The following is a 115343-nucleotide window of genomic DNA, read 5'->3' on the forward strand; positions in this document are numbered from 1 at the left end:
TACCCATAACATCCAAATGATCAAGCACGACGAAATGACGAGGCACGGCGCTGCCTCGCGCGAATGGGCGCAAACGCATGCTGGATGGGGATCTGCGGGATTGTTCTAGGCTGTCGGCTACTGAATTCAGGCGCGACGCACAGCGGGTTTCACGAGAAAAGGCAGGAATACGAAAGGAAAATGGAAGCTTTGCCAGGTAAAGACGGGCGAAACATCTTAGGAAATTAATTTTCGTCGCGTACAGTGATGGCCCGGCTTACCCGTGCCGCCGCTCCACTCCACGCCGATCACCGATGTCCCGTCTTCCGCCTCATATCGCTTCGCTTCGACTCGTCATCATCTGCGGAATCCTGACGATCTTCCCCGCTCTGTCGATCGACCTCGGCCTGCCCGGCTTCGCCAGCATCGCAACCATGTTCTCGATGCCGATCGAGCGCGTGTCGCAAACCCTGAGCTTCTTCTTTTTCAGCTTCTCGGTGTCGCCGCTGATCTACGGGCCGCTGTCCGACCGGATGGGGCGCCGCCCGGTGCTGCTGTTCGCCTGCGTGGTGTACACGTTCGCGAGCGTGCTGGCCACGCTGTCGACCTCGTTCGACATGCTGCTGGTGTGCCGGCTGTTGCAGGGCACCGGCGCCGGCGCGGCCTCGGTGCTGGCGATCACGGTGATCCGCGATCAGCGCAGCGGCGACGAAGCGCGCCAGTTGCTGTCCTACGCCGCCGTGGTGCGGATCATCGGGCCGACCACCGCACCCACGCTCGGCAACCTGCTGCTGATGTTCGGCAACTGGCGGTGGATCTACGGCTTCATGGCGCTCGGCGGCTTCCTGATGCTGCTGATCGTGGCGCGCGAGCTGCCGGAATCGTCGCATGCGAAGCTCGCGCGCGCCGACGGCCACAGCGCGAAGCTCGGCGGCCTGCACGGCCTGACGCCGTCCGACGCCGCGCCCGCGCGCCGCTCGGTGCTGGCCGACTACCGGCAGTTCCTGACCGACAAGACCAGCCTGTCATACGCGCTGATCATCGCGCTGACGTTCTCCAGCCACTTCTCGTACATCACCGGCTCGCTGTACGTGTTCATCGACGTGCTGCATGTGTCGACCACGCTGTATGGCCTGCTGTTCGCCGTGATGGCGCTGTGCCTGATGCTCGGCTCGTTCATCAGCGCGCGGCTCGGCAAGCACGGCGTGCCCGGCGAGTGGGTGCTGGCCGCCACGCTGGCGGTATCGGTGGCATCGCCGCTGACGATGCTGTCGCTGTCCGCCGGCCATCGGCTCGACGTGACCGTGCTGACGCTGCTGCTGTCGCTGAACACCACCTGCCTCGGCATCCTCACGCCGATCGCGCAGCAAGGCGCGATGGAACGTGCCGCGCAGTTCGCCGGCACGGCTTCCGCGCTGATGAACGCCTTGATGACGGGGATGGGTGCCTGCGCCAGCTATATCGAGGGCGTGCTGCTGACGCGTTTTCCCGAATCGCCCGCGCTTGTCATGAGCACGCAGATGGCGCTGTGCTGCATCGGCGGCGCGGCGATTTTCCTGCTGGGAATCCTGCCGGCGGCGCAGCGGCGGCGCACCGCCTGAGCGCGCCCGGCGCGGGCCACGCGCTCAGGCCGGCCCGCGCGCGGGGCCGGCGGTACCTCAGCGGTACTTCGCGCCGCCGTCGGCGTCGATCACCACGCCGCTCAGGTAGGACGCACGATCCGACGCGAGGAAGCTGACCAGATCGGCCATCTCCTCGGGCTCCGACGGCCGGCCGAACGGCAGCCCGTCGAGCAGCTCGCGCCAGCGCGAGGCGTCGCCGAGCTGCGTTTCGGCGCGGCTGCGATAGAGCTTTTCGAGCCGCTGCGTCGCGCACGGCCCCGGGTTGATGCCGACCATGCGCACGCCGCGCCGCGTCGCATGCGCGCCCACCGCTTGCGTAAACGCCACCAGCGCGGCGTTTGCCGTCGAGCCGAGAATGTAGTCGTAGCGCGGCGTCACGCCGGCCGCGCCGATCACGTTGACGATCACGCCGCTGCCGCGCTCCATCATCGCCGGCAGCACCAGCCGTGCGAAATCCATATAGCCGAACAGCTTCAGCTCCCAACTGGCCCGCCACGCGGCTTCGTCGATCGCCTCCAGCCCGCCGCCCGGAATCGCGCCGGCGTTGTTGACCAGGATGTCGATCGTGCCCGCGTCCGCCAGCAGCTCGCGACGCGCAACCGGGTCGGACAGATCGACCGCGCTCGCGCGCACCGTCACTTCGCCGGCCGCCTCGACTTCGCGCCGGGCCGGTTCGAGCACCTCGGGGTTCGACGACACCAGATGCACCGCACACCCTTCCCGGGCGAGCGCGATCGCGCTGGCCAGGCCGATGCCTTTCGATGCGCCGGTGATCAGCGCGGTGCGTCCTTTGATACCGAGATCCATGGGGATGTCTCCAATGTGTGCCGTCGGGATGGGGGAGAAGCGAGGGCCGACCGGGGCGCCGGGCGCCTCGTGTGCCGTCTCGACGGGGATCGTAGCAGGGGGCCGGGAAGTCGGTCGGCGGCGCAACAATGGCCGCGATTCGAGCAGGGGTATCAGGTGGCGATGCGCCGCTACGTTGCGCGCGCTCAGGTCAGCAACGGCGTCAGGTCCGGATCGCCCTTTTCCATCGCCCGACGATAAGCGGGCCGCGCGCCGATACGTTGGAGGTAAGCCAGTATCCCGGGGTACGGCGCGAGATCGACCGGATGAAACAGGCGCATCGTCGTCAGCGAAAACACGTTCATGATGTCCGCCGCCGTGAACGTGTCGCCGGCGAGATAGGCGCTGTGCGCCAACCGGTCGTCGATCAGGCGCAGCACCTTGTCGAGCCGCCCCCGGGTCGACGTCAACACCGGATGATCGGCCGGCAATCCGCAGCGCTCCACGGTCATCGATCGAAGCATGACCGGCTGCAGGTTGCCGTTGGCAAAATGAAACCAGTAGAGATAGGACGCGAACGCCGGATGGGACGAATCGAACTGCAGCCGCCCATGCCTGTATCGCGCGAGGATGAAATCGACGATCGCGGCCGATTCGGCCAGCCACGCGCCGTCGACCTCGACCAGCGGCGCGGCGCCGAGAGGATGCAGCGCCTTCAATTCAGGTGGCGACAGGCGTGTGACGGCGTCCCGTTGATACTTTTCGAGTTCGAAGGGAAGGTCCAGCTCTTCGCAGAGCCAGATGATCCGTTCGGATTGCGAATGACCCAGATGATGAATTTTCAGCATGGCATGTGTTCCTCGGTATGAAATGTAGCGAGCGAGACGGCGACGAGCGATGCGGTGGCTAGACGCCGTCCGGCGCGCCGAGATGGCGGCCGAACGACGCCGAGCGCCCACGGCGTTGTCCGCGAACGTCGGTGGGCAGATAGCCGAACCGCTCACGGAAGCGGGCGGAGAAGCGCGATGCGGAGGCATAACCGGTGGCCAGGGCGATCTCGAGCACAGGCACATCGGTGTTCTGAAGCAACGCCAGCGCATGCGACATGCGGACATCCTGCTGAAGCTGGCGAAACGATGTGTCTTCCGCCGCCAGCTTTCTTCGCAGTGTCGGCACGCTGGTTGCGATTTCGTCGGCGACGCGTTCCATCGACCACGCCATCGACAGATCCGCGGCAAGCAGCGTGCGAACCTGCTCGCCGAACGACGCCGACGCCGACGCCAGGGACGAAAAATGAAAACCGCGTTCGGCAAGCCACAGCAGCACTTCCCGCAAACGGCTCGCCGCGATCGCCGGCGGCAGGCCTTCGGCCGGTTGCAAGCCATTGAAGGCGCGATAGAACGATGCGCGAAACGCGTCGCCCAAGCCCGCATGCACGGCCACGCGCGGGCTCGGCCGGCGCCTGACCGGCTCGGGCATCGCGAGCAGCGCCGCACTCCAGCTGATCCAGAGCGCACGGTAGAGGCCGCTTCGGCCGGGCGTGTTGGAGATGTCGACGCGTTCACCGGCCTGCAGCGTGAACGCCGCTCCGGGGTTCGCGACGCACTCGCCGCCGCGCCAGCGAATCCGCTTGGTGCCTTCCTCGACGAGAATCAGCGTTGCCTGACCGACCACGATCCGACGCGAGGTCAGATCGGAGCGTTGCACGATATGCCCTGCCGCGCCCACCTCGGGCCTGGACAGTACGCTGCGTGAACCCGCTCCGAACCGGATTGCCTCGGCGAGGCGGTCGGCTGCCTCGCTCTCTGCCGACAGGTCGGCATTCATGGGACATCCGACAGCGAGCGCGTCGGCCACGGCATGGGCGATTCGAGCGTGGCAACGATCGGCTGCGGGCAGCGTGATGCGCGAGCGCAACGCAGCGCGGTGTCGAACGGTGAAGCGATCATGGCGGGTATCGTCGATGTCCAGGGAACGTGAGCCATTCTGTCATCAAATATCGGCATGATCGCCACGGTTTCGCTCAATCTCTGTGCGAATTCGCTCATCTCGTCGCGGCGAGGTTCGGACCGCATCCGGGCAGTCGGTCAATGCCGCGAATTCAACCCTCGCCGATCACCGACGTCACGGCCTCCGCCGTTGCCGCCGACAAGGTCCAGCCGAGATGCCCATGTCCGGTGTTGTAGAAGACGCCCGGGCGCTTGCCACGCCCCACTCGCGGCAGCATGCTCGGCAACATCGGCCGCAAGCCCGCCCACGGCACCACGCGAGACGTCGAGACGGCGGGAAAGTAGCGGCGCACCCAATCGACCAAAGGCTCGATCCGATCCGCGCGAATGTCCCGGTTCGCGCCATTGAATTCCGCCGTGCCGGCAACCCGGAAACGATCCGCGCCCAGACGGCTGGTCACGATCTTCGCGCGATCGTCGAGCAGGCTGACCCAGGGCGCGCCGTCGCGGCTCGGTGCATCGTCCAGTTGCACGGTGATCGAATACCCTTTGACCGGATAGACGTTCACGTGGTCGCCCACCATCGCGGCGAACTGCTTACTGCCGACCCCGGCGCAGATGACGACACGATCGAAAACCTCCTGTTGCTGTCCGGAGGCGATCGAGATCCGGCCGCCCGCGATCGACTCGATGCCGCCGACCGCCGTGTCGTAATGAAATTGCACGCCGCGACGCTCGCAGGCCGACGACAGCCCCCGGGTAAATTTGTGAATGTCGCCGGTTGAATCGGACTCCGTAAAGAATCCGCCGTGGAAACTGCCCTGAAGCGCCGGCTCGATCGCGCGCATTTCCTCCGGCGTCACCGCTCGTCGGTCCAGCCCGCCTGCACGCAGCAAGGTGTTCACGCGCGTGGCCGCGTCGTGCTCCTTGCGCGTTGCATAGAAGTGCAAAATACCGCGCCGCTCGTGATCGAACTCGATGCCCTCGCGCTCCGCAATCTCGAACAGATGGGCACGGGCGGCGATCGCCAGCCGCACGGTCTCGATCGTGTTCGCTTCGTAGCGCGGGATCTTCCCGAGGAATTCGGCAATCCAGCCGTACTTGTGCGCACTCGGGCGCGGGTTCAGGAGCAGCGGCGCGTCGCGCGTGAACATCCAGCGCAACCCCTTCAGTACCGTGGCGCGGCTGTTCCAGACTTCCGCATTGCTGGCCGAGAGCTGGCCGCCGTTGGCGAAGGAGGTTTCCATTGCGGCATAGCGGTGCCGTTCGAAGACGGTGACGCTGTGGCCGCGTTGCGAAAGCGCATAGGCGGTCGTGACGCCGGTAATGCCGGCGCCAATGATGGCGATTCGTGACATGTGATGGTCCAGACAGTGTTGAGCAATGCCGGCAACCCGTGCCGCCGGCGCGATTGCCCCATCTGTCCGTTTACCTGAGAGTTTCGCCACCTCCCGCATGACATCGCGGCGCGGCTCCCCTTCGGTGGGCGCGCAAGGCGCCGCTCTCCAGAGTGTTCCCGCATCACGGTCCTTTTGCCTGAGAGTTTCCGGGGCGGTTGCTCCGTCGGCGCCGCTTGAGCAAGCGGTCTCTCCCGTGATGCACGTGTAGAACGACCGCAAACTTACCATACGCAATGCGGAACGGCCAACGAAAACGCGATATCCCTTGCCGCGCGCTTGTCCTCGATACCGACATACCGATACATGGCGTCGAAGCCTCCACAGCGGCCCCGCGACGCGTGCCCCGGTATGGATTTTCGCGCCCCGGCAAGTGCATCGACCACCTCTTTCGCCCGCCATTCAACCGGTACGGGATTGACTCGACCACCGGTGTCCGCATCGCCGTCGCGCCGGCGTTTTCCGGTTTTAGTACTCGTCCTATGCGGTTCGAAACCGGTCAGATATCGCCGATGGTCAGCACTTTGTAAAGTGAACTCATCGGTTAAAACCTACTGGAGCGAACCATGAAAACCTCACTGATCCAACGCGCAGTCACCACCACCTTCCTCGTCGGCGCCATGTTTGGCGGCGTGAACGCAGCCCATGCCGCTTCGACCAGCGACTACTTCGTGGCGAAGGGCTCGGCCACCGTCGACGATTCCGCCACGGCCAAGGGCGCGAACGCGGTGGCAGCCGGCGCGTCGGCCGCCGCGAATGGCGCCGACTCGACCGCCCTCGGCCACGGCGCCATCGCCGCATCGGCAGGCGCCAGCGCGATCGGCGCGGGTGCCAGCGCCTCGGGTGCCGGGGCTGTCGCACTGGGCAACAACGCGGTGGCGGCATCGGGCAGCGCGGGCAACATCGCCATCGGCCAGGGCTCGCTGTCGAACGGTGGCGGCGGAGCGATCGCGCTGGGCCTCAATGCCAACAGCGGCAGCTACGATTCGGTGGCGGTCGGCACCAATGCGAAGACGCTCGGACATAGCTCGGTATCGATTGGGGAAGACGCCGTGAGCGCCTCGTCCGATTCGGTGACGCTCGGTCACGCGGCCAGCACAGCCAGCAGCGGCTCGGTCGCAATCGGCGTCAAGGCATCGACCGCACACTCCGATTCAGTGGCAATCGGCAATAGCGCGCTGGCAGGCAGCACCGGCTCCGTATCGCTCGGTGTGAACGCGGTCACCAGTAATTACGATTCGGTCGCGATGGGCAACAGCGCCCAGACCAACGGCTCCAGCTCGATCGCCATCGGCGTCAAGTCGGCCGCCAACAGCTACAACGCGATCGCCATCGGCGCGGGCGCAACGACCAATTCGTCCCTGACCACCGCCATCGGCAACGGCGCATCGGCCAACGGGCAGTCCGCGATTGCGATGGGATACAAAGCGGCTGCCAACTGGACGGGCGACACGGCGCTCGGCTCGCAATCGACGGCCACCTCGAGTACCCCCACGAGACCGGCGACCGCGGTCGGCTTCCAGGCGCAAGCAGGCGAATCGGGATCGGCGCTGGGAGCCGGTTCCCACGCGCTGATGCTTCAATCCACGGCTATCGGCAGCAACAGCTCGGTATCGGAACTCAACGGCACCGCCGTCGGCTTCCGCGCGCAAGTGCAAGCCGGCGCCACGAACGCCGTCGCACTCGGCCAGGGCAGCGTCGCCAATCGCGCCAACACCGTCTCGGTGGGCGCGGCGGGCGCCGAACGCCAGATCACCAACGTCGCGGCCGGCACCGCCGACACCGACGCGGTGAACGTCGCGCAACTGAAGCAGGCCGGCCTGGTGGACGGCAACGGCTCGACGCTCGACGCACTCGTGTACGACGCCGGCTCGAACCGCGGCATGGTCACGCTCGGCGGGATCGGCGCGGCCCAGACGGTGGCGCTCACGAACGTCGCGGCAGGCCGTATCGCCGCGAACAGCACCGACGCCGTGAACGGCGGCCAACTGTTCGAGCTGACCTCGCGGGTCGATGCGCTTGCGAGCACGGGCTATTCGGGCAATACCGGCCGGGATGCGGGTAACGGCGGCCCCGTCGACGGTGCGGGCCAGCGCATCACCAACGTCGCGGCCGGTGTGGCGGACACGGACGCGGCGAACGTCGGCCAGTTGAACTCGGCTGTCGACAACGGCGTGCAGCGCGCCAACGCCTACACGAACCAGCAGGTCGGCCAGCTGCGTTCGGACGTGGACGGCTACCGCAAGGACGCGGCCGCCGGCTCCGCCTCGGCGATGGCGATGGCGATGGCGAATTTGCCGCAGGCGGTGCTGCCGGGCGAACGCGTGGTGTCGATCGCGGGCGGCACGTACGGCGGCCAGTCGGCGATGGCGCTCGGCCTGTCGACCGCCACGCAAAAGTGGATGGTCAAGGGTTCGCTGACCACCAACACGCGTGGCTCGGTGGGCGCGGGCGCCGGTGTGGGCTACCGCTGGTAAGGCTTCCTGACCTGTTCTGACGACAACAACGACGAACAGAGAGAGCAGGACCGACCCCGTGGTTCGTTCCGGAAGTTGTAGCGGGGTCGTTTGGCCGGGCTGAATGCCCGGCTTTTTTTCGTCCCTGTCCCATAGCCTGGCGAGCCACCGACCGCCAGACTGCTGTTTTGCGGTCCGGCAGCAGCGCAGCCGGGCACATCTTGCCGGGAGAGGAATTGCGATGACATTCAGCAAGAACGAGCAGAAGCAACTGATCGCCGCATCAAATGCGGGCCGGGCGCGGATCGACGACACCGTCAAGCAGTTGCGTCTCGATCATCCCGACCACTTCCACACCGAAGCGTCGTTGCCACTGCGACGCTTCTTCGACCAGCCGCTGCGCGGCGAGCCGTGTCAATCATTCGTGCAGCGGGTCGGCGCCCGCGACAGCGATCGCAACCCGGCCGCCTGATCCCGGCCGCCTGATCCCGGCGGCCCGATCGCCCCGCTCGCCACCCGACGCCACGTCGAATTCACCCGGCGAATTCGCTTATGATTGGCGATCTCGATTCACCCCGCAGGGGCGGTTCATGGCAATGCAAGACCATGAAGGCAGGCATCGCCGACTCACGGACGCCCTGTCCGCCGCCGAGGCGTCGGCCGGCAAGCCGGGCGTGCTGAATCGCTATCAGCGCGTGCTGCTGTACGGTGGCGGCGTGATCGTTTCGCTGGTGCTGGCGGCGATCGCGGCGGCCGTGATGACGGCGCTCGTGAAAGGCTACATCGCCGATCGCTACGCCGATTTCGTGATACGGCAGACGAGCCTGCAACTCAAGGTCAACGAAACGAACACGGCGTTTCGAGCCGGAATCCAGCACGAGGAAGCGGTCTGGCTCGACCGTCAGGCGCCGCCCGCCTCGCTGGTCGCCAGCTTCGCGGCCCAGGGCGGCCGCGCGACGGTGCGCGGCAATCCGCATTTCCCGCCGATGCTGCTGCTCGGCGATATCGCTTCGCCGCAACCGGCCGCTTCGTTTTCCCCCTACCTCGCGATGGCGCAGGAATTCAGCTACCGGCTCGGCGCCTACGCGCAGGAGCGTGGCTACGCGCGGATCGGCTATTTCTACTGCTACAGCCCGGACCGCAGCTTCATGGCAATCCTGCCCGCACCACCCGGCGGCGATCCGGTCGCCGCCAGCGGCGCGGGCAGCGTGCACGCCCTGCTGGCGCGCCTTGCGCCCGATCTCGGCGATCTGGCCAGCGCCACCGTGCGCGATGCGCTCGGCGGCCCCGCCGCGCCGGTGTGGCTCCCGCCCACGCCAGGCCCGTTCATCGGCGAGCCGGTGATCCGCATCGCGAAGCCCGCCTATGTCGACGGCAAGCCGGTGATCGTGTTCGCGAGCAATCTGCCCGTGCGCGTGCTGCAATCGATCCTGCCGACCGATCGCCACGATGCGAACTCGCTCGTGCTGGATGCGCGGGGCACGGTGTTCGCCGCCTCGGGCAAGGCTGCCGACCACGAGGCGCAACGCCTGGCGCTGATGCGTCGGCTCGCGGCCGGCTCGCATGCCGAGGCCCCGATCGCCACGCACTTCCGGGACGGCCTGTTCGTGATCCGCGCCGGCGTGCAGCCGCTGGGCTGGACGTTCATCTACGCGTTTTCGTGGCGCACCGTGCTGGCGGAGCTGTGGCCGAAGCTGGCCGGCTGCCTCGCCGCCCTGCTGCTGACGATCGGCCTGGTGTGGACGGTGCTGCTGCTGCTCGACCGGCGGATCTTCAGGCCGGGCCACCTGAGCGCGCAACGCATCTTCGAAAGCGAGCAGCTCAATCGCACCATCATTTCCACCACGCCGTTCGGTCTCGCCCTGCTGTCGATGGACAACGGCGCGGTGCTGCTGGAAAACGCGGTGATGCGCGACTACGCGGCGCGCACGGCGGCGGGAGAAGCGCCGCTGCGCGAACAGTTGTACGACCGTTTTCACGCGGCGGGGGCCGAGCCGGCAGCGCACATGGGGCTTGAACTGCCGTTGCGGCTCGCCGACGACAGCGTCCGCCAGCTGGAAGTGGGCCTCGTCGCCACCAAGTACCGGGGCGCCGACGCCCTGCTCTGCAACTTCTCCGACATCACCGCCCACAAGTCGCTCGAACACACGCTCGAAGCGGCACGGCGCGCGGCCGACGCGGCGAACCAGGCCAAGTCGTCGTTCCTGTCGATGATGAGCCACGAGATCCGCACCCCGCTCCACGCGATCCTCGGCAACCTGGAGCTGATGGGCCGCTCGACGATGACGGCCGCGCAGAGCGGGCAGTTGCACGCGGTGGTGTCCTCGTCGCGCACGCTGCTCGATATCATCAACGACTTGCTCGACTTCTCGAAGATCGAATCGGGGCAACTGGGCATCGAGGCGATCCGCTTCGATCCGGCCGATGTCGTCCGGCAAAGTGCCGCCATCTTCTCGGCGGTCGCGCGGCAAAAAGGGCTGCAATTCGAATGCGTGATCGAGCCGGATCTGCCGCGCCATTACCTCGGCGACCCCACGCGATTGCGCCAGATCGTCTCCAACCTGCTCAGCAATGCGATCAAGTTCACCGATGCCGGCGACGTCATGATCGAACTATTCAGGGAGGACGATACGCGCGTCGATTCGCCGATCGTCGTCAGCGTGACCGATTCGGGCATCGGCATGACGCCGGAACAACAGGCGGCGCTGTTCCGGCCGTTTACGCAGGCCGATGCGAGCATCGCGCGCCGCTACGGCGGCACCGGGCTCGGCCTCGCGCTGTGCAAGCGGCTGACGGAGATGATGGGCGGCACGATCGAGGTGCGCAGCCGGCCGGACGATGGCAGCACGTTCGCGGTGAGCTTGCCGTTGGCGCCCGATCAAGCGGGAGATCGGGCTGAAGCGGCAGCGGCCGGCGCGAATCCCGCTCCACACGCAGCGGTGCCGGACACGGCCACCGCCGCCCGCATCCTGGTGGTGGAGGACACCCCCGCCAATCAGTTGCTGTTCGAGGCGCAGCTCGCCACGCTCGGCCATCGCTGCGAGCTGGCCGGCAACGGCAGCGCGGCGCTGGCGCGCTTCCTCGCCAAGCCGCGCGATTTCGACCTGATCATGACCGACCTGAACATGCCGGGCATGGACGGCTACACGCTCGCGCAGGCGTTGCGCCAGTGCGGCGCGACCGTGCCGATCGTCGCCATCACGGCGCATGCAGGGGACGCGGAGCATCGGCGCTGCCGGGCGGCCGGCATCGATGCGATCCTGGTCAAGCCCGCGCTGCTCGACGAGATTGGCGGCACGATTCGCCGGCTGCTCGGCCGCGAGCCCTTGGCGGCCACGCACGCCCCCGAAGACGACATCGCGCAGGGGCCGCTACGCGGTGCACAAGACGCTGACGCGCTCGCTCGACAGCGGCCTGCAGGCGTTGCACACCGCCGCGGCCGACGGCGACCACCCCGCGCTGCTCGCGCATCTGCACGCGCTGCGCGGCGCGTTCGCGATGATTCACGAAGCCGAGCCGGCCGGGCTGTGTGCGGACATGGAAGATGCCGTGCGCGCCGTGGCGGGGAGCCCCGTCGACATCCTGGCCCGGATCAGGCGCTTCGAGTCGGCCGCGCGCACCGTGCTGGCGCGGCGCGGCCCGGCTCAACGCGCGCTGCCGTCCGGCTCTTGAGGGGTCGTGTCGGCCGGCGTGTCGGCCGCAGAATCGGCCGGCCTGGCGGCCAGCGCCGCGCCGATCGAATATTTGATCAAGTCGGTATCGGTTTCCACGCCGAGCTTGCGCATCGCGCTATTTTTCTGCGCGCTGATGGTTTGCTTGCTGCGCTTGAGTTGCGCGGCGATCTGGTTGACCGTCATGCCCGACACGAACAGCCGGATCACGTCGGACTCACGCGTGGTGAGCGCGCGGTCGCTGTGGCCGTGCGAATCCGCCTCGAGTTGCCAGACCACCTTGGCGATGGTCGGCGAAAAATATCGGCCATCCGCATACGCCCCGTGAATGGCGGCCAGCAGGTGATCCGTGGTGTCGGATTTGCTCAGGATGCAGTTGATGCCGAGCTTGAGCAGCGACCGGATCACGCCCGGGTTGTCGATCATGGTCAGCACCACGATGCGCGTGGCCGGATAGCGCCGCTTCAGGAACGAGAACAACGTGATGCCGTCGCTGTAATCGCTGCCGGGCATCGCGTAATCGGACACCAGCACGTCGCACGGCTGCTTGCCCAGCGCATCGATCAGTTCGGTGGAATTGCCAGCGGTGGCGACGACGTCGATGGTGCGATGCTTCTTCAGCGTGTGAAGCAAGCCGACGATGATCGGGGGATGATCGTCGGCGAGCACGACCCGGATGGCGAAATCGTCCATGTGAAAGCGTCCTGTGCGGTGGGCAACCGATGCATGGCGGCACTGGGTGCCCGCCGGGAATACGCAGGGAACCCCTGCACGTTCCACTGTAAGGCCGCCACCGGTACCGACCCATAGTACTTGGGTGAATTCGGGCCGGTGAATCTCGGACTCGGCCTAAATAGTAGCAGGACGAATCCTAAATGCACACGGCTCGGCCTGCCCCTCCCAGCGGCGATCGAGGCCTGCCTCGCCGTCGGCAGAATTTCGTACGGGTCCCATGCCATCTCGTACCCGGTCAGATTTCGCCGCGTCGCATCCCATCCCACAATGATGCTCAGGGTGCCGACACTGCTTCACCGGGCACCGCAATCTGACCGCATTCGCGCGACGCCATGCCGGGTCTCGCCGCAAGCCACGCGCCGGAACTTCATCGATGAACAAACCCGCGACGACCCCTGCCCTCAGCGTGCTGCTCGCCTACGCGGCGCTGAACGAGAGCGATCAGACGTTTTTCCACTGCAAGCTCAACGAGTTCGTGTTCGCTTCGCCCTCAAGCAGGCGGGAACTGATCTGCCGCTGGCAACACCTGCTGGCCGGCCAGGCCCCGGAAGCGAGCCCGGACGACTGACCCACGGCGCGCCATCCGGTTTTCGGCCACGCGCCATGCGCGCGGTTTGCATGACGCAAACGGCCGAGGACGATCCACATGGCATATCCACACGGGCGGCCGAACGCGCCCACCACGCGTTCGGACCCGCCGGCTCCGGACCTCCTGCTGCTCAAGCGCTACCAGCGCGTGATGCTGTATGGCGGCGGCATCGTGCTGTCGATGCTGATGGTTGCCGCCTACGCGCTCGGTATCGAGGCCAGCGTGCACGACTATCTCGCGGGCCAACACAACGCGTTCCTGGTCAACCGCTCGCTGCTTCGCATGGAAATGGAAACCGAGCAGGCGCTGTTTTCGCGCACCGTGGCGGCCGCCGAGCTGCTTTGGAGCGAGCATCGCCGTGCCGGCAAACATGAGCTTGCCGAGTTCGCCCAGTCGAAAGGCCGCCGGGTCGTGCAAAAGCATCGCGACGCCACCGCGCAACTCGCGCTCGCCCAGCTCGACAGGCGCGACCCAGCGCCCGATCAGGATTCCTATGCTTACTATCTGGGCCTGACCGCCGAGATGGGCAACGTATTCGGCGCGGCCGAGCGGCAGGTGGGGCGGCCCGGAATCGGCATCTTCTACAACCCCGACCGCACCTTCGTGTCGATGGCGCCCGCGCGGCTCTCCGATGACGTGCTCGGTGAGCCCGGCCAGCACAGCGTGGCCGACGTGATCGAGCGCCTGGTGCCGCGCGCATCGACCTTCGAAGCGAACTCGATCGACGATGCCGTGTCCGGCGTACTGCCCACTTATTGGTCCTCGCCGCTGCCGAACCCGTTCGGCGCAGGCCATGTGCTCCATCTGAGCCAGCCCGCGCACTACGAGGGCGAGGTGTTCGCGATCTTCGTTCGCCAGGTGTCGATCGAGCGCCTTCGCGCGATGCTGCGCCAGTCGCCCGCACCGGGCGAATTCCTGGTGCTCGACCGACAGGGCGATGTCGTGTTGCATTCCGAGGGCGATCCGTCGCGCGCCGACACCGCGCTTGCCATCCGGGCGCTGAAGGTGGGCGCTGCGCGACCGCGCAAGCGCAATCGTGTCGCCGACGCTTATCGCAGTGGCGTGTTCTCGATCAGCGATCGAATCCCCGGCACGGACTGGACGCTCAATTACATCTGGTCGTGGCGCACCATGGCCGCGGCGCTCGCGCCCAAGCTCGTCGTCTGGACAGGCGGCGTCGCGAGCCTGCTGGCGCTGCTGTGGACCCTGCTGCTGGTGTTCAACCACAAGGTGTTCCGCCCCGTGTACCGCCGCTCGCAGCGCGTGTACGAAAGCGAGCACCTGAACCGGTCGATCCTCTCCACGGCGCCGGTCGGGATCGGCCTGATCTCGATCGCGCGCCGCGAGGTGATCTTCGAGAACGAGCCGATGCATGCGTACCGCCACGCCGCCCACGGCGGCGGCCGGCGCATCACGCAGCCCTTGCTCGATGCCTATCGCACGCATTGCGCCACCTTCGGCAGCGACAAAATCGTCGTGCCGCTGAATCTCGACCTCAACGTGGTGACCGAGAACGGCACGACCCGCAACCTGCTCGCCAGCATCGTGACCGCGCGCGTGCACGGCGAAGATGCGATTCTCTGCATCCTGTCCGACATCACGGTGCGCAAGCTCGCTGAGTACGCCGCCACCGAAGCACGGCGGCTGGCCGAGGAAGCGAACACCGCCAAGACCATGTTCGTGGCCGCCGTGAGCCACGAGTTGCGCACGCCGCTCAATGCGATGCTCGGGCATCTCGAACTGCTGCGCCGCCATTGGCCATCGCTCGACGACGCCGGGCGCCTCGCCGTGGTGGAAACCTCTGCCCAGCATCTGCTCGACGTCGTCAGCGACATTCTCGACGTCTCGAAGATCGAATCGGGCCGGATGCAGCTCGAATCGATTGCGTTCAGCCCGGCGCGCCTGGTCCATCAGGTATCCCGACTGTTTGCGCCGCTCGCGGCGAGCAAGGGTATCGCGCTCGAGGTCGAGATCGGCGCCGCCGTCGATTCGGCATGCATGGGCGATGCCCTGAGGGTAAGGCAGATTCTCGTGAATCTCGTATCGAACGCGATCAAGTTCACCGAGCGCGGCCATGTGCGAATTCGCGTGGACATGTCACACGGTGTGTCCGACGCCGGCACCGTCCATATCGTCGTGGAGGACACCGGTATCGGCATGACGCCGGAGCAGCAGGCCCGCATCTTCGATTCGTTCGCCCAGGCCGACGAGTCCATCTCGCGGCGGTTTGGCGGCACGGGGCTCGGCCTCACGCTGTGTCGCAAGCTGGCGGAGTTGATGGACGGCACGATCGATGTGTCGAGCCAGCCCTCGGTGGGAAGCCGCTTCATCGTGCAGTTGCCGCTTCCGGCCACGCTCGCCGCGCCGGTTGTCGACATCTGCGCCGGCCCGCCGGACATACCGTTCGACGCGCACCAGCGACAAGTCGAGATCCGCGTGCTCGCGGTCGATGATCAGGAACTGAACCGCGCGCTCATCGCCGACCAGCTCGCCGAACTGGGATACGACGCGGACGTGGTCAGCAATGCGCGCGACGCGATACGCGCATTCATCGAACACGATTACGACGTGGTGCTGACCGATCTGAGCATGGCCGGCATGGACGGCTTCGCGCTGGCGCAGTGCCTCACCGACATCGATCCCGGGGTGCCGGTGATCGCCTATACCGCGAACACGTCGGATACCGATGCACATAACTGCCGCGAATGCGGGATGTCGGACGTGCTGCACAAGCCCGCGACGCTGGCCATGATCGACGCGGCGGTGCGACGCAACCTGCGTCTTCCGCGGACGGTGCATGAAATGCCAGCCTTGAGCGACGGGGCACTCGGCGAATACCATTTCGAAGTGCTTTGGCGAACGACCCTCGATAATTTCGATGACGCGCGTCGTGCGATCACCGCCGGCAACCCGGCACGGCTGCTCGACATCCTGCACGCCCTGCGAGGCGCCTGGGCGATGGCACGCGAGCCGGCCATCGCCGATGCGTGCGGCGACATGGAAATGCAGTGCCGGCAGCACGGGGTGGAGGGTGCCTTGGCGGCGCTCGACACACTGTGGTCGAGCATTGACGCAGCCATCAGGTGCAGAGAAAGCGCGATGGCGCAACCTGTGCCAATCGCGGTCGATTCAAACTGACGGTAAAGCGGACTGTCGGCATTTCCGCGTTCGCGGCGGCTTGGGTATCACGCGGATGGACGGACCTTTCCGCAAGTGACCGCGCGAAGATCGGTGGCCGCGCCCTGCACGGCCGCCACGGTGCCGGTGGTGCGCGTGTAACGCACCGCCAGCGGGATCGCATACGCGCCGCCGCTGGTCGGCTGCGGCGCGATCCACAGCGGCCGAAAAAAAATTGGCGCGGCTGCCGCACGAAACGTGCCTATACTCAACAACGACGATTCCAGACGCGACCACGTCGCCGCACCGTTTCGATCGCAAGCGCCTTGCGATGCATCCACGGCGCACTTTATGAATGTTTTACGGAAGGAGGCAGTAATGAGCAAAGCCCAAGACGCCCGAAAATCGGAAAAGAAAGTCGCAGTCAAGACACCGAAGGAAAAGAAGGATGCGAAGAAGCTGAAGAAGGAGGCCGCGAAGCGTCAGTGATATCGCAATCGCGAAGGCGCCGCCCGATCGAAGTCCCGGTCGAGCGGCGCTGTTTCAACGTCAGGCATGACAACGCGAGGCTTCGATATCGCCATGAATCGTTATTTCAGAAAGCCGACCACGGTGCTTCAATTCCCCAATCCGAGCCGCAGCTACGATGCCTCCCGGCATTGCGTGTGTTTCTGGGGCTACGACAATTCGCGTGAAATCAGCTTCATGGTGGACGACGCCGTACTCAGAAGCCTGCAACCCGATATGGGCTCCGACGAGCACGCGATGCTGGTTGCGTTCGACGCGTTTCGCGATACGGTGCTCGAGATCGCACAGCGGCAATATGTCGGCGGTCCGCAGAATCGATATTTGATTTCATGAGCGGCAAGCCCGCTCCGGATCGGCCAACGCACGAGCGCCGGCCGCACATCTCCCCGACATAAAAACGAACGGCGCCCGGTTTCCGGGCCACGCAACCGCGCAAATCAGGTCGGTCCGATCGGAACGGCCGTGATCTTGCCGTCGACGATGTCCTTGCCGAACTGGATTGCGCCGTCGAGCGCCAGCGCCTCGGTAGGCGGCTCACCGTTCGCGAAGATCGTCCTGTACCGCATGGCCGGTGCCGACGTGGACGGAATCGTATCGATCCGCACGACCGAACCGAATCGCCTGGCCCCGGGCAAATACGGGTCGCCCAGCGGCGGAAACAGGGATTGGGCATAGGCGCGAAGCTCGTGGCCTCGGTAATCGATGGTGGGAATCGTCATGATCCGCTCCTGATTGAGCAACGATTTGCGCGAATGGATTCGGGCGGCGCGGGCCCCTGATACGTCGAACAGACCGGGCCAGCCTGCGCGCTTCGCCACCGATAAGCAAGAACAAAACCGGATCGCTCAGCCAAGTCGATTCAAGGCCTCGATCCGCCCATCGAACCGTGCTGCGCATCGATGGCGGTATCGACGTTCGCACGATGCACATGCGGCATGATTCGGCATGTTTCGGTATGACAGCGTACGGATTTTCCGTGCCATCGGAAGCAGAATTCGAACGAGTGCCGCGGTTCGCCGCGGCACTCAGGACCTCTGCGAAACGATCTGCACCATCGTGCCCGGCAATCGCAGCCGTTACCGGAATGGAGGGTGATCGTGAGTCCCGTCAGATTGGTTCTTGCATTCCTGCCCCTCCTCGCCGCGCTGCTCGCCGGCATGCTGGGCGCCATCGCGCTCGGCATCGGGCTGTTGGTCGTCGCGACCCTCGTGATGGCATCGGTGCGAGTGGCCAATACCTGGGAAAAATTCGTCATCCTGCGCCTCGGCAAGCTGCAAGGCGTCAAGGGCGCCGGCTTCTTCATGATCGTGCCGATCCTCGACACCGTGGTCGCCGTCATCGACGAGCGGATCCAGACCACCGCGTTCAACGCCGAGCAGGCCCTGACCCGCGACACCGTGCCGGTCAATGTCGACGCGATCATCTTCTGGCATGTTCACGACGCGCAAAAGGCCGCGCTCGCGATCACCGACTACCGGCAGGCCATCGATCGCGTCGCGCAAACCTCGTTGCGGGAGATGATCGGCTCGTCGATGCTGGCGACCCTGCTGTCGGATCGCAAGACCGCCGACGCGCATCTGTGCCAGGAAATCGGCCGCAAGACGGCCGATTGGGGCGTCACCGTGCGTTCGGTCGAGACGCGTGACGTGGCGATTCCCGTTGCCCTCCAGGATTCGATGTCGCGCCAGGCGCAGGCGGAGCGCGAAAAACAGGCGCGGGTCATTCTCGGCTCGGCGGAGGCGGAAATCGCCGGCAAGTTCGTCGAGGCGGCGCAGGTGTACGCAGACCATCCGGGTGCGTTGCAGTTGCGGGCGATGAACATCATCTACGAGACCACCAAGGAACGCGGCGCCACGATCCTGATTCCCAGCTCGATGATCGACGCCCTGAATCCCGTCGCGCAACTCGCGCAGGCGAACCGTTCGCACCCGAGCACCGACGGCGCACCCTCGCTCAAGACCGCGGCATGAGCGTGTGACGGCATACGCGCGACGTCGCACGTCGTGCATGGCCGTGCCGACGCACCCACGGGCGGATCGCGCGGCCCTGAAAGCGCTTCCATCAACCCGCCGAATTCGTACGATGCCGTACCGATTCGACGATCGGGCGCGCGCACAGTCGTACCGAGCCTGCATGCGACTCACCCGTCGAAACAGCCAACGTGCCGGCAGGCCACGCCGCCCCGAGCCCACGCCGGCGTGTCCCTGACCCGTCCCCTCGTCAGTTCGCGCTGCGCCCGTCATGCGGCCCGCATGACTACCGAAATGCCGTCCGGAAAATCGTTTCGGCATCCTTTTCAATAAATTCAGGAGAGCATCATGACGACCATCGATCCGAACCGGCCCGCATCGGCCACACCGGACGGCGCCGGCATCGTCGGCCGTGGTGAAGGCGACGGGCCGGGCCCCGACATCATGGCGGCCGACACGCTGCGCGGCGACAAGGTGATCTCGTCCGACAACGAGGAGGTCGGCAAGATCGCCGAAATCATGCTGGACGTGCGCAGTGGGCGCGTTGCCTACGCGGTGCTGTCCAGCGGGGGCTTTCTCGGTATCGGCGACAGCCTTCGCGCGATTCCGTGGAGTGCGCTCACGCTCGATACCGATGACGCATGCTTCCGGCTCGGCGTCACGGCCGACAGCGTGAAGGACGCACCCGTATTCGAAAAATCCGCTTGGCCGTCGATGACCGATCTGGAATGGGGCCTGAAAATTCATGCGCATTACCACCGTCGCCCGTATTGGACGGCAACCGAGCAGGCGATATCGAACGATCCGCCCGGCCTGCTGCTGTAACGGGCACCGAAGTCGAGGCCGCGAGATCAACGCGGCGATCGACCGTTTCACGCGAAGGCGTCCGGCCCCATCCGGCCGGCCCGCACCGCGTTTCGTCCACCGATCCAACCTGCACTGGAGCATCACCATGGTCAAGGTACACACCACCGATCACAACGAGAGCAAGAAGAGCAAATCGAAGGACGCGCACCACGACGACGCCGCGCCCGCGAAGCAAGGCACCGAGGACGCGAAGGACGCCGTCCGCCAACCGCAAAAGACGCACGATACGCACAAGGACGCGCCGAAACACGCGCGTTGAACCTCACCGACGGCATGAATCGAATGATGCAGAAAGACGTCAAATTTATTTGACACATCGTCTCGATTCATGAAGCTTCAGGGCGGTTCCTCACGGGAACCGCCTGCATGGATCATCCCTGCCCCCTGTTGCCGACGCCCCTGTCGCAACCGGTGCCTGCCGATCGCACGCACCGCCCCGTCATCCCATCCCGGTTCATCCGCGGCAATCGCCATTGCCGCTTACGCTGAGTCGCTTGCCGGCATCCGACCGAACGTGACGAGCACATCGTGTCGCCGCCCGTCGTCGGCCAGGCGCAGCGTCGTTTGCCCGGCCGGCAACGGCTCGCCGTCGACGACGATCCCGCAGCCCTCCACCGCTTCGTCCTCCGCTCGCTTGACGGCGATCTCGTACCACGCCGTGCCATGGCGCAGCGTCAGGTCGAAACCCGGCCAGGCGCGGGGCAGGCACGGCCGAATCGACAGCACGCTGCCTTGCCGGCGCACCCCGAGCAAGCCCTCGATACCCGCGCGATAGAGCCACCCCGCCGATCCGGTGTACCAGCTCCACCCGCCGCGCCCCACGTGCGGCGCGACGGAATAGACATCCGCCGCCACCACATACGGTTCGAGCCGATAACGGTTCGCACCGCTGCGCGTGTGGCTGCGGCTGACCGGATTGAGCATCGCGAACAGCTGCGCCGCGCGCTCGCCGTCACCCAGCTTCGCATACGCGAGCACCGACCATGCCGCTGCGTGCGTGTACTGGCCGCCGTTCTCGCGAATGCCGGGCGGATAGCCGTCGATATAGCCGGGATCGGTGCCCGCCGCCCGTCCGCTCGCCGGTCGGTCGAACGGCGGCGCGAACAGCAAGGCGAGGCCCTCGTCGCGTCGGGTCAGGCGGGCGTCGAGCGATGCCATCGCGGTGCGCGCGCGCTCGGGGGCCGCGCCGTCCGACAGCACGCTCCACGACTGCGCAATCGCGTCGATCTCGCATTCGGCGCGGCCGCTCGAACCGAGCGGCGTGCCGTCGTCGAAGTATCCGCGGCGATACCAGGCGCCGTCCCAACCGGCCTGGTCGAGCGCCTCGCGCAACGCCGCGGCGCGCGTGCGCCAGCGCTCGGCCCGCGCGGTGTCGCCCCGCGCCCGAGCGAGCGGCGCGTACGCGATCAGGGTTGCGTACAGGAACCAGCCGAGCCAGACACTCTCGCCCCGCCCCGCTTCTCCCACCCGGTTCATGCCGTCGTTCCAGTCGCCGGTGCCGATCAGCGGCAGCCCGTGCGCGCCGAACTGTTCGAGCCCCTGCTCCAGCGCCCGCGCTCCGTGCTCGAACAGCGGCGCGCCGGTGTCGGACACGCCCGGCACGAAGAACGCGTCCGCCTCGTCCGGCGCGAGCGGCCGGCCGTCGAGGAACGGCACCGGCACATCGAGCACGGCGCACTCGCCGCTGACCTCCACGTAATGCGCGATGGCGCTGGCGAGCCACACGCGATCGTCGCTGATCCGCGTGCGCACGCCGCTGCCGGTTTCGCGCAGCCACCAATGCTGCACATCGCCCTCCGGAAACTGCCGCGCCGCGGCCCGCAACAGGTGCTCGCGCGTGAGCGTCGGCCGCGCGAGCACCAGCGCCATGCCGTCCTGCAACTGATCGCGAAAGCCGTATGCGCCGCTCGCCTGATAGAAACCCGCGCGCGCCCAGATGCGGCTCGACAGCGTCTGATACAGCAGCCAGCGATTCAGCATCAGATCCATCGCGCGGTCGGGCGTGCGCACCTGGAGCGCGCCGAGCGTCTCGTCCCAGGATGCCGTGACGGCGGCGAACACGGCATCGAGATCCGCGCACCGGTACTGCATGACCGATTGCCGTGCCGCCTCCCGGTCGGCGCCTTCGCCGAGCAGCCAGACGACTTCCGCGACGCCTCCCGGCGCCAGTTCGATATGCGTCTGCAACGCCGCGCATGGATCGAGGCCGGCGCCCACGCGCCCCGACAGCAGCGGCGCGTCGATCTCGCCGGGAAAGCCGGCCGGGTCCGCCGGCGTGCCGTTGCGGCCGATGAACTCGCGCCGGTCGCCCGTCCACGAGGTCTGCAACCCGCACAGATCGGAGAACGCCACCCGGCCGGGATACGCGTGCTGCCAATCGTTGCGCGCGAACAGCGCGCCGGTGACGGCATCGATCTCGGTCACGGTATGCGGCGCCGCGACGCCGCGCGACGGCCCCAAGGCCCACTCGGCGCAGGTCGCGACCGACAGCCGGCGCGCTCGCCCCGAGAGGTTGCGCAACGTAAGCCGGGAAATCTTCACCGGATCGGCGAGCGGCACGAACTGCAGCAGGTCGGCGGCGATGCCGGCCTCGGTATGCGCAAACCGGCTGTAGCCCTGCCCGTGACGCGCGACGTAGCGATCGGCGCCGGCCGCCACGCTGCGCATCGGGTTCGCCTGCGGCCCCCAGCGCGCGCCCGTCTCGTCGTCGCGCAGGTAGAACGCCTCGCCCGACGGATCGGCGACGGGATCGTTCGACCACGGCGTCAACGGATGCTCGCGGCTGTTGGTCACCCAGGTATGGCTGCCGCCTTCGGCCGAACTGATGAACCCGCACACCGGGTTCGCGATCACGTTGACCCACGGCATCGGCGTGCAGAGGCCGCCCTGCAGGATCACCACGTATTCGCGTCCGTCGCGCGCGAAGCCGCCGATGCCGTTGAAGTATTCGAGATCGGCGGTGGATACCGGCGCGTCGTCGGGCTTCGGCATCGCGCGCGGCAGCCACGAGAGGCGCGGCGGGTCCGGCGGCGGCACGGCCGGCGCGCTCGCGAGACGCCGCAACTGGTCGACCAGCCGGCCGTTGCGCGCGGCGAGCACCACGCGCGCCACCGCCGGAAAGCGCGCGCGCGCCGCATCGGTCATCCGGTCGGCACGCAGCACGAACACGCCGCCGCGCCCGGCCGCGTCGCCCGACGGACGCACCCGCACGAAGCCTTCGAGCGCGGCCTGCAGATCCTGCACGTAGGACGCGGCGCGCTCGTTGAGGATCACCAGATCGACGGCGAGCCGCTTCGCCTGCCAGTACTCGTGCGCGCGAATCAGTTGGCGCACCACCGCGAGATGCTCGAGGTCGTCGATCCGCACCAGCAGGATCGGCAGATCGCCCGACACGCCGTGCGCCCACAGCGGCGAGGCGCCCACCGCGCCCGCCGCCGACGCGATGAGCGCATGGCGCAGCAGCACGGCGGAGTTCGGCCGCATCGACGGATCGCTGTACACCAGCGCGCCGGCCAGTTGCTGGAACAACGCCGCCTCGTCGAGGCTCACGCCGCTATGGCGCAATTGCACCTGCGCCTGCGTCCACGCCAGCATCGCCGCGCGCGCGAACGCGTCGCCGTCGCGGTGCTTGTCGACCAGATCGAGCACCTGTTCGCGCGAATCCGCGACGATCGTCCAGTACGCGATGCTCGCCTTCGCGCCGGGTGGAATGCGCAGCCGCCGACGCAGCGTGAAGACCGCGTCCAGCACCGCCCCTTGCGAGCCGGCAAGCTCGCGCGACTCGGCGAGGGCAAGCGGCAGACGCACGCCGCGGCCGCGGCCGATCACGCGCATGCGGTCGGTGTCGAACTCCTGCGCGCCCACCGTCTCGCCCGTCGCCACCGCGAGATGGGCCGCCCAGACCTGGCTGTCGGTCGGCGCCCGCCGCCGACGCGTCGCGAGAATCGCACCGGACACCGGCACGTACTCGGTCTCGACGAACAGCTTCGAGAACGCCGGATGCGCCTGATCGGCGGCGGCGGGCGCGAGCACCACTTCCGCATACGACGTGAATTCGATCACGCGGGCGCGCGCACCGTGGTTGACGACCGACACGCGGCGCACCTCCGCGTCGTCCTCGGCGGATACCAGCACCTCGACCGTGGTGGTCAGCGTGCCGTCGCGGCGCACATATTCCGCCCGATCCTCGGTGAAGGTCGCCTCGTACGTGTCCGGCGCCACGCCGCTCGGCTGCCAGGTGGCCGACCACACCGCGCCGCTGTCGGCATCGCGCAGATACAGGTAGCTGCCCCAGTGATCGCGTGTCGCGTCCTCGTGCCAGCGCGTGACGGCCAGATCGTCGCGACGGCTGTAGCCGGACCCGGCGGCCGTCAGCATCACCGTATAGCGGCCGTTGGACAGCAAATGGGTCACGGGCGACGGTTCCTCCACCAGCACCCCGCGCCGCGCAAACGACGATTCGCTGCCGCGCATCTTGCCGGCCGGGGCGGTGTCGATCCGCGGCCGCCCCGCCGCGACCCGGCTCGGCACCCGTTCCTGCAGCAGCAGCTCGGTCGCGCGGACCGCCGGCTCCATGTGAAAGAACGCGCGAATCCGGCCGCCGAGCAGCGCATTGGCGATCGCGACGATCGACATGCCTTGGTGGTGCGCCATGAACGCCCGCACCAGCGCCACCGGCATGCCTTCCGGCATCCGCGCCGGCGTGTAGTCGAGCGCCTCGTAAAAGCCGAAGCGCCCGCCCGCGCCGGCCGCGCGCAGCCGCTCGAAATTGCGCGCGGCGGCGGCCGGCGCGATCATCGCGCCGAGCGCGGTCGCATACGGCGCGATCACGCGGTGCTGATCGAGATCGCGCTTCAGGCCGAGCGCCGGCACGCCGAAACTCGAATACTGGTAGGTCAGCTCGATATCGCGCGCGTTGTAGGCCGATTCGGACATCCCCCACGGCAGCCCGAGTTCCACGCCGTAGCGGATCTGGCGCCCCACCACGCGCTGGTTGGTGCGCGCGAGCAGGCTGTCGGCCGGCGCGCGCATCACCAGCGACGGCATCAGGTATTCGAACATCGAGCCGGACCACGACACCAACGCCGCGCCCTGGCCGATCGGCGTCGCGAGCCGGCCGAGCCGGAACCAGTGCGCGAGCGGCAGATCGCCCTTCGCGATGGCCACGAAGCTCGCCAGCCGCGCCTCGGAGGCGAGCAGATCGTAGTTGCCCGGATCGACGCGGCCGTCGGCCACCGCATAGCCGATCGACAGCAGATTGCGCACCGGGTCGAGGAGAAAGCCGAACGCCATCGCGTTGGCGGTGGCGAGCGCCGTGTCGGCCAGCCCATGCAGGCGCGCGTTCAGCGCGTCGGCGGCCTGCGGCGTGATGCGAAGATCGTCGAGCTGGGCTTGCGCGACACGCTCCAGCGCGCCGGCCCAGAACCGTACGTCCGCGCCGTCGCGGCCGCCCACCCGCACCCCGTCGTCCACCAGCGCGCGGGCCAGATCGGCCAACGTCGCGGCCAGCGTCGCAGCGAGCGCCGGCCACGCGTCGGCGGCGAGCGCCGGGTCCGACGCGGTGGGAGCGAGATCGGCAGCATCCTCGCCCTGCGCCTCGTCGAGCACGGCGGCCAACCGGATCGCGGCCCGCTCGAATTCGTCGTGCAGAGGCGTGCGCTCGCCACCGTCGATCCGCACCGCATCGCGCAGCAGCGCGAGCGTGTCGCCGATACCGCGGGCCGCCGCCGCCCGGCCCACCCCACCCGGCCGGGCGGCCCACGCGCGGCAGGCATTGCCGAGCGCGATCAGGTGGCCGGCCAGGTTGCCGCTGTCGACCGTCGACACGTATTTCGGCTCGAGCGGCGCCAGGCTGCGCGTGTCGTACCAGTTGTAGAAATGGCCGCGATGGCGCGCGAGCCGCGCCATCGACGCGAACGTCGCCTCCAGCCGCGCCACCGCGTCGAACGTGCCCAGCCAGCCGAACTCGCGCGCGCTCGCGATCGACAACAGGTACAGGCCGAGATTGGTGGGCGAGGTGCGATGCGCGACGACCGGCTTCGGATCTTCCTGGAAATTGTCGGGCGGCAACATCTGCTCGTCGGCGGTCACGAACGTCTCGAAATAGCGCCAGGTACGGCGAGCGTCGTGCCGCAACGCACGCGCATCGGCCGGCGCGACCGCGAGGTCGGCGGCCGCGCGCGGCGCGCGACTGAGCCAATACGTGATCGCCGGCGCGGCAAGCCACACCAGCACCAGCGGCACCGCCGCCCAGGCCGTCCGGGCATCGGCGCGCGGGGCCTGGGCGGCGGCGGCCGCATCGAGCAGCGTGAGCGCGAGCCCGCCACGCATCTGCGCGAAGGTACCGGCGAGCGTGTGCCGGCCATGCGCGCCGGACGCGGCGGCGGTGGTCCATTCCAGCAGATGCAGCCGGCTGAACCCGAGCCGGAACAGGGTCCGCCCGATCGCGTCGCCCATCGACCACACCTGCTCCGGCAACAGCGCGACCGTCAGGCCGAAGCGGACCAGCGCGAAGCGCAGTTCGGCGGCCCATGCGTGCAGGACGCTGCGCGTGGTCAGCTTCATGTGCGTGCGGCGCCAGCGCGGCACGAGGCTGCTCAGTACCGGCAGCAGCAACGGCAGCGCGATCGTCGCGAGGATGAATGCGCTCCAGGCGAGCGCGACCGGCAGCGGCGCCGTCCACCCGACCAGCAGCGCGACGAACACGGCCGGCGCGGTCAGCGTGCGGCGCAGGTTGTCGAGCATCTTCCAGCGGCCGATCGCGGGCAGCGGCCCGCGGCCGAACGCGAGCCACGGCAGCAGTTGCCAGTCGCCGCGCGCCCAGCGGTGCTGGCGCGCGGCCGCGACGTCGTAGCGCGACGGCGACGCCTCCACCACCTCGATATCCGACGCCAGCCCGGCCCGCGCGAACACGCCTTCGAACAGATCGTGGCTCAACATCGTGTTGTCGGGCACGCGCTCGCCGAGCACCGCCTCGAACGCGTCGATGTCGTAGATGCCCTTGCCCGCGTACGAGCCTTCGTCGAACAGGTCCTGGTAGACATCCGACACCGCCGACACGTAGGGATCGATGCCATGCGCGCTCGACGAGATGCGCTGGAACAGCGAGCCCTCGTCGCCGCTTGCGAGCGAAGAGCTCACGCGGGGTTGCAGAATGCCGTGGCCTTCCACGATGCGCCGGCTCGCCGGGTCGAATACCGGCCGGTTCAGCGGATGCGCCATCTTGCCGATCAGGCGGCGCACGGTATCGCGCAGCAGGCGCGTGTCGGCGTCCAGCGTGATGACGTAGCGCACCTGGGCGGGCACCGGCGGCGGCGTGTCGGTGTCGGCACTCGTCTCCATCTCGGCGGACGATGCGCGCGAGGCGCCTGCCGGCAGGCCGACAAACGAGGTATCCGTCGCGCCGCGCAGCAGCCGGTTCAGCTCGTGCAGCTTGCCGCGCTTGCGCTCCCAGCCCATCCAGCACCGCTCGCCGTCGCTCCACACGCGCCGCCGATGCAGCAGCAGGAACCGCGCGCAATCGCCCGATGTCGCCGGGTAGCGCAGGTTCAGCCGCTCGATGCCGGCGCGCGCGCTCGCGAGCAGCGCGTCGTCCGCTGCCACGCGCGCCGTCGGCGCGTCGGTCCAGTCGGACAGCAGCGCGAAATGCAGCGCGCCGCCCGGGCTGGCGAGATGGTGGATCTCCAGTTGTTCGATCTGCTCGATCAGCGCGGCCTCGGTGGTCAGCAGCACCGGCACCGCGACGACCGTGCGCAGATCGGCCGGAATCCCGTCCGCCAGCGCCAGCCCCGGCAGGATGCTCGCGCCGATGTCGCGCATCACGCCGCGATTGACCAGCGCCACCGCAACATCGAGCACCGGCAGCAAGCCGGCCGCGGCCAACACGATCAGGCTGTCCGCCCGCAACGCAAAGCGGGTGAGCCATGCCAGCATCACGCCGAGCAGCAGCGCGGCGAACCCCGCGATGCGGGCCAGGTAGCCGCCGAGGCCGGCCCGCCGGATCGTGCGCCGCAACCACAACGCCACGGGCGGCCGGTAGCCGATCGCCGCTTCGAGCCCGCTGCGCCCGCCCGCCAGCAGGAAGTACCCCGGGTCGGTATCGCGCCGCAGCGCGGTCGGCATCACCGCCGCGGGGTCGGCGTCCGGCGCCGCGTCGGCGGCCACGCGCCGGGCAATCTCGATCTCGCTGACGGGGGCGCCGCGCGCGAGCGCCTCGATCGCATCGCGATACCGGTTGCGGGTCGCGAAATCCATCTGCACGAAGCCCGGATACCGCCCGAGCACCTGATCGACCAGGCTGACGCGCTCGAACAGATCCGCCCAGTCCACCTCCGAGATCAGCCGCATGCTGGTGATCACGTTGCGCACGGTCAGGCTCGCGGCGCCCTGCTGCTGGTTGACGGAGGCGACGATCTGATCCGGTGTGGTGCCACGCTCGGCCAGATGCTGGTAGAGCCAGGCTTGCACAGGCGCGGCGCCGGGGTCGGGATCGTGGAGCCGCTGGATCAGTTGGACCGCGAAGGCGTCATGCAGCGGCGCGCGCCCGTGGCGGGCAATCAACAGCGCCGGCGCCGTGCGCGGCGCGCCGCCCTCGCCGAGCAGCCGATCGGCGAACGCATCGGCATCCCTGCGGGCGCGCCGGTCGTCGATGATCTGATCGGCGAGGCGCCGCAGGTTTTCGATCAGCACGATCCGCAACGTGATCGCGACGGCCCACAGCTCGCCGATCGTCAGCGGCGCGACCGCCTGATAGGCGTTCAGGAAACGGCAGAGATTGTCGACATCGAAGCGGCTGTCGGTGTGCGCGACGAACGCCCAGCCGATCCCGAATACGCGCGGATAGCCGGCGAACGGGCCGCCGCTCAATTTGGGCAGCTGCCGGTAATAGCGAGGGGAAAGATCGTCGCGGACCTGCCGGACCTGTTCCGCCACCAGGTAGTAGTTGTCGAGCAACCACTCCGCCGCGGGCGTGAGCGCCTCGTCGCGCGTGTCGGCGGCCATCGTGTTGCGGTAGGCGTGGAGAAGATGCGCCGCGTTGTCCTTGAGCCGCCGCCCGAGCGAGGGGCCGGACCGCGGGCCGGGCAGCACGTGTTGCTCGCTCGCGAGCCTGGCCGCATGGTGCGCCAGCCGCTCCTCGCCGAAAAATTCCTCCCGCACCGGGCGGGTATGACGCCATGGCGGCGCGCGATGCGACGCGACGAATCGTGCCGGCCACGCCAAATAGTCTTTCACCCTGCGGTCTCCCGGAACTTCGCGACCGATGGCGCAACCGCGGCATCGCCCCGTGGTTCGCCGCGCGTCGGAAAGCGGCCGGGAAAGGACATGTGCGCTCGGGCGCACGCCCGAGACTACTGCGTCATCGATTCGGCGCCGTCGGACACGACGAGACGCACGGATTGGGTGGTCACATGCAGGCACGCCGACGCCACGATCTCGTCGCGGCTCACGTGCAGGGCACGGGCGGCGCGATCGATGTCCTGCACGACGCGCTCGGGCAGACACACGCCGATATGCACGGAACTCGACAGAATGCGCCCGGGCTCGATCTCGACGAAACGCCAGATGCCGTCGCCGGTATCGAGCGGCGACGCCTGGAGGACGGCCATGTCGGTGGTCGGCGGGGGAACGAGGCGCGGCCCCCGGTGATACAGGGCGATCGCGCGCAGCACGACCTGAGCCGGTAAAGCAGCGTAGGCGTCGCCCTCGGCAACCGCCTCGGGGAAATCCGCCAACGTGCCGCGATAACGAAGCGGGCCGCACCGCGTGATGTAGATCGGATAGTCCATGTCACCGCTCCTCGCCTCGCGAACCTGCGTGGCACGTGTCATGGTGCCGCATCGGGCGCACGCAATCGGTACGCTGCATGACGCTTTCGAGGCAAACCCGTATCGCCGGCGGCGCAGCAAACACCGTCTCGTGGCGAACCGACACGCGCCGCGTTCAGAGGCAGAATAATCAGACCACACGGGCAATCCGCGCTTCGATGCGCGCGATTCGGGCAGTGGCCATGTCTTTATCACCAACGAGGTAGCAAGATGACAACGGCAATGTGGGGCATCGTGGTCGGAATGGCGTTGATGTTCGGATTTTCGTTACGCATCGTTCGATTCAATGCTCAGGAACGTGCAGTCGCGAACGGGCCGGTCAAGGCGCCGCCGCGCCGATAAAAATCAAAAGCCGGCGCTTCGCCGGCTTCGACATCCGCCTTGCTGGGGCGGCTCCGCGCGCTGTTTGAGCGCGAAGAGGTTGGACAGTGGCGCGAACGGTACGCGGTATCGCGTGGGCAACCCAGGCCGCACCTGGATATCGGTTCATCGTCGTCATGCCTTCGCGAGCCCGCGTCGGCGATATGTCAGGTTGCGCGGGCGCGTGCCGAAAGTCGGTACGCTATCCGACGGTAACGCTCGCCGTGCTGCCCCGATCGACCGTCCCCGGAGGGGTCGCACGACATGCATCGCATGTGCGCACCGAACTACGTGCCGCTCGCCGCGCGGGAAACGCGTCGTTGGCTCGGCGCAATCGGAGGCGTCGGGCCGACCTGACCGGCGAACGCCGAGCGTCACGCCGGGCTCAATTCGGCGGGTTTCACCACATCGAGCCGATATCCGACGGTGTACACCGATGTCAGACGCAAGCCATTTTCCGGGCACAGCTTCAGTTTCTGGCGAATCCGATAGATATGCGTATCGAGCGAGCGCGACTCGCGACCCAGCGCACGCCCCCATGCCGTGGTGGCCAGCAGATCGCGCGGCATGATCGTGCCGATGTTGTCGAACAGCGTTTCCACCAGCTTCAATTCCGTCATGGTCAGTTCGATCGCTTCACCGTTCAGCGCGATCGTGCGCTCCTGCGGGTCGAGCACATATTTTCCGGCCCGGACCAGGCCGTCGAGCGCGGGAAACCGCTTGACTCGCCGCAGCAGGGCATTCACCCGCGCGGCCAGCTCGTCGGCACGGAACGGCTTGACGAGGTAGTCGTCGGCGCCCGCCTCGAGCGCGCGCACGATATCGACCTCATGGATACGGCTCGTCAGAAACAGCACGCCATACTTCGCGCCGATTCGATCGCGAATCCAGTTGAGCACCTCGATGCCGCTCATTCTGGGCAGGTGCCAATCCAGGACGACGGCGTCGACCGGCTCGGAGCGCAGCATGCGCACCGCCTTCTCGCCGTTCTCGACGATGCTCACGGCGTGACGATGACGGGACAACACGTTGGACACCGCCTCCGCCTGCACGGGATCGTCCTCGACAACCAATATCCGCATCCTTTCCCCCGTCGGCAGCAGAAATTTCCAAGGTCCGGCTCCGGATCGTGCCCGCCTCGATCTCGATCGCCGAAACAGCGTCACCTATCCGTCTGAGGAAATATCCTATCCGTCCGGACGGCCCGCTTTGTGAACAATTGTCACGGCCACTGCATCGGCCCCCCATCGGGCCGCGGCAATGGTTCGGACACACGGCCCCGGCCTCACGGCGAGTCGGCCGTGGGCGTGAGCGCGTAGGCCGAGCGCGGCAAACGCATCGTGAACGTGGTGCCTTTTCCCGGCGAGGATCGCACGAACAAACGGCCGCCCAGCGAATCGACCACCGATTTCACGAACGCCAGCCCGAGGCCATGCCCGGTGGCGGACAGATGCGCATCGAACTGGTTGAATTCCTGGAACAGGTTTTTCCGGCTGCTGGCGGACATGCCGATGCCGCCATCGACGAACGAGATATTCACATGCGTCGATTTGGCCGCAAGCCGAATTTTCACCAGCGCACAATGCGGGCTGAACTTGATGGCGTTGCCGATCAGGTTGCCGAAGGCGCGCCGCAACAACTGGACGTCGGCCATCGTCGTGACGCCGGGCTCGGCGAGCAGATCCACCGTGGTGGATTTGGCGCTGGCCTGCGGCCACAGGTCGTCCACGGCATCGCCCAGCACGAGCGCCGGATCGACATGAACCAGCTTGGGCGGCACGCTTTCGGCACGCGCGAGAAACAGGAAATCGTCCGCCAGATTCAAGGCCGAGTTGGCATACTGGGCGACCAGATCGGTAAACCGTTGCGTGGTATAGCGCGGCGGATCTTCCCGCATCTGCGCCACGAGCGTGAGAATCGCGGCCTGCGGCGCCCGCATGTCGTGGGACAGGAAGCGCAGCACCGTGTCGCGCTGCCGCTCGGCAATCCGAATCGACGACACATCGGCAACATGGAAGATCAGCGAACCTGCCTGCCCGGGACGCGGCCAGATGACAGCACATTTGATCAGCAAGGAACGGCCGCCGCGCGCGTTGATGACCTCGATGCCCTGGGACAGCGCAGCCCGTGCGCTCGACATGTGCGCCGCCTCCAACGGCGCGGTGAGCGCGAGCGCCTTGGCCGCGAACTCGATCGCGCGATGCGAGGCGGTGATTTCGAACAACACGTCGGTGATCTTCCGCCCTACCGGCGAGCGGCGGCCTTTGGGCCCCACCTCCGAATGCGCCGAGAACACGAACACCTGTTCGTTGGCGAGCAGGATGGTGCCGTCGTCCGCCGCCACGAGCGTCGCCTCGGGCAGGCAGTCGATCCATTTCGCAACGAGCCCGGCATCGTAATGGGCCTGCCCCGGCAAAGGCGTCGCGCGTCTGCTCGTGGAGCGCCACGCCCGGAGCAGCTCGACCAGGACCCCGGCGAGCAGCGCCGCCGAAATCGGCCCGATCGACGCTCGCGCATCGATCGGGATCGGATCGAGCAAGCCCATGACGGCCACCAGCGCCCCCCACCTGCATACCGGATGCGGGCGGCGGATCTCGGGAACGATGGCTGCAGGCGGCCCGGGAACGCGCCGCCTCGACGGAAGGAATGTGCCTTTCATGTGTGGGTTCTGAATACCGATCGTGTTGGGGCCGGGCAAGCCGACCGCCGTGGCTGGAACGGCGCGCCCGACGTCGCGGGTCCCCGTTGACGCAGGGCAATGAATGCGCGATGAACTGCATCGATACTGTGATCGCAACCCGTCGGCCGCTCGGGTCCGTCCATCGCCACCGGATGCACTTTCATCTCGCACCGGCCAGCGAGTCTGCATCAAAAAAACATTTCGGAAATTTCTTTCAAAAATGATCAATTCACGACATCAATTCTTTACCAAAAAATGCGAAATCTCACAACTGTCAATAACCACTGTATTTCGCATAAATTCAGCCATTAAAGATGATCGACCCACGCATCGATAAAATCATGAACGACTATAAAAAACCCAAAATCACCGGATAAAAAATAATGCCGCCGCCGAATTTCCCGTGCCGCTCTTCAAAACCCCAGCGACTCCGGCGCCAATTCGCAGCGCTTTATATTCGAATGACATGCGAATTTTCATCGAATTATCACCATGCTATGATTCAAACCCATAATCGTCATTCGACATCCAAAAATAGCAATTTCAATAAAATATTATCGCTCCCGCGGTCGCCATGCCGGGCGGCAACCTCATTGAGCGAAAGCCATCGCTTTGGCAATACATCCATTGCTCGTCATTTCGTGGAACTTAAATGAATTCTTCGCCAACCGATCGATTGGAAGACATCGTCAGCGACGCCGAACGAGGCCTCGATCAGGACGAGTTTTTCTTCAAATTGCAGCCGAAAATCCGCTTGTCGGAGAATCGGCTGTCCGGTTTCGAGTATCTGATTCGATGGCGACACCCCAACGGCGATGTGCTGCTGCCGGCCTACTTCATCAGCGTGGTCGAAGAGTCATCGCTGGCCGATCAGTTCACGAATCGGCTGCTCGAGCGGGCCGCGCAGCGCCTCGCGCACTGGCAGGCCGCCGGCCATGGCGATCTGTCGGTCGCCATCAACCTCTCCGCCGAGCAGCTCGGCAGCCGCGACCTGCCCGCTCGCCTCGCGGCCCTGTGCGATGCCTACGGCATTGCGCCGCGCCGGCTAGAAATCGAATTGACGTGCTTCGTTCAACTGGATCGGCTCGACTGGCTGGTCGACGCGATTCAGGCGGTTCAGGCGCTGGGCGTGGGCGTGGCGCTCGACGATCTGGGTGCAGGATTCAATTCACTGACGTTCCTGCAGCAGTTGCCCGCCGAAATCGTGAAATTCGATCGATCGCTGCTGGCCCACGTTCCGGCCAACGAGGAAGCGACGGCCATGTTTCGGAAGCTGATGGGGATCGCGAGGGAGAACGGCAAGCGGATCGTGATCGCCGGCATCGAGACGCGTGAGCAGCACGCGTGGGCCAGCACCTTGATCGACGTCGAGGGACAGGGGTACTTCATTGGCGAGCCCTGCGAGGAATCGCAGGTTCACGAGGTGATCGGCCGCTTCAAGCCGGCCGATTGCCGCTAGCAGGCGGCGCGAAGCCGACAAGGCCGACAAGGCAGCCGACGCAGCCGCTCCGGCTGCGTCGGCTGCATCGGTGCTATGCGGCCGAGTAGCCGCCGTCCACCGCCATCGTCGCCGCGGTCATGAAGCTCGCGGCGTCCGACGCCAGGAACAACACCGCCTCGGCAATCTCGTCGACCGACGCGAAGCGGCCCACGGGATGCAGCGCCTTGAGCCGCTCGCCCACGTCGGTGTCCGTCATCCAGCGCTCGGCCATTTCGGTCAGGACCAGGCCCGGGCACAGCGCGTTGATGCGGATATTGCGCTGGGCATATTCGAGCGCCGCGGCCTTGCTGAGCCCGATCAGGCCATGTTTCGACGCGTGATAGGGCGCGCAATCGAATGCCGACCCGACCAACCCGAACACCGACGCGACGTTGACGATCGCACCGCCGCCATTCTTGAGCAGTTCGGGTATCTCGTACTTCATCGACAGGAACACGCCCTTCAGATTCACGTCGAGCACCGCATCCCATTCCTGCTCGGGCACCTCGGCCAGCGACTTTCCGTAAGCGGCCATGCCGGCGTTGTTGATGGCGATATCGAGCTTGCCGTAGGCCTCGATGGTCGCGCCGACCGCCCTCGCGCAATCTTCGGCGCGGGTGATGTCGGTTTGCGTGAAGATCGCGTCGCCGCCTTCGGCGCGGATCAGCTCGACCACCTGGCGCCCTTCTTCCTCGCGCCGTGCCGCGATGCCGACCTTGGCGCCCTCGCGGGCGAACAGCCGCGCCACGCCCTTGCCGATTCCCGAGCTGCCCCCGGTCACGAGTACGACCTTTCCTTTCATGCGCATGGTGATGCCCTTGTTTCCTTGAAGAGAATGATGAGATTGCTGGTCCGGCGCCCGGCGTTCAGTCCGCGAGCTGCATCGCCCGCTCCGGCAATCCGGCGCCGCCCGGCCGCTTCGATGTCGCCTTGACGACCGCTTCCCCGTCGACCACCACCTTCCCGTTCACTTCGCATCTTGTCGACAGCAGCACGCGCTGCCTGGCCAGGTCGAGTTCGCGAATCTCCACGATGGCGCGAACCGTTTCCCCGAGCATGACGGGCCGCCGGAACTGGAGGTGCTGCGACAGGTACAGGGTTCCGGGGCCGGGAAGACGCGCGGCCAGTGCGGCCGAGATCACCGAGGCCGACAGCATGCCGTGCGCGATGCGGCCGCCGAAGCGCGTGCCGCGCGCGTAGGCCTCGTCCAGATGCAGGGGGTTGTGATCCCCCGTGGCGTTGGCGAACATGACGATATCCGGCTCGTCCAGGGTCTTGACGAAGCTGTCGCTCATGCCGACCCGCAGGTCTTCCAGATCGTATCCACCGAGTTCGTTCATCCTGATGCTCCGAAACAAAGGGTTGGGCCACGGCGGCTCACGGCAGGCGCCGTGAAGCCTCAGACGCCGGCCACGGTTTCGCGGCTGTCGACATGGGCCTGGTCGAGGAACGCCGCGACGCGTTGCGCGGCGAGCGCGCCCACGATCGAATCGTGGTCGTCGTCGAAGATGCCGAGCCCCACCGTGCCGCGCGTCAGCGCATGCAGATGGGGAATCGGGTCCGCCTGCTCGTGCCGATTCGCGCCCCTGAGCGCCAGCGCATACGCGATCGGCGCATCGACGAGCGCGGGCACGTGCCTGCCGAGCGCCAGCGCGTTCGATGCCACCACGCCGCGCAAGCGCGCGAACGCATCGGCGGCCATTCTCGGACGCAGCGCCGCGAGCCCCAGGTCCTGGTCGAGCAGCGCGATGAAGCGGGCCGTCTCCAGCAGCGATGCGGGCGTCGGGTCGCCGGCATGCGCCTGCGCCTCGGCCAGGATCGACTTGAGCCGCGCGACGAAACTGCCCCCCGGAAACGGGCTGTCGACGATCAGCAGCGGCGGCGCGTCCCGCCCCTCGCGCTCCCACTGCGCCGCCATCTCGTGCGCCACCAGGCCGCCGAACGACCAGCCGCCGAGCCGGTCCGGCACACGTCCGAGCGCGCTTTCGAGCGCCTCCCGGTAGGCATGCGCGAGGCCCGCCACGCTGCGCCCGGCGAGCGGCGTAGAGGTATCGAGATCGGGATGCCGCACGCCGACGATCCTCGGATTGCCGGGCCACGACGCCGCGAGCGCCTGGTAGCAGAGCACGTCGCCGCCCACCGGATGGATCAGTGCGATCGTGGCGCCCTCGCCTTCGCGCAGCGTCTCCACGAGCTGCGCGGTGGCCGGGTTCGATGCCGGCCCCGATGCGATCGAAGGCGTCTCGGGCGCGCCCGGGCGCGGGTTGCCGTGAAACCACGCGGCCAGCGACGCGATCGTCGCGCCGCGCACCAGCAGCGAAACCGGCAGCGATTGGCCGAAGCGCTGCTGCAGGCGATGGCGCAACTCCGTCAAGGACAACGAATCGAATCCGCATCGCGTCAAGGCGGTGTGCTCGTCGATCGCGCCCGGCAGCGTCTGCACCGAGCTCACGATCTCGCGGATCAGGTCGCGAGTGTTCGAAACGGAAGAAGCGGAAGAAACGGAAGAAGCGGAGGAACCGAACGAAGCGGACAACGCCGGCTGCACCGTATCGGCGCCCGCAACCGCCTGCTGCCGGACCGCGTCGGGCACCGCCGGCACCGCGCGACCTTCCGCCCCTCGCCCGGGCATCGCCGGCACGGGCAGTTCCAGGTGAATCCGCTCGAACGGATAGGTCGGCAGATCGGCCGGCTGCGGCGGCTGCCGATACAGCGCGGCCCAGTTATCCAGAAAGCCGGCGCAATAGAGCCGCGCGCACGCGTGCCCGAAACCGGCCGGCTCGGGGTGCTCGTCGCCGTTCGGGCCGTCCGCCAGCGAGGAGATCGCGAGGTCCCAGCGCTGGGTGGCCGCGCGCGCCAGGTTGGACAGCGCGCTGCCCGGCCCGACCTCGAGATAGGTGCAATCCTCGTCGGCCAGCTCGCCGAGCGCCTCGGCGAAGCGCACCGGCTGTTCCACCAGGTCGAGCCAATGCTCGATGCCCGCGATGTCGGCGCCGGCCGTGCGCCCCGTCAAGGTCGAAATCAGGCGGATGCGCGGCGGCGCGAAACCCAGCGGCGCCAGCGCCGCCGCAAAGCTGTCGCGCATCGTCGCGAGCAGGGGCGAATGCCCGGGCGTGTCGTAGGTCTTGAGCAGCGACACGCGGCGCCCCTTGCCGAGCACCACCGCCTGGGCCGCCGCCACCGCCTCGGCCGTGCCGCTCAACACCGTCTGCCCGGGGCCGTTGATGCCGGCGATAAAGAGCGAGGCGCCAAGCTCGAACCACGTTTGCAACTCGTCGATGTCGGCCGCGACCGCGAGCATCGCGCCGCGCGGGGTCTGCGTATCGAACAGGCGGCCGCGCGCCTCCACGGCCCGCAGGCCATCCCCGAGCGACATCACGCCGGCGATCACCGCGGCCACATGCTCGCCCAGCGAATGCCCGATCACCACGTCGGGCTCGCGGCCCAGCTCGATCCAGACGCTCGCCAGCGCGTGGTGGAACACGAAATGCGCGAGCTGCCCGACCCGATGCCGGACGGCCTCGGGCTGCTCGCCGCGCAATGCGCCCAGCACCTCGGCGGCGAGCCTCGCCTCCAGCCGCTTCAGGCAACGATCGACGTTGCGATGAAACAGCGGATTGTCGCGATAGAGCGCCGCGCCGATGCCGGGCTTCCAGGCGCCTTGCCCCGGGATCAGGAAGACCAGCTTGCGGCCCGGTTCGGCATCGGCGCGATGCCAGCGCCCGCTCGGTTCGTCAGCCAGGAAATCGTCGAGCGCCTGCACGAAATCGCGGCGCGTCGTGCCGACCAGCGCGACCCGCACGGGCCAGTGCTCGCGCCGGATGCTGGCGGTACAGCAGAGGTCTCGCAGCGCCACGCCGTCGTTCAAGAGATGCAGGCGAAACTCGGCGGCCAGGCGCCGGCAACCGGCCAGCGATTGCGCCGACAAGGGCAGGACCCGGTCCCGCGCCGGCAACGCGGCGGCCTCGGGCGCGGGGGCGCGCGCCAGGATCAGATGAACATTGGTGCCGCTGATGCCGAAGCTGCTGACGCCGACATGGGCATCGGCATCGAGCGCGGCCGCCTCGCGCGGCACCTGGAGCCCGCTGCCTTCCCAGCGAAAGCGCGGATTCGGTTCCGCGAAGTTCGCCTGGGCCGGAATCCGGCCGTGGCGCAGCACCAGCATCGCCTTGATCAGCCCCGCGACGCCGGCCGCGGATTCCAGATGGCCGAGCTGGGCCTTCACGGAGCCCACCATCAACGGCCGAACCCGGTCGCCGCCCGGGTTGTACGCATTGCGCAGCGCGCCGAGTTCGATCGGATCGCCCAGCGGCGTGCCGGTGCCGTGCGCCTCGACATAGGCGACGGCCTCGGCGCCGATCCCGGCGCGCGCCAGCGCGCGACGGATCACGCGTTCCTGCGCCGCCCCGTTCGGCGCGGTCAGGCCGTTGCTCGCGCCGTCGCTGTTGATCGCGGAGCCGGCCAGCACGGCGTCGATCCGGTCGCCGGCTTCTCGTGCGTCGGCCAGGCGCTTCAGGACCACCACGCCGCCGCCCTCGCCGCGCATGTAGCCGTCGGCTTGCGCATCGAATGGCCGGCAGGTCTCCGAGCGCGACATCGCCTGCAGACGCGCCATCGCGATGGTTTCCTCGGGGCCGAGGATCAGGTTGATGCCGCCGGCGATCGCGATGTCGCAATCCCCGGCGAGCAGGCTCTGCGCGGCGAGGTGCACGGCCGCCAGCGACGAGGAGCACGCCGTGTCGACGAACACCGCCGGCCCGTGCACGCCGAGGCTGTAGGCGACGCGCCCGGCCAGCACGGCCTTGTGGGTGCCGAGCCGCGCGTAGCTCGTGATCCGTTGCGGATCGCCCGACCAGATGCTGCGCCGGCCGTAATCGACCTCGCCGCTGCCGACGAACACGCCCGCGTCCTGCCCGCGCAACCGCGACGGCACGATGCCGGCGCTCTCCAGCGCGGCCCAGCACAGCTCCAGCATCCAGCGCTGCTGCGGGTCCATCGCCAGCGCCTCGGCACGGGAAATGCGGAAGAACGCCGGATCGAATTCGAACACGCCGTCGACGTAACCGGCGCGGCGTGCGTAGGTGGTGCCGGGCGTGTCGGGGTCGGCGTCGAAGCAGGCCTCGATATCGAAGCGCTCCGCCGGCGTGTCGCGCAGCGCCGAGCGCCCCGATTGCAGCAACGACCAGTAGGACGACGGCGAGCGAACCTCGCCGGGGAAGCGATAGGCCGAACCGATGATCGCGATGTGCGAGTCAGGCTGCGTCTGCATGAGTTCCTCGAATCGACAGTTGAACCAGGGCCGGGCGCGCCGTCCGGCCGCCGCGTGCCTTGCGTAATTCGCAGGCCTCGTCAGCGCGCGAGCGGCGCCGGGATCTGCCGGCCGTCGTCGTGATGCCGGGCATTGACGAGCACGGCCATGTTGCCGGGCGCGTGCTCGTTGCGACGCATCTTCTGGTGCGCCTCGGCAAGCTGGTCCCAACCGAAGACTTCCGAGAGGCACGGGTCGATCCTGCCGGCGATCACCAGGCGGTTCGCCTCCGCGGCCTGCTTCAGGTTCGCGAAATGGCTGCCCTGGATCCGCTTCTGCCGCATCCAGACATAGCGCGCGTCGCAGGTGAGCTCGTAGCCGGTGGTGGCCGCGCAGAACACCACCATCCCGCCGCGCTTGACCACGAAACACGACACCGGAAACGTGTTGCGGCCGGGGTGCTCGAACACCATGTCCACGTCCCGCTTCTCGCCCGCGGCCTGCCAGATCGCCTTGCCGAAGGCCCGCACGCTGTCCATGTAGGCGCCGTATTCGGGGGCCGTCATCGCGGGCGGCACGCCCCAGCAATCGAAGTTCGCGCGATTGATCACGCCGGCCGCGCCCAGGCGCTTCACGAACGGCGCCTTCGCCTCGTCGGAGACCACCGCGATTGGCTTCGCACCCGCCAGCGCCGCGAGCTGGATCGCCATCGTCCCCAGTCCGCCCGCCGCCCCCCAGATCAGCACCGACTGGCCCGGCCCGAGCGCGTGAGGACGGTGACCGAACAACATCCGGTAGGCGGTGGCGAGCGTGAGCGTGTAGCTGGCGCTCGCGGCCCAGCTCAGATGCCGCGGGCGCGGCAGCAGTTGCGTGGCCTGCACGCGCGAGAACTGCGCGAACGAGCCGTACGAGGTTTCGTAGCCCCAGATGCGCTGGCTGGGCGACAGCATCGGATCGCCGCCGTTGCATTCCTCGTCGTCGCCGTCCACCTGCGAGCAATGCGCGATCACCTCGTCGCCCACCTTCCAGCGCCGGACGTTGCGACCGACCTTCCAGACCACGCCGGCCGCGTCGGAACCGGCGATGTGATACGGCGCGTCATGCAGGTCCAGCACCGAGAACGGCTGGCCCATCGCGGCCCACACGCCGTTGTAGTTGACGCCGGCGGCCATCACCAGCATCAGCACGTCGTCGTCGCCGATCTCGGGCACCGGCACCACCTCCTGCGTGAAGGCCTCGGCGGGTTCGCCGTGCCGCTCGCGGCGGATGGTCCAGGCGTGCATCTTCTTCGGCACCACGCCGAACGGAATCGTTGCGCCGACATCGAAAACTTCCGGCACCTCGACGGGAATGTCGACGGGAATCTCCACCACCTCGTCCATCACCTGATCAGTCATGTCCTCTCCATTTCGGCGCGATGTGAAGGCCGCCGCTTGGTCGGCGGCCCGGGGCGATATGCGATGCGAATGGCGGCCAGAATAAGCGCTGGGAACGCGGAGAAAGTGAACATTTGTCACGCTTCGCAGCGGCCGCGCACGGTTCAGAAAAGTTCAGATTCCCGCGTTGGCAGCGTGCCAACATGGCGACCATCGAACCGGCCGGAACGGCAGCGCATGTCGCCCGACGGCCCGGCTCCGGACCCCTCGATGCGCGATGCCGCATCGAACCGAAGCAGGTTTCACCGTGCCTCGCGAACGCGCCCATCGACTCGATTCGCCTCGATTCGCCGGCTCGCAACGGGCCGCGGCCAGCCGCCCACGCCATCCGATAACTGGAGAGTTTCCGTGTCGATCGATCCCCTGCACGACCAAGACCGCAGCTTTTTCGACGTCCTCGAACAACGGGCCGCGCTGCATCCGGAGCGCATCGCCTATATCGCGGTGGGCGCCGACGGCATCGAAACCGCGCGGCTCGCCTACGGCGAACTGCATCGACGCGTGGAGGCCTATGCCGACGCGCTCGACGCGCACGGTGTAAGCGGCTCGCGCGCGCTGATGCTGTTCGAACCCGGCCTCGCCTTCGTCGTGACCTTCCTGGGCTGCCTGCGCGCGGGCGTGATCGCGATTCCGGCCAATATCGCCAAGCCGGGCCGCACGAGCTGGGACCGGCTAGTGGCGATCGTGCGCGATTCGGGCGCCACCTGCCTGCTCACCGAACAGGCCTCGACCACCAAGCTGTCCGGCTGGCTCGCCACCAATCCGGAGTTGTCGGCGCTCGACATCCTGTGCCTCGAAAACGCAGCGGGCGGCGCGGCGCCGGCGCGCGTGCGTCCTCGCGACGACACGCCCGCCTTCCTCCAATACACGTCGGGCTCCACCGGCAATCCGAAGGGCACGGTGATCACGTTCGGCAATCTGGCCGCGAACGCGCGCATCACCGGCCCCGCCACCGGAATCGACCATCAGGCGCGCGTGGTGACGTGGTTGCCGCCGTATCACGATCTCGGCCTGATCGGCAACCTCCTGCAGACGCTGTGGGCCGGCGCCGAGTGCGTGCTGATGCCGTCGGTATCGTTCGTGCAGAACCCCGCGCGCTGGCTGGAAACCATCGACCGCTATCGCGCCACCGTCAGCATGGCGCCCAACTTCGCCTACGAGCTGTGCGTGCGCCGCATTCCCGAGGCGCGCCGCGCCGATCTCGACCTGTCGAGCTGGAAGGTGGCGTTCAACGCCGCCGAGCCGATCCGGGCCGCCGCCGTTCACCGCTTCCGCGACGCGTTTCGCGACAGCGGCTTTCGCGCCGCCAGCATGCAGACCGCCTACGGGCTGGCCGAGGCGACGCTGGTGGTGTCGGCCGCCGATCCGGACGCCGAGCCCGTCATGCTGTCGGTCGATTCGCGCGCGCTGGATCAGGGCCGCATCGAGATGGCCGACGACCCGCAAGCCCGGCGTGAAATCGTCGGCTCGGGGCGGGTTCGGGCGCCGCAGCGCGTTCGCATCGTCGATCCCGAAACGGCCGCGCCCTGCGCGGCCGACGAGATCGGCGAGATCTGGGTGGGCGGGCCGTGCGTCGCCCATGGCTACTGGGGCCGGCAGGAAGAAACCCGGCGCACGTTCCAGGCACGCACCACCGACGGCGACGGCCCGTTCCTCAGAACCGGCGATCTCGGCATCGTTCTGGACGGCGAGCTTTATGTCACGGGGCGCATCAAGGAAGTGATCATCGTGCGCGGACGCAAGATCTATCCGCAGGACATCGAGGCGACGGTGCAGCGTGCCCACGACGCGCTGCGTCCCGCCGGAGGCGCCGCGTTCGCGGTCGAGACGGGCGACGGCGAAGCGCTGGTGGTGGTGCAGGAAGTCGAGCGCTCGATGCTCACGACGATCGACCGGCAGGCGCTCGTGTCGCTGATCTCGCAGGCCGTGCTGCGCGAGCACGATCTCGCCATCGCCGAGGTCGTGCTGGTCAAGCCCGAGGTGGTGCCGAAAACGTCGAGCGGCAAGATCCAGCGCGTGCTGTGCCGCGACCTGCATGCCCGTGGCGAACTGGACCGAATCGTGCAGGGGCGCTCTCCCCGCTCGGCCTCATTGTCATTGGGTGCCGATGCCGGCGACCCGCGCATCGTCGGCATCGTCGTCGAGCCGGACATGGCCGCCGAGGCGGCCACGCATGCCGCGGCCGACGCCATCACGTTGGCCGCCATGCAAGCCACGCCGCCCGCGCGGATCGATGCCGCCGCCATCGTCGCGCTGATCACGGCCTGGCTGGCCGACAACGGACTGAAGACGCCCACCGATCCCCGGCAAACCTTCGCGGAGCTCGGTTGCGATTCCATGCACGCCGTCGGCCTCGCGTTGCACCTGGAGGCCCGGCTCGGCACCGCGATCGATTCCACCACTGTGTACGACCATTCGACGGTCGCGACGCTCGCCGCCGCGCTGCATCGGCGCGTCGATGCCGGCGACGCGGCCCACCTGGCCGCCGAACGCGTGACCCTCGACGACGACGTCGAGATTCCCGGCTGGTGAGCGCCCGTCACGCTCGCCCGGCACCCGCGCCCCTCCTCAACGCACTCAAGGATTCAACATGCTACGCAAGCTGATTCATGGCCCCGGCAAGGGCGTCCACGTCGAACTGACCGCGCTGCTGAATCAGCCGGCGTTCCAGCCTCGATTCGACGCGCCGGATCGGATCGACCAGCATCGCCGCACCTATGCGCAACTGAAGGCCATCAACGATTGGGCCGGATCGGGCTCGGCCCTGCTGGCCGACCGCGAACGCTTCTTCGGCATGCTGTCGTTCGTGGCAACCGTCAATCCGGCGCTGTTCAGCGCGGCGCAATCGCACTACGGCGTAAGCCTCAGTTCGGTCAGGATGCTGGGGCGGCCGTCCGCCGCGCTCGACACGGTGATCGCCGAACTCGACCGGCTCGATTCCGTGGCCACCATCCTGATCACCGAGATCGGCGTGGCCTGCAGCCACATGAGCGTCGAGACGCGCGCCGACTACGATCCGCACGGCGATGAGTTCGTGCTCACGACGCCGCATGCCGGGGCCTGCAAGTTCATGGGGAACATCGCCCTCGACGGGGTGGCCAAGACGGCGATCGTGTACGCCCAACTGTGGAGCGGCGGCCAGCCATGCGGGCTGTTCCCCTTCGTCGTGCCGATTCGCGATCGCGAGCGCGTGTTCGACGGCATCCACATCAGGACCTTGCCCGGCCCGACGCCGCTCGATCTCGACTACAGCGTGATGTCGCTGGACGGGGTTCGCGTGCCGCGCACGCACTGGCTGCAGGACAGCGCCGATCTCGACCGCAGCGGCCGCTTCGAGGATCCGCTGAAGGGCACGGACCAGCGCCTGGTGCGTTCGCTGGCGATCAGCACCAACGCGTCGACCGCCACCTCCGTCGCGGCCGCCGCCGCCGCGAGAGCCTGCGTATGGACCGCGCTGCGCTACGCCTCGCGCCGCAAGACCCACGCACGCCTGGGCACCGATCGCCGGCTGCTGGAATTCCGCAATCAGCAAGGCCTGCTGTTGAGCGCCCTGGCCGAGGCGTATGTCGTCAGCGGCTTCGCACGCAGGCTGGTCGAGCAGCATGGCGTGCAGGGCAGCACGGACAAGATCGCCACCGTGCCGTGGGCGGCCGTGAATCGGCTGGCGGCCTTCACCAAGGCCATCTCGGTGGCCGGCGCGAGCGAGGTGGTTCGCCGCTGCCGCCATGCCGGCGGCAGCCACGGCTGCCTCGGCGTGAACCGTTACGGCAGCTACCAGGATCTCGCCGACGCCTATACCTGGGCCGGCGGCGACAATCAGCTCATCCTGATCGAGATCGGGCGCCAACTGGCTTCGGCCCCCGCGGCCTCGCCCGACGACCTGAACCCGCCGGACACGCTCGATGGCGCCGATGCCATCCGGCGCCTCGCCACCTTCGAGGAGCGCCGCCAGTACGAACGCGTCACCGCCGGGCTCACGCCGGCCAAGCTCGGGGATGCCGATTTTTCCGCGACCTGGGAGCCGCGCCTGCCCGGCTTGCTCGATCTGGCGAGAACGCATGGCGCGCGTCAGGCGATCGAGGCGTTCCTGGCGTACCCGGTCGAGGGCGCCGACACGCAAGCCGTGCTCGCGCTCGCCAGCCTCTATGCGGTCGATCATTTCGGCGCGGCCCTCTCCTATGCCGCGCGCGATCGCATCGTTTTCGGCGCCTGCGACGTGGTGATGGCGCATCTCGACCGGTTGCTCGACGCGTTCGAACTGAACGACGAGATGGTGCCGGCGCCGATGGCGCGGGACGATTATGTCGGCGCGTATGTGGGCGATCTTCCGATCGGCGGTGCACGAACGGCGGTTTGAACGCCGAAGCGAGGGTGGAGGCGGAGGCGGTTTGCGCCGCCTTGCACCACGCCGAGCGCACCAATTTCGCATCGCTGCACCAGGATCATTCGCGCCAGGCGCCGAATTCGTGCAAGGCGGAGCGCGGCCATGCTTCCCCGCCTGGCGCAAACGCCTGATTGATCGAACTTTCTTCGAGCACGCCCCGATCTGGCACGACTCTCGCTTCTCTCCCTCCAAACTTGTACACAAGAGGGAATACGAGATGATCGGCTGGACGATTGCGGACTGGATTGCCAACTATCAGGCAGGCGCCACCCCGGAGCAGCGCATCGGCGAGCTGCTTGGCTCGCTCGATACGCACGACAGTGCCTGGATCTCGGTCGCAACGGCCGAGGCGCTGCGCGCGCGCTTCGCGGCACTGGCGGCGCGTCTGGCCGACGCCGACGGCGACATCGCCGCGTTCCCGCTGTACGGCGTACCGTTCGCGGCCAAGGACAATATCGATGTCGCAGGCTTCGACACCACCGCCGGCTGCCCGCCCTTCGCCTACCGCCCCGTCGAAGACGCTTCGCTGATCGCACGCCTGGTGGCGGCCGGCGCCATCCCGATCGGCAAGACCAATCTCGATCAATTCGCCACCGGCCTGGTGGGCGTGCGCACGCCATACGGCATCCCGGCCAATGCCTTCGATCCCGACTACATCTGCGGCGGCTCCAGCTCGGGATCGGCCAGCGTCGTGGCACGCGGCATCGTGCCGTTCTCGCTCGGCACCGATACGGCCGGCTCGGGCCGCATCCCGGCCGGATTGAACAATATCGTCGGGCTGAAGCCGACACGAGGCGCATTCAGCAACACCGGCGTGGTGCCGGCGTGCCGAACGCTCGACTGCGTATCCGTGTTCGCCACGACCACCGAAGACGCAACCCGGGTGTACGACGTCGCCGCCGCGCTCGACGCGAAGGACGGCCTGTCGCGCGCCCAACCTGCCGGTTCGGCGGCATGGCGCGTGGCCGACGCACCGCGTTTCGGCATCCCCGCGGCGCCCGAGTTCTTCGGCGACGCATTGTCCGAGCGTGCGTTCCACGCGGCCGTCGCTCACCTGGAGGCGCGCGGTGCGACCTGCGTACCCGTCGATTTCTCGGTATTCGACCGCGTGACGGCGCTGCTGTATCACGGCCCCTGGGTTGCCGAGCGCTATGCCGCGATCCGCGAATTCGCCTCGGCGCACGAGACGGACATCCATCCCGTGGTGCGCGACGTGATCTTCAAGGCGCGTGAATTTTCGGCGGCCGACACGTTCGACGGCATTTACCGCCTGGCCGACCTCAAGCGCGAGGCCGATGCACTGCTTGCCCGGTTCGACGCACTGATCGTGCCGACGGCTCCCACCCACTACCGGATCGCCGAACTGCTGGCCGACCCGATCCGGCTGAACAGCAATCTCGGCAAGTACACGAACTTCGTGAACCTGCTCGATTGGAGCGCTGTGGCGGTGCCCGCCAACTTGCGCGAGGACGGCCTGCCGTTCGGCATTACCCTGATCGGCGAAGCATGGCGCGAACGCGCGCTGGCCGAATTCGCGGGCGACTGGCATCGCGCCACCGGCCTCACACGCGGCGCCACCGGAGCGCCGCTCTCGAGCGACAGGCCCGCCGCCGCCAGCGTGGGGCCGGCAGCCGGCATGATCCGCGTGGCCGTGGTCGGCGCGCACCTGCGCGGCATGCCGCTGAATCACGAACTGAGCTCGCGGCACGCGCGTTTCGTGGAAGCCACCACCACCGCCTCCGACTATCGCCTGTACGCGCTGGCCAACACCACGCCGCCGAAGCCCGGCCTCGCGCGTTCGGCCACCGGCGCGCCGATCAAGGTGGAGCTGTGGGACATCGCGGCCACCGAGTTCGGCTCGTTCGTGGCGGGAATTCCCTCGCCGCTCGGCATCGGCACGCTGACGCTCGCCGACGGCCGGCAGGTCAAGGGCTTCATCTGCGAGCCCTATGCGCTGCCCGACGCGCTCGACATCACCGAATTCGGCGGCTGGGCCAGCTATCTCGCGAGTCGCCAGGCCGCAGCCGTGGCAACCCGCGCCTGAGGGGGCCGCCATGTTCGATACCGTCCTGATCGCCAATCGCGGTGAAATCGCTTGCCGCATCGCCCGCACGCTCAAGCGCATGGGTATCCGTTCCGTGGCCATTTACTCCGATGCCGATCGCAACAGCCTGCACGTGAGCGCAGCCGACGAAGCGATTGCGCTCGGCGGCCATAGCGCCGCCGAGAGCTATCTGCGCACCGATCTGATCATCGAGGCGGCCAAGCGTACCGGTGCGCAGGCCATCATCCCCGGCTACGGTTTCCTGTCCGAGAATTCGGCGTTCGCGGCACGCTGCGAAGCCGAAGGCATCGCCTTCGTCGGCCCGACACCGCATCAAATGGAGCAGTTCGGTCTCAAGCACGCCGCGCGCGCGCTCGCCGAGCAGGCCGGCGTGCCGCTCACGCCCGGCTCCGGCCTGCTGGCCGATGTGCGGGCCGCCCGCGAGGCCGCCGCCGCGATCGGCTATCCGGTGATGCTGAAGAGCACCGCCGGCGGCGGCGGCATCGGCCTCACTCGCTGCAACGACGAAGCCGAACTCGTGACCGCCTTCGAATCCGTGCAGCGGCTCGGGCAATCGTTCTTCGCCAACGCCGGCGTGTTCGTCGAACGCTTCGTCGATCGCGCGCGTCATGTGGAAGTGCAAATTTTCGGCGACGGCCTGGGCAACGTGCTGGCCCTCGGCGAGCGCGACTGTTCGCTGCAGCGCCGCAACCAGAAGGTGGTCGAGGAAACGCCCGCGCCGAACCTGCCCGAGCGCGTGCGCCGCGACCTGCTGGCCTCGGCGGCCAGCCTCGCGCGCTCGGTGTCATATCGCTCGGCCGGCACGGTCGAATTCATCTACGACGCCGCACAGGAATCGTTCTATTTTCTGGAGGTCAACACGCGCCTTCAGGTCGAGCATGCGATCACCGAGAGCGTGACCGGCATCGACCTGGTGGAGTGGATGATCGCGACCGCCGCCGGCGAGCCGCCCGCGCTCGATCGCGAGATCGAGCCGAGCGGCGCGTCGATCGAGGTGCGCATCTATGCCGAGAACCCGTTGCGCAACTTCGCGCCGAGCCCGGGCACGCTGACCGAAGTCGCGTTCCCGGCCGACGTGCGTGTCGACGGCTGGGTCGAAACGGGCACCGAGGTGTCCGCGCATTACGACCCGATGATCGCCAAGCTGATCGTGCACGGCGAGGACCGCCCGGCCGCCATGGCCGCGATGCGCCGGGCGCTCGATGCGACGCGACTGTCCGGCATCGCCACCAATCTCGACTATCTGCGCAAGGTCGTGGCCAGCGACGGCTTCGGCAGCGGCCGCGTCTCGACGCGCTATCTGGACGGCTTCGCGTACCGCCCCGCCGCGGTCGAGGTGATCGAGGCCGGCACCTACACCACCGTGCAGGACTATCCCGGCCGTGTCGGGTATTGGGACATCGGCGTGCCGCCGTCCGGCCCGATGGACGACTGGGCGTTTCGCATCGCCAACCGCATCGTCGGCAACGTCGAGGCAGCGGCCGGCATCGAGACCACCGTGCTCGGGCCCACCCTTCGCTTCCACGCGGATACGCTCATCGCGCTGACCGGCGCCCCGACCGATGCGACACTCGACGCCGAGCCGGTTCCGTTCTGGGCCCCCGTCACGGTGTCGGCCGGCCAGACCCTGCGGATCGGCAAGGCGCAAAGCGGCTGCCGCACCTATCTGGCCGTGCGCAACGGCCTGGATATGCCGCGCTATCTCGGCAGCCGCTCGACCTTCGCGCTCGGCCAGTTCGGCGGCCATGCCGGCCGCACGCTGCGCGCGGCCGACGTGCTGCCGATCGCCGATCCGGCGCTGCCCGCCACCGCCGCGCTCTCCCCGGCCTTCGCGCCCGAGGCGTTGCCGGCCTCGCTCGTGCCGACCTACGGCAACACCTGGGAAATCGGGGTGCTGTATGGTCCGCACGGCGCCCCGGACTTCTTCAGGCCGGAATCGATCGAGGCGTTCTTTTCGAGCGAGTGGGAAGTGCACTACAACTCGAACCGTCTCGGCATTCGCCTGAACGGCCCGAAGCCTCGATGGGCCCGTTCCGATGGCGGTGAAGCCGGCCTGCACCCGTCCAACATCCACGATTGCGAATATGCGATCGGCAGCATCAACTTCACGGGCGACATGCCCGTGATCCTGACGCGCGATGGCCCGAGCCTCGGCGGCTTCGTGTGCCCGGTCACGATCGCCAAGGCCGAGCTCTGGAAGGTCGGCCAGGTCAAACCGGGCGATCGCATCCGCTTCCGCGAGATGGGCTTCGACGATGCACTGGCGCTCGAGCGCAGGCAGGACGCGACGATGATCGATTTCCGCGCCGGTGTCGCGGGCAACGCGCCCGCGCTCGCGAGCCGCCGCGGTTCGCCGATCCTGTTCGAGGCGGCGGCTGACGGCGATCGCCCGAAGACGGTGTTCCGCCAGGCCGGCGACAAGTACATCCTCGTCGAATACGGCGAAAACGTGCTCGACCTGAACCTGCGCTTTCGCATTCATGCGCTGATGGAAGCACTCGAGCAGGCCGATCATGCCGGCATCCTGGAGCTGTCGCCGGGCGTGCGCTCGCTGCAGGTGCGCTACGACAGCCGCGTGCTGCCGCAACGCTCGCTGGTGCGCGCGCTGGCCGCGGCCGACGACATGCTAGGCGACATCGCCACCATGAAGGTGCCGAGCCGAGTGGTGTACCTGCCGATGGCGTTCGAGGATTCGGCCACGCTCGACGCGGTCGCCCGCTACCGACGATCGGTACGCGACACGGCGCCGTGGCTGCCGAGCAATACGGAATTCATGCGGCGCATCAACGGGCTCGCCTCGGTGGACGCGGTGCGCGATGTCTTGTATCGCGCGCGCTACATGGTTCTGGGCCTGGGCGATGTGTATCTCGGCGCGCCCTGCGCGGTGCCGGTCGATCCGCGCGACCGCCTGTTGACCTCGAAATACAACCCTGCCCGCACCTACACGGCGGAAGGCACGGTGGGCATCGGCGGCGTGTACATGTGCATCTACGGCATGGATTCGCCGGGCGGCTATCAGCTCGTCGGCCGCACCCTGCCGATCTGGAACAAGTTCCTGAAAAACCGCCTGTTCGTGGAGGGCAAGCCTTGGTTGCTGCGCTTCTTCGACCAGGTGTGCTTCTACCCCGTCAACGAAGCGGAACTCGATGCGCTGCGTGCCGATTTCCGCGAAGGCCGCGAGACGGTGCGCATCGAAGAGGAAGTCTTCGACCTCGGCGCCTACAACGCGTTTCTCGCCGGCATCGAACCCGAACTGCGCGACTTCAGGCAAACCCAGCGGGCGGCGTTCGACGCCGAAGTCGCACACTGGGCGACGAGCGGCGCATCCGACGCGGAAACCCCACTTCACGACGATCGCCGGTCGGCCGGCGGCGATGCCGAGGTCGACGCCGAGGTCGACGCGATTCGTGCCGACATCAGCGCCAACGTCTGGAAGCTGACCGCGGCGCCCGGCGACGCGGTCAGCGCGGGCGACACGCTGATGATCCTGGAGGCCATGAAAATGGAGTTTCCGGTGGTCGCCACACGCAACGGGACGATTAAGGACTTCCATTGTCGAGCGGGTATGATGGTCCAGGCAGGCGATCCGCTGGTTTCCCTCACATGACGCCCCCGCTTCAGTCAACCGCTTCCGGAATTTCTCATGGTGGATAATCGCGCGCCGGACGGCCCGTCCAGGCAATCCAGCAATCTCGCTGCGCAGATCTACGCGCAACTGAAGGCCGACATCTTCGATTTTCGGCTGTTGCCTGGCGACAAATTCAGTGAGGGCGACATTGCCACGCGCATGCAGGTCAGTCGCACTCCGGTGCGGCAGGCGCTGTTCTGGCTGCAGCGCGAAGGCTACGTCGACGTGCACTTCAAGAGCGGCTGGCAGGTACGGGCGTTCGATTTCAAGTATTTCGAGGATCTGTACGAGATCCGCGTGATGATGGAAACCAATGCCATCGCGCGTATCGTCGCCGAAGATCTGCAACCGGCACTCGCGACCTTGCGCGGCATCTGGTGCGTCCCGCCCCGCAAGCGCGAGCAGGATGGCGTCAAGGTGGCCGCGCTGGACGAGGCGTTCCATGCGGGCCTGGTTGCCGCGGTCGGCAATCTGGAAATGGCACGCATGCACGCCGACGTGACCGAGCGCATCCGCATCATCCGCCGCCTCGATTTCACGAAAGCGCCACGCATCACGGCGACCTACCAGGAGCACGCCGCCATTCTCGATGCGATCGCGGCCGGCGACGACGCACCGGCCCAGGCGATGATCCGCGAGCACATCGCGGAAAGTCAGGCCGAGGTGAAACGCATCACGCTGTACATGATGCAAACCGCGCGCGAACGATACAGCAGCCGCGAAGACGCCTGATTCATGCACGCCTGACTGATGCATCGCCCCCGCGCTGCGCACCAGATTGACGCTGCCGCGCACCGAAATCGGTTCTCGACGGGTCCAAATTGGGCCCGTTTTTCTTGATCCCTCCTCGCAAACCTTGAATGACCGTGCTGGCACGAAAGCTGCTCTTTTGAATATCGTCTTGTATCCAAGACCAGATACAACATTCAACCACTTGGGACGATCCATGAAAAAGCGCGAGTTCTTGAAGGTCGCATCGGCAGTCGGGGTAGCGGGTCTGGCAGCAAAGGTGCCGTCGGCACTGGCACAAAGCACGGACAAAGGTCCGATCAAGGTCGGCATCCTGCATTCGCTGTCGGGCACGATGGCGATCTCCGAGACCTCGTTGAAGGACACCGCGCTGATGACCATCGCGGAAATCAACAAGTCGGGCGGCGTGATGGGCCGCCAGTTGCAGCCGGTGGTGGTCGATCCGGCCTCGAACTGGCCGCTGTTCGCCGAGAAGGCGCGCGGGCTGCTCACGCAGGACAAGGTCGCCGTCACGTTCGGCTGCTGGACCTCGGTGTCGCGCAAATCGGTGCTGCCGGTGTTCGAGGAACTGAACGGCCTGCTGTTCTACCCGGTGCAGTACGAAGGCGAGGAAATGTCGCGCAACGTGTTCTACACGGGCGCCGCGCCGAACCAGCAGGCGATCCCCGCCACCGAATACCTGATGAGCGCCGAAGGCGGCGCCGCCAAGCGCTTCTTCCTGCTCGGCACCGACTACGTGTACCCGCGCACGACCAACAAGATCCTGCGCGCGTTCCTGAAATCGAAGGGCGTTCAGGACGCCGATATTCAGGAGGTCTACACGCCGTTCGGTCATAGCGACTACCAGACCATCGTCTCGAACATCCGCACCTTCTCGCAAGGCGGCAAGACCTGCGTGATCTCCACCATCAACGGCGATTCGAACGTGCCGTTCTACAAGGAACTCGGCAACCAGGGCCTCAAGGCCACCGACGTGCCGGTGGTGGCGTTCTCGGTGGGCGAGGAAGAACTGCGCGGCATCGACACCAAGCCGCTGGTCGGCAACCTGGCCGCCTGGAACTACTTCATGTCGCTGCGCAATCCCGAGAACGCGAAGTTCAAGGCGATGTTCGCGGACTGGGTCAAGAAGAACAACCTGCCGGGCGGCGCCAAGCGCGTGACGAACGATCCGATGGAAGCGACCTTCGTCGGCATCCACATGTGGAAGCAGGCGGTCGAGAAGGCCAAGAGCACGGACGTCGACAAGGTGCGCGTGGCGATGATCGGCCAGAAGTTCAACGCGCCGTCGGGCTTCGTGCTGGAGATGGACGGCAATCACCACCTGCACAAGCCGGTGATGATCGGCGAGATCCGCGCCGACGGCCAGTTCAACGTGGTGTGGCGCACCAAGACGACGGTGCGCGCGCAACCGTGGAGCCCGTATATCCCGGGCAACGCGGGCAAGCCCGACGTGGTCAGCTCGATCGGCGACTTCCTGCGCCGCCGCCGCGCCGCGCTCGCCTGAACGGGCGGCCGCCCGCGAGGCGGCCTCCGCGCACCGCGCCGTGCGCGGCCGCTTCTCCCCGCGCGGCCGGCCGGTCGCGCGGTTGTTCACCCTGCGGTTCAACCGACAGCCAGGATTTTCCGATGCTCACGTTCCCACGCCGCGCCCGACACGGCCTTGCCGCGCTCGCTGCTTTCGCCGCGCTCGCGTGCGTCGCGCCCAGCCCGGCGTTCGCGCTCGATGCCGCCGATACGGCCGCGCTGGCCGGCGACGATTTCGATGCGAAGCTCGCCGCGATCGACCATCTCTCGGCGGCAGGCGATGCCGCATCGGTCGCGTTGCTGCACGCGCTGGCCGACGGCGGCGTGCTCGCCACCGACGACGGCAAGCTGCTGGTGCAGGCCGACGACGGCAGCACCAAGGACGCCCTGAGCGGCGCCACCGTGCAGCCCGGCGACGCGCAAGCCATCACGCTCAACAACCTGCTGCGCAGCAAGGTGGCCAACGCGCTGTCGGCGCTCGACCTCGCCTCGCCCGATCTCGCCACGCGCACCGCCGCGGTCGATGCCCTGCTCAAGAATCCCGATTCGTCGATCAAGCCGCTGATCGAAAAAGCGCGCGCGAAGGAAACCGATGCCACGCTCAAGCGCCGCCTCGACGCGCTGTGGGCGATCACCGCGCTGCACGACAAGGACGCCGCCAAGCGGCTCGAAGCCGTGAAGGTGGTGGCCGCGCGCCACGATCTCGACATGATCGAGCAGTTGCGCCCGCTCGTCGCGAAGAACCCCGACGGCAGCTTCGCCGAACCCGATGCGCAAGTGCGCGCGGCGGCGCAGGAAGGCCTCGACGCACTGCATTCGCTGCAGGAACGCGGCGAGATCGCCAGCACGCTGTTCGCCGGCCTCTCGCTCGGCAGCGTGCTGCTGCTCGCCGCGCTCGGCCTGGCGATCACCTACGGCCTGATCGGCGTGATCAACATGGCGCACGGTGAATTCCTGATGATCGGCGCCTACGCCACCTATGTGGTGCAGACGCTGTTCCAGCGCTACGCGCCGGGCGCGTTCGACTGGTATCCGCTGCTGGCCGTGCCGGCCTCGTTCGTGGCCGCCGCCGTGGTGGGCGTGGTGCTGGAGCGCACCGTGCTCAAGCATCTGTACGGCCGCCCGCTCGAAACGCTGCTGGCCACCTTCGGCGTGAGCCTGATCCTGATCCAGGCCACCCGCATGATCTTCGGCGCGCAGAACGTGCAGGTCTCGAACCCGTCGTGGATGAGCGGCGGCGTAAGCGTCATGCAGAACCTGATCCTGCCGTACAACCGCATCGCGATCCTGGCGTTCTCGCTGATCGTGGTCGGCATCGCCTGGGCCGTGCTGACCCAGACTCGCCTCGGCCTGTTCGTGCGCGCCGTCACGCAGAACCGCCGGATGGCGGCCTGCGTCGGCGTGAAGACGGCTCGTGTGGATTCCTATGCATTCGCGTTCGGCGCGGGCATCGCCGGGCTCGGCGGCTGCGCGCTCTCGCAGATCGGCAACGTCGGCCCCGACCTCGGCCAGAACTACATCATCGATTCGTTCATGGCGGTGGTGCTCGGCGGCGTGGGCCAGATCGCCGGCACGGTGGTGGGCGGCTTCGGCCTCGGCCTCGTCAGCAAGGCGATCGAGCCGTTCTGGGGCGCCGTGCTCGCCAAGATCGTGGTGCTCGTCATGATCGTGCTGTTCATTCAGAAACGCCCGCAGGGCATGTTCGCCCTGAAGGGCCGTAGCGCGGAGGCCTGAAACATGACTTCGACCTCGTCCCTCGCCGCCGCGCCGGTCACGCCGGCCACGCTGCCCACCCCGGGCGCGGGCGGCACATCCGGCTTCGCGCTCGGCCTGCCGCCGCGCGCCGCGCTGCTGTCGCGCCGCGCTTGGCTCGCGCTGGTCGCGCTGTGCATCGTGATCGGCATCGGCGTGCCGATCGCGGCGCTCGTCACGCCCGAGTCGAGCACGTTTCATTTGTCGTCCTATGCGATGACGATCGCCGGCAAGTTCATGTGCTACGCGATCGGTGCGCTCGCGCTCGACCTCGTGTGGGGCTACTGCGGCATCCTGAGCCTCGGCCACGGCCTGTTCTTCGCGATCGGCGGCTATGCGATCGGCATGTACCTGATGCGCGAGATCGGCCACGACGGCGTGTACGGCAGCAACCTGCCCGACTTCATGGTGTTCCTGAACTGGAAATCGCTGCCGTGGTACTGGAACGGCTCCGATCACCTGATCGTCGCGCTGGCGCTGGTGGTGCTGGCCCCGGCCGTGATCGCCTGGGTGTTCGGCTTCTTCACGTTCCGCTCGCGCGTGAAGGGCGTGTACCTGTCGATCATCACGCAGGCCATGACGTTCGCCGCGATGCTGCTGTTCTATCGCAACGAAACCGGCTTCGGCGGCAACAACGGCTTCACCGATTTCAAGCGCCTGGCCGGCTACACCATCACCTCGCCCGGCATGCGCACGGTGTTGCTGCTACTGACGTTCGCCACGCTGGTGCTCGCGTTCATCGCCGCGCGCGCGATCGTCACCTCGAAGCTCGGGCGGGTGGTCACCGCCGTGCGCGACGGCGAAACGCGGCTGATGTTCCTCGGCTACAGCCCGCTCGCCTACAAGCTGTTCGTGTGGACCGTGTCGGCCGTGCTGTGCGGCATCGCCGGCGCGCTCTATGTGCCGCAGGTCGGCATCATCAACCCGAGCGAGATGTCTCCGGGCAACTCGATCGAGATGGCGATCTGGGTGGCGGTGGGCGGGCGCGGCACGCTGATCGGCCCGATCATCGGCGCGTTCGCGGTGAACGGCGCGAAGAGCTTCTTTACGGCCTACTTCGCCGAATACTGGCTGTTCTTCCTCGGCCTGATCTTCGTGCTGGTGCCGCTCCTGATGCCGCGCGGCATCGTGGGCGTGATCGAATCCGTCATGAAACGTGGAGGCCGAAAGTGAGCGGACACGAAGTTACCGACCGTAGCGACGAACTGACCGTCAGCGGCGTTGCGTCGATGGGGCGCGTTGTCACCCCAGGCGAGATCGATACCTCGCACGGCACGATCCTCTATCTTGAGGATATCGAAGTAAGTTTCGACGGCTTTCGCGCGCTCAAGAAGCTCTCGCTGTCGATCGACGCAGGCGAACTGCGCTGCATCATCGGCCCGAACGGCGCGGGCAAGACCACCATGATGGACGTGATCACCGGCAAGACGAAGGCCGATTCGGGCAAGGTGTTCCTCGGCCAGACCATCGACCTGTCGCGCATGAACGAGCCCGAGATCGCGCGCACCGGCATCGGCCGCAAGTTCCAAAAGCCGACCGTGTTCGAGGCGCATCCCGTCTGGGAAAACCTCGAACTGGCGATGAAAGCGGATAAAGGCTGGTTCGCATCGCTGCGCTCGCGTCTGGATCGCCACGCCCAGCAACGCATCGAGGAAACCCTCGAACTGATCAAGCTCGAAGACAGCGCCTATCGGCTGGCCGGCGAGCTGTCGCACGGCCAGAAGCAGCGGCTCGAAATCGGCATGCTGCTGATGCAGCAGCCAGCGCTGCTGCTGCTCGACGAACCGGCCGCCGGCATGACCGACCACGAAACCATGGAACTCGCGCAGCTCTTGAACACGCTGCGCGGCACCTGCTCGATGATGGTGGTCGAACACGACATGGAGTTCGTCGCAGCGCTCGCGGGCGACACCGGCCGCGTGACCGTGATGGCCGAAGGCGCGGTGCTCGCGCAGGGCACGCTCGACACGGTCAAGCGCGACGAAGCCGTGATCGAGTCCTACCTCGGTCGATAAGGAATCCCCAGCATGTTGAAGATCGAATCGCTGAATCAGTTCTATGGCGGCAGCCACATCCTGCGCAACGTCAATCTCACGGCCGAGGACGGCAAGCTGACCGTGCTGCTCGGGCGCAACGGCGTGGGCAAGACCACGCTGCTGCGCTGCCTGATGGGCGTGGTGGCCGCGAAGAACGGCAGCGTGGCGTGGCGCGGCAAGCCGCTCGACGCACTGGCCCCGCATGCGCGGGTGGCGGCCGGGCTGGCCTACGTGCCGCAGGGCCGCGACATCTTTCCGCGCCTGACGGTGGAGGAAAACCTGCTGGTGGGCGCGGCGAGCCGCAAGGCGCCGTCGAAGGTGCCGGACCGCATCTACGAATTGTTTCCGGTGCTGAAGGACATGCGCGCGCGGCGTGGCGGCGACCTGTCGGGCGGGCAGCAACAGCAGCTTGCGATCGGCCGTGCGTTGATGAGCGAGCCGCAATTGCTGATCCTCGACGAGCCGACCGAAGGCATCCAGCCGTCGATCATCCAGGACATCGGCCGCACGCTGCGCCAGCTCGTCGACGAAACCAACATGACGGTGCTGCTGGTCGAGCAGTATTACGATTTCGCGCGCTCGATCGCCGACCAGTATTGGGTGATGAGCCGCGGCGAGATCGTCACGGGCGGCGCCGGCAGCGAGATGGAAGCGAACGGGGTTAGAGAACTGATCGCCGTGTGAGCGTAGGCAAGCTCATGCCGCGTATCGTCGGCCTGCTGCCCAGGCGAAAAGCGCCTGGGCAGCAGGCCGCTCAATGCCCTTGAACGGTCCCGAACAGATTCACGATCGTGATCCCCACGATGATCATGAAGATCCCGCCGATCGACGCCGCATTCGGCGCCTGTTGATACCGAAATGCAGCCACGATCGTCACCAGCGTGATGCCGAGGCCGGCCCAGGCCGACGATATCAGCGACATCGGCAAGCCCTTTTGCGCATTGGCCAGGCAGGCGATCGCCACACCGTAACCGAGCACCACCAGCACGAGCGGCAGGGGTTTGCCGAAACCATCGCTTTTCGTGGGTGACGACCTGGCCACCGACATGGCCGGCGCGCGCGCCATTGGCGCTCACGCGCTACATGTCCGTACCGGCAAACACCGCCCGGAATGGATCGAGCAGCATCGCGACGCGTTCGACACCGTGCTCGACAGCATCGCCGATCTTCCGCTCTGGCTCGAACGCATCGGTGCGCGTGCAGCCTGATTTCGCATCCCGTCCCACACGGAATCCGTCATGACGATCATTGCGCAACGCTCCGATTTGCATATTCGCCCCGCGGGCGTGCTGTATCAGGATGTGGTCGATTCGAACGCCATGCTGGCGCACGCCATCGCAACACTGAATGCGCTCGTGCCGAAGCCCGACTTCGTTCTGATCACCGGCGACCTGACCGATGAGGGCGCGCCGGAAGAATACGCCGAACCCAGGCGCTTGCTGGCGCCGTTGACGATCCCGTTCGCCGTGATGCCGGGCAATCACGACCGGCGCGAAAACCTGCGACGCGCCTTTCCCGAACACGACTACCTGCCGGAACGAGGCCCGCTGCATTTCGCGTTCGATGTCGACGACGTGCGGATTGTCGCGCTGGACACGTCGGTGCCAGACCTGCACCACGGCGAACTCGATCGCGACGCGCTGGCCTGGCTCGATGCGCAATTGCGATCGGGCCACGATCGGCCGACCATCGTGGCCATGCATCACCCGCCGGCCTCGATAATTTGATGCCCCCCTATGCCGGTGGCCCTCCGTAGTGGATGATCTGCCTGGGTTCGGCGCGCGCTCGTGTGCCGCCTGCCATCGCCACCAGGAGACCTTATCGATGCCCCTCATTCAGATTCCCGTGTTGACTGCCGACCAGTATCCGACGGCCGCCCTCAACCCCGCCCAAGTCGTGACGATCTCTCGCTCCACCACCGCGCCGGGCGGCACCACGATCGGGCTGAATGCGCGCGACCCCCAAGCCGTCACGCATACGCCCCCCGTCCGGGCCCGCACGCTCACCTCGCCCACGCCGCTGGTCGACGTCCTGGCGGCCCTGACCGCCGCCGGCGTGCCGCTCGTGCCGGTCGAACTGAAGTCGGCCACCCCGCTCGATTACCACGTGAATCCGAATGCGATCGTCGCCGTACAACCGATGAAGACGGGCAATGGCCATGTGTGGCTGAGCAACGGCGAGATACTGTTCGTGACGCCTGACGCGCTACAGGCGCTCTCGGCACTGCTGGTCGCCCCGCCGGCTGCCGTCGCCGCCGGCCGGATCTGACGAGGCCGCCCCGGCCCAGGCGAAAAACCCGGCCGAAGCCGGGTCGATCGAGACTTCGCGAGCCTTGGCAAGGCATGGCGCGCCCGATTCGATCGAGCAAGCGCCCGCGTGCCGCCCTGGCTTCTCAAGGTCGGCGGGAATCAGTCCACCCGATCGATGAACTTCGCGCAGAGTTCGATGAAACGGACTGTCCACGGTGCGTTGCCTTCGGCCCGGAACGCGACGGCCATGTCCGACATGAGTTCGCAGTCGTCCAGCGCTTCATACACGACGCCCGGCAAGGCGAGCTTGGCCACGGACTCGGGCACGAGCGCCACGCCGCGTCCTGCGGCGACCAGCCCGACGATCGTCGAGAACTGATGTGAGCGACTGACGATGCGTGGCTCGAAGCCGGCCGCGCGGCAAACGCGCAGTGCCGTGTCGTAAAAGCCATGCCCTTCTCGCAGGTGAGTGGCGAGAAACGGTTCGTCCCGCAAGTCGGCGACGTGGACAGGCTTGCCGGCGAGTCGATGGTCTTCTCGCAGGCAGGCCATGACGCCCTCCCTGCGTACCACGACGGTTTGCAACATCGCCGGCAACGCGCCGGCCGGCAATCGCAAGACCGCGACATCCGCGCGTCCCTCCTCGAGAAACGTGATTTTTAACAGCCAGGGCCTGGTGATCGTTCGCGTGCGCGACGCCGACGGCGCGGTGGGCAAAGGCGACCTGCGCAAAGACGTGGAACGTGCCTACGCAATCAAGCACGCGCTTGGCGACCGAGCGCGAGTGCATGTGGACGCGAATCAGTGCTGGGACGAATCCGCTGCGACGTGGGGAATCGAACGCCTGGAAGATGCCGGCATCGCGGTCGTCGAGCAATCTCTCGCCCGGTTCAATGTCGACGGCATGCGCCGGTTGTGCGAGCGCTTCACGATACCGATCATGGCGGCCGTTACAAACGCGCAACTTAAATGGGAGAAGACCATGCCGTACGTGATTGAAACCTGGGACCGCCCCAATAGCTTCCCGCTGCGACTGGAGGCACGACCCGAACACCTCGACTATCTGGCGAAACATGCATCCTTCCTTCTCGCCTGTGGCGCGAAGCTGAACGACGACGGCAAAGACCTCGGCGGCGGCATGAAGACAATCGGGCAGCCGCCGAATCTGAGGGATAAGCCGAACGTGCAATGAAATCTCCGGCTCAGGTCGGGGATTTCTTACGGTCGGGCCGGACAGCCCGTCCCGCGAGGTTCGCGTCCCCCAGCTCATGTTCCGTCTCGCCGTTTTGGCTTTTGCAGGCGTGAGCCGGCTCGACGACGGCGAACTGGCTGCGATCCTTTCCCCGGATCCAGAGCGGAACGTTGCCGCGCCCACACCACTCCCTCCCGCTCGCCGGATCGCGATACCGCACCGGCAGCGCTTTCACGACGTACGGGCCGCGCCCGCCATTTCTGCCGATCAGGTCGCGATGCTTGATCGCATAGGTTTCCATCAGCGTATGAACCGCCTCGATCGCATCGGTACGCTCGCGGGCCCGCGTGCGCTCGATTTGCTCGTCCAGCGCGGCCAGCTCCGCGACGAGCTGCGGATATGTCTTTCGGGCCTTTCGGGTTCTTCCTGCATTCATCTTCCGCTTTCCTGCTTCACGCTCTCATGAGAACCGCAAAAACGATTCGCATGACTAATCGATTGCCTGAAACGAGCCGGTGCGTTCGGCCGGCTTCGCCGGGATGTCCCGAGCCGAGCCGGGCCGACACGACCCGCCACGGAGGCGAACTCGCTTCACATCCTTTCGCATATCAAGTGATATTTGAAAGGAAAACGCAATGATAGCCAGTTGAATTTTAAATATCAACTGATATCCTTCGTGCCATGAATACGGCGCCCCAACCCCCACGACTGAGCCGCGAAGCAAGCCGATTGCAGACTCGTGCGCATTTGCTTGCCGCGGGGAAACGGCTGTTTGTCGAGCGGGGGTTCGGCGCCACGTCGCTCAGGGATATCGCGGCCGAAGCCGGTTATACGCAGGGTGCGTTCTATTCGAACTTCGCCAGCAAGGACGCGCTGTTTCTGGCGCTGATGCAGGAGCGCTCGACGTCGCAAGTGGCCGATATCGCCGCCGCACTGAGGGACCCGGCGGCCTCCGCGGACGATATCCTGAATGCGCTGGAATCCTGGGCGCGAACGCTCGATGCCGAGCCGGAGTGGTCGGTGCTGGGCGTCGAATTCAAGCTTCACGGCGGGCGCAACAGCGATTTTGCAGCGACCTCGCAGGCCTTGCTCGATGCGCATCGCGACGGTCTCGCCTATTGCATTGCGCAGATTTTCGCCAGATTGGGGAAGGTGCCGCCGGAGCCGCCGATCGTGCTGGCCATCTCGTTCATGGGGCTTTCGCAGGGCCTGGCGTTGCAGCGTTCGATGCTGTCCGAGGCGCCGATCGGACACATGATCATGGTGTTCCTGCGCAGCTTGCTGGCGGCGGCGCCGTCGGTGCGTTGATCGGCGAGGCGGCCGCCAACGATAGCGCGAGCCGGTGCGTTCCGGAACGCATCAAACGCCGGGTTCGGCTCCGATGAAGCGGCACGGCAAGCTTGACTAGCGATTCTTCCTCGCCATTTGGCCAGGCTCGAAAAACCGGATGTCACGCTCCAGTGCCGCTGGCGTTTCGGCTTTCAACAGTTCGAGCCATGCACGCGTTTTCGCGTCGATGAAGCGCCTCGACGGAATCAGCGCGAAGACCCCGATTTCAGGCGATCGCCAGCGCGGCAACACCTGCACCAGCGAGCCTTTGCGCAACGCGTCGACCACCGTGTAGCACGGCAGCATCGCGATGCCCAGGGCGCTCAAGACGCCATGCACCACCACTTCCGGGTTGTTGCCGACAACCGGGCCACTCGGGTCCAGCGCGTGGACATGCTTGCCGTCGGTCAGCTCCCAATGCGGCGTGATCGACGGATTGACGAGGCGCAGGCACGCGTGATTGACCAATTCGCGTGGATGCTTGGGCGTGCCACACCGCGCGAGGTAGTCGGGCGCGGCGCACAACACCGCGAAGGTCGAGCCGAGCCGGTGCGCCACCAGGCCGGAATCGCGCAATTGCTGGGCAAGGTACACGCTGACGTCGGTGCCTTCTGCGAGCAGATCCGGCACATATTGCGACGTGCTGTATTCCACCTGGACCTGCGGATATCGCGCGCAATATTGCGAGACGAGAGGGACGACGTAACGGCTCCCGAAACTTGCCATGCACATCACGCGCAACCGGCCCGAGAGCTGCACGGCGGCGCCCGCGGCATTGCTTTCCGCTTCCGCGACGAGCTCGAGAATGCTCCTGCATTCGTTTGCGTAGCGCTCCCCCACGCCGGTCAGCGCGAGACGCCGGGTCGTGCGCTGCAGCAGTTGCGTCTGCAAGCGGTTCTCCAGATCCGAGACGAGCCGCGATACCTGGGCGGTGGTCAGCGCCATCTGCAATGCCGCCGCCGTAAAGCTCCCCGCATCGACGACGCGTATGAACGCCGTCATCGCATGGAGCAAACCGTAGTCGAGATTCTTGCGCATCATGTAACAAAGATTCTATTTGCACATCATTTTTGCATCTTACCGCGGTGGATACGATCCGGCATGCGCTGTCACTCAAGCCCTTGGCGGGGCCAAGCGGATGGCAGCCCGAGATGGATAACTCACCTGAGGTCATGGTCGTGAATGGTGCGGAAAGTTTGTTGCGTTCGTTGATTGCGAACGATGTGAATGTTTGCTTTGCCAATCCCGGTACGTCGGAAATGCACTTCGTGGCGGCGCTGGACAACGTGGAGGGCATGCGGCCCGTTCTGGGGCTGTATGAAGGGGTGGTCACCGGCGCGGCCGATGGCTATGGCCGCATGATGGGCAGGCCGGCCTGCACGTTGCTGCATCTCGGCCCGGGGTTGGCGAACGGTCTGGCGAACTTGCATAACGCGCGCAAGGCCGATTCCCCCATCGTCAACATCGTGGGAGAGCATGCAGCCTCACACATGCGTTACGACGCTCCCTTGTCATCGGATCTGGTGGGATTCGCGCGCCCTGTGTCGGCCTGGATACACACGTCGACCAGCGCGCGCACCGTGGGAGCGGATGCCGCACGTGCGGTACAGGCGTCGCTCGAAGGGCCCGGCCGCATCGCCACGCTCGTCTTGCCCGCCGATACCGCTTGGGAGGAAGCGGATCTTGCTGCCCCGGCCGTGGTAAAACCGACGCGCGCACACGTATCGCAAGACAGTATCGATCACGTGGCGCAGCGCATCCGGAGCAGCCAGCGCGCAGCCATTCTGATTCGCGGCGAGGCGTTGCAGGAGCGCGGGCTGCGCGCTGCGGGCAAGCTCGCTGCGCAGACGGGGGCGCGACTGTTATGCGACACCTTCTTTCCGAGGATGCAACGGGGCATCGGCCGCGTTCAGGTCGAGCGTTTGCCGTATTTTGCCGAGCAGGTCGCCGACTTTCTCGCCGGCACCGAGTTGTTGGTGCTGGTGGGCGCCCAGCCTCCCGTCAGCTTTTTCGCCTATCCGGACAAGCCGAGCTGGTTGACACCGAAGGATTGTCGTCTGGCGGTGTTATCCCATCCCCATGAGAATGGCGTGGTCGCGCTGGAATCGCTGGTAGACGCGTTGGGCGCGGGAAATGCGAGGGAGCAACGGGTTGCAGCCAGGCATATCGAAGTGGACACGCATGGGCCGTTCGATGCACGGCCGATCATGCAGGTAATAGCGAAGCATTTGCCGGAACAGGCGATTGTCAGCGATGAGTCGATCTCATGCGGCTTTGCGCACTTTGGCTTGACGGCGCACGCGGCGCCGCACGATTTTCTCAATCTCACCGGCGGGGCCATCGGGAGCATGATGGCTGGTGTCGACAGGCGCCGGCATTGCCTGCCCGGACCGAAAGGTGGTCACCCTGCAAGGCGATGGCAGCGCGATGTATATCCTGCAATCTCTGTGGACACAAGCGCGCGAAAACGTCGATGTCACTACAGTGATCTACGCGAATCGCGGCTACAAGATTCTCAGCAACGAGTTGAAGCGAGTCGGCGCGTCGAGTGACGGCGCGCTGGCCGCGTCGATGTTCGATCTCGAGAATCCAACGTTGAACTGGGTCGCGCTTGCGAACGGCATGGGTGTTCACGCGGTGAGCGTCGATACGCCATCCGAGTTCGAGGATGCGTTCTCCAATGCGATGAAGCAACGTGGCCCGCGATTGATCGAGTGCGTCATTTGAATTCGTGCGGTTGCGATCTCGTAGGCGCGATTGCCGGCTGGTGCGAGGAACCGGTACATTCAATGCTGCCCTGCGTTGCATCAGCAGGCCATGGCATCACGCGGTAAATGCGCTTGACGTTCAGCGATGACTGTCCCGCTGGGATACGCTTGCGGTGCAACGCCCCATACGCGTCGATATCCGTAGCTGGGCAAGTCACTGATAACCCGCTGAATGGCCTCGACGATCGATGCATCGTGGGTTGGTCTGGACCGCCGTGCGTCGCGCCAAGTCGCCTCACGTGACTTGCGTGTCGATACGTTCAGGCGCGTCAATCCAAGGACTTTGCAGACCAGTTTCACTGGCCATCCTCCCGCATTGCACTTCGTCGTCTTTGTCTCGTTGATGCTCACTCGCGCTGTCCAGTATTTTTAAAAGTAAAAAACACACTCTAAGCGTTATTGGATATCCGGTCATGCGGGGGCAAGTCTAGCTATCACGTTAACTGCCGCAGTTGCCACTCGAGTTGCCGCCTCGCCGTACTAATCACATCAAGAAAACTTGCAGCGCGAACATCAGGCTCGAGATTGGTGGTGGGATAATCCGCAGACCGATCCCCTCCAACAATCAAGACTCTGATAGGCTTGTTCATGTGCTTCGCCAAATCATGACGATAGTCAGTCGCCTGTGTGTAGTCGTCTCTGTTCAATGAGTGCGAAGGCCTCTTGAACTCCAGCAGGAGACATTCACCGTTCAAATTTTCATTGAGCAAGAGGTCGGGGCGTTTGTTCGCCCTTGCACCACTGAACTTCTTTCCGAGAAAATCTTCGACCTGTCGTTGAAGCGTCTTGTTCGAACTGAAGGCTGAGAACTCGGGTCCAAAAACCCAGAGATTCCGTTCGATTGACCTGTGCATCTGCGCTTCGAGCGTCTTACTATCCCTAGACAGCGCCTCGAGATTATCGAGATACTCTTGCCGCGCCTTCGCTTGTTCGACCAAATGTGCCATATCGGCCAAACCAAATTCGTCCAACGCATCAGCAAGCGCAGCGATATCCTTCTGGCGAGCTTGCGCGAGGTGCCGAACAACTGCCCCGTAATCTGACCGCTCAATCGCCTCAAGGAGCACGTATACGAACGGCTCTACTTTTTCCGCAGGCTCTCGATAAAACCTTTCAAGTGTCTTTTTTATTGCGCTTTCCGCGTATTCTCTTCGATGCTCGGGCAGAGCGGCGAGTCTTTCCTTGATATCACGCCGCAGACGTGCATGCGCAAGCTGGATCTCTCTGCCGTGTGTTTCCTTGAATGCACTAAAAATAAGAGGTGCGACCAACTCTGTTACACGCGCCAATAGTTCACTGTTTTCAACAAGGCTATCCCAACCGGCAGTTACATGGTTTCGAAGACCATCGGCGTCGATTTCTCCATACAAGCGCTTTAGCAATTTCGGTGGGAAGTCGTCTCGTCCGTCCAAGCCGAAAAATGAAGGCTTACCTACAACCTTGCCGTCCACGCGAATGACAATGCCGGGTTGACGCGACACCGATTTTTTCTCTGCGATCGCGAACTTTAATCTTACGTCGCCCACACCAGGAACAGTTAGCGTGCTGTCCTTAAGCGTTCCCACAACGTCGTCGACGCCAAGCGATTTGCCGTCAACAATAATTACGAGGTCTGTTTCCCTACCATATTCCTGCAACAATATTTGACGTAACCTTTGAGGATCAGGAAACGCCAGTTGTTGATCAAGCTCGGTCAAGGTTATCGTGGTTCCATGCGCCGAAGCATCGCATGGATTAACGATCAAATCGATAGGTAGACGCTCAATGTCGTCTACCTTCAGAAGATCATGCAATCGCAAGGTAAAGCTTGTACGAATTCCCCGTGCGCAAGTCTCGAGCGTCATTACTGACGCCGCCATTAAACCGGCGAATTTTCCGATGCCCTTTCTGCCTTTTACGAGTCGTTGCTTTCTTGCAGTACGCTCGCCACTCCTCTCTCGTCGATCAGAGGCAATCGAAAGATAGTGATTCCGCAACTCGTCGGAAGTCATGCCAGTCCCGTCATCGAATATAACTATCGGCGAGTCACTCATCGGCACAGGTAACGATATCGATATATTGTCGGCGTCAGCATCCCAAGCGTTGTCAATGAGTTCCTTAAGAGCCTTCTCACTAGACGAATACTCCTGGCTGAGGATACGAGCTAGTCGTGAATTTACCTGAAACCGGGCCTTGCTCTTCTTCATGTCTGTAACCCTGTCTTGTCAACCCGTCGCATCTGCATTGTGAAGAACTTTAAACCGGTCGCTCATATTCCCAAACTGAAGGTTGCATCCTGTATGCTCCACGTTGATCTGGAGCAAATACCTCGGGCATCGCCTGCCCCTCCTCAACTCGCACGCCAGGAACGCGATGGCCGACTGGCCTCCAAATGCCACTCTGCGGACATCGCTGACCGGTACGAATCTTCAGCACCCCGTCATCAACAGGTGCTGGCATCGCCGTTGATGTGTAGCTGCGAGCGAAGTCAACGAGATCCTTTGGATAGAGAAGATGATCGCGAAAGCTCGAATCATCGAGTTCAAGCAAAAAGGCCGCGGCAGCTGCCTCAACAGCCCAGTAGCCAACGTACGCGCCCCCTTCCGTCTGGTTCGCCGTCAGATGGCTGTCATGCCACGATGCAGCCCGCATCGCGGGATACCAAGCGTCAAGATAGGATGCAATATCAGCGGTACTCTCTTCCTCAGAATCTCTGTACAAACTGTTGATGAGCAACCGATATGGTTTTTCATGAAACCACTTATCGACGTCGTATCGATCGTCCATGCTATATGCCAGCAGATCTTCATACAGCGTGTCCTGTGCCCGATAGAAAGGATCGAGCATTCCGGAAATTTGAGGTAGCAGGTCAGTCCGATGCAACAAATGGCAGAGACCTATGAGTTGAACGGCCCACTCGTAGTCGCCGATCTCCCCAAACATCAGCGGCGGCATACCGCTATCTTGCTTGGCTTGCCGGTGAAGTGCTGTGTAATGCACCAACGTGTCGATCAGCGAGGGAAGCATCTCTCGTAGCTCACCGACACTCCTTCCAGCCGTGTATTCGAGTAAAAAGCGATTGTAGGTCCCCGTCGCCCCGAGCATCGCCGCCAGGGCCTTACGCTCGGACTCCGTCGATCCATTCGGCGAGTCATTGTTCTTCCAGTACTCGATGTCATCCGTCAGTTGCGGCAGTAACCAATCGTAGTACTGCTCGCTCAAGAAACGTTGACGTCTGCGTGTTTCAAAGTTGTCCATGGCTAAAATCTCTCAACCTTCTGGGCGCCGGAAATTCTGCGCTCCTTGTAAGCGACAGCCGTCGCCACTTCCGCATCGCGATAGTGATGTGTCGGCGGAAGAACATGGTCTGTGTGATTGTGCTCGTCACCACTCAACAACGCCGCTTCGTGCGCAACACTGGTCGGCAAATAAAACGGGACGTAAAGGATGTGCCGCGAGTACCCTTTCCGTTCGATGTCTGATCGAACTGGAAGCAACGGCACTGCCGCCGGAAGATTTCGCAAAATCCATTCGTTGCTCATCTGCACCATTTTTCCTGCGGTCTGCGTCGGGTCCGAGCGCCCTGCGGAGTTCTCGCTAGGAGGAGCCTGCTTTCTCGGACGATTTCGACCTCCGCTGGGCTTGCCACCGCTCGCCGTTCCTGCCACGTTCGGCTCCGCTTGATCGGTCAAGGGCGGTTCGATCAATTCATCGGCGGAAGGACGAATGGTGTCCTTGATGCGATTTGCCAATCCGAGCTTCCGCCCCATGTTGCGCTTTGCGGTCGGGTCCGACATGGGTTTGTCGACTTTCGACGACTTCGCCTCCACGATCGCGTAAAGCTTGCCCTCGTTCGATGCCGGATCTGCACGCCAGACGGCATCAATGCCGTGGCCACGCGGCGTTGGGTCGAAGAGCTTGTTGAGCTTGCCACCATCATTAAGCTTGCCAAGTACTTGCGTGCCAGGACGCGAAGACCACTCCCCCATCACGCCTTGATCATGCCTGGTCCAGCCCGATCCCCAACGAAGCGTTTCGTAGCAATGGTAGTCCGCGATATGCTCGCCCAGAATACCCGCGACAGCCGATGTGATGTCCGCCACCGCCAGTTTCGCGTTCACGACACCCGTCGATGGAGTTGGCTTCGGCCGCCCGCTCCCTTCCTTCGCCTCCACGTCTTTCGCACCGGGCTTCTCGGTGGTGCGACGCTCCTCCAGCGTGCTCGCTGCCGACGAATTTGGCTGCTTTTTCTTCCAGTGCAACAACTTTCGCTCGAGGAACTGCGTCAACCAGTAGGGCAGATTCACCTCGACCCACGAAAGCGCCTGATTGAAGGTCATCTGAACCGATGTGGGCATTTCCCGATATAGCCAGGATTGCTGAATATGCTCACGCGACTCTGACAACAATTTCTTCAGGCCAGCGGCGTCAAACAGCTTGTCGACCAATTCCTCGGGGCTTGTATGAACGCCAGCTTTCTGAAGCACAAGGCGCAAGATGTCGAACAGCAATGGCCCATAGATATCCGACTTGTGGTTCACCAGCCGAAACGTGCGCTTGACCCCTGCACCAATGACGGGAACCCAGCCCACCACCGCAAACACCAGATCGATGCCGGTTTCGATTTTCGTCAGTTCGTCCGTGCTGTCTCGACTGTTCCAGACATTCCACACGCTCTCGGACGTGTCATACACGTTCTGCGCCACGTAAAACAGCGGAAACATGTTGGATGCCATCGACAGACCAATCTGCTCGACCGCATCCTGTATGGCTTGTTGATCGTCGTCGTTCATTGCACGTCCGGGCGGCCCGAGAAGAGATTGAACAGGCTCGCAAGATTCTCGTGGTTGATATCCGTCTGCCCTCCTGCGTGCAATTCCTTCAGCACATCGGCCGGATCGATTGCCTTCGCCGCGGGGACAGGAGCCGGCACAAACGGTCGCGCATCCTCTCCGAAAAACACCTTGGCAGAACCGGTCGGCACGTCCCTCAGCATCGCGTAGCCGTTCCCATCAAGCGAGCCGGATTTCGTCGTTCCATCATCAAACAGCACCTTGTACGGTGCGTTCGGCACGGCCTTCAGATTGTCGTCGGTGAGATTCAGCTCAAGTTTGTTGTGCAAGTCTCCCTTCGGCAGCGCCGGCAGGTCATACGGCGCGCTCGTCGGTCCGGCGAAGCTATGCTGCGCGCCCTTCACATCGATCTTGCCGGGGGCATGAATCTCGATGTTTCCGTCCTTCAAACGGATATAGGCACCACCTGAGGTCAACAATATTTCCTTGGCGCCAGCGACATTGATCTGCTCCGTAGCAGAGAGGATCTTGACGCTCTTCTGGGCCGTCAACTCGATGTTGTCGTCATGCGCCTGGATTTCCACCTTGCCTTTGGCAGCGAACAGCTTTGCGCCCGAGTTCTGTACGAACAAACTGATCTTTTCAGCGACGCTCGCGATGAGTGATTTGCCCGAAGCCACGTGAACGCTCTGCCCGCTCAGCAGATTGATGTGCTGGTCCGCGTTCAGATGAACTGATTGCTGCGTCGATAATCCGATGCCGGTCGGGCTACCGAACAACATGATCGGCTGCTTGAATGCATTCGCCGAGCCTGTGCCACCGCCCGCGGTATTTCCTCCCGATGCCGTGCCGGCCACACCATGCTGAGTCGCGTCGGTGAGAGCCCGTAGCGCGTCGCGACCGGGTTCAAGCGACTCAGCCTGATGCTGGACACTGGCATCGGACAGTGCCTCGATCACGCTCTCCGCATTGACGAGCTGCTGTTGCGTCTCCTTGACGTCGAGCGGTTGGCTGCTCGATGTCTTCGAATGCGTCGTGACATAAAGACCTCGGCTCGCACGTACCGCGCCGTAATCGTCGGTACGAAGATCGAAGCCGCTCCCAAGGTAAGCGCCTCGCGAGTTGCCGCTATGGTCGATCAAATAGCCAAGATGCAGCAGGCTGCTTGCGCTGCTGCTCATCAGTTGGACGCGATTCTGGCCCGTGGCGTCGTCCATCACCATCTGGTTATAGCCACTACCCGCGTACTCCTTCGAGCGATAGCCCGACAAGGTCCCGTTGCTATGCCATTGCGGCTTTGCCGCGCCGTTGTAGACGCGCGCCACGGCGAGAGGCCGGTCGCAATCGCCGCCGATGTGATCGATCAGCACCTCTTCACCGATGCGCGGCAAATGAACTCCGCCATAGCCACCGCCGGTATCGGACTGAACGACACGCACCCACGTGGAAGCACCTTGATCGCCAGGATTCACGCGGTCCCACACGAATTTCACACGGATTCGGTTCAGCTCGTCGGTATAGATCTCCTCACCGTCTGGCCCGACAACGATCGCTGTCTCCAGATGCATCTCGGGCTTGCGATGTTCGAGCGGGCTGCGATATGGCACGTTGGTGCGCTGCGCTTCGACCTCGACACGATAGAAACCGACGGAACCATCGGCGTAAGTGATGCCGACTGACTTACCGTCATCAGCGCCACGTGCCTGGGCGAGTTCTTGTTCGAGACTGTGCGGAAAGTGCGGTGCGTGGGTCACGGGAAGATTGTTCTCGATCCACCACGCGACCTCGATCGCAGCAAACTCTCGTTGCGCAGCGGGATCGCTGTCATGCACCGGATGGTCAGCAAGCATGAAGCGACGGCCAACATCAAGAGTTCGCACACCACCCGCGCCATGGAAACGCTTCGCCCGCGACTCCCATTCTTCCATACGAATCTGCGAAAGCTGATCACCCTGTGGCTGCTTACCGAATGTGTATCCGCCCGTATATTCGTAGACCTCAAGCTGCGGGGGAAGTTGGCCTTGATTGCCGATTGTCGGCGTCTGCGTGCTTTTGGGATTCGCGGATACGGAGGGGTTCTTGTAATCGAACGTCCGCGTGGTCAGTGCGACGCTCTGCAAAGTGCGCGTAGCCGCCCATTGCGTCAGTGCGTCGGACTCAGCGCCTGTCGTACTACGCGCAAAATTGATGGTCTTCGGCGCCAGTTCCGGCAATGAGGTGATGGTATCTGTGATGACCAGCGTATGGGACTTGCCGTCTGCGCCTTGTTCCCAATACCCGAACAGGCCTTCGCCCTCGAGCAGCCGATGCACAAAGTTCCAGTCGGTGTCGCTCTGTCGCGTGTAGGAACGATTTGCAAGCGGTCGCGACAGAGCAAAGCGAAAATGCCCTTGAGCTTCAGGATGCGCGTTGAAGACATCGGTAACGATCGCATCGACGGTCTTGTCGATCCAGACTTTCTGGTCGCGACGAAACTTCAAGACATGCATCCACGCTTGCAGCGTGATCTGATAAGCCGTCAAACCGCCATCTGCGCCCAGCCGGCGCGCGGTATAAATAAATCCGTGGATCGGTCGATAGCTACCGCTCCCCTCCTGAATCCATAGGGTAGCTGGCTGAGCGATGAGTTTCTTCAACTCGATCGCGTCGTTCTGCGACACCACATCGAGCCTGAACATGTAGTCTCGGCCGATCGTGGAACAGCCTACGGCCCGCTGCACCACCAGTGCGTCTTGCCCTAACGGCGTATCAAGCTTCAATAGCCGATCTTGCTGAATCAAACCACCGCGCAACGCGGCAGCGAGGTTCTGCGCGTCCATTCTTAGCCTTTCTTATTTATTACAGCGCTCTCGGATAGCGTCTGGTCAATGCTTGCGGGATTTTACCCTAGCTGAAATATCAACACATGACGGTCTCTGGTCGATAGCTTTAGATGAACAATCGGTTAATACCGACAAGCGATCTCGGGAAGCGTGGACCGGCCAGACCTTCACAGACACTCACGAGCCGTTTAGCCGCGATGCAGTACCGTCTACTGCTTCATCGCGGCCGACCGGAGCGTCTCCAAGCCGTTCAAACTCGGAATGTTTTCCTTGCACAAGGGCGAATCAGGCCGCGCATCTTCTGGTTTGATCTTGTGGCGTGCCGCCGGGGTCGCCGCCACCACCTGAGCATTGACTTGCGGCGCGAAGGTGGTCGAGGTCCGCCACACGATCCAGGCTTTCGACTGTGCGACGAATGCATCGTATTTTCCCGGTATGCATACTCTCATCAGCTCCCGCATGTCCGCTTCGCTCTTGGTATCGGAGTCGGCCCAGTAGTCGCTCAACTTGTCCGCGTATGCGAGCGAAGTCGTCAGGCCAAGCACCGCACCGACGAGCGCGCAGCCGATAATCCATTTCGTTTTCATCTGTGTTCTCTCATTAATTTATGGTTATTAGACAAGCCGATGAGCTTGACGCAGGTATGTCGCACGGATTTCCCTCACGCGACAGCCTGCATGGTATCGAGCAATAACGACGGGACGGAATCCGCGCGATTTCGATGGGGGGAATATAGCCTGCCATGTGACCACGAACAGATTGCAGAAAGCGCCCCGCAATCCTCAATAACTTAGGCGTTGACCATCATTTCCGGCATCCCACATTGGGTATCTGCGGAGTTGCCGGCCGCACGCGCGTCACCACATCGCATTCGGCGATCACCCGTGTCAGCTCGTCGACAATCCGTTCGATCAAGGCATCTGTCAGCGCGGATGCCTTGCTGCCCTTCTGTCGATAGATGCTGTATTGAATCGACAGCGCCGGCTCGAACTTCCTGATGACCACGCCATGCGTCGCGTTTGCGCTGGCCGACAGGTAATCGACAACCGTCACGCCCGCGCCGGCCTGACAAAACGCAATGGCCGTGGCGGCCAGATTGGTTTCGATCGAAACGGGAATGCGCAGATTGGCGAGCGCGGCGTGACGCTCGATTTGCGCCACCAGCGGATCGGATGCAAGCAGCGAAATCAGCGGCACGTTTTCAAGATGCTGAAGCGTGACCACCTCCACCTTCGCCAACGCGTGCCCTTCGGGCACCACGCACACCACCGGCACCGCTGGAAGCGTTCGTCGGACGACCGCGGGATGATCGATGCTGGTGGTCACGCCGATCGCCAGATCAAGCTGATTTCGCCCGGCCCATTCCACGAGGGTTTGCGTGGAGCGGATGTTGACCGTCAACTTGACACCGGGATGAGCTGCCTGGAAGCGCTGGATGATGGCCGGCATCACGCCGCTTCCCAACGCGGGAAGAATGCCGACTTTCAAACGACCCGCCCGCAGATCACCGAGATCCCGCGCAAGCCGCATGATTTCCCTGGCCGAAATAAAGGAGCGCTCCACTTCGGCGTACAACGAAATCGCCTCGGCGGTAGGAACCAGGCGTTGACGCTGCCGGTTGAACAGGCTGTAGCCCACCTTGGCTTCGAGACGTGCGAGCAGTTTGCTCACACCGGGCTGGGCGATATCGAGAAAATCGGCCGCCCGGGTCACGGTGCCATGCTGCATGACTGCGGCAAACACCTCAAGCTCGCGCAATGAAAAATCGCTCACCCCACCCTCCCCGATATCGCTGGCGTCCCTTCCTTCAGTCACCAGCCCATACGGCCGGATCGGCTAGATCATAACCTTTGGCAATCAAGCAGAGAAGCCGCCCCCCTTCCGGCTCGGTCGAAACGCGACGACCCGGCCCCGACTCCCGTCAGATGCTCGACGAGCGCTCATACCTTTTTGGAATGAACGACCATTTTTGCGGCAATTGAGGCCGCCGGGCGTCGATCCCAAAATGAGTCAACGCTGAACGCCCCGTTACCTCGCTTCAGCCGTCAACCCAGGACGAGACCCCACGGAACCGGACATCATGAAGAACAAGACACTGAAACGCGCGGCGTGTTTGATCGGCAGCCTCTGCGCAATCGTCGCAGCACTTCCGGCGCAAGCGAAAGACGTCGTGATAGCGTTCGAGGGCAGCTACACGCCGTGGAATCTCTCGAATCCCGACGGCACGCTCGGCGGCTTCGAGCCGGCATTGGCCAAGGTGCTGTGCGAGCGTGCCCACCTGAGCTGCAAACAGATTGCCGCCGACTGGGACAGCATGATCCCCGCGCTGAATACGGGAAAATTCGACGTGATCATGGACGGCATGGCCATCACGAACGCGCGCCGCCAAGCGATCGATTTCAGCATTCCGTACGCCACGGTCACGTCGAGCTTCGTCACCGCGAAGGGCCGCGCCGGCGCCTTCGGGAAACTCGACACCGGCCTCGTGACCATCGATTCCGAAGCCGACGCCAAGGCCGCGCTCGCGGCGATGCGCTCCGCGCTCAAGGGCAAGGTGATCGGTGTCCAGACCGCGACGACCTATGTGCCCTTCGTTCGATCGAACTTCTCCGACATCGCGGAAATCCGCGAATACCGCAATTCCAAGGATCGCGATCTCGACCTGAAGAACGGCCGAATCGATGCATCGGTCGAGAACACCGTCTACTTGCTCAACAACGCGGGCAACGATCTGTCGCTGATCGGGCCTGTCATCGGCGGAAAAATCTGGGGCGAAGGCGTGGGCATGGGATTGCGCAAGTCCGACACGGCATTGCGCGATGCATTCGACAAGGCCATCGCCTTGGTCAAGGCCGACGGCACGCTGTCGCGGCTTTCCCTGCAATACATGAAAACCGATCTGACGCCGCGGTGAGCATTGCCTGCGGAATGGCTCGATCAAGGAAAGCCCCGAATGAAAAACACGTTTGATTTCGCCGTGGTCGGCGGCGGTCTGGTCGGCATGGCGATCGCCTATGGCCTTGCCAAGCGCGGCCAGCGCGTCGTCGTGCTGGACGGTGAAGATTCAAGCTTGCGCGCCGCGCGCGGCAATTTCGGCCTGATCTGGGTATCCGGCAAAGGCCGCAAGCAGCCCGACTACGGGCGCTGGTCGCTGGAATCGTCCCGGCTCTGGCCCGCCTTCGCGAGGGAGCTGGAACACCTATCCGGCTTGAGTCTCGGGTATTCGCGGCCAGGCGGATTGAACATCGCGCTGACCGAGGACTCGCTTTCGGCAAGCATCGAGAACGTCGACCATCTGTTTCGCCAGGATGCACGACTCACTTACGACGTGCTCGATCATCGGCGCCTGAAGGCCATGGTGCCCGACATCGCCGACGACGTCGTCGGGGCGGTGTATGCCGAGAACGATGGCCACGTCAGCCCGCTCTACACGTTGCGAGCCTTGTTTTCCGCCTTCGAAAAGGCGGGTGGCGCCTATGTGCCGAACGCCACGGTCACGATGATCGAGCGCACTCGCGACGGCTTTCGTCTCGATACGGAATCCGGATCGTTCGGCAGTGCGAAGCTCGTGCTGTGCGCGGGCCTCGGCAATCGGGAGCTCGCACCGATGGTCGGCCTGCATGCTCCCGTGGTGCCGCTGCGCGGCCAGATTCTGGTCACCGAGCGCGTCCGGCCGTTCCTCCACTTTCCCACCTTGTCGGTGAGACAGACCGCGGAAGGCTCGGTGTTGCTCGGGGAATCCGCCGAGGACGTGGGGATGGATGCCGGCGTGTCGGCGGATATCGTCGCGCACATCGCTCGGAAGGCGATCAGGCCGTTTCCGCTGCTGCAGGACGTGAATGTGGTGAGGGCATGGGGCGCGCTACGGGTGATGACACCGGACAGCATGCCGATCTACGACGCATCGATCGATTGCCCCGGCGCTTTCCTGACCACCTGCCACAGCGGCGTAACGCTCGCTGCCGCTCACTGCGAGCTGCTCGTGCCGTGGATGCTGGGCGGCCAGCGACCGGCCATTCTCGACTATTTCCAAGCAAGGCGATTCCATGTTCAGCCCCATTGAAGGAAGCCCACCGAAGCTGATTCGCATCGAGATCGACGGCCGGCTTGTCGACGTGCCGGAATCGGTGACGGTTGCCGCCGCGCTGCTCCATGCGGGGGTCCGGACCTTCCGGCGAACTCCGGTCGGCGACGCGCCGCGCGGGCCATTCTGCATGATGGGCGTGTGCTTCGACTGTCTCGTCGAGATCGACGGACAGCCCAATCGGCAGTCCTGCATGGTCGAGGTGAAGGACGGCATGCGCGTGAACTTCATGAACGGCGCAAGGAGCCTTCAATGACGATCGAATCGTTCGACCTCGTCGTGATCGGTGCCGGGCCCGCGGGCATGGCATGCGCATTGCGCGCCGACCTGCTCGGCCTGAAGGTGCTGGTCATGGATGAAAATTCGCAGCCCGGCGGACAGATCTATCGCAACGTCGGACGCTCCCCCCTGCCCGACCCGGCACGACTCGGCTCGGACTACACGGACGGCGCCGACCTGGTGAAGCAGTTCGGTGCGTCGTCCGTATCGTACTGGCCGAACACGCTCGCCTGGCAAGTGAGCCCGGCGCTCGAGATCGGCTTCACACGTCGCAGCGGCGCCGCCGCAAGCGGCCGGATACGGTGTCGAGCGCTCGTCATCGCGAATGGCGCGTACGAGCGCCCGTTTCCGGTTCCGGGGTGGACGCTGCCCGGCGTGATGGGTGTCGGCGCGGCTCAAACGCTCGTCAAATCGGCCGGACTCCTGCCCGACGTGCCGACCGTGCTGTGCGGCAGCGGCCCGCTTCTCTACCTGTTCGCCTGGCAATTGATTCGGGCAGGCAGGCCGCCGGCCGCAATCCTGGAAACGACGCCCGCCGCCAACTTCCGTCAAGCGCTGAAGCATCTCGCGCCGGCGCTGCGCAGTCCGAACTACCTGCTGAAAGGCATGAAACTGCTGCGCGCCATCAAGAAGGCCGGGATCGCCCACATTCGCGAGGTGGACGCGTTCTCGATCGAAGGTGCCGGGCACGCCGAGCGCATCACGTATCGCTCGGGAAACCGATCCGCCACGATCGCGGCGGACCTCGTCCTGCTGCATCAAGGCGTGGTGCCGAACGTGCAATTGACGCGTTCCATGGGCTGCGTCCATGACTGGAACGAAGTTCAGCTCTGCTGGCGCCCGCGTACGGACGGTTGGGGCGAGACCTCGGTCCCGAACGTGTTCACGGCGGGAGATGGTGCCGGTATCGGCGGCGCGATCGCGGCACGAATCGACGGCGAGCGCGCCGCACTCGCCGTCGCCCATCGCCTTGGCGCGTTGAGCGCGGCGTCGTTGAGCAAGCAGGCCGCGCCGCTGAATCGCCAACGCGAACGCCATGCCCGTGTCCGTCCGTTCCTCGACGCGCTGTATCGCCCGGGCGAGCCGTTCCGCCGTCCGGCGAACGAAACCGTCGTGTGCCGCTGCGAAGAGGTGACGGCCGGACAGATCCGCGACATGGCCCGCCTCGGCTGCGTCGGCCCCAACCAGACCAAATCGTTTTCCCGATGCGGCATGGGGCCGTGCCAGGGTCGGCTGTGCGGCCTGACCGTGTCCGAACTGCTTGCCGAACAGAACGGGCAACGCATGGACGAAACGGGTTACTACACCGTGCGCCCACCGATCAAACCGGTGAGCCTCGCCGATCTGGCGGCCTCCTTCATCCCCGACGAAAACGCGGCAAAACCAACCGAATGGATCCCGAAATGAATGATGCGCTCATCCTCAGAACGCCCGGCAATGCGCGCATGAGCAAGCGGGTGCGCTTTGGGAATCTGCTGTTCCTGGCGGGACAGACGTCGTCCGGAGAACCGGGCGCTCGCTCGATCGAAGCACAGTGCCGGGAAGCGTTCAGGCGGATCGACGCGCTGCTGGCCGACGCCGGCAGCGACAAGCGCCAACTGCTGTCGGTCACCATTTACCTGAAGGACATGGGCGATTTCGATCGCATGAACGCCGCTTGGCAACAGTGGGTCGATCCCGATCACCTTCCGGCGCGTTGCACCGTGCAGGCCACCCTCGGCTTGCCGGAACTGCTTGTCGAATTCAGCGTCACTGCCGCCGTGTCGAATTGAATGTCTTCAGGCTGCGCGCGGGGCGGAAGCATTGCATCGCACTGCCCCCTGGATTTCGATTCCGAGCCGGCCCGAGCATCGAAACTCCGATCGGGCCGATTGCAAGCACGCTACACTTCCACGGCTCCCCCCACTGCCCCTTTCCGCCAGACGACGCCATGAACCGATTCGACGTACTCCAGCAACTCGCGAACGATTTCCAGTTTCCCTTGACCGAGGAGATCAAGGTCGGCGGGAATTATCGGCCTGTCGTGGTGGACGAGAATCTCGCCTACGTGTCCGGGCAGATTCCGCGTGTCGGCGACGTGGTGCGTTTCACCGGCGTGGCGGGCGACGACATCTCGCTCGACGACGCCCGCCGCGCGGCGGCCATTTCCGCGCTGCGCGCCTTGACGCTGATACGGAATCACTGCGGATCGCTCGACAGAATCGCGGCGGTGCCGCGCATCACGGTTTTCGTGCGCAGCGCGCCCGATTTTTCGAAGCAAAGTGAAGTCGCCGACGGCGCGTCCGACGTGCTTTACGCCGTGCTCGGCGACGTCGGCGTGCATACGCGAACCTCGGTCGGCGTGGCGCAATTGCCCAAAGGCGCGTCGGTCGAAATCGACTTCCTGTTCCGGTTGAAACCCGATCCTTGCTGAATCCGCACCCGGCAAACGCACTCGGTCGTGCTCAAGGCGAACGTGGCCTCGCGGCGATCATCCGAGCGATCGCACGATGCCGCCATCGACGCGCAGCGCAGCGCCGGTCGTCGCCGAGGCTTGCACCGAACAGACATACACCACCATGTTCGCCACTTCCTCCGTGGTCGCGAAGCGGCCGATCAGCGAGCTGGGGCGCATGGTGTCGATGAAGTCCTTCTGCACCTGCTCCAGCGTCTTGCCTTGCTCGCGAGCCACCGGCTCCAGCCAGTTCGCGAAAATCTCGGAGCGGGTGGGCCCAGGCAACACCGAATTGACCGTCACACCGGAGCCGGCGACCGATTCGGCCAGGCCACGCGCGATCGCAAGCTGCGCCGTCTTCGTCATGCCGTAGTCGATCATGTCCTTCGGGATGTGCAGGCCCGACTCGCTGCTGATGAACACCACCCGGCCCCAGCCCCGATCCACCATGCCCGGCAGGTATCGGCGGGTCAGGCGCACGCCGCTCATGACGTTGAAATTGAAGAGACTCAGCCAGTCGTCGTCGGTGAGTTCGCCGAACGGCTTGGGGACAGCGGTGCCGAGGTTGTTGACGAGGATGTCGGCGTCCGCCACGCGTTCGGCGAGCACCCCGGCGCCCGCTGCCGTGGCGAGATCCGCGGCCACGCCATCGAGCGCTGCCCCGGGCACGGTCGAACGAATGTCGTCGATGGCATGTCGGACGCGCGCTTCGGTCCGCCCGGTGACAATGACACGCGCACCGACGGCCGCGAGGCCGCGCGCGATCGCGAGGCCGATGCCGGCCGTCGATCCGCTCACGATGGCGCGTTTGCCGCTGAGGTCGATTTTCATGGCGTTTTCCTTGGTTGGAAGATGAGAGGGTGTTTGGCCGGAAAGCGCTGTCCGGCCATGGCGCATACGGTCAATGCGGTGAGAGTCAGGCGCCTGATGGCTGCCAGCGGGCGCCGGTGATGGCGGCCGTGCGGATGGCCTCCATCGTCTCGCGGCGCGCGAGCGCCTCGGCGAAGGATGCCGATAGCCGCGATCCCGTCCGGATGTCGCTGGCGAAGGCCTCGTAGGCCGCGGCGACGAAGCGTGCCGGGCTGTCCGATGCGAGCAGGCCGCCGCCGGCTTCGACAGGATCGGGCGGCGCGATCGTTTCCCATCGTTTTTCGCGGGCGTCCCGGAGTTCCAGCCTCAGCGGCCGCCACATCAGCTGTCCCTTCGACGTCACGCGCAGCACGGCATCCTCGCCCTGGATCTCCCAGGCAAACGACGGGTCGCCGCTGCCGGCACGCATGTGGAAGCTGAACGCGGCGCCGTTCAGTTGTCCGCACATCGCGATCTGGTCGGGCGACGACGACATGAGGGCCTCGCCCGTCTGCCGGACCACGACCCGAGGCCGACTGATCGCGGTCGTGACCGAGACGCTGTCCAACTCGCCGAGCACGAAACACAGCGAATCGATGTAGTGGCCGCAGTGGATGGTCAGCGGATTCGCTCCGTTCGCGGCGTCGAGCAGATACGCGTTGCCTTGGTCGATCGAACCCGTCGACAGTTCGTCCCAGGCGAGCAGCGACGTGGAAAGGATTCGTCCGAGCCGGCCGGTCGCGACGATCTCGCGCACCTGCCGCAGCCACGGCGAGAAGCGGCCCTGCAGCCCCACCGCCGTCGGAACGCCACGGTCGCGGGCCAGTTGCGCCAGTTCTCGCGCCTCCTCGAGCGAGCGCCCGAACGGCCATTCGCAGAAAACGGGCTTGCCTGCAAGCAACGCCTGCCGAACCAGCAGGGCGTGGTCCGGCGCTTTCACCGCGACCACGACCGCATCGACCTCCGCGTGCGCGATCATCTCGTGGGCATCGTCGAACCAGAGCGGCGCGCCGAAAGCGGCGGCGGCAAGACGGGCCGATCGTTCGTGCCGGGTGGCCACGGCCTGAAGCGTCATCGAGGGCACCGTGCGAAGCGCCGGAATGTGCGCCATGGCAGCCCAGCCGCGTTCCGGCGAGGCGCCGACGATGCCGATGCGGATGTTGGCGACGGGATGCTGCCGGATCATTGAAGCGTCTCGGGACATGTCAGAACTCCCTCGATGGCGCGCCCCGGCCGGCCGCGGGCGCTTCGGTACGTCCCAGGCCCATCGACGCGAGCCAGGCGGCCGCCAGCAAACCCAGCACGGCCCACGGCAGTGCCGCAGCGCCGAACGACGGGAGGAGCGCGGCGCCAAGCAGTCCGCCGCCCGCCATGCCCGCGTTCCAGACCGTGACGAGCATCGACTGCGCCAGGTCGGCCGCGTCGCCGGCGGCCCGCGACGAGGCGGTCTGGAACAGCGTCGCCGTTCCGCCGAAGGCAAGGCCCCAGAGCGCGATGCACGCCAGGAGCACGAGCGCCGAATGCCCGAATTGGCTGGCCACCAGGGCCGAAGCGGCGAACGCGACGATGCTCGCGCGGATGAGCGGCGCCAACCACCGGTCGACCAGCATCCCGGTCAGCCAGATGCCGCCCAGCGCCGCCAGGCCGAACACGAGCAGCGCTACGTCGACGCGAACGCCCGACTGCAGGAACGTCAGCCACGGCGCGATGTACGTGTAGAGCATGTTGTGCGCGAGCACGTACAGCACGGTAAGCGCCAGCACGGGGCGCAATCCCGGCAGAACCAGCACGGGGCCGACGCGGTGCGCGGCGTCGCCCGTCCTGCCCGGGAAGTCCGGCACACCCAGCCTCACCCAGGCCCACAAACCTGCAGCCAGTAGCGACATCACCCCGAAGGACCAGCGCCAGCCGACCAGGCCACCGAGCAGTGTTCCGGCCGGAATGCCGATCGACAGCGCCAAGGGCGTGCCCACCATCGCGACCGCGATGGCCCGCCCCTGCCATGCAGGCGCCACCATGCGGATCGCATGTCCCGCCAGGAGCGCCCAAAGCAGCCCCGAGAACACGCCCGCGCCGAACCGCGCGACGAGCGTCAGCGCGAATGAGGTAGACAGGGCGGTCACCACGTTGACCAGGCAGAAGCCGCCGATGGCCGTCAACAGCAGTGGCCGGCGACGCCAGGCCTGCGTGGCCTTGACCAGCGGAATCACGGCGACCACCGAGCCCAGGGCATACAGCGTCACCAGCTGCCCGGCCGCACCGACGGAAACGCCGAGATCGGTGGCGATGGCGGGCAACAGGCCGGCCGGCAACGCCTCGCTCAGGATGGCCACGAACCCTGCCGCGGCCAGGGCGAGCAGGCCGGCCCAGGGGAAGCGGTTCGCCTCATGCATGATCGCGCCCCTGGATGGGCCGGCGGCGGGCGACGGGATCGCGGTACCGAAATTTGCAGGATGTGACTTGCATCGCATTGCCTTCGAGAAGAGAAGGCCTTCACGATAGGGAAGACATCATTCCGGATAAAGGTGGGTACACTTCCCATCTCTCATGACTGGAATGTCCGGAGTGAAGCCCATGATGCTCGACAGCCTCGACGATTTCGCCGTGTTCGTGCAGGTCGCGGAGACGCGCAGCTTCGCCGAGACCGCCCGATCCACCGGCGTCTCGGCCTCGGCCGTGGCCAAGCGGATGGCCCGTCTGGAGGAGCGCCTGAAGGTACGGCTCCTGCACCGCAGCACGCGAAGCGTCACCCTGACGGCCGAGGGCGCGATGTTCCTCGCTCGTTGCCGGCGCGTCCTGGACGAGGTTCAGGGCGCCGAACACGAGCTGTCACGCGCCGCCGGGGCGCCGCAGGGCCGCCTCAAGGTGAGTCTGCCGATGGTCGGTACGCTGTTCCTGCCGTTGCTGGCCGAGTTCATGCGCGCGCATCCCGCCATAGCGCTTCACCTCGATCTCAGCAACCGGATGGTTGACGTCGTCGAGGAGGGATTCGACGCGGTCATCCGCACCGGAGAGCCTGAAAGCTCCGCGCTGAATGCCCGCGCCCTTGGAAGCTGGCGCATGCTGCTGGTCGCGTCGCCGGCTTACCTGGCGCTCAGAGGCCGGCCCGAGCGGCCGGCGGATCTGGCCGGGCACGATTGCCTGCACCACTGCTTCGACGGCACCGGCAAGCTCGAACGCTGGCCGCTGGCCTGGGGTGACGAGGGCGAGATCCCGCTGCCGGTGTCGATGGTCGCGAACCATCTGGAGGGGCGGTTGTGTTTTGCGGAAAACGGGCTGGGGATTGCCTGCCTGCCCGAGTTCACGGTGCGCGAGGCGCTGGCGGCAGGACGGCTCGAGGTCGTCCTTCAGGATTTCACCGAGTTGCACCGAGTCACGTTCCGCATGTTCTGGCCATCCTCCCGCCACCCTTCGCCGAAGGTGCGGGCGCTGGTCGACTTTCTCGTCGAGAAGATGGCCGCCGAACAGCCCTAGCATTGCGACGCACTCGGTATTTGTCTGATCGCTGCCGCCCGCGCTTTCTTCGTCCTGCCGTGCCGCAGACGATACGACGCCCGCAGCATCATGCGCAGGCTCGGGTGAGCCGCGCCAAGTCGGCGGGACACCCTGGTCAGGTCCGCGAGCTGCGCTCCATCTCGGCAAACTCCGAAACACGCGGTTCAGGTTGCCAACCGTCATTCGTCAGGTCGCCCGCTACCCGAGCCTGGCATATCGGTGACAGCAACGCCCGCGCCCTCAGGTATTCCCAAAGCCGCTCGGCCTCCGTGGCCAACGGGGCTGGCTTACGCGTCAAGACAAGCCGCAGAGGGACATCAAACGTTCCATCACCCGCCCGCACCAGACGCTTCGCCGCGAGATCAGCCTGCACCAATGTCAAGGGCAGCCACGCCACGCCCAGCTTCGAGAGCGCCATGAAGCGAAGGCCGTCCGTCAAACTCGCCTCATGATCCTGCCGTAACCCGACAAGACCGAGCTCTTCCAACTTCGGCGCCAGAGACCAACCAAGGTGGCACTCCTCCGCATAGCCCAGGAAGGACACCGGCTCCTGGTTGCTGCCGGACAGATTGAACAGCGGCCGGCCAGCCGCATCGGGCGCGCTTACCGGAATCAACCGGTCCCGTCCCAACTCCAGGTTCATGTAGTCGGCAAGGGCATTGCCGACTCGGTCGGCGACCACGTCTGCCGCGTCGAAGAATGCCACGACATAGTCCGACGACCCATCGTTAAGCATTGCGAAGCATTCCTGCAGTGAATCGGACTGCACGCTGAACTTGGCCATCTTGAAGTCCCCATGCAATCGCGGAATCCAGTCGCTGAAGAACACCGCCGACATGACGTGCGGCGCAGCAAACCGAATTCTCGATTGTTTGTCCTTGCCATTCTCCTTGACCGATTTCCGCAAGCCATCGAGCGCGTAGACGACCTCCGAGGCGACGGCTTGCAACTGACATCCCACGCTCGTCAATTCCAAGGCCCCCTTGCATCGCAAGAATACCGGGGCGCCAATCCACAGTTCGAGGTTTTGGATACGTCGACTCAGCCCGGACACCGACACATGACGTTGCTCGGCAGCGCGACTGAAGCTTTTCAGGTGGCAAAGGACGAGAAAATCCTTCAAGGAGACCAGGTCGATCATCATTCGCACGCCTCATGATTTCATTGCTGCCTAGGCTACGCCGAACGTACCAAAAAGCCAGACGTATCGCCGGTCGTCTTTTGCAAAATTCGCAACCGTTGGCGCTGAATCAGCAACCGCCTTCCCATGCAGCGCGGTGAGAATGCAGACATTCTGAACCAAGCGAGTTGCAAACAATGCAAACCACTTCCGGACGTCTCAAAGGTGTTCTGGCACCCGTGCTCACGCCGTTTGACGCACACAAAACCCCCGACCCCGTCAGATTTGTGAGGCTGTCCAAGTGGCTGGTCGGTCAGGGTTGCGGCTTGGCGATGTTCGGCACCAATTCAGAGGGCAATTCACTTTCGACTGAAGAAAAGATCGATCTGCTTCAGCATGTGGTCGATGCGGGTATTCCCCCCGCCTCGATGCTGCCCGGCACCGGCAGCTGCTCGTTGACGGACGCCGTGAAGTTGACGCAAAAGGCGCTCGAGTTCAACTGTGCCGGCGTGCTCGCACTGCCCCCGTTTTACTACAAGGCGGTCACTGACGATGGCCTGTTTGCGTTCTATAGCGAACTCATCGAACGCGTCGGCGACGACCGTCTTCGCATTTATCTCTATCACATCCCGCCGGTCGCTCAGGTCGGATTTTCACACGCCTTAGTGGAGCGTTTGCTGAAACGCTATCCGGTGGTGATCGCCGGCATGAAGGATACCGGTGGCGATTGGGCATACACCAGCAAGACCATCGAGCTTTTTTCAAACGATGGATTCGATGTTTTCGCGGGATCGGAATCCATCCTGTTAAAGACAATGCGCGCGGGTGGCGCAGGATGCATCTCCGCCCTGGCCAACGTCAATCCGGCGCAAATTGTTCAGTTATTCAATGGATGGGAAGAGGCGCAAGCCGAATCTCAACAAAAACACTTGAACCTGATTCGCGAGAAATTTTCGAGTTATCCGCTGATTGCCGCCATGAAATCTGCGATCGCGCAGGCAACCGACGACCCGCAGTGGGCACAGCTTCGACCGCCCCTGCTTCCGCTCGACTTGTCACAGCAAAAAACACTGCACGAAAGCCTGAATTCGATTTCGTTTGAGATTCGGAATTTGAATTCTTGAAAACCAGATCCGATGGATAATCGATTCACCAGCAATTGTCGTATGTTTTTGGTAAAAAATAGAATGGAGACAGCATGATGGATTCGAATATTGGGTACTTGCAGGCCAAAAACGATGGCATGTCGTTATACAGGAAAATCACTTGGCGCATCGTGCCGCTGCTGACACTTTGCTACATGGTTTCCTATCTGGATCGTGTCAATATCGCCTTTGCAAAGCTCGAAATGCTCAGTGACTTGCGATTTAGCGAAACGGTGTACGGCGTGGGCGCGGGTATTTTTTTCGTATTCTATGCTTTCTTCGAGATCCCCAGCAGCATCCTGGGCGCAAAGATCGGCCCTCGGAAATGGCTGGTACGAATCATGATCGTGTGGGGGCTCATCTCGGCCTCATCCATGTTCGTGCATACACCGACTCAATTCTATCTATCCAGATGCCTGCTCGGGATCGCGGAAGCGAGCTTTGTTCCTACCGCAATCCTCTATCTTACGCATTGGTTTCCAACGGAACGGAGGTCGAAAATTATCGCGATATTTTTTATTGCGCTGCCGCTTTCAGGAATTATCGGCGGACCGATATCGGGATGGATTCTTGAAAACCTCAAAAACGTGAACGGGCTCGCGGGATGGCGCTGGCTGTTTTTCATCGAGGCCATGCCGGCCGTGCTATTGGGTTTCATCGTCTGGATTTTTTTGGATGATGACATCAGGAGTGCAAAGTGGCTCAGCCATGCAGAGAAAGACGCGCTTGAGCATGAGATCAAAAGCGGGGAAAAGACAAAAGTCAGCCATGCATCCCTGGCGCAGACCCTTTCGGATGGCAAGGTCTGGTTGATGGGTTCGATCTACTTTTGCATCGTGGTCGCCCAATACGGCGTGACGCTTTGGTTGCCGACTTTGATCAAGGCGGCTGGCATCGCAGGAAATTTCCACATAGGCCTGGTCGCCGCCGTTCCATATATAGCGGCAGCCACGGCGATGGTCTGTTTCGGCTCCCTGAGCGATCGAACCAAGCTGCGCAAGCGATGCCTGATGTTGCCCATGCTGCTCGGCGCCATCGGTTTCGCCGGCGCGGCAATTTTCGAGGCGAATACGTTCCTCGCCATCGGTTCCCTGAGCCTGGCTGCAATAGGCGCCATCTCCGCCACCCCTCTTTTTTGGCCATTGCCTACCGGATTTCTGGGGAACGCATCGGCCGCAGCGGGAATTGCATTGATTACCGCGATGGGCAACCTGGCGGGCTTTCTCTCGCCATCCATGGTCGGTTGGCTCCGGGATACGACGCACGGCGGCCGCGCGGGCATGTATGTACTGGTAGCGTTCCTGTTGCTCGGAATTGCCATCGTGTCGCGCATCCCCTCGAAGCTCGTCGACAAGTGAAAGCACGAACCTTCGGCCAGGCGTCAGTAAAAACGATCAATTTCATCGACCAAGCAAAATGAAAATCATCAATATTCGTGAGAAAACCATTCCGATTGGCTCGCCCCTGAGAAATTCCCGGATCGATTTCAGCCAGATGACCGTGACGGTCGTGGCTGTTGTGACGGACCAGATCCGTGATGGGAAACCTGTCGTCGGCTATGCCTTCAATTCGTTTGGTCGTTACGCTTGTGGAGGCCCGATGCGGGAGCGAATCATTCCGCGACTCCTGGCTGCATCCCCCGAACAACTGAACGATAAGGAAAGCGGACTGATCGATCCGCAGCGTGCGCTCGACGTGATGATGCGAGGCGAGAAGCTCGGTGCGCACGCAGAGAGGTCGATGGCGATCGGCACGCTGGAAATGGCGCTCTGGGACATCGTCGGAAAAATGCAGGGGTTGCCGCTGTACAAGGTCATTGCCAACCGTTTTTCGGTGGAAACGGCTGCGAGCAAAAACAGTATCCCCTGCTATGTCGGAGGAGGCTTCTATCACGCCACCGACGATCTGGCGCAGCTCGGTGACGAAGTGCGAGCTTATCTCGATAGCGGCTACACCGAGGTAAAAATAAAGGCGGGCGGGGTTCCCTTCAACCAGGATGCGCGGCGTATCGAGTGCGTCCTGGCGCTGGTAGGAAACGGTAGCCGGCTGGCGCTCGACGCCGGTTGTGCCTTCGATCGAGATCAGGCACTGGCGTTTGCTCGCGAGATAGAACCGTATCAACTGAGATGGCTGGAAGAGCCCTGTGATCCTGCCGACTTCGAGACATACCGGGCCGTCAGTCTCAATTATTCCGGCACCCTCGCTGGCGGCGAAAATTTGTTCTCGGATACGGAAACGGACAACTTTTTGCGCTACGGGCAATTCAACGGGCGTCTCGTGCTTCAACCCGACCCCCCGTTGGCTTATGGCATTGGCGAATTTCAACGCATCGTCGAGACTGCACTGAAACATGGCGTCGTTCGCGAAAATATCATGCCTCATGGTGGAAACATGATGTCGCTCCACGTTGCGGCAGGCTTGGACCTGGGAAGCGCCGAGTCGTACCCGGGACTGTTTGGCGCCTTTGGCGGCTTCAGCCGCGAAGTCGAAATCAGGGGCGGCCAGGCTACGTTACCAACGATGCCCGGAATCGGATTCGAGGACCAGCCAGCCCTTTACGAAATTTTCGCGCAACTCACCTGACAGGTGGCGTGGCTGCAAAATTCAGGCGCAGGTCAGAAACGCCGCCGCTCGAGGAGCATCCGATGCGAGCGCGGTATGAACTCGATCGCGCCGTTTGAAGAAAGCTCGAAACCGAGCGCCAGCCTCGCCGACACCAGGCCAGATTCCTGTTTGCCCTCCGGAAACTGGCTCAGGGCAGGAGGATCATCGATATCGCCCTGGATTGCGGCTACAGCAGCCCCAGCGCGTTTGCCGCGATGTTCCGGCGATACTTTTGCGTCCCGCATCGCCGCCCGCCCGATTTGCGGCCCGGCCCGCCCTTCGATTCCGCCCCAAAAGCGATTTCATATTCCGCTTGCGCTCAACGCCCACCGACGTAAAATACTGTATGCATATACAGTATTGGTGATGATGTGGAACTGCAGAAGAAGCTCGAGGTGTTGGCCGACGCGGCAAAGTACGACGCTTCCTGCGCCAGCAGCGGCGCACCCAAGCGCGGTTCGCGCGGTGTTGCCGGGCTCGGCGCCAGCACCGGCGCAGGCATCTGTCACAGCTTTACGCCGGACGGGCGCTGTGTGTCGCTCCTCAAGATCCTGCTCACCAACTTTTGCCTGTACGACTGCCAGTACTGCGTGAACCGCCGCTCCAGCAATGTGCCGCGCGCACGATTCACGCCCGAGGAAGTCGTCGATCTCACGCTCGATTTTTACCGGCGCAACTATATCGACGGCCTGTTCCTGAGTTCGGGCATCATCCGGTCGTCCAACTACACGATGGAACAATTGGTGCGCGTGGCACAGTCGCTGCGGGAGGACCACCAGTTCCGCGGTTATCTGCATCTCAAGACCATTCCGGACGCGGACCCCGAACTCATCGCGAAAGCCGGTCGCTATGCGGATCGTCTGAGCGTGAACATCGAATTGCCGACGGATGGCAGCCTTGCGCGCCTCGCGCCGGAAAAGAACCTGCGAACCATCAAGCTGGCGATGGGATCGATCCGGCTTGCCCAGGAAGAGGCGCAGACCGAGACGAAGGCTCCACCGTTCACACCGGCGGGGCAAAGCACGCAAATGATCGTCGGGGCCGACCAGACAAACGATCGCACCATCCTGCAGACGGCCGAATCGCTCTACGGCTCGTTCAAGCTCAAGCGCGTTTACTACTCGGCCTTCAGTCCGATCCCAGACAGCCCGTCCTCCTTGCCCGCGCAGGCGCCCCCTCTGCTGCGCGAACATCGGCTTTATCAAGCCGACTTTCTGCTGCGCGGATACGGCTTCCGTGCAGACGAACTGTTCGAGCAAAGCGCAGATCTGACGCTGGATATCGATCCGAAGCTCGCGTGGGCGCTCGCTCATCGCGAGCATTTTCCTGTCGACCTCAACCGCGCGCCGCTTCGCATGATCGCGCGCGTGCCCGGCATCGGCATGCGCAACGCAAAACGCATCGTCGAATTGCGGTGCACGCGTCGCGTCCGTTACGAGGATCTGGCGCGTCTGCGCTGTCCGATGGAGAAAATCCGGCCGTTCGTGGTGACGCAGGATTATCGCGCCGCCCTGCATGATGCGTCGTCGGAGACACTGCGCCGCGTACTCGTGCCACCGCCGGTGCAACTCGCGCTGCTGTAAGGACGGCCGATGCGTACCATCGTGATCGAAGATCGCTTTGCCGCGTGGCGCGCGGCCTCGCTTGCGGCCCTCGCCGAAGACCTTCCGCCGGCGTCGATCCACTGGCATCTCGCGGAGGCGATCGAGATGCCGCAGCAGCAAGCCTTGATCGACTACGCGCCGGAATCGCCAGGCACGCCCGCGGCTTCACCCCGCCGTGCCGAAGTTCAGGTGTCGAAGGCGTTCGCGGCGCTGCTGAAAGACGCCGCATCGTTTCGCGATCCTCAGCGCTGGGCGTTTTTATACAAGGTGCTGTGGCGCTGGCATCACGGCGACCGCTCGGCGGCATCGCCCGCCGATAGCGACGGCTCACGCCTTTACCGCATGGCCAAGAGCGTGCGCCGCGCCCAGCACGACATGATTGCCTATGTGCGATTTCGCAAGCGGCCGAACGGCAAGGCCGCTCCCGAATACCTTGCCTGGTACGAGCCCGACCACGACGTGCTCGAGTGGGCCGCGGAACATTTTGCGCAGCGCATGGGCCGATCCTCATGGCTCATCACCACCCCTCGCGGCGCCGCCTTCTGGGACGGCAGCCAGTTGCATCTGGACACGCATTGCGCGTTGCCGGGTGGTCATCGTCACGACACCGAGGATGAGGCCGAGGCATTGTGGCTCGCGTATTACCGGAGCACGTTCAACCCGGCACGATTGAACGAAAACGCGCTGGAGCAGCATATGCCGGTGCGTTTCTGGAAGGGCTTGCCCGAGGCACGTTTGATTCCCGGCATGATCAGCGAAGCCAGGAGCGGCGCGCGGCGGCTCGCTCAAGCCAGCGGTGTCGGCACGCTGGCCGGCAAGGCGATTGCTGTCGAAGCCGACGCGGCGCAACCGGCTCGAGAGCAAGCCTCTTCGCTGGATGCTTGCCGACGTTGCGACTTGTGGCGGAGCGCTACGCAGGCGGTGGGCAGCGCGGGACCGAGCAGCGCTCGAATCATGTTGATCGGCGAGCAACCGGGCGATCAGGAAGACCTGAGCGGACAACCGTTCGTCGGGCCGGCGGGACAACTGCTCGACGTTGCCATCGAGCGCGCGGGCTTGTTGCGCGATCAGGTCTATCTGACCAATGCAGTGAAGCATTTCAAATGGGAGCCGCGCGGCAAACGCCGTTTGCACAAAACGCCCGTGCAACGTGAAATCGAAGCCTGCCGTTACTGGCTCGAGCGTGAACTGGACACGGTGCGACCTGCCGTGATCGTGGCGCTCGGCGCCACTGCGCTCACCACGCTGCTGCGCAGGAAAGCCAGCCTTGGAGATTACCTGAATGCACCTTTCGAGATCGATGGTGGATGGGCCATCGCCACCTATCACCCGTCGTTCGCATTGCGCCAGCAGGATGGAAACTCGCGCGACCCAGTGCTCGACGACATTACCAGGGCGCTCGTCCTTGCGCGTGAAATGGCGGATGCCTGGCGCTGATCAGTGCTGCGCCGGGGCATCCGAAGGATGACCTGTGCATCCTTCGGATCATTTTTTTCCCAGGAGGTGAACATTGCTTCGCGATGCCCACGGCCGCTGGGCAGGTTGCCGGCAACCCTCAGTTGCAAGGATCAAGCAAACGCCAGTTGATGGGCTGGATAGGCTGGATAGGCTGGAAAAGAAAAAGCCCCGCAAGTCCGAGAACTTGCGGGGCTTTGTCACCGCCTAATGGCGGAGACGGAGACCGCCAAATCAGCTTCCAACCCGATCCAAAGCCATCCAAATATCTCTTTTCTTATCAACCACTTGCATCATCCAAGCGTCCAAATTAAGCTGATGACTTTCAAGCCCATCCAACGCTTCGTGATGGGCTGGATGATGGGCTGTGATGGGCTGAAAATTGATGCTGACCGACAAACAAGCAAAAGCACTAAAGCCGGGTGACAAGCCCGTGTTCGACGGAAAGGTGACCGGCCTTTTTCTCTCTCCGGCCAAATGGGGCTGCAAATGGACGCTGCGCTTCGTCAGTCCTGTAACAGGAAAACGGCGAGATGCCGGGTTAGGGAGCTACCCGGAAATTTCGATCGGTGAAGCTCGCGAGCGAGCCCAGCAGATGCGCAAGCTGATCGACGCGGGCGAAGACCCCATTGAACAGCGCAATCGCGAGCGCGATGAGATAGCCATTGCAGCCGCCGACCTAACTTTCGAGTCGGCCGCACGGAAGGTTCACGAAGAACTCAAGCCTGGCTGGAAAAACGCAAAGCATGCTGCGCAGTGGATCAGCACGCTTGAAACCTATGCGTTCCCCAAACTGGGCACCCGGAAACTTGACGCCGTCACCCCTGGAGATTGCGCTGACGTTCTTCGTCCGATCTGGCTGACGAAGGCGGAGACGGCGAGCCGCACTCGCCAGCGAATGCATGCTGTCATGCAATGGGCGTGGGCTCATGGGCATATCACCGCCAACCCGCTCGCCGTCGTTGACCACCTCCTGCCCAAGCAGTCGACTAAGGCCGAGCATCAACCAGCGATGCCATGGCGACAGGTTCCAGTGTTTGTCGAAAAACATCTTGGCAATTCGAAGGCAACCGACGGCACTCGTGCAGCACTGCTCTTTTTGATCTTGACCGCAGCCAGAAGTGGCGAAGTGCGTGGCGCAACGTGGGAGGAGATTGACCTGCAGGGGGCGATCTGGAATATCCCGGCGATACGCATGAAAGCAAGGGAAGCACATCGTGTTCCCTTGTCAGTACATGCTCTTGTACTTCTTAAAGCGATCAAGGCAAGCGGACTGCATAACGTGCTCGTATTTCCCTCACCCCAACAGAAAACTTTGAGCGATATGTCGTTGACGGCGCTATTACGCCGTGTCAAAGCAGAGAGCGATACCCCTGGACGCTGCGCAACGGCTCACGGCTTTCGATCCAGCTTTCGGGATTGGGCTAGCGAACAGGGCTACGCGCGTGATCTTGCCGAGCGAGCGCTTGCGCACACCGTTGCCAACAAGGTTGAGGCGGCCTACCATCGGACCGACCTGCTCGATCAGCGGCGACCGTTGATGGATGCATGGGCGAAACACGTCTATCAATCAGCTCTTTGATGGCACCCACGCTATTCTTGCTCTCCACCTCGGTGATCCGCGTCAATAGACTCGATGGTTGAGGTCAAGCTTGTGAGTAGATCTCTATGATGTTGATTGAGGTACCGCTCAATGCTTTCGTTTCTAAGGAGGCGAGCCATGAAGCTTTTTGCCACGACTAGCGACAGCATGGTCTCGCCCATTTCTTCCTCGACGCCCTGGCAATCTTGCCGTAGACGATCCATCTCATTCTCCATTTTTGCGAGATCCTCCGGTGAAATTTCGTCCTTCTTCTTGGGCTTAGCTCCCTCAGCAAGTGCATCCGGTCGAGTCGCTATCAAGATCATTTCCGCGTAAGTCGCGGTAAACTTGTTCGCGGCCACCATCATCTCAGCTGCCTCGATCTGCCGATATGGCTTCATCTTTTTCAACACTTGAAAAACCTTGGGAGCAGCATGGCGGTTTTTCAAAATAGAAGCTGCCTCTGGGGCGACTCCATCCAGCAACTTGGCTCTCTCGCGAATACTGCGTATATCCATCTTCAGGACTTCCGCAATACGCTTTTCAGATGCACCCTTCAAAAGGGCGGCACGAATCATTTTGTGCTCTTGAACGGCAGAGAGCCTAGTTATATGCCGATTGAAAGTATAAGCCTCGTCGTCTGTCGATATCATGCAAGGAGCTGTCGTCTTTCCCAGTTGTTTTAATGCAGCCAAACGTAGCCTACCGTCGAGTAACTCGTAGTCGCCCAGATTACGCCGAGAGCGAAACACTGCGAGAGGTTCAATCATCCCGAGCTCAGAAATGGAACCGACAATCGTATTAAATTTCTTTGTAGAATAGGCGCTACGCACCAGATCAGACTCCACCAAAATTCGATCAACGGGAATTTCGATAACTTGCTTTTCGAATGCATGCTTAACGTTACTCATGGCATCAGCTCCGATGGAATTCGGCGTGCGACGGCCTCAGGAATATCCCTAATTCCCTCGGCCCTCAGCAGAGTCTTGAAATGATCATCTGAAAGAAAATGGCGAATTGCGGAGGTAATCAACAGCAACCTCTGCTCTTGAATTCGAGCGTTCTGCACCATCAATTTCTGACGCCGCACTTCGGTCTTGTAAATTTTGAGTAGGCGCTGCGGACTGGGTTTTTCGCGAGGCAACGATCGTGCGTTCAACATTTTTCCTGATGCCTCGCGTCTGCTCAAAACTCGGCGAACTCGTAGCAGTTGTTCTCCAGTCAAAGTCTTTGATTCGTAAGCGGCGACCATGGCTTGCTGCACCTCGTCACCCGTTGCGCGTGCCACCTCGACAGCAAGCCAGAGAGGCATAATCCGTCGCTCTACTGCCTGAATGAGCCGCTGCTCACCGTTGTCGAGAAGGTGTAAGATACTAGTGACATACGAATCATCGAAATCAGTCTTTTTTGCGATCTCAACAGTAGAGTATCCTTTGATCTCAAAACCTGCAGCGCACTCAGAAGCTCTGTCGTGGAGTGACGGCGGCGGGCTATGTTCTCGGTCAACGTGATCAGATATCGGTCCACCTCGCTCGCTTCAACCACACTGCACGGAATCATGGTCTCTCCAAGCGCTTTCAACGCTTCGAGGCGTCCCTGCCCACAAAGGACCTCATGCCATTGGCCATCACCATCAATCCCACCTCGAGCAACAGTGATCGGTCGTTTCAGACCGACGGACGCGATATTTTCAACGAGTTGAGAAAAGAAATATTGATTGCGAGTTCGAGGATTAAGAACTCGCAGCCGATCAATTGAGATAAGCATTATTTTATCGCTTCGCTCGAGATGGGAAAAAATAGCATCCATATGCTCAGACATTACGAACACCCTCATTTATTAATTTACATATCACACACAACAATACCCACCAAAGCAAACCAACATAATCCACAAAAAATCAACAATTAAATTGAATTTTTAAAAATCACAAAATCATTCATCTTAAAATTTTTGATAACCCCCGTAACATCCCAGCCGCCACGCAATTTAAAACACTACCGCCATCCTTATTCGCATCACCCTCGCTTTATAGGCGTACGACGCGATATAAAACGAAGCATCTCCAGGTCATCATAACGGTAAGCCTCAAAACCAAAATCGTTATAATCCCCTAAGCGAACAGAATCACCAGCCAACATCAATCGAAGGCAAGATAAAATAATCCCGAATCGACTGTGCATCGCTTTCCATCCGAACAGCGATAGTGATGTCTGGCCGGCGCGCGGCGTCGAAACGAACAATCCATCGGTTACCACCCGAAGTAGTGGGACGACAACGAGAGAGGATCATTGATATATTAAATTCTTCGTTTACTCGCAACATACCGCTGCTTGAAATTCGCTCTATTTTAGCGCCAGACTCTCTCATCGCGCTCTCTGCTTGGTCAATGATATTCGGATGTAACTCGCGGAGTCGCCGGTTGATTTCAAGGTATCGATAATCTCGGTTCGGCTTGTATCCAATTAGATCATACGTCCGCAACAGACTCCCGAATCTAGTGGCGTAGGCACTACTCGACGGGCAGCCGGGCGCTTCGTCAATGACGATCCCGGACAAATGACCATTGCGTAGGAGCAATTGTCGCAATGCATCCAACATATCAACATCTGACAGTCGATAAGACCTCGCGAGGATTATTTGCCGAGCCGCCTCGAAGAAAATTCTATCCACGATGGGCTCGAATGCATTTTCCGTTCTGATCCATAAAGCGGGAGGATTACGAACCCGTTCTTCTTTTAACTTGAAAGAAGTCCGGTTCCAAACGTTATCTCCTATGTATTTTTCGTTGATCAATATCTGATGGATGGTGCCCCTAGTCCACGGTGTGCCGCGATCAGTGAGCGTGCCAGCTTGGTTAAGTGCCAATGCGATTTCAGATTCGGATCGCCCCTCCTCGACGAACCAACGATAAATTCGCCTAACGTTCTCCTGCTCATCATTCGGTCCTGGCACGAGTATCACACGGTCAGTTTGAATAGCCTTGTGCTCACCGCGCTGAAGTTCGCCTTTAACTGCACCAAACTGGTCGATGCGAACTCGCCGTAAACCATAGCCTGCGGTCCCACCTTGACGAAATCCGTTTCGGATCTGCCTGCACTGGCCCGCATGTACTTTCACACTGAGCTCACGGCTGTATTCCCCCGCCATGGTCCTCTTCACACTCTTAATAATGCTGGAAACGGGGCTGCCGTCGTTCTCGAACTGCTCCGCACAGTAGTGGATCTTGACTCCAGCTTGCTTGCACCGAATTTCGTAGCTGGCACTTTCGTCTGGGTCTTGAAATCGGCCCCAGCGGCTCACGTCGTAGACAAGAATTGTTGAGTAATCAGCAGTGCCCGACTCGACATCTCTCAGAAGAGCTTGGAGTGAGTTACGGCCGTCGAGACGAAGACCGCTTTTCCCCTCGTCGGCATAAACCCTTACCACTTCTAAATTTCTATTTTTTGCGAATTCGAGAATGACTTCTTTTTGATTTTCTGTCGAGTATTGTTGGTGCTCTGTCGACATCCGTACGTAGGCCGCTGCTCGGCCGCGACCGATTGCATCCAGCAAAGATGCCCTCCTGCGCGACATTCGTTCCACCATTCCTCCCAGGCCGCAGAAATTGACGCTGTTTGTCATGACGACCGCTCCCGACGAGGATCGCAATCGGCATCTTTTTACCGCATCCGGTGAATATATTTTTTAAAAGGAGAAAAGTGTTGCCGAAAACACGCAAAAAATTGCGCGAGAGAAATAGTGACAATGGTGCTGAGTATTCGTTAGCAATTGCCTTCGCTCTCAAACAAGAATTTGGTGACTCACGCCATGCAGTCAAAAAGTTGGTGCGCTGGACTGGCGCTAGTGAGCGGACAGTGCAGAATTGGCTCGGAGGCGTGCGTGGGCCGAGCGGCCATCACTTAATGTCGTTGGCAAAGCATTCTCTTGCCGTACATGGTGCGTATTTATCAATGACTGGACGAGATATTGCCCCACCAACAGAAGTTGAAGCATGCCTTGTCCTTTTGAAGAAGGCTGTTGAGTTGCTGTCTTCTGGTTAAACGACTCAGGCATGTAAGGAACACCGTCGACTTCGACGCCCAGATAGCTGTGCGGCCACATTCTTATCGGGAAACACTTTGTCGAGGATAGGCGTGTCGATGGGACCAGGGCGCACCGTTGGCCATGACATCCCCCGTCAGCGCGCTCATCGAGGCGGCGGACCCGCCTCGCGGCACAACCCGACGCGGTGGCCGCGCTGCGCGAATGGCTGATGCTGTTCGTCGATTTTCTCGATGCGAAGCACGGCATGGCGGAAGCCATGGACACGCTCATGGGCGGGCTGGAGGATCTGTACAGCAAGACACCCGACCGGCTGGCCTCGCCGATCACGACGCTGGTGAACCGCTCGATCGAAACCGGCCAGTGCCATCGCGATATCGAACCGCTCGATTTGCTTCGCGCGCTATCCGGCGTGGCAACAATCAGAGTGCGCGAGAACTGGAAATCTTCGGCGGTCCGAATAGTTGAACTGCTGCTCGCCGGCATGGTTGCCGGAACGTAATTTCGTGCACGGACGCGACGTGTCCGCAACGGACACCCGCCTGTCCGATTCCGACCTCGCGCCGCGCGCGCACGCTCGCTACTATCGAACCCGGCAAACCGGAGATCGCGGCTCGCCTCGCTCATGAAGGCGAGCCCGATCCATTTGCATCGCACTGCTGATTGATGATTGCCGGTGCGCCATCCACGTTCCCGGCACCGCATCGTCCGCACGGGGGCATTAAAACCATCATCACGGAGACATCATGACTGGTCGCCACCTTCATGGTTCGATCGGCGCGCGCGCCGCCGCCATCCTGATCACATCCCTCGTTTCGACCTGCGGCATCGGCGCAACCCTGCCCGCCATCAATGCAGCCGACGCCGCCTGCGAACGCCTGCAAGGCTTCATCGTTCCACCGTCGGAGATCGGCCTGCCCACGTCCGGCGCGCGCGTCGTGGCCGTGAAGCCAATCGCGGCCAGCGGCAGCCGCAGCGGCGCGAGCGCGCTGCCCGCCTATTGCGAAGTCACCGGCGCGATTGCACCCGTGGACCGGTCCGCGCCCGACATTCAGTTCAAGGTGGCGCTTCCCTCAGCATGGAACGACAAGGTGGTGATGTTCGGCGGCGGCGGGTTCGACGGCACCATCCCCGACGTCGCCGGCAATGTGCCGAACGGCCCGGTCGACCGGCTCGTGCCGCTCGGCCGCGGTTACGCCACGTTCGCCAGCGACTCCGGCCATCAGGCGAACGCGCTCGGCTCGCAGGACGGCCGCTTCGGCCTGAGCGACGAAGCCGTGCGCAATTTCGGCGGCGATGCGTTGAAGAAGACCCACGATGCCGCGCTCGCGATCATCGCGGCGCGCTATGCGCATCCGCCGCGCGACGCCTATTTCGCGGGCGGCTCGACCGGCGGGCGCGAAGCGGTGACGGCGATCCAGCGCTGGCCGTCGGACTGGAACGGCGCGATCGCCTGGTATCCCGCCTGGAACGACGCCGCAGCGCTGCTCGGCGGCCATCGCATGAGCCGCGCGCTGGCGCAGCCCGGCGCGTATCTCTCGCCCGGCAAACGCGAAGCCGTGTACGAGGCCGCGATGCAGGCCTGCGATGCGCTGGACGGCGTCGTCGATGGCCTGATCAGCGATCAGCAACGCTGCAACGCGCGCTTCGATCCGTCGACCGCCACCGTGAACGGCGCACCGCTGCGCTGCCCCAAGGGTGCGGACACCGGCGGCACCTGCGTGTCCGACGCGCAGATCACCGCGTTGAAGGCCATCGATACGCCCACCGTGTTGCGCTTCCGCCTAGCCGACGGCGAACGAGAATATCCGGGCTACAACGTGTGGGGCGCCGACCTCGGCATCACCAGTCGGACTTCTGCCGTCGAGCCGGTGGTCACCTACCTCGCGTTCGGCACCGCCCAGCCCGCGAACCCGATGCCCGCGACGGCGCCGTACATCAGCGTGCTGACCGACCAGTGGATCAAGTACGCCGTCACGCGCAACCCCAACTTCGATTCGCTGGCGCTCGATCCCGAGCAGCCTGGGGTGTGGGCCAACCGCATCAACGCGCTCAGCGAACAGCTCGAGGCAAGCACCGACATTGCCGCGTTCAAGGCACACGGCGGCAAGCTGCTGCTGGTTCACGGCCTGGCCGACGTACTCGTCAGTACCCGCGCGACGGAACACTACTATCACCGCCTGCAGGCGCGGTTCGGCGCGCGACAGGTCGATGCCTTCGTGCGCTTCTACGAAATCCCCGGCATGGGCCACGCGGCGAGCACCACGTTCAACGCAACCTGGGATTCGCTGTGGGCGCTTGAGCAGTGGGTCGAGCGAGGCCAGAGCCCGGCCGGGCAAGTGACCACCGATACGGTGGGCGTGCCCGGCCGCACGCGCCCGCTCTGCGATTTCCCGCAGTGGCCGCGCTACCAAGGCGGCGACGTCAATGCGGCGGCGTCGTTCCGGTGCGTGGACTAGCCGCCCGGTGGTAGCGTCGCATCCACGGCATCGCGGAACGCCTCAAGTGTCGGTGGAATCGGACCACCTGCGGCAACTAAGCCCGCTCCCTGCTCAACACCGCTGTCGGCCACCCCCGGCAGGCTGCTCGGCTTCAGACGCAGCAGGTGAGAGACGTCCGTGTCGCGCGCGCGGCGCGATCGTCAACGTGTCCCGCAGCGTGCGGATCAAGCGCCGTGTGACGCGCACGTCCGTGCCGCCCGTACCGTACGTGGCGTGCAGCACCGGATCAGCCAAGCCTTCGAGATAGGCGCGGTAGAGCGCGAAGTGGCTGGGCGTAGCTGCCAGAGGTAATGAGTGCGCAGGCCAGAGACAGCAGACAAACCATGCGGAATGTGATCCCGTTCGGCGCCTGCCCCTGCACAGCGAAGGCGTCAGACTTCATCACGGATCAGTTCCCTCAGCACAATCTTCAACGTGACTCGGCCGATACGGGTCTCCGTGCGCCGCCCCTGAAACGTCAGCCATCCTTCGTTTAACCCGTCGAGCATCTGAACGCGTGGAAGTGGATTGTTCATTCCCTGCGCCCTGAACAACGACTCCCAGGTTTCACGAGGGACCGCTCGCGCACGTACGTCGCGCCCGATTAACCTTGAAAATGTGGCCGCGATGTCGTTCGGGCTGATGCGATCACGCCCCGCGAGCTCGATGATTCGTGTCCCCATCCACTCCTCTTCAAGCGTCTCGGCCACTACCTGCCCAACGTCCGTCGTCGAAACCATCGGTAGCGCGCGCTCAACTGGCTGCAGGAAAGACGGAATTTCGCCTGTCTCTCGTGCGCCCCCGATGTCCCACGCCGCGTTTTCCATGAACCACGCGGCCCGCACGAACGCAACCGGCGCATCGACTTCGCCCATCACCCGCTCGAACTCGTTAAGCTGGCTAAGCAAGCTCGGACGGTCCTGGTGCGCGCCAATCGATGACAGGCCCACGACCTTCGATGGCCGCGTGACATTGATCGCTTCGCGGATGGCCAGAATGATCTGGCGCGCATCCTCAAAGCCGGGCAACGGATCGAAGTTCGGCGGCAGCATCACGAATACACCCTCGGCACCCTCAAACGCATGCACCAGCGCAGACGGGCTCCGAAGATCGGCGATCGCAACTGCGCATCCCTGCTGGCTCCATGCCGCTGCCCTCGCTGGATCGCGGATGACCGCCCGCACATCGTGCCCCCGGGCTAGCAATCGCCGCGCAGTAACCCCACCGACTCGACCCGAGACGCACGTGACTGCAAACATTCTCACCTCCCGATGAATTGCCGACATAGAACGGCGATGAGGCATTGTGCGCGGGATCCAAACGGCTATGGAGCACCATGGAGTCATTGCTTCAATGACTCCATTGCATGTCTGTGTCTGGATTCTTTCCGCTAACATGCGCTCACAAGCCACGCTGGAGCCCATGGATGGCCTTTGACGAACGAACGCTGAACGGCATGAGCGTGCTAGCCGCAGTTGCCAGTTGCGGCAGCTTTGCCGCTGCCGCTGAGGCACTCAACATGTCACAACCCGGCGTAAGCCGGGCAATCGCTCGGCTGGAGGCGCGCCTCGATGTCCGGCTCTTCGACCGTCACCCACGCTCTGTGACGTTGACGGACGAGGGGCGCCGCCTGTACGAACAGGTTGTGCCTTTACTGTCCGCGCTAGAGGACGCGGCTGAATCGGCGGTCGGCCATAAATTGGTTGTAAGGGGCCGCCTGCGGGTGAACGTCCACCCTTTCTTTTCCAGCCTGATCCTTGGACCACGCCTTGGCGAATTTCTGAAAGCGCACCCCGGCCTCAAGCTCGATCTCGTGACACGAGATGAACTCGGCGACATGGTGGCAGACAGCTTCGATCTCGCAATCCGCTTCGGCGAACCAAGATCGTCGTCCATGATCGCGCGCAAGCTACTCGACACATGCGTGCTCACTGTGGCCGCTCCTTCGTATCTGAAGCGCTATGGGCACCCCACCGATCCGCAAGCGTTAAAAGACTCCAACCACGTCCGGATCGACTTCCGGAACCCCGAAACGGGACGGCCTTTCCAGTGGGAGTTTCACCGTGGCGAGGAGCGATTCCTGCTGTATTCCGAAGGCCAGCTCATGACCAACGATGTCGGCACAATGCACTCCGTGTGTCTGGCTGGTTACGGCATCGCTCAGGTGATGGAACTTGGCACCGAGCATCTGCTCGCCAGCGGACGCCTGGTGAACCTCTTTCCCGAGTGGATTGAAGAACGGTTTCCACTTTACGTGCTCTATCCCTCGCGTAACCACATGCCGGCCAAGATCAATGCGTTCCTCGACTTCGTGTCGTCCATCGTGGGGAACCCTCGATGAGGCAGGGATCGTTGCAGCACCCTGCCTCGCAATACCAACGACACGAACAACAGGCTACCAGGGGAGCGTCTCGTCGAACCGGTCGATAAAACGTAGTCCGGCCTTCCCCTGGTTCCGGATGACCGTATCGACGACAAGCGGAATACTCTCTTCGATAGAAAAAGTCGCTTCCGATCCGCCCATCTCGGTACGCACCCAGCCAGGAGCAATCAGCAAAAGCGAGCGCCCGTTATCCGGCTGGTGACCGAGATAGCACTTCATGAGCATGTTGAGTGCAGCCTTGCTGGAACTGTAGAGATCCCAGAAGCCATTATTATTTTCGATGCTCCCGAGCTCCGACGACATTACCGCAATCGTGCCTTCGGTCGAGACGAGATCCTCCAGCGCCTCAATCAGCCGCACCGGACTGAACGCGTTCACGAGCATCATGTCGAGGAAATCCTGCTCCGGCGCGCTGGACGGTGTCAGCTCGATAGACCGGGCTATACCGGCATTGACGAACAGCACGTCAAAAGTGCGGCCGTTGAGCCGTTCCCGCAAATCCTTCACACTCGCCGCGTCAGATATTTCGATTCCGGTTTCGATTTCGAGGTTAGTCGGATAATGGGCCTTCAGTTCATCCAGATTTGCGGACGGACCGCGCACGGTTGCGATCACACTCCAGTCGCGACGCGCATACTCCTCCGCGAGCGCCAATCCCAAGCCGCGTGACGCACCGATCACCAGAACAGTATGTTTTTGTGCCATGTCAAACTCCAAGTTTCAAGGGCCAGCCGGCCAACTTGACGGGGCCAGATAACCGTGGAAGAAGGCCGCCTGGATCCGCCTTTATCGTGATCCCCGCTACCGGTTGCCACTATTGTGGAGCGACCACACATCACAAACCAACCATCTGGCGTCATTACTGACATGCCGAACTGGCATTCGGCGATACGCATACGCGTGCGGACGCATGACTGACCATCTTAGGGTCCGCCTGCTCCGCGTCCCAGCCGCAGCCGAGCGCGCCGTACAGGTTCACTGGTGTTCGACGTCTGCGCAAGTTTCAAACGTATCAACGGCTGCCGGGAGTCAAAAAGCAAACGCCGGCTGCCCAGAAGGTCAACGTATGCGCCCGCCCCGCGCTCATAGCGCTCAGATGACAGGCGAACCGCGACTTCGTCCGCGGCAACCTGCCGGCGTTGGGCCTCAATCTGGCCCTGGAACGTCGCCTAACCATTGCGGATTCAACTCCTCAATTCAACATCCTTCGCCACACATCTCGTAATCGACGTGCACTTGATACGCCTTGCTCAGCCGTGCGATCGACGGAAATCGTCGATGCCAATCCGCAGGAAATCGGCCTGGGGACAGAAAATCCAGCATATTTTCTGGAGCGCGCTCGGTCGGCGACCAGGCGCGCTCCAGAATGCGAGGCCCCTTCAACTGGCTTGCGTCGCCCTGTTTGAAGTTGCGCATTCGGCATCAAATGAATCCACCGAGACGGAATCCTGGAAACCCAGTACTCGTTGAATCGAGCTCGACCGGATGACCGGCCCGATGACTGCTTCTGCCCGAACGGCGCCATACGATGTCGTCGCGCCTCTCGGGTGGGTCGGCGGCGTCCGAGCGGCGCATCTCGACCCCAAGCAGCCTTCCATCAGCCCAGCGTACGTGACCGTTTATTGCGGCAAAGCCGACGTTCGTGTCGGCCTTTGCTCAGGCGTATTGCAAGTTTGATCAGCCTTAGAGTCGATATATCCGCTCCGCATTGTCATGGAATAGCGCGCGCCGTTCCTGCGGCGAGAAGTCTTTCGTGATGGCCTTGAATGCGTTGAACACGTCGTCATAGCTGCTGAAAAGCTTGTCGACGGGAAAGTTGCTCGCGAACATGCAGCGCTCCACACCGAACGCGTCGATTGCGGCCAGTACGAACGGGCGGATACTGTCGACGGTCCATTTCCAGTCGCCCATGCCTAACCCCGAAATCTTGCATGACACGTTTGGCGCCGACGCCAACAGTTTCATGGCTTTCTTCCACGCTTCGATTTCCTCCGGGGTACGGTCGACGGGCATGCCCGTGTGGTTCAGCACGACAGGCGTATCCGGGAAGTCCCGCGCAAGAGCAACGGCCTCCTCCATCTGCGTGTAATAAAGCTGAAGATCGAACGACAGGTTATAGCGCTTGAGCAGCGCATATCCGCTGCGCCACTGGCCGTCGCTCATTAGATGCGGACTGTCGATAAACGTCTTCACTGGATCGCGATGGAAATTTAGGCATTGCCGGATACCACGTACATTCGGGAATTCGCAATGCGCTTCGATCACGGCCTGCACATCGGGAGAGTACAGATCCGCAAATCCAACAATGCCATGTGGGTACCCGCGCTTGTCAGCCACGCCCTGCAGCCATCGCGTTTCGGCGACGGGATCGTTGTGGTCGTACTCGACCTGGAGATGCACGGTCTTCACCACGTTCTGGTTTTTGATGTCCGCCAGAAAATCGTCGATCAGATAGTCCTTGCGGATCGCCGAATAGTCGCCGAATACCCGCTCGAGCATCGGGCCCTGCAACCACGGATAGTTCCCGGTCTTGAGGTCGTAAAGGTGATGATGCGGGTCGATGATGGGAAAGTTGTCCACAGTGTCTCCGAATCTCGTTGATGTATTCAAAGCGGAAAGTCGTCCACATAAAAGTGGACGGCTCCCAGATCAATCCGATACTCAATAGGTGCCAGCCGAAGGCGGATAGACGCGCTTCACGGTGGCCTGTGCATCAGGCTGGTCGATCGTCTCTTTCGTGACAAGCGGTTCCTTCAGGGCCAGTTCCTGGGTGGTCGGCTTGTGGTTCAGCGCATTGAACACCTGGCTTGTCGCATCGATGCCCTGTCCGACCGCTTCCTGCAGGAAGATGCCTTGAATCGCGCCGTCGCGCAGCAGGCGGATCGTCGTCGGGCTGCCGTCGGCCGTCACAACAGCGACTTTCCCCGTGAGGCCGCGCGTTTGCAGCGCTTTCGCCGCGCCCGTGGCGGCTTCGTCGTACATGCCGTAGATCGCTTTCACATCGGGATGCGCGGTGAGAATGTCGTTGGCCTGCGAGACGGCCTCGTTGACAGTCAGGCCGTGCGTTTCCAGCACCTGCACGAGATCACAGCCATCGGCCTTGAACGACTCCTGCGCGCCCTTCATGTACTTCTGCGCGTTCTCGCGGTCCTGCGGAAGCGACAGCATTGCGATCTTGTTGCCGCCACGCTCTTTCGCCAGCTTGCACGCGTAGGCCCCCTGCGCCTTACCCGTTTCATAGTTATTAGCAGTGACCGCGGACGTGTAGTCGGTCTGTCCAGACTGCGGGCCGATCCCCGCAAACGCGATCGGCACGGACTTTTCCTTCAGCAGGCGCAGGACAGGAGGCGTGCTGGTCGAACTGACGGGTCCCATCACGATTGCGCTGACGCCGCGCGTCAATGCCGTACGGACGTTGTCCATCTGCTTCGCCGGCGAATTCTCCGAAGTGAACTCGACATAGTTCATGCCGAGCTCTTTGGCCCGCTGCTTGACGCCATAGGCAACCCATTGCCAGTATGAAATGTCGAGCGATGGTGCAATATAGGCAATCGTCTGCTTCGCTTGCGCGAACGACGTTTGCGATGTCATGGCGGCCGCGATCAGTACGGCAGCTGCGACCAACCGGCCGTACGGCTTACGCATGGCGCCATGCTTGTGCGTTGCGATCTTGATCATGTCTGTCTCCTTGAACCTTGTTCAATGCGGCTTAGCGCCGTGCCTTGGTGATGCGGTCGACGAGCACCGCGATAAGAATGACGATCCCCGTGACGGTGCCTTGCCAGAAGCTGTTCACACCGATCAGATTTGCGCCGTTCTGAATAATCGTGATCATCAGCGCGCCGAGCAGCGCGCCGATTGCAGATCCCGTGCCGCCGAAGAGGCTCGCGCCACCGATCACGACGGCCGCGATGGCCTGTAACATGAGGCTTGAACCCGCCGTTGCCTCTGCATTGCTGATGTACGAGATGCTAACGATCCCCGCGAACGAAGCCAGCAGCCCTGACAGCAGATACGCGGACAACCGCACGCGATTGACGGGGATGCCGATCACACGCGCCGACGAGCTGCTGCTGCCGACGGCATACAGCCAGCGTCCTGCGACCACCTTGCGCAGACAAAACTCGATCGTGACAAGCAGCAACACGCACCACAGCGCATAGTTCGGCACACCCGGAATGAGCGAGCCGGAGTTGAGGAGGTAGTAGTTGGGATCGGAGATCGGCAGCGAGTGGCCGTCCGTGACGATGAACGAAAGACTCCCCGCGATCGCATATGTGCTCAGTGTGACGACGAATGGCGCGAGTCCAACGAAGGTAACGAGCGCACCATTGATCAGGCCAATGACAAGACCCACAGAAAGCCCCGCAAGACTGCTGACGATCGCGCCGAACCCGTGCGTCATTGCGAGCCCCGTGACCATGCCCGTCAGGGAAAACACCGAACCGACAGAAAGATCGATGCCACCCGTGATGATCACGAGCAGGACGCCGAACGCCATGAGCACGAGCGGCGCCGCTGCCTGCGAAACGTTCGCAATGTTGCCGCCCGAGAGCGCGGCGGGCACGACCATGCCGACGCCCAGCTCGATAACAATGATCGCGATGGCGATCGCAATCTCGGTACGATAAGTCGACAGCAGGCGTCGCACGGTTCTACCGGACTGACGGCTCTCGCTTGTGATCGGGTGAGTGACTGTCTTCATGGTTGTCTCCAGATTGGAATGTGTGTCGAAGCCTGGCGCGAACGGCGCACTCAGGCAGCCATGCCCGTCGCGTTGGCCAGATTGGTTTCATTGACATCAGCGTGACGCAGCACGCCCGTCGGGCGTCCGTCCAGATCAAAGGCGAGCACCGTGTCGCACAGTTCGACGAGTTCGACATACTCCGTCGACCACCAGACCACGGCCGTGCCTTGTGCGGCCATCCTGCGGATCAGCGCGTAGATCTCGCGCTTGGTGCGAATATCGACGCCGCGCGTCGGCTCTTCCAGCACCAGCAGCTTCGGCTTGAGCGTGAGCCACCGTGCGACAAGCAGCTTCTGCTGCGTGCCGCCGCTTAGGGTAGAAGGCAGGTCCCATAGCGAACCTGCGCGAATGTTCAACGCTTCGAGCAGCCGCTTGCCCTGTTGCACTTCTGTCTTGCGCGCTACGCTGCGCCGCTCGACGATGCGCTGCGCCGCGACGAGGTTGTCAACGATGGGCAGCGTTTCGAGAATGCCCTTGTTCGCCCGGTCACCCGAGATGAAGCCGACGCCGTCGCGCGCCGCTGCCGACGGACTCGTGTAGGCCACCGTCGCGCCATTGCGCTTGACCTCCCAGGCGTGTTCGGCGGCAAGCCCAGTCAATGCTGTGATCAGCGAGGACGGTCCCGTGGGGGCGCCCGCCAGGCCAACGATCGAACCCGGACGAATCTCTACAGCTATGCCTTCGTGTTCGATCGTGATCGTGTCGCCTTCGCAGACGCTGAGGGACGCCTGGGTATCATGTTCATCATGCGTCTGCGCTACGCTATCCGCGTTGGCACCCGATTGCCCGTCGGGTTCGACACTCTGTCCCATGCATTCGACAATTTCCCGGTCGGTGATCGCGTCGAGCGCAACGCGGTCGACGGCCGTCTTGCCGTCACGAATGATCGTGCACACGTCGGCAATCTGACGGATCTCCCGCATCCGATGCGAGACGAACAGCACCGCAAGTCCAGTGTCGGTGATCAGCCTGCGGATAACGGCAAAGAGACGTGCGGTTTCAGCCGCCGTGAGATTCGCCGTGGGTTCGTCGAGCAGCAACAGTTTCGCGCCCGAACCAAGCGAGCGCGCGATCTCGACGAGTTGCCGCTCGTGCAGCGTTAAGTCACCCACCAGACGTTCGACGGATTCACGCGCAAAATGCGTGTCGATAAGTGACAGCGCTTCAATCGCGATGGCTTTCGCGGAGCGCTCGCTGTACTTCTGCGTCGCGCGCCGCATGCGCGGCATCGCGATGTTTTCAGCGACGGACAGATGCGGCAACAGCGCGAGTTCCTGATTCACCACGGCGATTGCGCCCGCTTCGACATGCGCTGCGGCGGAAGTGCCGATCTCGTTGCCGTCGAATTCGAGCGTGCCGCCGTCGCGTTCGTGCTGGCCGGAAATGATCTTGATGAGCGTTGACTTGCCCGCGCCATTCCCACCGAGGAACGCATGCACCTCGCCGGGTGCGATCGACAGATCAAATCCTCTTAACACGCTCGTCGGGCCGAAGCTCTTGACGATCGAGCGTGCCGACAACACATACGGCTGTTGAGCCATGTCGAATCTCCAGTCGCGATACGCAGTTGACGCACGGCAGCAATCCCGTGAGACCGATGCAACGTGCTCGCCGGGTGGACCGATGTTCGTCCACCGCAGGCTCAGTGAATGAGGGAGTCTGAGACCGTGACTTGCTCGTCAGGTGACGAAAAGCGATCGCACGTCAAGAGGGAAAGCCGGATAATGCATGTCTGTCTCCTGCGCAGTTGTGCACTGCGCCAATTTGGTATGTGGTTGGAAGCTGAGACTCTCAACCTGCCGCTTCGCGGTTGCCGTCGTATCGGCGATATGCACGCTGTGCGGGTTGTCGACAGAATGGCAGTGCAGATGTCGTGCAAACAAGCCGGTTTCATTCAACCGCAACTGAAAAAAATTTCACGATGCGTATTCCTCCGCTCAAGTCCATCATCGCGTTCGAGAGTGTCGCCAGAACCAAAAGCGTGAATCGCGCAGCGGAAGAACTGGGTCTGACGGCGTCGGCCGTGAGCCATCAGCTCAGCAATCTCGAGTCGATCGTCGGGCAGCCGTTGTTTCAGCGGTCCGGGCGTGGTCTCGTGTTGACGCCCACCGGCGAGCGCTACCTTTCCGACGTGACCGGGTCACTTGCGGATCTGAGCCGCGCGACCGAGCGCGCGTCGAGCCGCACCGAGGTTGACATCCTGCGGGTGCATTCGAGTCCGAGCTTTGGACTCATGTGGCTACTTCCTCGGTTGTCGTCATTTCAGGAAGCGAATGGCGATATTCAGCTCAATCTGGCCTGCTCATACGAGAACGTCTCTTTTTCGAACGGCTACTACGACATCGACATCCGGCACGGCTACGGCAACTGGGACAATCTGGAAGTGAAAACGGTGCGTGGAGAGTTCATTGCGCCGCTTGCTTCGCCTGCCTATCTCGACCGTCATCCCGTCGAAACCCCTGAAGACCTGCTGGCGCATCGTCTGATCTATTCAGAGACACCGCTCGTCCAATGGAAGCAATGGTTCGGCAGAACAGGCGTATCCGCGAAGCAAAAGACGTTCGATTTTTCGTTCGACCGCTCCTACATGTCGATCGAAACGTCGGCGCTCGGCCTCGGCATCGCACTCGAGAGCCTTACGCTCGCATCGGTGAAAATCAGGGACGGACTGCTGGTGCCTGTTTTCGACGAGACGTATTCCGTTGAAGTTGGCGCACATCATCTGGTTTACCCGCTGCAAAACGCCGAATTGCCGCGCGTCGAGCGCTTTCTCGCATGGATCGAGAGCGAGGCGGCGTCCATCTGAATTTTTCTCAGCCATTGTTGAACGTTTCTGCGTTGATGCCGTTGCCCTGTCCGTCGACACTACAGGCACCAATCAACACTCAGGAGACAAGCAATGCTGCTCGAGAACAAGGTTATCGTGGTGACGGGCGCGGCATCGCCCCGTGGTATCGGCAAGGCGACCGCAAAAGTGCTGGCCACACAGGGCGCGCGTGTCGTGATCCTCGACCTGCGCACGGAAGACGCGCAAGCTGCCGCAGCCGATCTCGGCCCTCAACATCTCGGCCTCGCCTGCGATGTCACCGACAAGGACGCTTGTGTAGCCGCTGCGCGTGCGACGCTTGAGCGGTACGGCCGCATCGACGGACTCGTCAACAATGCGGGCATCACTCAGCCGGTCCGCACGCTCGAAATCGGCGGCAAGGATTTTGACGCGATCGTCGACGTCAATCTGCGCGGCACCCTCTATATGTCGCAGGCGGTGATTCCCGCGATGAAGGACCAAAACGGCGGCAGCATCGTTTGCATGTCGTCCGTTTCCGCGCAACGCGGCGGCGGCATCTTCGGCGGACCGCACTACAGCGCCGCCAAAGCGGGTGTGCTCGGGCTCGCCAAAGCGATGGCGCGTGAGTTTGGCGCGGATCACATCCGTGTCAATTCCATCACGCCAGGTCTCATCCAGACGGACATCACGGGCGACAAACTGACGCCCGACATGCGCGCCGATATCATCAAGGGCATCCCCCTCGGACGGCTCGGCGATGCAGCTGATGTCGCGAACGCCTGCCTCTTTCTGGTCAGTGATCTCTCGACCTACCTGACGGGTATCACACTCGACGTGAACGGCGGAATGCTGATTCACTGACGACGGCGCCGCGCGTGCGCGGCATCTCGAAGCACCTGGGACCAACCGGGGCCATGGCAGGAGACAACACATGAAATCCAGATACACAGCACCGCCCGTTGCGGGCGATGCGATCCCACGCGGCGACTCGCCGACATTCGAGGCAAAGACCTACGCGAAGGTCAGCCGCCGCTTGATTCCCTTTCTGATGCTGTGCTACCTGGGCGCGTATCTTGATCGCGTCAACGTGGGCTTTGCGAAACTGCAGATGCTGAGCGATCTGCGCTTCAGCGAGACCGTATACGGCGTAGGCGCGGGCATCTTCTTTCTCGGCTACTTTCTTTTCGAAGTGCCAAGCAATCTCATTCTTCACAGGGTCGGTGCTCGCAAGTGGCTTGCGCGGATCATGCTCACATGGGCGGTTATCTCCGCGAGCTTCGTGTTCGTCAAATCACCAACCGCCTTCTACGTGCTGCGTTTTTTGCTCGGCGTGGCCGAAGCGGGATTTGCGCCGGGCGTGATCCTGTACCTGACCTACTGGTTTCCCTCCGCGCGCCGCGCGAAAGCGTTGTCGCTGTTCTTTATGGCGATTCCGCTGGCAGGCATCATCGGCGGCCCTCTGTCGGGTGCGATCATGCATTCGCTCCACGGCGCAATGTCGATGGCGGGATGGAAGTGGCTGTTCATGCTCGAAGCCGTGCCATCGCTGGTGCTTGGCATCGCGATCCTGCTGTACCTCGATGACAGCATCGCCAAGGCAAAGTGGCTCACCGACTCCGAAAAGGCACTCCTCGCCCGCAATGTCGCTGGAGACAATGCGCACAAGACGGCTCACCTCTCGATCAGGGCGTTCATCGGCGACCGCCGCCTGTGGCTGATGGCCGCGATCTACTTCTGCGTCGTGCTTGGCCAGTACGGTCTGACTTTCTGGCTGCCCACCATCGTGCGCAAAGCGGGTGTGTCGGACCCGCTGTGGGTCGGCATTTTCACCGCGGTTCCCTACCTGTGCGCCATCATCGCGCTGCCGCTGATCGGCATGAGCGCAGACCGCCGACGCGAACGCCGCTTCCACCTCGCGATTCCGATGCTCATTGCAGCAGCAGGTTTTGCAGCCTTGCCTGCGCTGGGCAGCGTCGCGGCATCGATTGTCTGCCTCAGTGTTGCTGCCGCCGGCATCCTCGCATCGTCTTCGCAGTTCTGGGCGCTGCCGACCGCACTGCTTGGCGGGGTGTCCGCCGCTGCGGGCATCGCCGCTGTGAACTGTTTCGCCAATCTGGCGGGATTCTTCTCACCCGCCATCGTCGGCTGGCTCAATGATCTGACCGGCAAATCAACCGCGGGTCTCATCTTTATCTCCGTGGCGGTGACGCTGGGTGCCGCGCTCGTGTTCCTCGTCCCGGCCAGGTCCGTCAACCGCTGACGGTTTCAGGATTCTCTCGATATCAAAGGAGCAGTACATGGACACCGAAATCATTACCGAGGGCGTCTCGCTCGCTGAGCGCGCGTACCGGATCAGGAGAAACGCGCTGCTGATGGGCGAAGTACAGGGCCAGGGATATATCGGCCAGGCGCTCGACATCGCGGACGTACTTGCCGTGGCGTACTTCGGCGCAATGCGTTACCGCCCGCAGGATCCCGAATGGGAAGATCGCGACCGCTTCCTGTTGTCCAATGGTCACTACGCGATTGCGCTATACGCAGCTCTCTTCGAAGCCGGCATCCTGCCCGCAGAAGAACTCGAAACCTATGGCAGCGATGACAGCCGTTTGCCCATGTCTGGCATGGCGAGCTATACGCCGGGGATGGAAATGTCGGGTGGCTCGCTCGGCCACGGCCTGACGATTGCCGTAGGCCGCTGCCTTGGGCTCAAGCGCAAAGGATCGAACGCGTTCGTCTACACCCTTTTCTCCGATGGCGAACTCGACGAAGGCGCGATCTGGGAAGGCCTGATGTCCGCCGCGCACTGGAAGCTCGACAACCTGATCGCGATGGTCGATGTAAACAACCAGCAGGCCGACGGCCCGTCGACGCAAATCATGGCGTTCGAGCCGCTCGTCGAGAAACTCGAGGCATTCGGTTGGTACACGCAGCGCGTGAACGGCAACGACATCGAAGCCGTGAAGCTGGCTTTCGATAACGCGCGCAATCACGACAAACCGCAACCGCGCATCATCGTGTGCGATACGAAGATGGGCTGCGGCGTGCCGTTCCTCGAACAACGCGAAAAGAACCACTTTATCCGCGTCGACGCGCACGAGTGGCAACTCGCGCTCGAAGCACTCGAAGCAGGGAGAAAAGCATGAGCACCGTTGAGAAAAAGCCGCGCCTGAAAACATCGGCGATGATCGCGTCGATCGCGGGAGAAGGCCAGATTACGCGTTCCGCGCCGTTCGGCCATGCTCTTGCCGAACTCGCACGCACGAAGACCGACGTGATCGGTATGACAGCGGACCTCGGCAAATACACCGACCTGCACATCTTCGCGAAGGCATTCCCTCAGCGTTATTACCAGATGGGGATGGCCGAACAGCTGCTGATGGGTGCCGCGGCAGGCTTCGCGCATGAAGGCGCGCAGCCGTTCGTGACAACTTATGCGGTGTTCGCCACGCGCCGCGCCTACGACTTTATCCATCAGGCAATCGCTGAGGACAACCTCGACGTGAAGATTGTGGCAGCACTGCCGGGTCTCACGACAGGCTATGGCCCGAGTCATCAGGCAGCCGAAGATCTCGCTCTGATGCGCGCGATGCCGAACATGACAGTGATCGATCCGTGCGACGCGCTCGATATCGAGCAGATGGTGCCGGCCATCGCCGCACACAAAGGCCCCGTCTACGCGCGCCTGCTGCGCGGCAACGTGCCTGCCGTCCTCGACGAATACGACTACAAGTTCGAACTCGGCAAGGCGAAGCTGCTGCGCGACGGCAACGACGTGCTGCTGATCTCATCCGGGATTATGACGATGCGCTCCCTGGAAGTCGCGAAAGCGCTGGAGGCGGACAACATCGGCGTCGGCGTGCTGCACGTGCCGACCATCAAGCCACTCGATACGGCAACCATTCTGCGCGAAGCGAAGCGCACGGGCCGCATGCTGATCGTGGCGGAAAACCATACGATTATCGGTGGACTGGGCGAAGCCGTGGCTCGCACACTGCTCGGCGCCGGCGTGACGCCGCCGTTCCGGCAGATCGCACTGCCTGACGAGTTTCTCGACGCGGGCGCCTTGCCAACGCTGCACGACCGCTACGGGATTTCGACGGGGACGATGGCCGCGTCTATCAAAACATGGCTCGTATGACCCCGATCAAATGACGGGCTAAATCCTAACGATTTACCTAAGGTGACAGTTGCTGCCAAGAACGGCCGCATCCCGACGGGAAGCGGCCGTTCGCTTCGGATGATCCAATGGCGGCTCTTGGCCGGAAGCCGCCCGATGCGACCAGCCGTAACCGACCCTTAGCCGCCGCTCGCACTTGTCCGACTGCAACGGCCGTTTCTGGAGTGCTGCCGCCGCATCCGCACCTCGCCGAGCACTTACTTCCACCGTGCGCTCGAAGACCACGCTCTGACCAAGCGTGTGGCGGCCATCGGTTTCGACAGCGAATTCACCGACGCTTAACCGATGGTCGGCGGCGCTTGACGCAAAGGCCGGTATTCGTGGTTGGGCGAGGCGTAGTCGATGTACTGATCAGCCGCGTTGGTCATCCGTAGCAGTAGGCGCTGGAACAGCCCCCTCAGCAGCTTCATGTCCCGGATCGCAGCCACCTCCTGACCCTGCGGGATCGGCGCGCCATGGGCGGCTTTGTTACGTCGGCGCCACGCGGCGTCCTCGTCATCGCTCAGCTCAAGGTTCAAGGCGGCCATCACGTCCTTCAGCCCCTGACGCTGGTCGATGCCATTGAAGGTAGGCAGCTTATTCTTCAAGGCCATCTTCGCCTCAAGGGAGATGTTGCCGCCGTCGATGACGTCGCTGAGTGCAGTCTTGAGGATCTTCCATTCGTCTCGGGTTGCCCAGCCCTCTTGCACCTTTCCGGGGTTGGCTTTGGTGTAGGCACTCTGCAAGCCCTCGATCGCCGCGCCGAAGTGAGCGGGCGCGATGTGCGGAGTGGCGGCGCAGGCATGCCAGAAGGCCCAGTGCAGGTTCGCAAGATCTAGGGAATCGAACGCCGTCACAAATGCCTGAATCGCCTTTGTCAGTTGTGGGGCGCCAAGCTCATTCAGGAAGCGGTTGCCGAGCGGCGCGAGCTGGAGAGTTTCGATGTCGAAGGCATGGCAGCGCAGGCTGTAGGCGCTCCGTGCGAGCGTGGACACGACGTTCCATTCGGCATCGTAGTGGGTTGTGCCGAGATCTACCAAGTACACGCCCATCGCGAAAGAAAGGCCTGTGCGGATCTTCTTTCGAAACTCATCGTCTGGGGCGCCATCGTAGACGATGCACCCCGGCTTGATGGCGCCGGGGCGGTCTTCTCTGTCGAGCGCGCAAACGTAGAAGGTCGCGCCATCCACCGTCACCTTGGCGGAGTTCCACGAGGTGCTGGAACGGTCGGTATCGCTCGCGATAGTGATGCCGTCGTTCAGGGAAATTCTTCGAGTGGTGATGGTTCTGGTAACCACGTCGGAAGCCGCTGGCCAAACGTATGGGCTCGTGGGCAGGTTTTCGAGCCAGTCGATGACATATGCCGCGGGCGCCCCGGACGGGTTGCTTGTCTTGGCGACATGGACCTGAGCCAGCTCCTTGAGGGGCTGCTCGGTTACACCGAGGGTCTGGCGATTCTGACTATAGGGCATCAGCCCAAAGAATTCCCCTTCCAGACCACCCACGCTCCGGAGGAGCGCCCGCTCGTTCGTCAAACGAACCGTGCCTGGCGGCAGATCGATCGCCGCCGACGTCGCATTGGGGGCGGCCTCAGTCTCCAAGATAAGGTTCAGCTTTTTGTCCCGGCGGATCGAAAAGCTACGAATTGGCTGATGGAGTGGGCCGGGATCGGTGATCTCGAATAAGCCCTTGTTCAGGATTCGAAGGCATTCCTCGGTCAGGTCGCGCATCACCATAAGAGCCGCCGGATGTCAGTTATTGGCCGAATGTGGAAATTTCTCGTTGGAGCGAGTGCAGCAAAATACCTCGAACGAACACCAGTCGGGCACAAACCCTTCAAAAATAAAAAAATCATCGACGTATGCGAGACCGCGGCTTTCCAGTGACTTCATGCACTCGTCGGCTGCATCGCTTCCAAAAAATGGCCCGAGCGATATCAGGCTATCGGATTCGTCAAAGTACGTCTGCAAATTGAATTCGGCCATGACCATTGCCAGGTCGACAAGCTTGGCCGCAAGCGCCGCCCGTCGAACAACGATGCCGAAATCCCTAGATACTTTCATCGATATGCGCCTAGAGCGAGTGAGTGGCTCCGATTGTCAACGATCTCTGCACCGAGGTCGAGTGTC

The 115343-nt window shown here is 63.8% G+C and carries 90 protein-coding genes, 5 pseudogenes and 1 riboswitch; of the genes and pseudogenes, 51 read left to right on the top strand and 44 right to left on the bottom strand.

The window, feature by feature from the left end; all coding sequences use genetic code 11:
- The first annotated feature begins 293 nt into the window (after positions 1–293).
- The gene (locus AB4850_RS25440) at positions 294–1580 is read left to right on the top strand and encodes an MFS transporter (protein WP_414442248.1); all 1287 of its coding nucleotides are present in this window, start codon (positions 294–296) and stop codon (positions 1578–1580) included.
- Positions 1581–1637: 57 nt separating this feature from the next.
- Here AB4850_RS25440 and AB4850_RS25445 read toward each other — a convergent pair whose 3' ends face one another.
- The 5 genes from AB4850_RS25445 to AB4850_RS25465 all read right to left on the bottom strand — a co-directional run bounded on the left by AB4850_RS25445 (position 1638) and on the right by AB4850_RS25465 (position 5694).
- Positions 1638–2408 (bottom strand): SDR family oxidoreductase, encoded by a 771-nt coding sequence (locus AB4850_RS25445; RefSeq protein WP_414442249.1) that lies wholly within the window; start codon positions 2406–2408, stop codon positions 1638–1640.
- A gap of 185 nt (positions 2409–2593) precedes the next feature.
- Positions 2594–3346, bottom strand: a complete 753-nt coding sequence (locus AB4850_RS25450; protein WP_414442250.1) for a glutathione S-transferase family protein — start codon at positions 3344–3346, stop codon at positions 2594–2596.
- Positions 3294–4214 carry a helix-turn-helix transcriptional regulator gene (locus tag AB4850_RS25455; protein ID WP_414442251.1) on the bottom strand — a complete coding sequence of 307 codons (921 nt, stop codon included), beginning with the start codon at positions 4212–4214 and terminating at the stop codon, positions 3294–3296. The genes AB4850_RS25450 and AB4850_RS25455 overlap by 53 nt, the downstream gene beginning before the upstream one ends.
- On the bottom strand, positions 4211–4435 hold the full coding sequence (locus tag AB4850_RS25460) for a hypothetical protein (protein ID WP_414442252.1): 225 nt from the start codon (positions 4433–4435) through the stop codon (positions 4211–4213). Before AB4850_RS25460 ends, AB4850_RS25455 begins: the two co-directional genes overlap by 4 nt.
- Positions 4436–4488: 53 nt before the next feature.
- The gene (locus AB4850_RS25465; protein ID WP_414442253.1) at positions 4489–5694 is read right to left on the bottom strand and encodes a D-amino acid dehydrogenase; all 1206 of its coding nucleotides are present in this window, start codon (positions 5692–5694) and stop codon (positions 4489–4491) included.
- Between the two features lie 156 nt (positions 5695–5850).
- Positions 5851–5940: riboswitch (glycine riboswitch) on the bottom strand.
- Between the two features lie 359 nt (positions 5941–6299).
- On the opposite strand from AB4850_RS25465, the gene AB4850_RS25470 reads away from it, so the two are divergent.
- The 4 genes and pseudogenes from AB4850_RS25470 (at position 6300) to AB4850_RS25485 (ending at position 11861) form a co-directional block, all read left to right on the top strand.
- Positions 6300–8210, top strand: a complete 1911-nt coding sequence (locus tag AB4850_RS25470; RefSeq protein ID WP_414442254.1) for a YadA-like family protein — start codon at positions 6300–6302, stop codon at positions 8208–8210.
- 220 nt (positions 8211–8430) lie between these two features.
- A complete protein-coding gene (locus AB4850_RS25475; RefSeq protein WP_414442255.1) occupies positions 8431–8661 on the top strand; it encodes a hypothetical protein in 231 nt (76 codons plus the stop codon).
- A 1534-nt stretch (positions 8662–10195) separates the two neighbouring features.
- Positions 10196–11467 (top strand): annotated as a pseudogene (locus AB4850_RS25480) (ATP-binding protein); the annotation flags it as partial.
- The gene (locus AB4850_RS25485; protein WP_414445608.1) at positions 11442–11861 is read left to right on the top strand and encodes an Hpt domain-containing protein; all 420 of its coding nucleotides are present in this window, start codon (positions 11442–11444) and stop codon (positions 11859–11861) included. The pseudogene AB4850_RS25480 and the gene AB4850_RS25485, both read left to right, overlap by 26 nt.
- Here the strand turns inward: AB4850_RS25485 and AB4850_RS25490 are convergent.
- Positions 11834–12553, bottom strand: coding sequence for a response regulator (locus tag AB4850_RS25490; RefSeq protein ID WP_414445609.1), 720 nt, complete (start codon positions 12551–12553; stop codon positions 11834–11836). The genes AB4850_RS25485 and AB4850_RS25490 overlap by 28 nt on opposite strands.
- A gap of 415 nt (positions 12554–12968) precedes the next feature.
- Between AB4850_RS25490 and AB4850_RS25495 the strand changes: the two genes are divergently transcribed.
- Positions 12969–13163 (top strand): hypothetical protein, encoded by a 195-nt coding sequence (locus AB4850_RS25495; RefSeq protein ID WP_414442256.1) that lies wholly within the window; start codon positions 12969–12971, stop codon positions 13161–13163.
- Positions 13164–13241: 78 nt separating this feature from the next.
- Complete coding sequence (locus AB4850_RS25500) at positions 13242–16322, top strand: ATP-binding protein (protein WP_414442257.1); 3081 nt, start codon at positions 13242–13244, stop codon at positions 16320–16322.
- Between the two features lie 47 nt (positions 16323–16369).
- Here AB4850_RS25500 and AB4850_RS25505 read toward each other — a convergent pair whose 3' ends face one another.
- Entirely contained in the window at positions 16370–16642 is a 273-nt protein-coding gene (locus AB4850_RS25505; protein WP_414442258.1) for a hypothetical protein, read from the bottom strand.
- Between the two features lie 241 nt (positions 16643–16883).
- On the opposite strand from AB4850_RS25505, the gene AB4850_RS25510 reads away from it, so the two are divergent.
- A complete protein-coding gene (locus AB4850_RS25510) occupies positions 16884–17162 on the top strand; it encodes a DUF1488 domain-containing protein (RefSeq protein WP_414442259.1) in 279 nt (92 codons plus the stop codon).
- A 104-nt stretch (positions 17163–17266) separates the two neighbouring features.
- Here AB4850_RS25510 and AB4850_RS25515 read toward each other — a convergent pair whose 3' ends face one another.
- Complete coding sequence (locus AB4850_RS25515; RefSeq protein WP_414445610.1) at positions 17267–17548, bottom strand: hypothetical protein; 282 nt, start codon at positions 17546–17548, stop codon at positions 17267–17269.
- Positions 17549–17926: 378 nt separating this feature from the next.
- Between AB4850_RS25515 and AB4850_RS25520 the strand changes: the two genes are divergently transcribed.
- From AB4850_RS25520 to AB4850_RS25530, 3 genes are all read left to right on the top strand, one after another.
- Positions 17927–18799 carry a slipin family protein gene (locus AB4850_RS25520; RefSeq protein WP_414442260.1) on the top strand — a complete coding sequence of 291 codons (873 nt, stop codon included), beginning with the start codon at positions 17927–17929 and terminating at the stop codon, positions 18797–18799.
- A 348-nt stretch (positions 18800–19147) separates the two neighbouring features.
- Complete coding sequence (locus AB4850_RS25525) at positions 19148–19624, top strand: PRC-barrel domain-containing protein (RefSeq protein ID WP_414442261.1); 477 nt, start codon at positions 19148–19150, stop codon at positions 19622–19624.
- A 127-nt stretch (positions 19625–19751) separates the two neighbouring features.
- Positions 19752–19925, top strand: coding sequence for a hypothetical protein (locus AB4850_RS25530; RefSeq protein WP_414442262.1), 174 nt, complete (start codon positions 19752–19754; stop codon positions 19923–19925).
- Between the two features lie 221 nt (positions 19926–20146).
- Here AB4850_RS25530 and AB4850_RS25535 read toward each other — a convergent pair whose 3' ends face one another.
- The 4 genes from AB4850_RS25535 to AB4850_RS25550 all read right to left on the bottom strand — a co-directional run bounded on the left by AB4850_RS25535 (position 20147) and on the right by AB4850_RS25550 (position 32719).
- Complete coding sequence (locus AB4850_RS25535) at positions 20147–28897, bottom strand: GH36-type glycosyl hydrolase domain-containing protein (RefSeq protein WP_414442263.1); 8751 nt, start codon at positions 28895–28897, stop codon at positions 20147–20149.
- Positions 28898–29013: 116 nt separating this feature from the next.
- Complete coding sequence (locus AB4850_RS25540) at positions 29014–29451, bottom strand: type II toxin-antitoxin system HicB family antitoxin (RefSeq protein WP_414442264.1); 438 nt, start codon at positions 29449–29451, stop codon at positions 29014–29016.
- Positions 29452–30224: 773 nt separating this feature from the next.
- Positions 30225–31016 carry a response regulator transcription factor gene (locus tag AB4850_RS25545; protein WP_414442265.1) on the bottom strand — a complete coding sequence of 264 codons (792 nt, stop codon included), beginning with the start codon at positions 31014–31016 and terminating at the stop codon, positions 30225–30227.
- Between the two features lie 119 nt (positions 31017–31135).
- The gene (locus AB4850_RS25550) at positions 31136–32719 is read right to left on the bottom strand and encodes a sensor histidine kinase (RefSeq protein WP_414442266.1); all 1584 of its coding nucleotides are present in this window, start codon (positions 32717–32719) and stop codon (positions 31136–31138) included.
- A 463-nt stretch (positions 32720–33182) separates the two neighbouring features.
- Here AB4850_RS25550 and AB4850_RS25555 point away from each other — a divergent pair, with 463 nt between their 5' ends.
- Positions 33183–33989, top strand: coding sequence for an EAL domain-containing protein (locus tag AB4850_RS25555; protein ID WP_414442267.1), 807 nt, complete (start codon positions 33183–33185; stop codon positions 33987–33989).
- 73 nt (positions 33990–34062) lie between these two features.
- Here AB4850_RS25555 and AB4850_RS25560 read toward each other — a convergent pair whose 3' ends face one another.
- From AB4850_RS25560 to ccrA, 4 genes are all read right to left on the bottom strand, one after another.
- Positions 34063–34818: a glucose 1-dehydrogenase gene (locus AB4850_RS25560; protein ID WP_414442268.1), complete on the bottom strand. Its 756-nt coding sequence runs from the start codon at positions 34816–34818 to the stop codon at positions 34063–34065.
- Between the two features lie 58 nt (positions 34819–34876).
- On the bottom strand, positions 34877–35350 hold the full coding sequence (locus AB4850_RS25565) for a MaoC family dehydratase (protein WP_414442269.1): 474 nt from the start codon (positions 35348–35350) through the stop codon (positions 34877–34879).
- A 59-nt stretch (positions 35351–35409) separates the two neighbouring features.
- Positions 35410–39279 (bottom strand): type I polyketide synthase, encoded by a 3870-nt coding sequence (locus AB4850_RS25570; RefSeq protein WP_414442270.1) that lies wholly within the window; start codon positions 39277–39279, stop codon positions 35410–35412.
- Between the two features lie 80 nt (positions 39280–39359).
- On the bottom strand, positions 39360–40655 hold the full coding sequence (ccrA, locus tag AB4850_RS25575; protein ID WP_414442271.1) for a crotonyl-CoA carboxylase/reductase: 1296 nt from the start codon (positions 40653–40655) through the stop codon (positions 39360–39362).
- Positions 40656–41042: 387 nt separating this feature from the next.
- Here ccrA and AB4850_RS25580 point away from each other — a divergent pair, with 387 nt between their 5' ends.
- The 10 genes from AB4850_RS25580 to urtE all read left to right on the top strand — a co-directional run bounded on the left by AB4850_RS25580 (position 41043) and on the right by urtE (position 57517).
- A complete protein-coding gene (locus AB4850_RS25580) occupies positions 41043–43226 on the top strand; it encodes an AMP-binding protein (RefSeq protein WP_414442272.1) in 2184 nt (727 codons plus the stop codon).
- Between the two features lie 58 nt (positions 43227–43284).
- Positions 43285–45051 carry a hypothetical protein gene (locus AB4850_RS25585; protein WP_414442273.1) on the top strand — a complete coding sequence of 589 codons (1767 nt, stop codon included), beginning with the start codon at positions 43285–43287 and terminating at the stop codon, positions 45049–45051.
- Between the two features lie 244 nt (positions 45052–45295).
- On the top strand, positions 45296–47122 hold the full coding sequence (atzF, locus tag AB4850_RS25590) for an allophanate hydrolase (protein WP_414442274.1): 1827 nt from the start codon (positions 45296–45298) through the stop codon (positions 47120–47122).
- A gap of 10 nt (positions 47123–47132) precedes the next feature.
- Positions 47133–50750, top strand: coding sequence for an urea carboxylase (uca, locus tag AB4850_RS25595; RefSeq protein WP_414442275.1), 3618 nt, complete (start codon positions 47133–47135; stop codon positions 50748–50750).
- Between the two features lie 36 nt (positions 50751–50786).
- Positions 50787–51503 (top strand): GntR family transcriptional regulator, encoded by a 717-nt coding sequence (locus AB4850_RS25600; protein WP_414442276.1) that lies wholly within the window; start codon positions 50787–50789, stop codon positions 51501–51503.
- A gap of 214 nt (positions 51504–51717) precedes the next feature.
- Complete coding sequence (urtA, locus tag AB4850_RS25605) at positions 51718–53025, top strand: urea ABC transporter substrate-binding protein (RefSeq protein WP_414442277.1); 1308 nt, start codon at positions 51718–51720, stop codon at positions 53023–53025.
- A 122-nt stretch (positions 53026–53147) separates the two neighbouring features.
- Entirely contained in the window at positions 53148–54779 is a 1632-nt protein-coding gene (urtB, locus tag AB4850_RS25610; protein ID WP_414442278.1) for an urea ABC transporter permease subunit UrtB, read from the top strand.
- A 3-nt stretch (positions 54780–54782) separates the two neighbouring features.
- Complete coding sequence (urtC, locus tag AB4850_RS25615; RefSeq protein ID WP_414442279.1) at positions 54783–55970, top strand: urea ABC transporter permease subunit UrtC; 1188 nt, start codon at positions 54783–54785, stop codon at positions 55968–55970.
- A 56-nt stretch (positions 55971–56026) separates the two neighbouring features.
- Positions 56027–56812, top strand: a complete 786-nt coding sequence (gene urtD / locus AB4850_RS25620) for an urea ABC transporter ATP-binding protein UrtD (RefSeq protein WP_414445611.1) — start codon at positions 56027–56029, stop codon at positions 56810–56812.
- Between the two features lie 12 nt (positions 56813–56824).
- Entirely contained in the window at positions 56825–57517 is a 693-nt protein-coding gene (gene urtE, locus AB4850_RS25625) for an urea ABC transporter ATP-binding subunit UrtE (protein ID WP_414442280.1), read from the top strand.
- Between the two features lie 70 nt (positions 57518–57587).
- On the opposite strand, the gene AB4850_RS25630 is transcribed toward urtE, so the two are convergent.
- The gene (locus tag AB4850_RS25630; protein ID WP_414442281.1) at positions 57588–57821 is read right to left on the bottom strand and encodes a DMT family transporter; all 234 of its coding nucleotides are present in this window, start codon (positions 57819–57821) and stop codon (positions 57588–57590) included.
- Between the two features lie 13 nt (positions 57822–57834).
- On the opposite strand from AB4850_RS25630, the gene AB4850_RS25635 reads away from it, so the two are divergent.
- The 3 genes from AB4850_RS25635 (at position 57835) to AB4850_RS25645 (ending at position 59101) form a co-directional block, all read left to right on the top strand.
- The gene (locus AB4850_RS25635; protein WP_414442282.1) at positions 57835–58041 is read left to right on the top strand and encodes an HAD hydrolase-like protein; all 207 of its coding nucleotides are present in this window, start codon (positions 57835–57837) and stop codon (positions 58039–58041) included.
- Between the two features lie 30 nt (positions 58042–58071).
- Positions 58072–58560, top strand: a complete 489-nt coding sequence (locus tag AB4850_RS25640) for a metallophosphoesterase (RefSeq protein ID WP_414442283.1) — start codon at positions 58072–58074, stop codon at positions 58558–58560.
- A gap of 97 nt (positions 58561–58657) precedes the next feature.
- On the top strand, positions 58658–59101 hold the full coding sequence (locus tag AB4850_RS25645) for a hypothetical protein (RefSeq protein WP_414442284.1): 444 nt from the start codon (positions 58658–58660) through the stop codon (positions 59099–59101).
- A 140-nt stretch (positions 59102–59241) separates the two neighbouring features.
- On the opposite strand, the gene AB4850_RS25650 is transcribed toward AB4850_RS25645, so the two are convergent.
- Positions 59242–59670: a LysR family substrate-binding domain-containing protein gene (locus tag AB4850_RS25650; protein ID WP_414442285.1), complete on the bottom strand. Its 429-nt coding sequence runs from the start codon at positions 59668–59670 to the stop codon at positions 59242–59244.
- Between AB4850_RS25650 and AB4850_RS25655 the strand changes: the two genes are divergently transcribed.
- Positions 59633–60274: an enolase C-terminal domain-like protein gene (locus tag AB4850_RS25655; RefSeq protein WP_414442286.1), complete on the top strand. Its 642-nt coding sequence runs from the start codon at positions 59633–59635 to the stop codon at positions 60272–60274. The two genes, AB4850_RS25650 and AB4850_RS25655, sit on opposite strands and share 38 nt — an antisense overlap.
- A gap of 10 nt (positions 60275–60284) precedes the next feature.
- Here AB4850_RS25655 and AB4850_RS25660 read toward each other — a convergent pair whose 3' ends face one another.
- On the bottom strand, positions 60285–60710 hold the full coding sequence (locus AB4850_RS25660) for an H-NS family nucleoid-associated regulatory protein (RefSeq protein WP_414442287.1): 426 nt from the start codon (positions 60708–60710) through the stop codon (positions 60285–60287).
- 245 nt (positions 60711–60955) lie between these two features.
- On the opposite strand from AB4850_RS25660, the gene AB4850_RS25665 reads away from it, so the two are divergent.
- Positions 60956–61582 (top strand): TetR/AcrR family transcriptional regulator, encoded by a 627-nt coding sequence (locus AB4850_RS25665; protein ID WP_414442288.1) that lies wholly within the window; start codon positions 60956–60958, stop codon positions 61580–61582.
- A 96-nt stretch (positions 61583–61678) separates the two neighbouring features.
- Here the strand turns inward: AB4850_RS25665 and AB4850_RS25670 are convergent, their stop codons facing one another.
- Positions 61679–62644 carry a LysR family transcriptional regulator gene (locus AB4850_RS25670; RefSeq protein ID WP_414442289.1) on the bottom strand — a complete coding sequence of 322 codons (966 nt, stop codon included), beginning with the start codon at positions 62642–62644 and terminating at the stop codon, positions 61679–61681.
- Positions 62645–62781: 137 nt separating this feature from the next.
- Here AB4850_RS25670 and AB4850_RS25675 point away from each other — a divergent pair.
- Positions 62782–64330 (top strand): annotated as a pseudogene (locus AB4850_RS25675) (acetolactate synthase large subunit).
- A 45-nt stretch (positions 64331–64375) separates the two neighbouring features.
- Here AB4850_RS25675 and AB4850_RS25680 read toward each other — a convergent pair.
- The 7 genes and pseudogenes from AB4850_RS25680 to AB4850_RS25710 all read right to left on the bottom strand — a co-directional run.
- Positions 64376–64686, bottom strand: a pseudogene (locus AB4850_RS25680) (IS3 family transposase); the annotation flags it as partial.
- Between the two features lie 119 nt (positions 64687–64805).
- Entirely contained in the window at positions 64806–66557 is a 1752-nt protein-coding gene (locus AB4850_RS25685) for an ATP-binding protein (RefSeq protein ID WP_414442290.1), read from the bottom strand.
- A 49-nt stretch (positions 66558–66606) separates the two neighbouring features.
- On the bottom strand, positions 66607–67608 hold the full coding sequence (locus AB4850_RS25690; protein ID WP_414442291.1) for a PoNe immunity protein domain-containing protein: 1002 nt from the start codon (positions 67606–67608) through the stop codon (positions 66607–66609).
- Between the two features lie 2 nt (positions 67609–67610).
- Positions 67611–69143 (bottom strand): hypothetical protein, encoded by a 1533-nt coding sequence (locus AB4850_RS25695; RefSeq protein ID WP_414442292.1) that lies wholly within the window; start codon positions 69141–69143, stop codon positions 67611–67613.
- Positions 69140–71962: a type VI secretion system Vgr family protein gene (locus AB4850_RS25700; RefSeq protein ID WP_414442293.1), complete on the bottom strand. Its 2823-nt coding sequence runs from the start codon at positions 71960–71962 to the stop codon at positions 69140–69142. Before AB4850_RS25700 ends, AB4850_RS25695 begins: the two co-directional genes overlap by 4 nt.
- Positions 71963–72174: 212 nt before the next feature.
- Positions 72175–72552, bottom strand: a complete 378-nt coding sequence (locus AB4850_RS25705; protein ID WP_414442294.1) for a hypothetical protein — start codon at positions 72550–72552, stop codon at positions 72175–72177.
- A 217-nt stretch (positions 72553–72769) separates the two neighbouring features.
- Entirely contained in the window at positions 72770–73738 is a 969-nt protein-coding gene (locus tag AB4850_RS25710) for a LysR substrate-binding domain-containing protein (protein ID WP_414442295.1), read from the bottom strand.
- Between the two features lie 307 nt (positions 73739–74045).
- Here AB4850_RS25710 and AB4850_RS25715 point away from each other — a divergent pair, with 307 nt between their 5' ends.
- The 6 genes from AB4850_RS25715 (at position 74046) to AB4850_RS25740 (ending at position 78741) form a co-directional block, all read left to right on the top strand.
- Complete coding sequence (locus AB4850_RS25715) at positions 74046–74879, top strand: transporter substrate-binding domain-containing protein (protein WP_414442296.1); 834 nt, start codon at positions 74046–74048, stop codon at positions 74877–74879.
- Between the two features lie 39 nt (positions 74880–74918).
- Positions 74919–76028 carry an NAD(P)/FAD-dependent oxidoreductase gene (locus AB4850_RS25720; protein WP_414442297.1) on the top strand — a complete coding sequence of 370 codons (1110 nt, stop codon included), beginning with the start codon at positions 74919–74921 and terminating at the stop codon, positions 76026–76028.
- Positions 76012–76305: a (2Fe-2S)-binding protein gene (locus tag AB4850_RS25725; RefSeq protein WP_414442298.1), complete on the top strand. Its 294-nt coding sequence runs from the start codon at positions 76012–76014 to the stop codon at positions 76303–76305. The genes AB4850_RS25720 and AB4850_RS25725 overlap by 17 nt, the downstream gene beginning before the upstream one ends.
- On the top strand, positions 76302–77735 hold the full coding sequence (locus tag AB4850_RS25730; RefSeq protein ID WP_414442299.1) for an FAD-dependent oxidoreductase: 1434 nt from the start codon (positions 76302–76304) through the stop codon (positions 77733–77735). Before AB4850_RS25725 ends, AB4850_RS25730 begins: the two co-directional genes overlap by 4 nt.
- The gene (locus AB4850_RS25735; RefSeq protein WP_414442300.1) at positions 77732–78100 is read left to right on the top strand and encodes a RidA family protein; all 369 of its coding nucleotides are present in this window, start codon (positions 77732–77734) and stop codon (positions 78098–78100) included. The genes AB4850_RS25730 and AB4850_RS25735 overlap by 4 nt, the downstream gene beginning before the upstream one ends.
- Before the next feature lie 158 nt (positions 78101–78258).
- On the top strand, positions 78259–78741 hold the full coding sequence (locus tag AB4850_RS25740) for a RidA family protein (protein ID WP_414442301.1): 483 nt from the start codon (positions 78259–78261) through the stop codon (positions 78739–78741).
- Between the two features lie 57 nt (positions 78742–78798).
- On the opposite strand, the gene AB4850_RS25745 is transcribed toward AB4850_RS25740, so the two are convergent.
- The 3 genes from AB4850_RS25745 to AB4850_RS25755 form a co-directional block, all read right to left on the bottom strand.
- Positions 78799–79593: an SDR family NAD(P)-dependent oxidoreductase gene (locus tag AB4850_RS25745; protein WP_414442302.1), complete on the bottom strand. Its 795-nt coding sequence runs from the start codon at positions 79591–79593 to the stop codon at positions 78799–78801.
- An 85-nt stretch (positions 79594–79678) separates the two neighbouring features.
- Complete coding sequence (locus tag AB4850_RS25750; protein ID WP_414442303.1) at positions 79679–80815, bottom strand: Gfo/Idh/MocA family oxidoreductase; 1137 nt, start codon at positions 80813–80815, stop codon at positions 79679–79681.
- Between the two features lies 1 nt (position 80816).
- Positions 80817–82004 carry an MFS transporter gene (locus tag AB4850_RS25755; protein ID WP_414442304.1) on the bottom strand — a complete coding sequence of 396 codons (1188 nt, stop codon included), beginning with the start codon at positions 82002–82004 and terminating at the stop codon, positions 80817–80819.
- A gap of 181 nt (positions 82005–82185) precedes the next feature.
- Between AB4850_RS25755 and AB4850_RS25760 the strand changes: the two genes are divergently transcribed.
- The gene (locus tag AB4850_RS25760; RefSeq protein ID WP_414442305.1) at positions 82186–83085 is read left to right on the top strand and encodes a LysR family transcriptional regulator; all 900 of its coding nucleotides are present in this window, start codon (positions 82186–82188) and stop codon (positions 83083–83085) included.
- 136 nt (positions 83086–83221) lie between these two features.
- Here AB4850_RS25760 and AB4850_RS25765 read toward each other — a convergent pair whose 3' ends face one another.
- A complete protein-coding gene (locus AB4850_RS25765; RefSeq protein WP_414442306.1) occupies positions 83222–84250 on the bottom strand; it encodes a LysR substrate-binding domain-containing protein in 1029 nt (342 codons plus the stop codon).
- A gap of 173 nt (positions 84251–84423) precedes the next feature.
- On the opposite strand from AB4850_RS25765, the gene AB4850_RS25770 reads away from it, so the two are divergent.
- The 7 genes and pseudogenes from AB4850_RS25770 to AB4850_RS25800 all read left to right on the top strand — a co-directional run bounded on the left by AB4850_RS25770 (position 84424) and on the right by AB4850_RS25800 (position 92616).
- Positions 84424–85350 (top strand): dihydrodipicolinate synthase family protein, encoded by a 927-nt coding sequence (locus tag AB4850_RS25770; protein ID WP_414442307.1) that lies wholly within the window; start codon positions 84424–84426, stop codon positions 85348–85350.
- Positions 85351–85424: 74 nt separating this feature from the next.
- Positions 85425–86729: an MFS transporter gene (locus AB4850_RS25775; protein WP_414442308.1), complete on the top strand. Its 1305-nt coding sequence runs from the start codon at positions 85425–85427 to the stop codon at positions 86727–86729.
- A gap of 58 nt (positions 86730–86787) precedes the next feature.
- Complete coding sequence (locus AB4850_RS25780) at positions 86788–87954, top strand: enolase C-terminal domain-like protein (RefSeq protein WP_414442309.1); 1167 nt, start codon at positions 86788–86790, stop codon at positions 87952–87954.
- 128 nt (positions 87955–88082) lie between these two features.
- Positions 88083–88217: pseudogene (locus AB4850_RS25785) on the top strand (helix-turn-helix domain-containing protein); the annotation flags it as partial.
- Positions 88218–88346: 129 nt separating this feature from the next.
- Complete coding sequence (locus AB4850_RS25790) at positions 88347–89558, top strand: putative DNA modification/repair radical SAM protein (protein WP_414442310.1); 1212 nt, start codon at positions 88347–88349, stop codon at positions 89556–89558.
- A gap of 9 nt (positions 89559–89567) precedes the next feature.
- Positions 89568–91016, top strand: a complete 1449-nt coding sequence (locus tag AB4850_RS25795; RefSeq protein ID WP_414442311.1) for a UdgX family uracil-DNA binding protein — start codon at positions 89568–89570, stop codon at positions 91014–91016.
- A 403-nt stretch (positions 91017–91419) separates the two neighbouring features.
- Positions 91420–92616 (top strand): tyrosine-type recombinase/integrase, encoded by a 1197-nt coding sequence (locus tag AB4850_RS25800; protein WP_414442312.1) that lies wholly within the window; start codon positions 91420–91422, stop codon positions 92614–92616.
- 11 nt (positions 92617–92627) lie between these two features.
- Here the strand turns inward: AB4850_RS25800 and AB4850_RS25805 are convergent, their stop codons facing one another.
- From AB4850_RS25805 to AB4850_RS25820, 4 genes and pseudogenes are all read right to left on the bottom strand, one after another.
- Positions 92628–93527 carry a plasmid partitioning protein RepB C-terminal domain-containing protein gene (locus tag AB4850_RS25805; RefSeq protein ID WP_414442313.1) on the bottom strand — a complete coding sequence of 300 codons (900 nt, stop codon included), beginning with the start codon at positions 93525–93527 and terminating at the stop codon, positions 92628–92630.
- A complete protein-coding gene (locus AB4850_RS25810; protein ID WP_414445612.1) occupies positions 93524–94054 on the bottom strand; it encodes a plasmid partitioning protein RepB C-terminal domain-containing protein in 531 nt (176 codons plus the stop codon). Before AB4850_RS25810 ends, AB4850_RS25805 begins: the two co-directional genes overlap by 4 nt.
- Positions 93940–94437 carry a ParB N-terminal domain-containing protein gene (locus AB4850_RS25815; RefSeq protein WP_414442314.1) on the bottom strand — a complete coding sequence of 166 codons (498 nt, stop codon included), beginning with the start codon at positions 94435–94437 and terminating at the stop codon, positions 93940–93942. Before AB4850_RS25815 ends, AB4850_RS25810 begins: the two co-directional genes overlap by 115 nt.
- Before the next feature lie 197 nt (positions 94438–94634).
- A pseudogene (locus AB4850_RS25820) lies at positions 94635–96126 on the bottom strand (recombinase family protein).
- A gap of 194 nt (positions 96127–96320) precedes the next feature.
- Between AB4850_RS25820 and AB4850_RS25825 the strand changes: the two are divergent.
- The 3 genes from AB4850_RS25825 (at position 96321) to AB4850_RS25835 (ending at position 99119) form a co-directional block, all read left to right on the top strand.
- Complete coding sequence (locus AB4850_RS25825) at positions 96321–96659, top strand: hypothetical protein (protein ID WP_414442315.1); 339 nt, start codon at positions 96321–96323, stop codon at positions 96657–96659.
- A 188-nt stretch (positions 96660–96847) separates the two neighbouring features.
- Positions 96848–97162, top strand: a complete 315-nt coding sequence (locus AB4850_RS25830; protein ID WP_414442316.1) for a hypothetical protein — start codon at positions 96848–96850, stop codon at positions 97160–97162.
- 244 nt (positions 97163–97406) lie between these two features.
- Positions 97407–99119 (top strand): tannase/feruloyl esterase family alpha/beta hydrolase, encoded by a 1713-nt coding sequence (locus tag AB4850_RS25835; protein WP_414442317.1) that lies wholly within the window; start codon positions 97407–97409, stop codon positions 99117–99119.
- 413 nt (positions 99120–99532) lie between these two features.
- Here the strand turns inward: AB4850_RS25835 and AB4850_RS25840 are convergent, their stop codons facing one another.
- Positions 99533–100564, bottom strand: coding sequence for an NmrA family NAD(P)-binding protein (locus tag AB4850_RS25840; RefSeq protein WP_414442318.1), 1032 nt, complete (start codon positions 100562–100564; stop codon positions 99533–99535).
- 2 nt (positions 100565–100566) lie between these two features.
- On the opposite strand from AB4850_RS25840, the gene AB4850_RS25845 reads away from it, so the two are divergent.
- Complete coding sequence (locus tag AB4850_RS25845) at positions 100567–101481, top strand: LysR family transcriptional regulator (protein ID WP_414442319.1); 915 nt, start codon at positions 100567–100569, stop codon at positions 101479–101481.
- A gap of 54 nt (positions 101482–101535) precedes the next feature.
- Here the strand turns inward: AB4850_RS25845 and AB4850_RS25850 are convergent, their stop codons facing one another.
- The 6 genes from AB4850_RS25850 to AB4850_RS25875 form a co-directional block, all read right to left on the bottom strand.
- Positions 101536–102228: an SDR family NAD(P)-dependent oxidoreductase gene (locus AB4850_RS25850; RefSeq protein ID WP_414442320.1), complete on the bottom strand. Its 693-nt coding sequence runs from the start codon at positions 102226–102228 to the stop codon at positions 101536–101538.
- A 492-nt stretch (positions 102229–102720) separates the two neighbouring features.
- The gene (locus tag AB4850_RS25855) at positions 102721–102939 is read right to left on the bottom strand and encodes a hypothetical protein (RefSeq protein ID WP_414442321.1); all 219 of its coding nucleotides are present in this window, start codon (positions 102937–102939) and stop codon (positions 102721–102723) included.
- Positions 102940–103206: 267 nt separating this feature from the next.
- Positions 103207–104103 carry an amidohydrolase family protein gene (locus AB4850_RS25860; protein ID WP_070106339.1) on the bottom strand — a complete coding sequence of 299 codons (897 nt, stop codon included), beginning with the start codon at positions 104101–104103 and terminating at the stop codon, positions 103207–103209.
- 81 nt (positions 104104–104184) lie between these two features.
- A complete protein-coding gene (locus AB4850_RS25865) occupies positions 104185–105201 on the bottom strand; it encodes a substrate-binding domain-containing protein (RefSeq protein WP_414442322.1) in 1017 nt (338 codons plus the stop codon).
- 31 nt (positions 105202–105232) lie between these two features.
- Positions 105233–106228 carry an ABC transporter permease gene (locus AB4850_RS25870; protein ID WP_414442323.1) on the bottom strand — a complete coding sequence of 332 codons (996 nt, stop codon included), beginning with the start codon at positions 106226–106228 and terminating at the stop codon, positions 105233–105235.
- Positions 106229–106278: 50 nt separating this feature from the next.
- A complete protein-coding gene (locus AB4850_RS25875) occupies positions 106279–107811 on the bottom strand; it encodes a sugar ABC transporter ATP-binding protein (protein WP_414442324.1) in 1533 nt (510 codons plus the stop codon).
- A gap of 380 nt (positions 107812–108191) precedes the next feature.
- On the opposite strand from AB4850_RS25875, the gene AB4850_RS25880 reads away from it, so the two are divergent.
- From AB4850_RS25880 to AB4850_RS25900, 5 genes are all read left to right on the top strand, one after another.
- Entirely contained in the window at positions 108192–109076 is an 885-nt protein-coding gene (locus tag AB4850_RS25880; RefSeq protein ID WP_414442325.1) for a LysR substrate-binding domain-containing protein, read from the top strand.
- A 93-nt stretch (positions 109077–109169) separates the two neighbouring features.
- Positions 109170–109919, top strand: a complete 750-nt coding sequence (locus AB4850_RS25885) for an SDR family NAD(P)-dependent oxidoreductase (RefSeq protein ID WP_414442326.1) — start codon at positions 109170–109172, stop codon at positions 109917–109919.
- A 70-nt stretch (positions 109920–109989) separates the two neighbouring features.
- Positions 109990–111318, top strand: a complete 1329-nt coding sequence (locus AB4850_RS25890; protein ID WP_414442327.1) for an MFS transporter — start codon at positions 109990–109992, stop codon at positions 111316–111318.
- 37 nt (positions 111319–111355) lie between these two features.
- Positions 111356–112201, top strand: coding sequence for a transketolase (locus AB4850_RS25895; protein WP_070106333.1), 846 nt, complete (start codon positions 111356–111358; stop codon positions 112199–112201).
- Positions 112198–113196: a transketolase family protein gene (locus AB4850_RS25900; RefSeq protein WP_070106332.1), complete on the top strand. Its 999-nt coding sequence runs from the start codon at positions 112198–112200 to the stop codon at positions 113194–113196. The genes AB4850_RS25895 and AB4850_RS25900 overlap by 4 nt, the downstream gene beginning before the upstream one ends.
- 317 nt (positions 113197–113513) lie before the next feature.
- Here AB4850_RS25900 and AB4850_RS25905 read toward each other — a convergent pair whose 3' ends face one another.
- Positions 113514–114944, bottom strand: coding sequence for a hypothetical protein (locus tag AB4850_RS25905; protein ID WP_414442328.1), 1431 nt, complete (start codon positions 114942–114944; stop codon positions 113514–113516).
- Positions 114945–114965: 21 nt separating this feature from the next.
- Positions 114966–115277, bottom strand: a complete 312-nt coding sequence (locus AB4850_RS25910; protein ID WP_414442329.1) for a hypothetical protein — start codon at positions 115275–115277, stop codon at positions 114966–114968.
- Positions 115278–115343: the final 66 nt, after the last annotated feature.

It is taken from the genome of Burkholderia sp. 22PA0106 (assembly GCF_047497155.1).
Lineage (GTDB): Bacteria > Pseudomonadota > Gammaproteobacteria > Burkholderiales > Burkholderiaceae > Burkholderia.

Bases quoted from the DNA above. Each gene is read 5' to 3' on its own strand.
- AB4850_RS25900 (WP_070106332.1), top strand. From the start codon at position 112,198: ATGAGCACCGTTGAGAAAAAGCCGCGCCTGAAAACATCGGCGATGATC.
- AB4850_RS25850 (WP_414442320.1), bottom strand. From the start codon at position 102,228: ATGGCACAAAAACATACTGTTCTGGTGATCGGTGCGTCACGCGGCTTG.
- ccrA (WP_414442271.1), bottom strand. From the start codon at position 40,655: ATGACTGATCAGGTGATGGACGAGGTGGTGGAGATTCCCGTCGACATT.
- AB4850_RS25775 (WP_414442308.1), top strand. From the start codon at position 85,425: ATGATGGATTCGAATATTGGGTACTTGCAGGCCAAAAACGATGGCATG.
- AB4850_RS25845 (WP_414442319.1), top strand. From the start codon at position 100,567: ATGGCCTTTGACGAACGAACGCTGAACGGCATGAGCGTGCTAGCCGCA.
- AB4850_RS25490 (WP_414445609.1), bottom strand. From the start codon at position 12,553: ATGGACGATTTCGCCATCCGGGTCGTGCTCGCCGACGATCATCCCCCG.
- AB4850_RS25910 (WP_414442329.1), bottom strand. From the start codon at position 115,277: ATGAAAGTATCTAGGGATTTCGGCATCGTTGTTCGACGGGCGGCGCTT.
- AB4850_RS25890 (WP_414442327.1), top strand. From the start codon at position 109,990: ATGAAATCCAGATACACAGCACCGCCCGTTGCGGGCGATGCGATCCCA.
- AB4850_RS25855 (WP_414442321.1), bottom strand. From the start codon at position 102,939: ATGCGCAACTTCAAACAGGGCGACGCAAGCCAGTTGAAGGGGCCTCGC.
- AB4850_RS25725 (WP_414442298.1), top strand. From the start codon at position 76,012: ATGTTCAGCCCCATTGAAGGAAGCCCACCGAAGCTGATTCGCATCGAG.
- AB4850_RS25755 (WP_414442304.1), bottom strand. From the start codon at position 82,004: ATGCATGAGGCGAACCGCTTCCCCTGGGCCGGCCTGCTCGCCCTGGCC.
- atzF (WP_414442274.1), top strand. From the start codon at position 45,296: ATGATCGGCTGGACGATTGCGGACTGGATTGCCAACTATCAGGCAGGC.
- AB4850_RS25495 (WP_414442256.1), top strand. From the start codon at position 12,969: ATGAACAAACCCGCGACGACCCCTGCCCTCAGCGTGCTGCTCGCCTAC.
- AB4850_RS25560 (WP_414442268.1), bottom strand. From the start codon at position 34,818: ATGCGCATGAAAGGAAAGGTCGTACTCGTGACCGGGGGCAGCTCGGGA.
- urtD (WP_414445611.1), top strand. From the start codon at position 56,027: ATGGGGCGCGTTGTCACCCCAGGCGAGATCGATACCTCGCACGGCACG.
- AB4850_RS25780 (WP_414442309.1), top strand. From the start codon at position 86,788: ATGAAAATCATCAATATTCGTGAGAAAACCATTCCGATTGGCTCGCCC.
- AB4850_RS25485 (WP_414445608.1), top strand. From the start codon at position 11,442: ATGCGATCCTGGTCAAGCCCGCGCTGCTCGACGAGATTGGCGGCACGA.
- AB4850_RS25640 (WP_414442283.1), top strand. From the start codon at position 58,072: ATGACGATCATTGCGCAACGCTCCGATTTGCATATTCGCCCCGCGGGC.
- AB4850_RS25685 (WP_414442290.1), bottom strand. From the start codon at position 66,557: ATGAAGAAGAGCAAGGCCCGGTTTCAGGTAAATTCACGACTAGCTCGT.
- AB4850_RS25510 (WP_414442259.1), top strand. From the start codon at position 16,884: ATGAATCGTTATTTCAGAAAGCCGACCACGGTGCTTCAATTCCCCAAT.
- AB4850_RS25540 (WP_414442264.1), bottom strand. From the start codon at position 29,451: ATGGACTATCCGATCTACATCACGCGGTGCGGCCCGCTTCGTTATCGC.
- AB4850_RS25795 (WP_414442311.1), top strand. From the start codon at position 89,568: ATGCGTACCATCGTGATCGAAGATCGCTTTGCCGCGTGGCGCGCGGCC.
- AB4850_RS25880 (WP_414442325.1), top strand. From the start codon at position 108,192: ATGCGTATTCCTCCGCTCAAGTCCATCATCGCGTTCGAGAGTGTCGCC.
- AB4850_RS25700 (WP_414442293.1), bottom strand. From the start codon at position 71,962: ATGGACGCGCAGAACCTCGCTGCCGCGTTGCGCGGTGGTTTGATTCAG.
- AB4850_RS25815 (WP_414442314.1), bottom strand. From the start codon at position 94,437: ATGTCTGAGCATATGGATGCTATTTTTTCCCATCTCGAGCGAAGCGAT.
- urtB (WP_414442278.1), top strand. From the start codon at position 53,148: ATGCTCACGTTCCCACGCCGCGCCCGACACGGCCTTGCCGCGCTCGCT.
- AB4850_RS25670 (WP_414442289.1), bottom strand. From the start codon at position 62,644: ATGATGCGCAAGAATCTCGACTACGGTTTGCTCCATGCGATGACGGCG.
- AB4850_RS25760 (WP_414442305.1), top strand. From the start codon at position 82,186: ATGATGCTCGACAGCCTCGACGATTTCGCCGTGTTCGTGCAGGTCGCG.
- AB4850_RS25600 (WP_414442276.1), top strand. From the start codon at position 50,787: ATGGTGGATAATCGCGCGCCGGACGGCCCGTCCAGGCAATCCAGCAAT.
- AB4850_RS25530 (WP_414442262.1), top strand. From the start codon at position 19,752: ATGGTCAAGGTACACACCACCGATCACAACGAGAGCAAGAAGAGCAAA.
- AB4850_RS25740 (WP_414442301.1), top strand. From the start codon at position 78,259: ATGAACCGATTCGACGTACTCCAGCAACTCGCGAACGATTTCCAGTTT.
- AB4850_RS25455 (WP_414442251.1), bottom strand. From the start codon at position 4,214: ATGAATGCCGACCTGTCGGCAGAGAGCGAGGCAGCCGACCGCCTCGCC.
- AB4850_RS25745 (WP_414442302.1), bottom strand. From the start codon at position 79,593: ATGAAAATCGACCTCAGCGGCAAACGCGCCATCGTGAGCGGATCGACG.
- AB4850_RS25770 (WP_414442307.1), top strand. From the start codon at position 84,424: ATGCAAACCACTTCCGGACGTCTCAAAGGTGTTCTGGCACCCGTGCTC.
- AB4850_RS25555 (WP_414442267.1), top strand. From the start codon at position 33,183: ATGAATTCTTCGCCAACCGATCGATTGGAAGACATCGTCAGCGACGCC.
- AB4850_RS25765 (WP_414442306.1), bottom strand. From the start codon at position 84,250: ATGATGATCGACCTGGTCTCCTTGAAGGATTTTCTCGTCCTTTGCCAC.
- urtE (WP_414442280.1), top strand. From the start codon at position 56,825: ATGTTGAAGATCGAATCGCTGAATCAGTTCTATGGCGGCAGCCACATC.
- AB4850_RS25550 (WP_414442266.1), bottom strand. From the start codon at position 32,719: ATGCAGACTCGCTGGCCGGTGCGAGATGAAAGTGCATCCGGTGGCGAT.
- AB4850_RS25805 (WP_414442313.1), bottom strand. From the start codon at position 93,527: ATGAGTAACGTTAAGCATGCATTCGAAAAGCAAGTTATCGAAATTCCC.
- AB4850_RS25475 (WP_414442255.1), top strand. From the start codon at position 8,431: ATGACATTCAGCAAGAACGAGCAGAAGCAACTGATCGCCGCATCAAAT.
- AB4850_RS25695 (WP_414442292.1), bottom strand. From the start codon at position 69,143: ATGAACGACGACGATCAACAAGCCATACAGGATGCGGTCGAGCAGATT.
- AB4850_RS25655 (WP_414442286.1), top strand. From the start codon at position 59,633: ATGACGCCCTCCCTGCGTACCACGACGGTTTGCAACATCGCCGGCAAC.
- AB4850_RS25465 (WP_414442253.1), bottom strand. From the start codon at position 5,694: ATGTCACGAATCGCCATCATTGGCGCCGGCATTACCGGCGTCACGACC.
- AB4850_RS25645 (WP_414442284.1), top strand. From the start codon at position 58,658: ATGCCCCTCATTCAGATTCCCGTGTTGACTGCCGACCAGTATCCGACG.
- AB4850_RS25650 (WP_414442285.1), bottom strand. From the start codon at position 59,670: ATGTTGCAAACCGTCGTGGTACGCAGGGAGGGCGTCATGGCCTGCCTG.
- AB4850_RS25840 (WP_414442318.1), bottom strand. From the start codon at position 100,564: ATGGGCTCCAGCGTGGCTTGTGAGCGCATGTTAGCGGAAAGAATCCAG.
- AB4850_RS25470 (WP_414442254.1), top strand. From the start codon at position 6,300: ATGAAAACCTCACTGATCCAACGCGCAGTCACCACCACCTTCCTCGTC.
- AB4850_RS25525 (WP_414442261.1), top strand. From the start codon at position 19,148: ATGACGACCATCGATCCGAACCGGCCCGCATCGGCCACACCGGACGGC.
- AB4850_RS25585 (WP_414442273.1), top strand. From the start codon at position 43,285: ATGCTACGCAAGCTGATTCATGGCCCCGGCAAGGGCGTCCACGTCGAA.
- AB4850_RS25800 (WP_414442312.1), top strand. From the start codon at position 91,420: ATGCTGACCGACAAACAAGCAAAAGCACTAAAGCCGGGTGACAAGCCC.
- AB4850_RS25730 (WP_414442299.1), top strand. From the start codon at position 76,302: ATGACGATCGAATCGTTCGACCTCGTCGTGATCGGTGCCGGGCCCGCG.
- AB4850_RS25565 (WP_414442269.1), bottom strand. From the start codon at position 35,350: ATGAACGAACTCGGTGGATACGATCTGGAAGACCTGCGGGTCGGCATG.
- AB4850_RS25445 (WP_414442249.1), bottom strand. From the start codon at position 2,408: ATGGATCTCGGTATCAAAGGACGCACCGCGCTGATCACCGGCGCATCG.
- urtA (WP_414442277.1), top strand. From the start codon at position 51,718: ATGAAAAAGCGCGAGTTCTTGAAGGTCGCATCGGCAGTCGGGGTAGCG.
- urtC (WP_414442279.1), top strand. From the start codon at position 54,783: ATGACTTCGACCTCGTCCCTCGCCGCCGCGCCGGTCACGCCGGCCACG.
- AB4850_RS25715 (WP_414442296.1), top strand. From the start codon at position 74,046: ATGAAGAACAAGACACTGAAACGCGCGGCGTGTTTGATCGGCAGCCTC.
- AB4850_RS25895 (WP_070106333.1), top strand. From the start codon at position 111,356: ATGGACACCGAAATCATTACCGAGGGCGTCTCGCTCGCTGAGCGCGCG.
- AB4850_RS25515 (WP_414445610.1), bottom strand. From the start codon at position 17,548: ATGACGATTCCCACCATCGATTACCGAGGCCACGAGCTTCGCGCCTAT.
- AB4850_RS25885 (WP_414442326.1), top strand. From the start codon at position 109,170: ATGCTGCTCGAGAACAAGGTTATCGTGGTGACGGGCGCGGCATCGCCC.
- AB4850_RS25750 (WP_414442303.1), bottom strand. From the start codon at position 80,815: ATGTCCCGAGACGCTTCAATGATCCGGCAGCATCCCGTCGCCAACATC.
- uca (WP_414442275.1), top strand. From the start codon at position 47,133: ATGTTCGATACCGTCCTGATCGCCAATCGCGGTGAAATCGCTTGCCGC.
- AB4850_RS25460 (WP_414442252.1), bottom strand. From the start codon at position 4,435: ATGAGCGAATTCGCACAGAGATTGAGCGAAACCGTGGCGATCATGCCG.
- AB4850_RS25440 (WP_414442248.1), top strand. From the start codon at position 294: ATGTCCCGTCTTCCGCCTCATATCGCTTCGCTTCGACTCGTCATCATC.
- AB4850_RS25875 (WP_414442324.1), bottom strand. From the start codon at position 107,811: ATGGCTCAACAGCCGTATGTGTTGTCGGCACGCTCGATCGTCAAGAGC.
- AB4850_RS25660 (WP_414442287.1), bottom strand. From the start codon at position 60,710: ATGAATGCAGGAAGAACCCGAAAGGCCCGAAAGACATATCCGCAGCTC.
- AB4850_RS25835 (WP_414442317.1), top strand. From the start codon at position 97,407: ATGACTGGTCGCCACCTTCATGGTTCGATCGGCGCGCGCGCCGCCGCC.
- AB4850_RS25870 (WP_414442323.1), bottom strand. From the start codon at position 106,228: ATGAAGACAGTCACTCACCCGATCACAAGCGAGAGCCGTCAGTCCGGT.
- AB4850_RS25570 (WP_414442270.1), bottom strand. From the start codon at position 39,279: ATGCAGACGCAGCCTGACTCGCACATCGCGATCATCGGTTCGGCCTAT.
- AB4850_RS25705 (WP_414442294.1), bottom strand. From the start codon at position 72,552: ATGAAAACGAAATGGATTATCGGCTGCGCGCTCGTCGGTGCGGTGCTT.
- AB4850_RS25500 (WP_414442257.1), top strand. From the start codon at position 13,242: ATGGCATATCCACACGGGCGGCCGAACGCGCCCACCACGCGTTCGGAC.
- AB4850_RS25905 (WP_414442328.1), bottom strand. From the start codon at position 114,944: ATGCGCGACCTGACCGAGGAATGCCTTCGAATCCTGAACAAGGGCTTA.
- AB4850_RS25735 (WP_414442300.1), top strand. From the start codon at position 77,732: ATGAATGATGCGCTCATCCTCAGAACGCCCGGCAATGCGCGCATGAGC.
- AB4850_RS25690 (WP_414442291.1), bottom strand. From the start codon at position 67,608: ATGGACAACTTTGAAACACGCAGACGTCAACGTTTCTTGAGCGAGCAG.
- AB4850_RS25665 (WP_414442288.1), top strand. From the start codon at position 60,956: ATGAATACGGCGCCCCAACCCCCACGACTGAGCCGCGAAGCAAGCCGA.
- AB4850_RS25720 (WP_414442297.1), top strand. From the start codon at position 74,919: ATGAAAAACACGTTTGATTTCGCCGTGGTCGGCGGCGGTCTGGTCGGC.
- AB4850_RS25865 (WP_414442322.1), bottom strand. From the start codon at position 105,201: ATGATCAAGATCGCAACGCACAAGCATGGCGCCATGCGTAAGCCGTAC.